The organism is Nocardia niigatensis NBRC 100131, from assembly GCF_000308655.1.
Lineage (GTDB): Bacteria > Actinomycetota > Actinomycetes > Mycobacteriales > Mycobacteriaceae > Nocardia > Nocardia niigatensis.
Map to the genome: position 1 here is coordinate 1 of NZ_BAGC01000071.1, position 114533 is coordinate 114533.

Annotated in this window: 102 protein-coding genes, 1 tRNA gene and 2 pseudogenes (1 of these 105 running past the window's edge); 58 read left to right on the top strand and 47 right to left on the bottom strand. The window is 69.3% G+C overall.

The annotated features are described in order from the left end of the window. Both ON33_RS38695 and ON33_RS29310 read left to right on the top strand, forming a co-directional pair. Positions 1 to 757, top strand: a pseudogene (locus tag ON33_RS38695) (Fe-S oxidoreductase); the annotation flags it as partial. 163 nt (positions 758 to 920) lie between these two features. Next, positions 921 to 1682: a copper homeostasis protein CutC gene (locus ON33_RS29310; RefSeq protein ID WP_051153038.1), complete on the top strand. Its 762-nt coding sequence runs from the start codon at positions 921 to 923 to the stop codon at positions 1680 to 1682. Between the two features lie 603 nt (positions 1683 to 2285). Here ON33_RS29310 and ON33_RS29315 read toward each other — a convergent pair. The 3 genes and pseudogenes from ON33_RS29315 to ON33_RS29325 all read right to left on the bottom strand — a co-directional run. Next, a pseudogene (locus ON33_RS29315) lies at positions 2286 to 3587 on the bottom strand (YibE/F family protein); the annotation flags it as partial. Between the two features lie 561 nt (positions 3588 to 4148). Continuing rightward, positions 4149 to 5408: a pyridoxal phosphate-dependent aminotransferase gene (locus tag ON33_RS29320; RefSeq protein ID WP_040862596.1), complete on the bottom strand. Its 1260-nt coding sequence runs from the start codon at positions 5406 to 5408 to the stop codon at positions 4149 to 4151. A gap of 65 nt (positions 5409 to 5473) precedes the next feature. Continuing rightward, entirely contained in the window at positions 5474 to 6835 is a 1362-nt protein-coding gene (locus tag ON33_RS29325) for an ABC transporter C-terminal domain-containing protein (protein WP_083869407.1), read from the bottom strand. Positions 6836 to 7092: 257 nt separating this feature from the next. Here ON33_RS29325 and ON33_RS29330 point away from each other — a divergent pair, with 257 nt between their 5' ends. After that, positions 7093 to 7542, top strand: a complete 450-nt coding sequence (locus tag ON33_RS29330) for a hypothetical protein (protein WP_040862367.1) — start codon at positions 7093 to 7095, stop codon at positions 7540 to 7542. Between the two features lie 91 nt (positions 7543 to 7633). Here ON33_RS29330 and ON33_RS29335 read toward each other — a convergent pair whose 3' ends face one another. From ON33_RS29335 to ctaD, 3 genes are all read right to left on the bottom strand, one after another. Continuing rightward, positions 7634 to 9043, bottom strand: a complete 1410-nt coding sequence (locus tag ON33_RS29335; protein WP_157184781.1) for an Hsp70 family protein — start codon at positions 9041 to 9043, stop codon at positions 7634 to 7636. 181 nt (positions 9044 to 9224) lie between these two features. Then, complete coding sequence (dcd, locus tag ON33_RS29340; protein ID WP_040862368.1) at positions 9225 to 9797, bottom strand: dCTP deaminase; 573 nt, start codon at positions 9795 to 9797, stop codon at positions 9225 to 9227. A gap of 128 nt (positions 9798 to 9925) precedes the next feature. Beyond that, positions 9926 to 11680: an aa3-type cytochrome oxidase subunit I gene (ctaD, locus tag ON33_RS29345; RefSeq protein ID WP_040862369.1), complete on the bottom strand. Its 1755-nt coding sequence runs from the start codon at positions 11678 to 11680 to the stop codon at positions 9926 to 9928. Between the two features lie 263 nt (positions 11681 to 11943). Here ctaD and ON33_RS29350 point away from each other — a divergent pair. Continuing rightward, a tRNA-Gly gene (locus ON33_RS29350) sits at positions 11944 to 12017 on the top strand. Positions 12018 to 12086: 69 nt separating this feature from the next. On the opposite strand, the gene ON33_RS29355 is transcribed toward ON33_RS29350, so the two are convergent. The 4 genes from ON33_RS29355 to ON33_RS29370 all read right to left on the bottom strand — a co-directional run bounded on the left by ON33_RS29355 (position 12087) and on the right by ON33_RS29370 (position 13513). Further along, entirely contained in the window at positions 12087 to 12491 is a 405-nt protein-coding gene (locus tag ON33_RS29355; RefSeq protein ID WP_040862370.1) for a hypothetical protein, read from the bottom strand. Between the two features lie 131 nt (positions 12492 to 12622). Continuing rightward, complete coding sequence (locus tag ON33_RS29360) at positions 12623 to 12955, bottom strand: hypothetical protein (RefSeq protein ID WP_040862371.1); 333 nt, start codon at positions 12953 to 12955, stop codon at positions 12623 to 12625. 50 nt (positions 12956 to 13005) lie between these two features. Next, the gene (locus ON33_RS29365) at positions 13006 to 13302 is read right to left on the bottom strand and encodes a hypothetical protein (protein WP_040862372.1); all 297 of its coding nucleotides are present in this window, start codon (positions 13300 to 13302) and stop codon (positions 13006 to 13008) included. After that, positions 13289 to 13513, bottom strand: coding sequence for a hypothetical protein (locus ON33_RS29370; RefSeq protein ID WP_040862373.1), 225 nt, complete (start codon positions 13511 to 13513; stop codon positions 13289 to 13291). Before ON33_RS29370 ends, ON33_RS29365 begins: the two co-directional genes overlap by 14 nt. Before the next feature lie 103 nt (positions 13514 to 13616). Between ON33_RS29370 and ON33_RS29375 the strand changes: the two genes are divergently transcribed. From ON33_RS29375 to ON33_RS29390, 4 genes are all read left to right on the top strand, one after another. Then, positions 13617 to 14396, top strand: a complete 780-nt coding sequence (locus ON33_RS29375) for an alpha/beta fold hydrolase (protein WP_040862374.1) — start codon at positions 13617 to 13619, stop codon at positions 14394 to 14396. A 9-nt stretch (positions 14397 to 14405) separates the two neighbouring features. Next, positions 14406 to 15164 carry a crotonase/enoyl-CoA hydratase family protein gene (locus ON33_RS29380; protein ID WP_040862375.1) on the top strand — a complete coding sequence of 253 codons (759 nt, stop codon included), beginning with the start codon at positions 14406 to 14408 and terminating at the stop codon, positions 15162 to 15164. A gap of 156 nt (positions 15165 to 15320) precedes the next feature. Further along, on the top strand, positions 15321 to 16427 hold the full coding sequence (locus ON33_RS29385; protein ID WP_040862376.1) for a glycoside hydrolase family 183 protein: 1107 nt from the start codon (positions 15321 to 15323) through the stop codon (positions 16425 to 16427). Between the two features lie 91 nt (positions 16428 to 16518). Next, positions 16519 to 17244, top strand: a complete 726-nt coding sequence (locus tag ON33_RS29390) for a class I SAM-dependent methyltransferase (RefSeq protein WP_051153041.1) — start codon at positions 16519 to 16521, stop codon at positions 17242 to 17244. A 29-nt stretch (positions 17245 to 17273) separates the two neighbouring features. Here the strand turns inward: ON33_RS29390 and ON33_RS29395 are convergent, their stop codons facing one another. Further along, positions 17274 to 18164 (bottom strand): SDR family NAD(P)-dependent oxidoreductase, encoded by an 891-nt coding sequence (locus tag ON33_RS29395; RefSeq protein WP_040862377.1) that lies wholly within the window; start codon positions 18162 to 18164, stop codon positions 17274 to 17276. 78 nt (positions 18165 to 18242) lie between these two features. Between ON33_RS29395 and ON33_RS29400 the strand changes: the two genes are divergently transcribed. Beyond that, positions 18243 to 18815 carry a TetR/AcrR family transcriptional regulator gene (locus ON33_RS29400; protein WP_040862378.1) on the top strand — a complete coding sequence of 191 codons (573 nt, stop codon included), beginning with the start codon at positions 18243 to 18245 and terminating at the stop codon, positions 18813 to 18815. 4 nt (positions 18816 to 18819) lie between these two features. Here the strand turns inward: ON33_RS29400 and ON33_RS29405 are convergent, their stop codons facing one another. Next, entirely contained in the window at positions 18820 to 19425 is a 606-nt protein-coding gene (locus tag ON33_RS29405) for an alpha/beta hydrolase family protein (RefSeq protein WP_040862379.1), read from the bottom strand. Positions 19426 to 19692: 267 nt separating this feature from the next. Here ON33_RS29405 and ON33_RS29410 point away from each other — a divergent pair, with 267 nt between their 5' ends. The 5 genes from ON33_RS29410 (at position 19693) to ON33_RS29430 (ending at position 26832) form a co-directional block, all read left to right on the top strand. Next, the gene (locus tag ON33_RS29410) at positions 19693 to 21519 is read left to right on the top strand and encodes an acyl-CoA dehydrogenase (protein WP_040862380.1); all 1827 of its coding nucleotides are present in this window, start codon (positions 19693 to 19695) and stop codon (positions 21517 to 21519) included. 745 nt (positions 21520 to 22264) lie between these two features. Next, positions 22265 to 23293, top strand: a complete 1029-nt coding sequence (gnd, locus tag ON33_RS29415; RefSeq protein ID WP_040862381.1) for a phosphogluconate dehydrogenase (NAD(+)-dependent, decarboxylating) — start codon at positions 22265 to 22267, stop codon at positions 23291 to 23293. A gap of 163 nt (positions 23294 to 23456) precedes the next feature. Next, positions 23457 to 24626, top strand: a complete 1170-nt coding sequence (locus tag ON33_RS29420; protein WP_040862382.1) for a glycoside hydrolase family 3 N-terminal domain-containing protein — start codon at positions 23457 to 23459, stop codon at positions 24624 to 24626. A gap of 174 nt (positions 24627 to 24800) precedes the next feature. Next, a complete protein-coding gene (locus ON33_RS29425; protein ID WP_040862383.1) occupies positions 24801 to 25409 on the top strand; it encodes a TetR/AcrR family transcriptional regulator in 609 nt (202 codons plus the stop codon). A gap of 121 nt (positions 25410 to 25530) precedes the next feature. After that, the gene (locus tag ON33_RS29430) at positions 25531 to 26832 is read left to right on the top strand and encodes a DUF5685 family protein (RefSeq protein WP_245550855.1); all 1302 of its coding nucleotides are present in this window, start codon (positions 25531 to 25533) and stop codon (positions 26830 to 26832) included. 454 nt (positions 26833 to 27286) lie between these two features. Here ON33_RS29430 and ON33_RS29435 read toward each other — a convergent pair whose 3' ends face one another. Beyond that, positions 27287 to 28156 carry a MaoC family dehydratase gene (locus ON33_RS29435; protein WP_040862385.1) on the bottom strand — a complete coding sequence of 290 codons (870 nt, stop codon included), beginning with the start codon at positions 28154 to 28156 and terminating at the stop codon, positions 27287 to 27289. Next, entirely contained in the window at positions 28153 to 29511 is a 1359-nt protein-coding gene (locus ON33_RS29440) for a 3-oxoacyl-ACP reductase (protein ID WP_040862386.1), read from the bottom strand. Before ON33_RS29440 ends, ON33_RS29435 begins: the two co-directional genes overlap by 4 nt. A 205-nt stretch (positions 29512 to 29716) precedes the next feature. Here ON33_RS29440 and ON33_RS29445 point away from each other — a divergent pair, with 205 nt between their 5' ends. Further along, the gene (locus tag ON33_RS29445) at positions 29717 to 31039 is read left to right on the top strand and encodes an acetyl-CoA C-acetyltransferase (RefSeq protein WP_051153117.1); all 1323 of its coding nucleotides are present in this window, start codon (positions 29717 to 29719) and stop codon (positions 31037 to 31039) included. 83 nt (positions 31040 to 31122) lie between these two features. Here the strand turns inward: ON33_RS29445 and ON33_RS29450 are convergent, their stop codons facing one another. Both ON33_RS29450 and ON33_RS29455 read right to left on the bottom strand, forming a co-directional pair. After that, entirely contained in the window at positions 31123 to 32478 is a 1356-nt protein-coding gene (locus ON33_RS29450) for an ADP-ribosylglycohydrolase family protein (protein ID WP_218001528.1), read from the bottom strand. Then, complete coding sequence (locus tag ON33_RS29455; RefSeq protein ID WP_157184782.1) at positions 32475 to 32915, bottom strand: hypothetical protein; 441 nt, start codon at positions 32913 to 32915, stop codon at positions 32475 to 32477. Before ON33_RS29455 ends, ON33_RS29450 begins: the two co-directional genes overlap by 4 nt. A gap of 339 nt (positions 32916 to 33254) precedes the next feature. Here ON33_RS29455 and ON33_RS29460 point away from each other — a divergent pair, with 339 nt between their 5' ends. The 4 genes from ON33_RS29460 to ON33_RS29470 all read left to right on the top strand — a co-directional run bounded on the left by ON33_RS29460 (position 33255) and on the right by ON33_RS29470 (position 39707). After that, complete coding sequence (locus ON33_RS29460) at positions 33255 to 33743, top strand: universal stress protein (protein ID WP_040862388.1); 489 nt, start codon at positions 33255 to 33257, stop codon at positions 33741 to 33743. A gap of 169 nt (positions 33744 to 33912) precedes the next feature. Then, on the top strand, positions 33913 to 35025 hold the full coding sequence (locus tag ON33_RS29465; protein WP_040862389.1) for an isochorismate synthase: 1113 nt from the start codon (positions 33913 to 33915) through the stop codon (positions 35023 to 35025). Between the two features lie 193 nt (positions 35026 to 35218). Continuing rightward, entirely contained in the window at positions 35219 to 35389 is a 171-nt protein-coding gene (locus ON33_RS40075) for a DUF2613 domain-containing protein (RefSeq protein ID WP_083869384.1), read from the top strand. Positions 35390 to 35435: 46 nt separating this feature from the next. Further along, positions 35436 to 39707: an alpha-(1->3)-arabinofuranosyltransferase gene (locus ON33_RS29470; RefSeq protein WP_051153043.1), complete on the top strand. Its 4272-nt coding sequence runs from the start codon at positions 35436 to 35438 to the stop codon at positions 39705 to 39707. A 31-nt stretch (positions 39708 to 39738) separates the two neighbouring features. Here ON33_RS29470 and ON33_RS29475 read toward each other — a convergent pair whose 3' ends face one another. Continuing rightward, a complete protein-coding gene (locus ON33_RS29475) occupies positions 39739 to 40890 on the bottom strand; it encodes an acyltransferase family protein (protein WP_040862390.1) in 1152 nt (383 codons plus the stop codon). Between the two features lie 210 nt (positions 40891 to 41100). On the opposite strand from ON33_RS29475, the gene pgfA reads away from it, so the two are divergent. From pgfA to ON33_RS29490, 3 genes are all read left to right on the top strand, one after another. Beyond that, a complete protein-coding gene (pgfA, locus tag ON33_RS29480; protein WP_040862391.1) occupies positions 41101 to 42243 on the top strand; it encodes a cell envelope lipid trafficking protein PgfA in 1143 nt (380 codons plus the stop codon). A 166-nt stretch (positions 42244 to 42409) separates the two neighbouring features. Next, a complete protein-coding gene (locus tag ON33_RS29485; protein ID WP_051153044.1) occupies positions 42410 to 43738 on the top strand; it encodes an MATE family efflux transporter in 1329 nt (442 codons plus the stop codon). Between the two features lie 10 nt (positions 43739 to 43748). Continuing rightward, a complete protein-coding gene (locus ON33_RS29490) occupies positions 43749 to 45665 on the top strand; it encodes an MmpA family trehalose lipid delivery protein (protein WP_063711096.1) in 1917 nt (638 codons plus the stop codon). A 109-nt stretch (positions 45666 to 45774) separates the two neighbouring features. Here the strand turns inward: ON33_RS29490 and ON33_RS29495 are convergent, their stop codons facing one another. Next, positions 45775 to 46944 (bottom strand): glycosyltransferase family 4 protein, encoded by a 1170-nt coding sequence (locus ON33_RS29495; RefSeq protein WP_040862393.1) that lies wholly within the window; start codon positions 46942 to 46944, stop codon positions 45775 to 45777. Between the two features lie 180 nt (positions 46945 to 47124). Here ON33_RS29495 and ON33_RS29500 point away from each other — a divergent pair, with 180 nt between their 5' ends. Further along, complete coding sequence (locus tag ON33_RS29500) at positions 47125 to 47952, top strand: class I SAM-dependent methyltransferase (RefSeq protein ID WP_051153120.1); 828 nt, start codon at positions 47125 to 47127, stop codon at positions 47950 to 47952. Here the strand turns inward: ON33_RS29500 and ON33_RS29505 are convergent. Then, complete coding sequence (locus tag ON33_RS29505; protein WP_040862394.1) at positions 47914 to 48216, bottom strand: hypothetical protein; 303 nt, start codon at positions 48214 to 48216, stop codon at positions 47914 to 47916. The genes ON33_RS29500 and ON33_RS29505 overlap by 39 nt on opposite strands. Before the next feature lie 203 nt (positions 48217 to 48419). Then, complete coding sequence (locus ON33_RS29510; RefSeq protein WP_040862395.1) at positions 48420 to 48623, bottom strand: hypothetical protein; 204 nt, start codon at positions 48621 to 48623, stop codon at positions 48420 to 48422. Between the two features lie 239 nt (positions 48624 to 48862). Between ON33_RS29510 and ON33_RS29515 the strand changes: the two genes are divergently transcribed. After that, a complete protein-coding gene (locus tag ON33_RS29515) occupies positions 48863 to 50293 on the top strand; it encodes an aldehyde dehydrogenase (RefSeq protein WP_040862396.1) in 1431 nt (476 codons plus the stop codon). A 215-nt stretch (positions 50294 to 50508) separates the two neighbouring features. Here the strand turns inward: ON33_RS29515 and ON33_RS29520 are convergent, their stop codons facing one another. From ON33_RS29520 to ON33_RS29530, 3 genes are all read right to left on the bottom strand, one after another. Then, the gene (locus tag ON33_RS29520; RefSeq protein ID WP_040862397.1) at positions 50509 to 52335 is read right to left on the bottom strand and encodes a phosphoenolpyruvate carboxykinase (GTP); all 1827 of its coding nucleotides are present in this window, start codon (positions 52333 to 52335) and stop codon (positions 50509 to 50511) included. A gap of 242 nt (positions 52336 to 52577) precedes the next feature. Next, entirely contained in the window at positions 52578 to 54257 is a 1680-nt protein-coding gene (locus tag ON33_RS29525; protein WP_051153047.1) for a hypothetical protein, read from the bottom strand. Between the two features lie 48 nt (positions 54258 to 54305). After that, a complete protein-coding gene (locus ON33_RS29530) occupies positions 54306 to 54974 on the bottom strand; it encodes a hypothetical protein (RefSeq protein ID WP_051153049.1) in 669 nt (222 codons plus the stop codon). 239 nt (positions 54975 to 55213) lie between these two features. Here ON33_RS29530 and ON33_RS29535 point away from each other — a divergent pair, with 239 nt between their 5' ends. The 4 genes from ON33_RS29535 to ON33_RS29550 are packed head-to-tail and all read left to right on the top strand — an operon-like array spanning position 55214 to position 61606. Further along, positions 55214 to 56563: a lipase family protein gene (locus ON33_RS29535; protein ID WP_040862398.1), complete on the top strand. Its 1350-nt coding sequence runs from the start codon at positions 55214 to 55216 to the stop codon at positions 56561 to 56563. 59 nt (positions 56564 to 56622) lie between these two features. After that, a complete protein-coding gene (gene trmB, locus ON33_RS29540; protein WP_040862399.1) occupies positions 56623 to 57456 on the top strand; it encodes a tRNA (guanosine(46)-N7)-methyltransferase TrmB in 834 nt (277 codons plus the stop codon). Then, the gene (locus ON33_RS29545; RefSeq protein WP_040862400.1) at positions 57453 to 58223 is read left to right on the top strand and encodes an NYN domain-containing protein; all 771 of its coding nucleotides are present in this window, start codon (positions 57453 to 57455) and stop codon (positions 58221 to 58223) included. Before trmB ends, ON33_RS29545 begins: the two co-directional genes overlap by 4 nt. After that, on the top strand, positions 58223 to 61606 hold the full coding sequence (locus ON33_RS29550) for an MMPL family transporter (protein WP_040862401.1): 3384 nt from the start codon (positions 58223 to 58225) through the stop codon (positions 61604 to 61606). Before ON33_RS29545 ends, ON33_RS29550 begins: the two co-directional genes overlap by 1 nt. A 67-nt stretch (positions 61607 to 61673) precedes the next feature. Here the strand turns inward: ON33_RS29550 and ON33_RS29555 are convergent, their stop codons facing one another. From ON33_RS29555 to ON33_RS29580, 6 genes are all read right to left on the bottom strand, one after another. Then, the gene (locus ON33_RS29555) at positions 61674 to 63794 is read right to left on the bottom strand and encodes a DUF2339 domain-containing protein (RefSeq protein WP_040862402.1); all 2121 of its coding nucleotides are present in this window, start codon (positions 63792 to 63794) and stop codon (positions 61674 to 61676) included. A 116-nt stretch (positions 63795 to 63910) separates the two neighbouring features. Further along, positions 63911 to 64726: an alpha/beta fold hydrolase gene (locus tag ON33_RS29560; RefSeq protein WP_051153051.1), complete on the bottom strand. Its 816-nt coding sequence runs from the start codon at positions 64724 to 64726 to the stop codon at positions 63911 to 63913. Between the two features lie 74 nt (positions 64727 to 64800). Then, positions 64801 to 65442, bottom strand: a complete 642-nt coding sequence (locus tag ON33_RS29565) for a DUF1707 SHOCT-like domain-containing protein (RefSeq protein ID WP_040862607.1) — start codon at positions 65440 to 65442, stop codon at positions 64801 to 64803. Between the two features lie 108 nt (positions 65443 to 65550). Further along, positions 65551 to 66213, bottom strand: coding sequence for a response regulator (locus tag ON33_RS29570; RefSeq protein WP_040862403.1), 663 nt, complete (start codon positions 66211 to 66213; stop codon positions 65551 to 65553). A gap of 62 nt (positions 66214 to 66275) precedes the next feature. Then, positions 66276 to 67460: a MacS family sensor histidine kinase gene (gene macS / locus ON33_RS29575; RefSeq protein WP_083869411.1), complete on the bottom strand. Its 1185-nt coding sequence runs from the start codon at positions 67458 to 67460 to the stop codon at positions 66276 to 66278. A 1-nt stretch (position 67461) separates the two neighbouring features. Further along, positions 67462 to 68721 carry an AI-2E family transporter gene (locus tag ON33_RS29580; protein ID WP_051153129.1) on the bottom strand — a complete coding sequence of 420 codons (1260 nt, stop codon included), beginning with the start codon at positions 68719 to 68721 and terminating at the stop codon, positions 67462 to 67464. A gap of 119 nt (positions 68722 to 68840) precedes the next feature. On the opposite strand from ON33_RS29580, the gene ON33_RS29585 reads away from it, so the two are divergent. The 3 genes from ON33_RS29585 (at position 68841) to ON33_RS29595 (ending at position 71981) form a co-directional block, all read left to right on the top strand. Beyond that, on the top strand, positions 68841 to 70358 hold the full coding sequence (locus ON33_RS29585; protein ID WP_174391589.1) for an adenylate/guanylate cyclase domain-containing protein: 1518 nt from the start codon (positions 68841 to 68843) through the stop codon (positions 70356 to 70358). A gap of 4 nt (positions 70359 to 70362) precedes the next feature. Then, positions 70363 to 71508, top strand: a complete 1146-nt coding sequence (locus tag ON33_RS29590) for a lysylphosphatidylglycerol synthase transmembrane domain-containing protein (protein ID WP_040862404.1) — start codon at positions 70363 to 70365, stop codon at positions 71506 to 71508. An 89-nt stretch (positions 71509 to 71597) separates the two neighbouring features. Continuing rightward, on the top strand, positions 71598 to 71981 hold the full coding sequence (locus ON33_RS29595) for a DUF3054 domain-containing protein (RefSeq protein WP_040862405.1): 384 nt from the start codon (positions 71598 to 71600) through the stop codon (positions 71979 to 71981). A gap of 18 nt (positions 71982 to 71999) precedes the next feature. Here ON33_RS29595 and ON33_RS29600 read toward each other — a convergent pair whose 3' ends face one another. Further along, positions 72000 to 73553, bottom strand: coding sequence for an NTF2-like N-terminal transpeptidase domain-containing protein (locus tag ON33_RS29600; RefSeq protein WP_245550832.1), 1554 nt, complete (start codon positions 73551 to 73553; stop codon positions 72000 to 72002). A gap of 460 nt (positions 73554 to 74013) precedes the next feature. Between ON33_RS29600 and abmR the strand changes: the two genes are divergently transcribed. The 5 genes from abmR (at position 74014) to ON33_RS29625 (ending at position 77347) form a co-directional block, all read left to right on the top strand. Beyond that, positions 74014 to 74619, top strand: coding sequence for an ATP-binding transcription factor AbmR (gene abmR / locus ON33_RS29605; RefSeq protein ID WP_040862612.1), 606 nt, complete (start codon positions 74014 to 74016; stop codon positions 74617 to 74619). A 30-nt stretch (positions 74620 to 74649) separates the two neighbouring features. Then, the gene (aroQ, locus tag ON33_RS29610) at positions 74650 to 75102 is read left to right on the top strand and encodes a type II 3-dehydroquinate dehydratase (protein ID WP_040862406.1); all 453 of its coding nucleotides are present in this window, start codon (positions 74650 to 74652) and stop codon (positions 75100 to 75102) included. A 238-nt stretch (positions 75103 to 75340) separates the two neighbouring features. Next, positions 75341 to 76267, top strand: coding sequence for an ABC transporter ATP-binding protein (locus tag ON33_RS29615; RefSeq protein WP_040862407.1), 927 nt, complete (start codon positions 75341 to 75343; stop codon positions 76265 to 76267). Further along, entirely contained in the window at positions 76264 to 77115 is an 852-nt protein-coding gene (locus ON33_RS29620; protein ID WP_040862408.1) for an ABC transporter permease, read from the top strand. The genes ON33_RS29615 and ON33_RS29620 overlap by 4 nt, the downstream gene beginning before the upstream one ends. Continuing rightward, positions 77105 to 77347, top strand: coding sequence for a helix-turn-helix transcriptional regulator (locus ON33_RS29625; protein WP_174391582.1), 243 nt, complete (start codon positions 77105 to 77107; stop codon positions 77345 to 77347). Before ON33_RS29620 ends, ON33_RS29625 begins: the two co-directional genes overlap by 11 nt. Positions 77348 to 77415: 68 nt before the next feature. Here the strand turns inward: ON33_RS29625 and ON33_RS29630 are convergent, their stop codons facing one another. Continuing rightward, entirely contained in the window at positions 77416 to 78531 is a 1116-nt protein-coding gene (locus ON33_RS29630) for a glycerate kinase (RefSeq protein ID WP_040862410.1), read from the bottom strand. 98 nt (positions 78532 to 78629) lie between these two features. On the opposite strand from ON33_RS29630, the gene ON33_RS29635 reads away from it, so the two are divergent. Then, positions 78630 to 78962, top strand: coding sequence for a GNAT family N-acetyltransferase (locus ON33_RS29635; RefSeq protein ID WP_040862411.1), 333 nt, complete (start codon positions 78630 to 78632; stop codon positions 78960 to 78962). On the opposite strand, the gene ON33_RS29640 is transcribed toward ON33_RS29635, so the two are convergent. Further along, on the bottom strand, positions 78959 to 79720 hold the full coding sequence (locus ON33_RS29640) for a lysophospholipid acyltransferase family protein (RefSeq protein WP_040862412.1): 762 nt from the start codon (positions 79718 to 79720) through the stop codon (positions 78959 to 78961). The genes ON33_RS29635 and ON33_RS29640 overlap by 4 nt on opposite strands. Before the next feature lie 125 nt (positions 79721 to 79845). Here ON33_RS29640 and ON33_RS29645 point away from each other — a divergent pair, with 125 nt between their 5' ends. The 3 genes from ON33_RS29645 to ON33_RS29655 all read left to right on the top strand — a co-directional run bounded on the left by ON33_RS29645 (position 79846) and on the right by ON33_RS29655 (position 81855). Beyond that, positions 79846 to 80460, top strand: coding sequence for a YqgE/AlgH family protein (locus tag ON33_RS29645; protein ID WP_040862413.1), 615 nt, complete (start codon positions 79846 to 79848; stop codon positions 80458 to 80460). Between the two features lie 175 nt (positions 80461 to 80635). Further along, positions 80636 to 81142, top strand: a complete 507-nt coding sequence (locus ON33_RS29650; RefSeq protein WP_040862414.1) for a sigma-70 family RNA polymerase sigma factor — start codon at positions 80636 to 80638, stop codon at positions 81140 to 81142. Next, positions 81139 to 81855 carry a zf-HC2 domain-containing protein gene (locus ON33_RS29655; protein ID WP_040862415.1) on the top strand — a complete coding sequence of 239 codons (717 nt, stop codon included), beginning with the start codon at positions 81139 to 81141 and terminating at the stop codon, positions 81853 to 81855. Before ON33_RS29650 ends, ON33_RS29655 begins: the two co-directional genes overlap by 4 nt. Before the next feature lie 3 nt (positions 81856 to 81858). On the opposite strand, the gene ON33_RS29660 is transcribed toward ON33_RS29655, so the two are convergent. From ON33_RS29660 to ON33_RS29670, 3 genes are all read right to left on the bottom strand, one after another. Then, on the bottom strand, positions 81859 to 82680 hold the full coding sequence (locus ON33_RS29660; RefSeq protein ID WP_051153058.1) for an ABC transporter permease: 822 nt from the start codon (positions 82678 to 82680) through the stop codon (positions 81859 to 81861). Then, on the bottom strand, positions 82677 to 83636 hold the full coding sequence (locus ON33_RS29665; RefSeq protein ID WP_040862416.1) for a daunorubicin resistance protein DrrA family ABC transporter ATP-binding protein: 960 nt from the start codon (positions 83634 to 83636) through the stop codon (positions 82677 to 82679). The genes ON33_RS29660 and ON33_RS29665 overlap by 4 nt, the downstream gene beginning before the upstream one ends. Positions 83637 to 83766: 130 nt before the next feature. Further along, the gene (locus ON33_RS29670; protein ID WP_040862417.1) at positions 83767 to 84270 is read right to left on the bottom strand and encodes an EXLDI protein; all 504 of its coding nucleotides are present in this window, start codon (positions 84268 to 84270) and stop codon (positions 83767 to 83769) included. Between the two features lie 149 nt (positions 84271 to 84419). Between ON33_RS29670 and ON33_RS29675 the strand changes: the two genes are divergently transcribed. Genes ON33_RS29675 through ON33_RS29690 form a run of 4 tightly spaced genes read left to right on the top strand, consistent with a single transcriptional unit; the run spans position 84420 to position 89068 of the window. After that, positions 84420 to 86123: a thiamine pyrophosphate-binding protein gene (locus ON33_RS29675; protein ID WP_040862418.1), complete on the top strand. Its 1704-nt coding sequence runs from the start codon at positions 84420 to 84422 to the stop codon at positions 86121 to 86123. Between the two features lie 3 nt (positions 86124 to 86126). Further along, a complete protein-coding gene (locus tag ON33_RS29680; protein WP_051153059.1) occupies positions 86127 to 86822 on the top strand; it encodes a DUF8713 domain-containing protein in 696 nt (231 codons plus the stop codon). Between the two features lie 9 nt (positions 86823 to 86831). Then, positions 86832 to 87875 (top strand): 3-oxoacyl-ACP synthase III family protein, encoded by a 1044-nt coding sequence (locus ON33_RS29685; RefSeq protein WP_083869385.1) that lies wholly within the window; start codon positions 86832 to 86834, stop codon positions 87873 to 87875. Beyond that, positions 87872 to 89068, top strand: coding sequence for an aminotransferase class I/II-fold pyridoxal phosphate-dependent enzyme (locus ON33_RS29690; protein WP_083869386.1), 1197 nt, complete (start codon positions 87872 to 87874; stop codon positions 89066 to 89068). The genes ON33_RS29685 and ON33_RS29690 overlap by 4 nt, the downstream gene beginning before the upstream one ends. On the opposite strand, the gene ON33_RS29695 is transcribed toward ON33_RS29690, so the two are convergent. Beyond that, positions 89022 to 89990: a bile acid:sodium symporter family protein gene (locus ON33_RS29695; RefSeq protein WP_040862419.1), complete on the bottom strand. Its 969-nt coding sequence runs from the start codon at positions 89988 to 89990 to the stop codon at positions 89022 to 89024. The two genes, ON33_RS29690 and ON33_RS29695, sit on opposite strands and share 47 nt — an antisense overlap. Before the next feature lie 105 nt (positions 89991 to 90095). On the opposite strand from ON33_RS29695, the gene ON33_RS29700 reads away from it, so the two are divergent. From ON33_RS29700 to ON33_RS29720, 5 genes are read left to right on the top strand one after another with little or no spacing between them, the layout of a single operon-like run. Continuing rightward, on the top strand, positions 90096 to 91031 hold the full coding sequence (locus tag ON33_RS29700; protein ID WP_040862420.1) for a TIGR04222 domain-containing membrane protein: 936 nt from the start codon (positions 90096 to 90098) through the stop codon (positions 91029 to 91031). Next, on the top strand, positions 91028 to 91936 hold the full coding sequence (locus tag ON33_RS29705) for an MbnB/TglH/ChrH family RiPP precursor modification enzyme (protein ID WP_040862421.1): 909 nt from the start codon (positions 91028 to 91030) through the stop codon (positions 91934 to 91936). The genes ON33_RS29700 and ON33_RS29705 overlap by 4 nt, the downstream gene beginning before the upstream one ends. Next, positions 91933 to 92283, top strand: a complete 351-nt coding sequence (locus ON33_RS29710; RefSeq protein WP_051153061.1) for an SCO6045 C-terminal-like domain-containing protein — start codon at positions 91933 to 91935, stop codon at positions 92281 to 92283. Before ON33_RS29705 ends, ON33_RS29710 begins: the two co-directional genes overlap by 4 nt. Next, the gene (locus tag ON33_RS38700; RefSeq protein ID WP_245550834.1) at positions 92273 to 92725 is read left to right on the top strand and encodes a cupin domain-containing protein; all 453 of its coding nucleotides are present in this window, start codon (positions 92273 to 92275) and stop codon (positions 92723 to 92725) included. Before ON33_RS29710 ends, ON33_RS38700 begins: the two co-directional genes overlap by 11 nt. Then, a complete protein-coding gene (locus tag ON33_RS29720; RefSeq protein ID WP_040862422.1) occupies positions 92722 to 93153 on the top strand; it encodes a GNAT family N-acetyltransferase in 432 nt (143 codons plus the stop codon). Before ON33_RS38700 ends, ON33_RS29720 begins: the two co-directional genes overlap by 4 nt. 22 nt (positions 93154 to 93175) lie before the next feature. Here ON33_RS29720 and ON33_RS29725 read toward each other — a convergent pair whose 3' ends face one another. Then, entirely contained in the window at positions 93176 to 93583 is a 408-nt protein-coding gene (locus ON33_RS29725) for an SdpI family protein (protein ID WP_040862423.1), read from the bottom strand. A gap of 102 nt (positions 93584 to 93685) precedes the next feature. On the opposite strand from ON33_RS29725, the gene leuS reads away from it, so the two are divergent. Beyond that, positions 93686 to 96559: a leucine--tRNA ligase gene (gene leuS, locus ON33_RS29730; RefSeq protein ID WP_040862424.1), complete on the top strand. Its 2874-nt coding sequence runs from the start codon at positions 93686 to 93688 to the stop codon at positions 96557 to 96559. A 78-nt stretch (positions 96560 to 96637) separates the two neighbouring features. Here the strand turns inward: leuS and ON33_RS29735 are convergent, their stop codons facing one another. The 3 genes from ON33_RS29735 to ON33_RS29745 all read right to left on the bottom strand — a co-directional run bounded on the left by ON33_RS29735 (position 96638) and on the right by ON33_RS29745 (position 99178). Next, a complete protein-coding gene (locus ON33_RS29735) occupies positions 96638 to 97432 on the bottom strand; it encodes a polysaccharide deacetylase family protein (protein ID WP_040862425.1) in 795 nt (264 codons plus the stop codon). A 55-nt stretch (positions 97433 to 97487) separates the two neighbouring features. Continuing rightward, a complete protein-coding gene (locus ON33_RS29740; protein ID WP_040862619.1) occupies positions 97488 to 98291 on the bottom strand; it encodes a polysaccharide deacetylase family protein in 804 nt (267 codons plus the stop codon). A 182-nt stretch (positions 98292 to 98473) separates the two neighbouring features. After that, positions 98474 to 99178 (bottom strand): SDR family oxidoreductase, encoded by a 705-nt coding sequence (locus ON33_RS29745; RefSeq protein WP_040862426.1) that lies wholly within the window; start codon positions 99176 to 99178, stop codon positions 98474 to 98476. A gap of 240 nt (positions 99179 to 99418) precedes the next feature. Between ON33_RS29745 and ggh the strand changes: the two genes are divergently transcribed. Together ggh and ON33_RS29755 are read left to right on the top strand one after the other, a co-directional pair. Then, complete coding sequence (ggh, locus tag ON33_RS29750) at positions 99419 to 100759, top strand: glucosylglycerate hydrolase (protein ID WP_040862427.1); 1341 nt, start codon at positions 99419 to 99421, stop codon at positions 100757 to 100759. A gap of 161 nt (positions 100760 to 100920) precedes the next feature. Then, a complete protein-coding gene (locus ON33_RS29755; protein ID WP_245550860.1) occupies positions 100921 to 101607 on the top strand; it encodes a glycoside hydrolase family 25 protein in 687 nt (228 codons plus the stop codon). A 17-nt stretch (positions 101608 to 101624) separates the two neighbouring features. Here the strand turns inward: ON33_RS29755 and ON33_RS29760 are convergent, their stop codons facing one another. The 3 genes from ON33_RS29760 to ON33_RS29770 all read right to left on the bottom strand — a co-directional run bounded on the left by ON33_RS29760 (position 101625) and on the right by ON33_RS29770 (position 105044). After that, positions 101625 to 102350, bottom strand: coding sequence for an amino acid ABC transporter ATP-binding protein (locus tag ON33_RS29760; protein ID WP_040862429.1), 726 nt, complete (start codon positions 102348 to 102350; stop codon positions 101625 to 101627). Next, on the bottom strand, positions 102347 to 104182 hold the full coding sequence (locus ON33_RS29765; protein WP_083869387.1) for an ABC transporter substrate-binding protein/permease: 1836 nt from the start codon (positions 104180 to 104182) through the stop codon (positions 102347 to 102349). The genes ON33_RS29760 and ON33_RS29765 overlap by 4 nt, the downstream gene beginning before the upstream one ends. 73 nt (positions 104183 to 104255) lie before the next feature. After that, entirely contained in the window at positions 104256 to 105044 is a 789-nt protein-coding gene (locus tag ON33_RS29770; protein WP_040862430.1) for an LLM class F420-dependent oxidoreductase, read from the bottom strand. Positions 105045 to 105206: 162 nt separating this feature from the next. Between ON33_RS29770 and ON33_RS29775 the strand changes: the two genes are divergently transcribed. Next, the gene (locus ON33_RS29775; RefSeq protein WP_040862431.1) at positions 105207 to 106277 is read left to right on the top strand and encodes an ABC transporter ATP-binding protein; all 1071 of its coding nucleotides are present in this window, start codon (positions 105207 to 105209) and stop codon (positions 106275 to 106277) included. A 10-nt stretch (positions 106278 to 106287) separates the two neighbouring features. Here the strand turns inward: ON33_RS29775 and ON33_RS29780 are convergent, their stop codons facing one another. Next, positions 106288 to 106788: a winged helix-turn-helix transcriptional regulator gene (locus tag ON33_RS29780; protein ID WP_040862432.1), complete on the bottom strand. Its 501-nt coding sequence runs from the start codon at positions 106786 to 106788 to the stop codon at positions 106288 to 106290. A gap of 123 nt (positions 106789 to 106911) precedes the next feature. Between ON33_RS29780 and ON33_RS29785 the strand changes: the two genes are divergently transcribed. Beyond that, complete coding sequence (locus ON33_RS29785) at positions 106912 to 108081, top strand: thiolase family protein (protein WP_040862433.1); 1170 nt, start codon at positions 106912 to 106914, stop codon at positions 108079 to 108081. Between the two features lie 84 nt (positions 108082 to 108165). Here the strand turns inward: ON33_RS29785 and ON33_RS29790 are convergent, their stop codons facing one another. Next, positions 108166 to 108675: a hypothetical protein gene (locus tag ON33_RS29790; RefSeq protein WP_040862434.1), complete on the bottom strand. Its 510-nt coding sequence runs from the start codon at positions 108673 to 108675 to the stop codon at positions 108166 to 108168. 599 nt (positions 108676 to 109274) lie between these two features. Here ON33_RS29790 and ON33_RS29795 point away from each other — a divergent pair. Next, positions 109275 to 110258, top strand: a complete 984-nt coding sequence (locus tag ON33_RS29795) for an o-succinylbenzoate synthase (RefSeq protein WP_040862435.1) — start codon at positions 109275 to 109277, stop codon at positions 110256 to 110258. Here the strand turns inward: ON33_RS29795 and ON33_RS29800 are convergent, their stop codons facing one another. Beyond that, positions 110259 to 110771, bottom strand: a complete 513-nt coding sequence (locus ON33_RS29800) for a TIGR04338 family metallohydrolase (RefSeq protein WP_040862436.1) — start codon at positions 110769 to 110771, stop codon at positions 110259 to 110261. Positions 110772 to 110782: 11 nt separating this feature from the next. Further along, positions 110783 to 111622, bottom strand: coding sequence for a DUF2786 domain-containing protein (locus ON33_RS29805; protein WP_040862437.1), 840 nt, complete (start codon positions 111620 to 111622; stop codon positions 110783 to 110785). A gap of 252 nt (positions 111623 to 111874) precedes the next feature. Here ON33_RS29805 and ON33_RS29810 point away from each other — a divergent pair, with 252 nt between their 5' ends. From ON33_RS29810 to ON33_RS29820, 3 genes are all read left to right on the top strand, one after another. Next, positions 111875 to 113179, top strand: a complete 1305-nt coding sequence (locus ON33_RS29810; RefSeq protein WP_040862438.1) for an ABC transporter substrate-binding protein — start codon at positions 111875 to 111877, stop codon at positions 113177 to 113179. Between the two features lie 124 nt (positions 113180 to 113303). Continuing rightward, positions 113304 to 114278 carry a carbohydrate ABC transporter permease gene (locus ON33_RS29815; protein ID WP_040862439.1) on the top strand — a complete coding sequence of 325 codons (975 nt, stop codon included), beginning with the start codon at positions 113304 to 113306 and terminating at the stop codon, positions 114276 to 114278. Between the two features lie 77 nt (positions 114279 to 114355). Further along, positions 114356 to 114533 carry the start of a carbohydrate ABC transporter permease gene (locus ON33_RS29820; protein WP_040862621.1) on the top strand. 644 nt of this gene lie beyond the right edge of the window, so 178 of the gene's 822 nt are visible here — the first part of the coding sequence; its start codon is at positions 114356 to 114358; its stop codon lies beyond the right edge, outside the window.

Genomic DNA, 114533 nt, shown 5'->3' on the forward strand with positions numbered 1-114533 from the left:
CGGGCTCAAGGCCCCCGGCACGAAGGCTGCCGCACCGGCCGCCGAGGCGCCTGCGGCCGAGGCCGCGTCCGAGGCCACCGCGGCTCCGGCGCCGGCCAAGGGTCTGGCCATGAAGGGCCCCGCCAAGGCTCCGGGCGGCAAGGGTCTGCAGATGAAGGGCGGCCTGAAGGCGCCGGGCGCGAAGGCCCCCGCCGCCGAATCCGCTTCCGCCGCTGCGGCTCCCGCCGAGTCCGCGCCTGCCGAGGCTCCCGCGGCTCCGGCCGCCAAGCCGGGCGGGCTCGCCATGAAGGGCGGCCTCAAGGCTCCCGGCGGCAAAGGTCTCCAGATGAAGGGCGCCGCAAAGGCTCCGGGCGCCAAGCCCGCCGCCGAGGCCGCTCCGGCCGAGACCGTGGCGGAAACCTCCGCGCCGGCCGCCGAGGCTGCCGCGGCCCCCGCCGCGGAGGCCAAGCCGTCCATCGCGCCCAAGGGTCTGGCCATGAAGTCCGGCCTCAAGCGCCCCGGCCCGAAGGCTCCGGGCGCCGCGGCCCCGGCTGTCGCTCCGGCCCCGGAAGCGCCTGCGGCTCCGGCCGATTCGGCTCCGGCCGCCCAGCCTGTGCAGGTCGAGGCCGCCGCTCCGGCGGAGGCTCCGGTCGCCGTCCAGGACGGTGCCGATAAGGCGCAGGGGAATGGCGACAACGGCGCTGCCGTGCCGCCGGCGGCCAAGCCGGGTGGCCTCGGCTTCAAGTCGGGCATGAAGGCTCCGGGCCGCAAGAACTAGGCCCCCGGCCCGAAACAGCGGGCGGCCGAACCTGATTGACGAGGGCGGCGCTACCAACCCGGTAGCGCCGCCCTCGTCCGTTTCTACCAGTTCACGGGGCATTCGCGACCCGTTGGCTAATCTCAGGCAACATGACGCGCCGGAGTTCGCCATACTGCAAGGTATGACGGATGCGCGGGCGGTGCGGGTCGAGATCGGGGTGGAGTCTCTGGGCGGGGTCCGGATCGCCGAACAGGCGGGGGCCGCGCGGGTCGAATTATGTGCCGGGTTGACGGTCGGGGGACTCACGCCCGGGCCTGCGCTCATCGAGGCGGCGGTCGCGGCGGCCGGGCACACTCAGGTGCACGTGCTGATCCGGCCGCGCCCCGGCGACTTCCGTTATTCGCCCGACGAGGTGGCGTTGATGCGCACCGATATCGAGCGGGTGCGGGCGGCGGGGGCGCACGGGGTGGTGATCGGTGTCCTCGACGAGGAAGGTCATGTCGATCCGGCCGCCAACACCGAACTACTGGCCGCCGCGGACGAGCTGGAGGTCACCTTCCATCGCGCGTTCGACGTGTGCGCGGATCCCTATGCGGGTTTCGACCAATTGCTGGAGCTGGGTTTCACGCGTTTGCTCACCTCGGGTCGCCAGGAGTCGGTGCTCGACGGGGCCGCCCTGATCTCCCGGCTCGTGACGCTGGCCGACGGCCGCATCGACGTGATGGCGTGCGGCGGCCTGCGCGCCGACAATGCCCGCCGGGTCATCGAGCTGACCGGCACCCGCGATCTCCATGCGGCCGTGCGCATTCCGGTCCCCGGCCGCCCGCAGGCCGATTCCGAGGTCTCCTTCGCCGAATTCGGGGTGCCCAGTGGCTTCGACCATTTCGCGACGGACGCCGACGGCGTGTCGGCGCTCTGCGAGGCGGCACGCGCGTCGCGCTGACGGGAGTTCTTCATCGGCGACACCGCCAACGCCTTCTCCACGACCACCATGCCGCCGACCACCACCCGCGCTGTGGCAGATGATTTCGCGGGATCAGGGCCGGGAGTGCCGTCCGCCGCGCGGCGGTTCGGGCGGCCATCCCTGATCGCCGGGCCGGCCCTGCTCCTGCGGCCACCCCTGATCCTGTTGCCGGCCCCGGTCTCGCGTTCCGGTATCCGACCACGGCTCGCTCGGATTGAACCAGGACGACGTCGTGTACTGCCGTTCCTCCGTCGGGTTCGGATTCGGCTGCACCACACCGGTTCTCGGTACCGTCGGCGATTCGCTGCCGCCGGTCCCGGCGGGCTGTGGTGCGGTGCGCCGCACGGCGGGCTCTTCACCCGTCCACGAATCCCGCTGCTGCGCGCCGCTTCTCGGCATCACCCGGTGTTCACCGCTGCCCTGATCGACCGGCCTGCGCACCACCGGCTGTGAACCGGTGCGGGGCACCGCCGATTGCTCCCCGGTGCGCGGATCCTCGGGCCGGCGCGCCGCCCCGGCACGCGCGCCACCGGGCTGCCCGGCCGTCCGCCTTTGCGTATTCCGTTGCGTGCCAGCGTTTCGGCTCCGAGCACCACCCGCCCCGGCGGCCGCGCGCGCCGGCGCCGGCTTGGCGCCAAGCGGCCGGGCCAGCAGTACCGCGATGGCGGTGGTCAGCGGCACCGACAGGGCCAGTGCGATGCCACCGACCGCCGACCGGGCGATCTCGATGCCCACCGCGTCGCCGGTCAGCACGTCCCGCATGGGCCGTCCGGCCACACTGAACAGCAGCAGCAGCGGCAGCGCGCCACCGGCGTAGGCGAGCACCAGGGTGTAGACGGTACTGGCGATATGGTCGCGGCCGACCCGCATGGCCGCGGAGAAGATGCTGCGGCGGTTGGCCTTCTGATCCAGCGCCGCCAGCTCGAAGGCCGCCGATGCCTGCGTGATGGTGACGTCGTTGAGCACACCGAGCGAGCCGATGATGAACCCCGCCAGCAGCAGCCCGGTGATACTCACGTGCTGTATATAGGCGGCGACATTGGTGTTCTGCTCTTCGGACAGACCGGTGAGATGGGTGACCTTCAGCGACACCCAGGACAGCACCGCCGCCAGCACCATCGAGGTCAGCGTCCCCAGCAACGCCGAACTGGTGCGCAGGTTCACCCCGTGCGCCAGATACAGCACCGAGTAGAGGATCACCGCGCCCGCGACCAGGGCCACCGGTATCGCCGGTTTCCCGTCCAGCAGCGCGGGCAGCAGGAACATCACCAGCACACCGAACGCGATCACGAGCCCGATCAGTGCCCGCAGCCCCCGCCACCGCGCCACCGCGATGATGACCACCGCGAACACGATCCCGATGATCGTCAGCGGCAGCCCGCGCGCGAAATCGTCGAACGAGTACAGGGTGGACCCATTCGGATCCTGCGGAGTCTTGGGCGCCGCCTGCGGCACGATCCGAATCTTGTCCCCCACACTCAAATTCGGCTGATCCGGAGTAGGCGAATTGACGAAGACCGTCCAACTCCCCTTGTCGGCCCCCGAGTCGATCGAAATGACACTCCGCGCACACTGCCGCTGCGCCGCCGGAAGCAGTTCCGGTTCGACCGTGAACACCTTCCCGTTCGACACATCCCCACACGGCCCGAGATCCTGCTTGACCACCGTCCCCGCCTCGGAATGCACCGCACCCCCGCCCCCGTTCTGCATGGGCAACGGAATATCGATGTGCTGAGAACTGGGCCACAGCCAGATCATCCCCACAACCACCGCCACTCCGATCACCGCCAATAGCCCGACGACAACCCGAGCCGCATTGGTCCCGATAGCAATAGGCCCGGAGTGGTCGTGATGGTGATGATGAGAATGCTGGTGATCGCTCACCCGCCGAGCCTAAACGAAAACCATTCCTGACATGCTGAGAGGTTCTGCTCCCCGCCTCCCCGAGACTTCAGCGGACAGCTCGGGCGCCGTTGCGAATTTCGCACCCGTACTGGCGGTCAATGCCGAACCAATTCTGGACGTACCCGGCGAGTTACCCCAACCTCGCGAAATCAGCTGTCGCCTTCCAGATCCCTTCAGGGCTTCTGCGGCGAAGAGGTTTGGGAGGGGCGGCGGAGAGCAGGGGGATGTCTCCGCCGCCCGGGGTCAGCGGCCCAGGGGGGGTAGGCCGGCTAACCAGGGCCGGACGGCCCAGGGGGGGTAGGCGGTCCGGCCGGGCACTCTGAGTGCCGAGGACCACTGTACACAAAAGACGGTTCTTTGCGCTAGCTAAGTCTCTAAAAACCGAACTTTTTCGTACCAGCGGTTTGTTTTAGCCAGGGTCACACCTGCGCCACAGCCCCCGAGACCCGTGTCCGCTACTGGACAGCGCGAGATAGGCGCAGGTCAGCAAGGTTCACAGGATCCCCGTGAACCTTACCGTCAAATATTTCCGCCCGGAAGTTACTGCCGATAACTGGACAGGAAGTTGCCGAACCGCTCGATGGCGACCGACAGGTCCCGCGCCCACGGCAGGGTGACAATGCGCAGATGGTCGTGATGCGGCCAGTTGAACCCGGTCCCCTGCACCATCAGGATCTTCTCCTGCAGCAGCAGATCCAGCACCAGCTTCGAATCATCGTGGATCTCATGGACTTCCGGATCCAGCCGCGGGAACGCGTACAGCGCGCCGGTGGGCTTCACACACGAGACGCCCGGAATCGTATTGAGCTTCTCCCAGGCCACATCCCGCTGCTCGAGCAGCCGCCCGCCCGGCAGCACCAGGTCGTCGATGCTCTGATGTCCGCCCAGCGCCACCTGAATGGCATGCTGCGCGGGCACATTCGGGCACAGCCGGGTGGAGGCCAGCAGGTCGATGCCCTCCAGGAAGCCGCCCGCGTGATCCTTGGGACCGGTGATGACCAGCCAGCCCGAGCGGTAGCCCGCCACCCGGTACGCCTTGGACAGGCCGTTGAAGGTGAGACACAGCAGATCCGGCGCGAGCGTCGCCAGCGACACATGCTTGGCGCCGTCGTAGAGGATCTTGTCGTAGATCTCGTCGGCCAGCAGCAGCAGCTGATGCTTACGGGCCAGATCCACCACCTGCTGCAGCACCTCGGCGGAGTACACCGCGCCGGTGGGGTTGTTGGGGTTGATCACGACAATCGCCTTGGTCTTGTCGGTGATCTTGGATTCCATGTCGGCGATGTCCGGCTGCCAGTCGTTGGACTCGTCGCACAGGTAGTGCACCGGGGTGCCGCCCGCGAGCGAGGTCATGGCCGTCCACAGCGGATAGTCCGGCGCGGGGATGAGCACCTCGTCGCCATTGTCGAGCAGCGCCTGCATGACGATGGTGATCAGCTCGGAGACGCCGTTGCCCAGGTAGACGTCGTCCACGTCGAATTCCGGGAAGCCCGGCACCAACTCGTAGCGGGTGAAGATGGCCCGCCGCGCCGGCAGGATGCCCTTGGACTCCGAGTAGCCCTGCGCGTACGGGAGCGCCGCGATCATGTCGCGCATGATGACGTCGGGCGCGTCGAATCCGAACGGCGCGGGATTGCCGATGTTCAGCTTCAGAATCCGGTGGCCCTCGGCCTCCAACCGTGCCGCGTGTGCGTGTACCGGGCCCCGGATCTCGTAGAGCACGTTCTGGAGTTTGGTGGACTGTTCCAGGACGCGCGGGGACCGATGCGGTAGGTGACTCGATGGGCTCACCCCGTCAATGGTGCCATCCGCCCGCAACCAGCTTTTTTCGTGTCCGGCCCACACCTACCGGGAAGTACGCCGGGCTATCGGGCGGAATCCGGCGGCAGCACGCTGCGGGCAGCGGTGGAACCGCAGAACTCCTCGATGCGCTCGTCCAGGGTCTGCGCTTCACCGGCGTCCCGGAACTCCGGAGCGGCCAGCCGCTGCCGCACCGCGTTGAGCCGCTCCTCCAACTGCGCGATGCGCTTGTCCTCGTCCAGCTCCAGCACCGGTTCGAGGGCGGCGGCGGCGCCGTCGAGGCTGCCGTTGATCAGGTGGGCGGCCGCGTTGTCCACCCGGGCCAGCGACTCCGCGCCGTAGGAGCGCTTGTCGGTCGGCCCGTTCACGTACAGGTCGATGGCCCGGCTGGTGGCGTCCAGGGCGGGCTCGGCCTGGCCTAGATGGATGTAGGTGGCGCCGGCGTAGTAGTGGCTCTTGGGCTGGTCGAACCCGAACACCCCGCCCACGTCGTCGTGCAGGTTGTCGCTGGATTCGCCGTCGCGGGCGTCGTCGGCGGCGCGGATGCAGCGCTCGGTGTCGGCGGTGCTGCCCAGCCGGGACCAGATGCGGGCCTCGATGTTCAGCAGCCGCACCCGCGAGGTCGCGGATTCGGCGTAGCGCTGGCCGCTCTGGGCCAGCAGGACCGCGCGGCGCGGCCGCTCGGAACGGTATTCGATGAGCGCCTGCATGCCGCGGGTCCAGGCGCGCAGCGGATCGTGCTCGCACAGTTCGGCGTAAGCCCAAGCGGCCCTGGCCTGTTCGCCGGCGGCGTCGAAATAGCCCAGATCCGTACTGGCATTCGCCAGCAGACCGGACAAGGTGCCCGCCAGCAGGTACAGATGCGCCGTATCGGAGGGCCGCTGACGGCCTTCCAGCAACCGGTACACCCGCCGCCGCACCCGCAGCATCTCCACCATCATCGGCACCGGCGGCATGTGTACGTAGTCGTTGGCGATGCGCGTGACATCCGCGTCCAGCTGTTCCAGCAGGGTCGCACCCACATTGGTGCCCTCGGCCCTGCCGGCGTGCTCACTTGCCTCGTGGGCAGCCGCCATGATCAGATCCCTCTCCGAAATCGCCGCTAACGCATCGCCCCTCATCGCACCCGTATCGACGAGTGCCAGCAGTTCCGCGTCGCTGGAATAACTGGCCTGCGCGGGCATCCCGTTCCATACCTCGGAATTGCCTTGGCGCACATCGAGACCGGGAACGGCGGGGCGGTCGATCAAGGGCTGGTCGATCAAGGCCGCGAACCGTGCCCGCACAACATCGTCGGACCTGGCAAGGGAGGTATCGAGGGCGGCCTGATTGATGGGGCGGGGATGCACCCGATCGCCCCCGGCCTCCCATTTCGAGACCAGTCGTTCGTGCACACCCAGGTGCGCGGCGAACTCCCGGATACTCATGCGTTTGGCATCGCGGAGGGCCCGGGCTTCTTTGCCTGACCAGTGCCGAACCACGGTGCCATCCCTTCCGAACGAACTCCGAACTCCAGGGTACGAGCGGAAAGTGGTCGCGGCCACAGCCGAAACCTTCTCGGTACCAGGCGTTATACGTACCGGTAATAGTGGCAGCGGAAAGGCAGTGGAAGGCGGGTGTGCGGGCGTTTTCACGGTGACGCCCCGCGGGCGACCCTGGTGGCTGGGGGAAGGAGGCGGGGAACGTGAACGCGGACAAGCTCGGAACAGTCGAAGACTGGGTTTCCCACTACCGGCACGAGTTCGGGCTACCGGTCCTCGAACGCGGCGGATTCGTCATGCTTCCCGTCACGGCGCAGGTCGGGGTGGTGCACCTCCCGGTCGCGCGCGCCGAAATGGTGCGCAGCGCACTGCGACAGCAGCGCACCGGCGGACCCGTGCTGGCCCGTCAGATTCGCTGGAGCTTTCTGGCCGAACCTGATTCGCGGCCCGGCGCGCAGATCATGGAGGTGCTGAACCGGCTCGATATCGGCATTCCGGCCGTCGGCAGCGCGGTCATGCTCCCCACCGGCCTCGGCCGCTGGACGCGCGAAGGCTGCCACTGGGTGACCCCACCCGCACGTGATTCCAAACTCCCACCCCTGTCGGCGATCATCACGACAGCTCTGGCGGTGGGAGCCGGAGGCGAGGACTGAACGCAGCCGGTCCTCGCACCACCGAGTCCGCCCCCACTGGCAGTCGACGGGGCGGACTCGGCTTTGTCCGGATCGCGAAAGGCTCAGGCGGTCAACGGGCTTGCTGCGCCGGGGCGGGCGGGAACAGCGGGGGCAGCGTGGGGACGATTACGGGCGGGAGGCCCGGGATGATCGTGATGGTGTTCGGGCCGGCCGTGGTGGCGGGCGGCTCGGTGGTGGTCGTGTAGTTGTGAGGCGCCGGCGCGGCCAGGGATTCGTTGGTGGCGTCGGTGGTGGTAGGGGACGCCACCGCGGGCTCGGTGGACGGGCGGGTGGTGCTGGCCGGAACCGAACTGGTCACGGCGTCCTGGCGCTGCGAATCATGGGTCAGGACTTGGGGTGCCCAGCCCAGGGTGACGCCGATGGCGGCCACCACGACGAGCGCGCCGACGGCGACGCCGGCCAGACTGATCTCACGGCGACGGCCGGGTTTTTCGGCCGGCCGCAGACTGCCCGGCCAGGGCTGACCCGGGTCCGGGGGCGCGGCGGGCACGGCGTTCTCGCGCGGGGCGGCGGGGAAGGGCGCGGGCGCGGGCCGGTGCAGGACCGGGCGGGCCAGCATGGCCGCACCGCGGGTGACCACGGTGTCGGGCGCGGCCGGCACGATGACCGGGACACCCAGCCAGCGCCGCAAAACCCTTGCCACCAGCGGAATCTGGGCGCAGCCACCGAGCAGGGCGACCGCCTGCACGGGCTGCTCGGAACGCAGGATGACATCGCGCGTCATGCGGGCGGAGGATTCGACGGCCAGCATGATCAGGGCCTCGAAGTTCTCCTGTGACAGCAGCACCAGGCCCTCGGTGGAGGGCAGCGCCACCGCGCTGCTGCCGGAGAGCTGCTCCTTGGCCTCGCGGCAGAGCTTGTCGAGCGCGGTGAGCCCGGTGTGGTCCGGCGGGTGGGCGATGCGCCCGGAGGCGATCTGCTGTTCGCGGATCAGCGCGTCGAGGTAGTCGCCGCTGATATCGCTGGTGCGCTCGCTGAAGCAGACTTGCCGGGTGCCGGTGTCGACCACCGTCACCGACAGACCGGAGGCGCCCAGGTCGTAGAGCGCGACGGTGCCGAAACCCTGCAACTCACCGGAGTATTCGAGGAATTCCAGCGCCGCTACCACGTCCGGCACCAGCTCGTAGTTGGTGAACTGCCGCCGCGCCAGCTCGGCCCGGATGGCCCGCGCGTGGTTCTCGTCCCGATAGGCGATGGCGGTGGCGCTGATCCGCGAATCCGCGGCGAGCACGGCCCCGACCGCGTCGGCGACCAGCTCGTCGACCCGGCGTTCCCCGACCGGTACCGCCTGCACGTCGAACGCGTCGGGCGGGCCGTCGAATCCGCTGCGGGCCCGGCCGTACCGCGGCTGCGGGGGCGCGCCGAAATTCCGGGCGGTCTGCTCGGCGGAATCGCCGGTGAACGGACGTGCGACGCGAACCGCACCCGCCCCCACCGAAACTCCCAGAACCGAACTCATCCGCTGCCCATCTCGTTGCGACGCACCTGTCGTCGCCACCTTACGACGTACCGGGCCATCCGTACACCCGCGGAACCCGCCCAGCGGGCGGCGTAATAGCGCCATCGGCGACTGTCAAGTGTCCAGGCAGCGACCGAATTCCGCCGAACGCCCGGCCGAAACCGCTACCCCGTAATGCAACTCACTTCGGCACGGGGAAATTCAGGTAGGCCCGCGACGGCGTCGGCCCGCGCTGACCCTGATATTTCGAGCCCGCCGCGGCACTGCCGTACGGGTGCTCGGCCGGACTGGTGAGCCGGAAAAGACACAGCTGCCCGATCTTCATCCCCGGCCACAGCGTGATCGGGAGGTTCGCGACATTCGACAGCTCCAGCGTGATATGCCCGCTGAATCCGGGATCGATGAAGCCCGCGGTGGAATGCGTCAGCAGGCCCAGGCGGCCCAGGCTGGACTTGCCTTCCAGGCGACCGGCCAGATCGTCGGGCAGCGAACACACCTCGAGTGTGGAACCGAGCACGAATTCGCCGGGATGCAGCACGAACGGCTCGCCCTCGCCGGGTTCGACCAGGGTGGTCAGCTCGTCCTGCCGCTGCGCCGGATCGATATGCGTGTAGCGGGTGTTGTTGAACACCCGGAACAGACTGTCCAGCCGCACATCGATACTCGACGGCTGCACCAGCTTCTCGTCGAACGGCTCGACCCCGAGACGCCCATTGCCGATTTCCTTGCGGATATCCCGATCACTCAGCAGCACCGTGCCATTTTGCCCTCCGCTTCGCTCCGGGCTGTTCGCGGCCCCTGAAGTCTCGTTCTTCCCTCCCTCCGCTCTTCCGCTTCACTCCCCCGCTCCATTTGGTCCAGAACGAGACGGGCCGCGAACTTTCAGGGCTCTACCGGCGGGATTTCCGGCTGAGACGTCTCAGTGATCTGCTTGGATCGCCGCAGTCCCCAGGAGGCGTGGGCTTCGGCTCGCATGCGCGCGACCATGTGCGGGTAATGCAGTTCGAATGCCGGGCGTTCGGAGCGGATGCGCGGCAGTTCGTAGAAGTTGTGCCGGGGTGGTGGACAGCTGGTGGCCCATTCCAGGGAATTGCCGTAACCCCACGGGTCGTCCACGGTCGCGACCTCGCCGTAGCGGTAGCTCTTGAAGACATTCCACACGAACGTCACCATCGAGAATCCGAGGATGAACGAGCCGATGGTGGAAATCGTGTTGAGCGTGGTGAATCCGTCGCTGGGCAGGTAATCGGCGTAGCGGCGCGGCATGCCCTGGTTCCCCAGCCAGTGCTGCACCAGGAATGTGGTGTGGAATCCCAGGAACGTGGTCCAAAAATGCAGTTTCCCGAGCCGTTCGTCCAGTAGCCGCCCCGTCATCTTGGGGAACCAGAAGTAGATTCCGGCGAAGGTGGCGAACACGATGGTGCCGAACAGGACGTAATGGAAATGCGCCACAACGAAATACGTGTCCGACACGTGGAAGTCCAGCGGCGGCGAGGCCAGGATGACGCCCGACAGCCCACCGAACAGGAATGTCACCAGGAAGCCCACGGAGAACAGCATGGGTGTCTCGAAGGTCAGCTGCCCGCGCCACATGGTGCCGACCCAGTTGAAGAACTTCACCCCCGTGGGCACCGCGATGAGGAACGTCATGAACGAGAAGAACGGCAGCAGTACCGATCCCGTCGCGTACATGTGATGCGCCCACACCGCGATGGACAGCGCGCCGATGGCCAGGGTGGCGTACACCAGCGTGGTGTAGCCGAACAGCGGCTTGCGGCTGAACACGGGGAAGATCTCGGTCACGATGCCGAAGAACGGCAGCGCCACGATGTAGACCTCGGGATGCCCGAAATACCAGAACAGATGCTGGTAGAGGATGGCCCCGCCGGTGGACGGGTCGTAGATGTGCCCGCCCAGGTGCCGGTCCACCTCCAGGCCCATGACCGCCGCGGTGAGGATCGGGAACGCCAGCAGCACAAGCACACTCGTGACCAGGATGTTCCAGGTGAAGATGGGCATCCGCCACATGGTCATGCCCGGGCAACGCAGGCAGATGACCGTGGTGATCATATTGACGCCGCCCAGGATGGTGCCGACGCCGGACACCGCCACGCCCATGATCCACAGGTCCGCGCCGACGCCCGGCGAGTGCTCGGCCAGACTGAGCGGGGTGTAGGCGGTCCAGCCGAAGTCGGCCGCGCCGCCCGGGGTGATGAATCCGGCGGTGGCCATGGTCGCGCCGAACAGGTACAGCCAGTAGCTGAGCGCGTTCAATCGTGGGAAGGCGACATCCGGCGCGCCGATCTGCAGTGGCAGCACCGCATTGGCGAATCCGAACACGATGGGTGTCGCGTAGAACAGCAGCATGATGGTGCCATGCATGGTGAACAGCTGATTGAACTGTTCCGGCGTCAGGAACTGCATGCCCGGCCGTGCCAGCTCGGTCCGCATCAGCAGCGCCATCAGGCCGCCGATCAGGAAGAACGCCATGGCGGTGAACAAATACATGTTCCCGAGCAGCTTCGGATCGGTGGTGGTGATGACCTTCCACAGATACGACCCCCTGGGTCCCATCCGGGGTGGAAACGGCCGAACGGGTTCGAGCTCGGGAGCTTCACGAGCGGGCACCGCGGTCATACGTCCTCCTCGACCGCCGAGCAGGAGCACCGAGCGCACGCTTCAGTTAACGTTCAGCGCATCCAAACTTCCTGTGGTGGACGGGTTTTCGACCCTGCGGGCCAGTCTACGACCGCCCGTGGACGGAACTCGGTGCTTCTGCGAAAGAGCTCCGCGACCTTCGGCGCGTCGCGCTCCGACACGGACATGAACGGCGCCGACACCCGAAGAGTTGCACCCGGCCGGAGGCGGTCTGATAGAGTCGCGAGCGCAAGCAGGACCCTGCCGGTGTGGTGTAGTGGCAACACGCTACCTTCCCAAGGTCGAATTGCGGGTTCGATTCCCGTCACCGGCTCCACGAGAAGGCCCCCGTCCACGGACGGGGGCCTTCTCGCATGTCAGAGCATTATTCTCGCATGTCAGAGCGCTATTTGATGCACTCGGTGGCGATCCGCTTGGTCGCCTTGCCCGCCTTGATCAGATCCTCGGTGCCGAGACCGACCTTGGCCGGGTTGGTGCCGTTGGCGCTGTCGATGATCTTCTGGATGCCGCTGTCGGACAGCCCCTCCTGCAGGTAGACATTGGCGACGCAGTCCGCGGTCTGCTGACTGAGTTTGCCCTTGTCCTGCAGGGCTTTCGAGATCTGCTCGGCGGTCAGCGCGCTGCCGCCCGGGCTGGTGGCAGCCCCCGACGAGGTGGTCACGCCCGGCGAAGTGGTCGTCACCGCCTTCGGAACGGAGGTGGTGACGGGGCTGGCCGATTGCTGGTCATTGCTGCACGCGGACAGCAGCGGTAACGCCAGTAGCGCCACCGCGACGACGGATTTCCGCATTTGCGATCCCTCCCGGACGCCGGGCCGGTCCCGGTCGCCTCCGAGAGTGCACCGGCACCCGGAAGTTAACAAGCGGAGGTCGAAAATCGCAGGCCGCCAAGGGTCTCGGCGGCCATGACCACGACGCGGTGCTACTGCATCGCCTGCATGCAGGCGGTGACGATCTTGGAGGCGGCGGCCTGGGCCTTGTCGGTGTCCTCCTTGCTCATGCCGGCCGACTCCATATCCGTGACATTGCCGGACTTGGCGTCGTTCTTGATCATGCGACGCAGCCCGTCCTGCGAAATACCCTGGTCCACGAAGACTTTCGCGGCGCAGTCGGCGAACTTGGCCTCGAGACCACCCGCCTGCAGCGATTTGGACACATCAGCCTGGGTGACATCGGCGGGCTTGTCGCCGCTGCTGCCGCATCCGGCCAGCAGGGGAAGCGCGACGAGCGCGGCGGCCAACAAGGAAATGCGCACTGGTGCCTCTACTCTCGAGGTTCGATGGGAAAGTTGCCGCAGGCACCCTCTCACAAATCCATGGCGGCGCGCAGCGCTGTGTCGATTCGTTCCGCGGTTTCGGTGTCGACTTCGGCGACGCGCCGCTCCAACCAGCCGCGATAGATGCGGCCCAGATTGCCGGCGTGCACCCAGCCGTGGCCGGGAATGGGCACGGCCAGGATGTCCTGGGGATCCTCGGCCTCGACCTCGGCGGCGATCAGCCAGGGGCGCGGCGACTCGTTGATGCCGTCGCTCGAGATGAGGATGATGGTGCGGGTTCGGGTGGTGCCGTGCGGGTGGTAGACCCAGAGTTCACCCCTGCGCACGCAGCTCCTTCTCAGCGGCGAGTTTTTCCGCCTCGTCGGCCGCGGCGAGTTCGACCGGGTCCGGCACCGGGCCGCAACCCAGCCGCACGGCTTCGCGGCGAGCGGCGCGGGAGATCCACGCCGACGGCGACATGCCCGCGCGGGCGGCGGCGTCCTGTGCATACGACCAGGCCGCCTCGTCCAGCGACAGGGTCACTTTCCGGGTTGCCATACCTTTTATCGTACCGCCGGAGACGAATTTTCCGTCCTGTTGGCGACGTGTCAACGACGGTAGGGTGAGGCCGGCAGAGACCAGGTCAAGGGGAGAGTCACGCATGACGAAGTTGAACCACCACCGGACCGGCAGCGGCGACCCCCTCGTGCTGGTGCACGGGGTCGGCAGCCACTGGCAGGTGTGGGAGCCGATCATCGGCACCCTGGCCGAATCCTTCGACGTGATCGCGGTGGACCTGCCCGGATTCGGCGACACCGCCCCGCTCGCGCACACCACCGTCTCCACCCTCTCCGACGCCCTGGCCGAATTCCTCGCCGCCGAGGGCATCGAGAATCCGCATCTGGCAGGCAATTCCATGGGCGGCGGGATCGTGCTGGACCTGGCCGCGCGGGGCCTCGCGCGCTCGGTCACCGCCTTCTCCCCCATCGCATTCTGGGACACCTCGGGCCGTGTCTGGTGCCAGCAGGCGCTGGGCCGCGCCAAACAGCTCACCAAGGTGCTGCATCCGGCCGTGCCCGCGCTGCTCGGAAACACCGTCGGCCGTTCGGCCTTCCTCGGCCTGGTGTTCGGCAAGCCCTGGGCCATCGACGCGCGGGTGGCCGTGGACACCGTCGAGGGCCTGCTCGGCGCGGAAGGTTTCGATGCCGCCCTGGCCTCCTTCACCGACTTCCGGCTGCCCGACCGCAGCGCCTTCGACGACATCCCGATCACCATCGCCTGGGGCAACCGTGACATTCTGCTCACGTACGCCACCCAGTCCCGGCGGGCCCGCGCGGAACTGCCCGGCGCGCGGCACGTCACCCTGCGCGGCAGCGGCCACACGCCCTTCTACGACGATCCGGCCGCTTGCGCACGCCTGCTCCTGGACCAGCTCGGATAAGGAAAAACCGTGAGCCACAACGTTTCCCTCACCTTCGAAGGCGACCGGGCGTACGTGGCCCTAGATCGCCCGGACAAGCACAACGGCCTCACCATCGACATGTTGAACGAGCTGGTCCGGGTCGCCGGCGTCATCGGCAAGCGCTCCGACATCCGCGCGGTCATCCTGTCCGGCAACGGCCCCAGCTTCAGCTCCGGCCTGGACATCGCCAAGGCCATGGGCAATCCGATCGCCGTCGTGCGCAACTTCATCCCGCTGCCGTGGCTGGGCACCAACACCTTCCAGGAGGCGTGCTGGGCGTGGCGGCGGCTGCCGCAGCCGGTGATCGCCGTGGTGCACGGACGCTGCTACGGCGGCGGCCTGCAGATCGCGCTGGCCGCCGATTTCCGTTTCGTGACACCTGATTCGGAATTCGCGGTGATGGAGGCCAGGCACGGCCTGATCCCGGACATGACCGGCGCGGCCACCCTGTCACGGCTCGTCGGCCTCGATCAGGCACTGCTGCTCACCATGACGGCCGACCCGGTCGACGCCGCCTACGCCGAGCGCATCGGATTGGTGACCGAGGTGACCGCCGACCCGCGCGCGGCCGCTGAGAAACTGGCCGACCGCATCGCGACGCGCTCCCCGCAGGCGGTGGCGAGCGCCAAGAGACTGTTCGACCGATCCTGGCACTCGTCGGTGCGCCGGACCCTGGCCGTGGAACGCGCCACGCAGCTGCCGCTGATCCTGAGGCAGGCCCTCGACCGTGGTAGGAATAAAAAGTAAGCCAATTCACGGCAAATAATGCGGTTTGCAAGCCCCGATTTTCGGGTATCGCTGTTAGCATTTTCACACTTTGCCAACGAGTCGAACGCATTGTGCGGCCCGTCACATACGGTGTGGTCCGCGCATTATTCGGCGAGACCCGGAGGAAGCACCGCATTGACCAAGACCGCCCCGCTACTGCTTTCGGCGATCGCAGGTGCCACGGCCTTGCTCCTTACCGTGACCACGCCGGCCGCAGCCAACCCGAACGCCATCAACCCGATTCCGGTGCTCAACGGCACCAACGGTCTACCGCAGCTGCCGGGCCGCACGAAGGCGGTCTTCCAGGTCACCGGTATGGCCAGCCCCAATAACACCCAGAACTACAACGTCCTCGGGACCGACCTGGGCATCATGTGGGACGACGGCAACGGCGAAATGCTCACCGCCTTCGGTGACACCGCCGGACTGGGTCTGCCGAACCTGCTCGTCGGCAGCACCTGGGCGTGGCGTTCGAATATCCTGCTGCGCTCACACACTCAGGACCCCACCAACGGCATCTACTTCGACTCGGTGGTGCGTGACATCTTCGGCCAGGCCCGGGATCTGATTCCCAGCCCGAAGATCCCGTTCATCGAGATCAGCCGCATCCCGACCGCGGGCATCTCGGTCGGCGGCACCCAGGTCATGAGCCTGATGTCGGTGAAGAGCTGGGACGACGTGGGCGAGTGGACCACCAACTACTCCAGCCTCGCGGTGTCCGGCGACAACGGCGAGAACTGGATGGAACTGCCCGCCACCCGCCGCCCCGACGACGGCGGCAATGCCAACTTCCAGATGAACGCCTTCGTCAAGCGCGGCGGGTTCCTCTATGAATTCGGCACCGCGTCGGGCCGCAACCACCCGGCATACGTCGCCCGCGTCCCCGAGGGTGCGGTCACCGATATGGGCGCGTACGAGTACTGGGACGGCGACAAGTGGCAGAAGGACGTCAACGCATCGCAGCCGGTGATCGGCGGCGGCATCGCGGAGATGTCGGTCCAGTGGAACGACTACCTCGGCCAGTACGTCATGCTCACCACGGATCCGTGGAACTCGGTGGTCATGTACACCTCGCCGAGCCCCGAGGGGCCGTGGAGCGCGCCGTCGGTGCTCATCGACACGCGGGAACTGCCGACGGCGTACGCGCCCTACATCTTCCCGTACCAGACCGGGCGTGACCTGTACTTCCTCACCACGGTCCACAGCCAGTACAACGTGCTGCTGATGCACACCACGCTGTAGGCAACCCGACCCCAATTGAGCCACTCGGCCGCGAACGCTCCTGGCGTGCGCGGCCGAACTCGTCTCGGGGCACAGCTCATAGACTCGTCCCATGGATGCCGCCGAATGGGACGAGCACTACGCCGGTACCGAATTGGTGTGGGGCGCACCCCCGAATGCCACGGTGGTCGAGCAGGTCTTCGGGCTGGAGCGGCGGACACCGATCAGCTCCGGGATCGGCGCGCCGCGGCCGGAGCTGCCGCGGGTGCTCGACCTGGGGTGCGGTGAGGGGCGGAACGCGCTGTGGCTGGCCACCCACGGCTGGCAGGTGGACGCGGTCGACTTCTCCCAGACCGGGATCGACAAGGGCCGGACCGTCGCCTCGCGGCTGTCGCGCTCGGTGCGCGGGCGCATCCACTGGATCCACGCTGATGTCACCCGGCTCGACGCCGCCGGCATCACCGGACCCTACGAGCTGATCCTGATCGCCTTCCTGCACCTGGACGCCGCGGACCGCCGCGCCCTGCTGCTGCGCGCGGCCGAGATGCTCTCCCCCGAGGGCACCCTGCTGGTAATCGGCAACGACACCCTCAACCTGACGGAAGGCTATGGCGGCGAACAGGATCCGGCCCGGACCTTCACCCCGGCCGACATCCTCGCCGACCTCGCCCCCGCCGGGCCCGATCTCCGCATCCGCATCGCCGACCGCGTGCACCGTCCCACCGAGGACCGCGACGCCATCGACGCCCTGGTGGTGGCGACCAGACCCGCGCCGGAATCCGGGGACGAGCCGCTCGCCCTCGAGGCCCCGCAGCCGCCGGCGCTCGGCATCTTCTGACCGGCGCCGCCCGGACGATGATCGTCCGGCTAACTGTGAACGGCCAGGCCGGTGAGGCGTGCGCTCTCCTCCCACAGCCGCGCCCGCCGATCGGCGTCGGTGGTGTGCGCGGCGGTCGGAACATCCTTGCGGCGCACGAAGAATCGCCCGGTGATGTCGTTCAGGTCCGGTGCGGTGGCCAGCCAGACCGGCGTGTCCGCCCCGGCGTCCGGACCGGGCAGCATCGGGTTGATCCACTGCGACCAGGCGAAGGCCCGCAGCAGTCCGCGCGCGGATTCCCGGCCCAGCCCGGTGTTCCGGATGATGCCCGGGTGCGCGCCGTTGACGGTGACGCCGGTGCCCGCGAGGCGCTCGGCCAGGCTGTAGACGAACATCGCGTTCATGTTCTTGGTGCGCCCGTAGGCCACGAAAGGCCGGAAACTGGGCGGGAATCCGAGTCCGCGGGCATTCTCGAAACCCAGATCGCCGAGGTCGGCGGGCACCGGTCGCAGCGCCGTCGGTGAGGCGCCGACCACTACCAGCCGCGCGGATCGTCCTGCGGCGGCGAGGTTTTCACCGAGCGTACGCAGGAGCAGGTACGGCGCGAGGTGATTGGTGACCAGAGTGCGCTGCAGGCCCTCCGACGTGTGGTCGCCGAGGTCCGCGACCACGGCCGCATTGCTGATCAGGATGTCGATCCGGCTGTCCCGCAGGCGATCCGCGAGCTGCCGGACGTCCTCGAGCAGCGACAGATCGGCGAGTTCACCCCGCAGTCTCGCCTCCGGAACCGCCGTCGTGATCCGTTCCTGGGCGGCGCTCAGCCGGCCCCGGTCCCGCCCGACCAGCACCACCTCCGCTCCCATGCCGGCCAGCTGTCGTGCGATGGCTTCTCCGATGCCGTTCGTCGAGCCCGTGACGACGGCCGTTGTTCCCCGGTCCATAACCCACTCCCTCAGAGGTTGACAACGTCAACCTAAGCCTGCGGGTTGACGTTGTCAACCGCCGACTACGATGGGCCGATGCCGCCGTCGACCCGCACCGTGCTGCTCGATTCCGCGCTCCGCCTGCTCGACGCCGGCGGAGTCGAGGCCGTCACGCTGCGCGAGGTCGGCAATGGCGCGGGCGTCTCGCACAACGCGCCGTACAAACACTTCGCCAATAAGGAAGCCCTGCTCGCGGCGGTCGCCGCCCGCGAACTGTCCGAGCGCGCAATCGATTTCGCCCGCATCGTGCAGGAGCGCCCGGAGCCGGTCGAGATGCTGCGCGGGGTGCTGCACGGCTATATCGCCTGGGCGCTCGACCACCCCGCCCGCTTCAAGCTCGTCTTCGGCCGCTGGGCCGAGGAGACGCCCGAGCTCGCCGAGACCGGCCGCAATGCCCAGAACGCGCTGATCGCCCTGGTCGGGCAGGCGCAGGCCGCGGGCAGCCTGCCCGGCGGGGACACCGAACGAATGGCCTCGCTGGTCCGCGCCCTGGCGCACGGCGCCGCCGATCTCGCCTCCTCGGGACACCTCGACGCCAATGGCAAGGGCCACGCCGCTCCCGCCGACCTCGTCGACGACCTGCTCGGCTACCTGGGCCGGGCCCGCTGAGCACTCAGCTCGCGGACCAGCGCTCCAGCCAGGGCGCGAGTACAGCGACGATCTCCTCGAACCCGGCCCGATACGAATGCGCCTGTCCCGCAATGACATGCACCTCGGTCGCGTCGGCGGCGTCCGGAATGCCGAACGGATCGCGTGCCCCATTGACCACGACGACCTCGATATCGCCGGGTGCGAGCAGCTCTTCACGCCGCGACTTCTCGGGCTTGCCCGGCGGGTGCAGCGGGAACGACAGCGCCACCACGCCGCGTGCCCCGACCGCCTGCGCGGTCCGGCACGCCACCCTCGCCCCATTGCTGCGCCCGCCCTGGACCAGCGGCACGCCCCGCACCTTCTTCCGCAGTGCCGCAATGATTTCCAGCCACGCCGCGTCCTGCACGCCGGCCTTGCCCGGCGCGCGCCGCCCGGCCACCCGGTACGGCTGGCTCACCAGCGCCACCGCGCCGCCCATCCCCACCGCCGAATCCCGGAGGGCCAGCAGGTCTTTCGCATCGACGCCGCCGCCGGAGCCGTGCGTCAGCACCAGCAGGAACCGTGGCTTGGCCCGCCCGGCCCGGGCGATCTCCACCTCCGCCGGTCCGGCACTCGTCTCGATGCGCATGTAGGCACCGTAATCAGGCCCGCGGGCGGGGCTCCCGCGGCACACCGGGGAGCTGCGGGGATCCCGCGCAACGCCAGGCTCCGGCAACTCGCGTGCTTTCAGTCACATTCCGCGGAGATGACCTTGGCGCACCCCTTACCGGCCGGTAACATGGCGCATAAGTTACCCGCCAGTAGCGTTGCTTTACGGCGTCTACCCGGTGGAGACCTAACGGGCGGGAACGGCGAAACCGAACCGCACCCATCTCAATGGAGAGTGAGTACGACCATGGGTCACTACAAGAGCAACGTTCGCGACCTCGAGTTCAACCTCTTCGAGTTCCTGGGCATCCAGAAGCTGCTCGACGCGGGCGCCTACGGCGACCTCGACGCCGACACCGTCAAGGAGATGCTGAACGAGGTCCGCCGCCTGGCCGAGGGCCCGCTGGCCGACTCCTTCGTCGACGGCGACCGCAACCCGCCGGTCTTCAACCCGGAGACCCACACGGTCACCCTCCCCGAGTCTTTCAAGAAGTCCTACCGCGCCCTCGAGGACGGCGGCTGGTCCAAGGTTCCGGTCCGCGAGGAGCTCGGCGGCCTGGGCGCGCCCTCCGTCGTCGGCTGGGCCCTGGGCGAGATGATCCTCGGCGCCAACCCGCCGGCCCAGATGTACGCCGCCGGTGCGGGATTCGCGCAGGTCTTCTACAACAACGGCACCGATGAGCAGAAGAAGTGGGCTCAGAAGATCGCCGACCGCAACTGGGGCGCCACCATGGTGCTGACCGAGCCCGACGCGGGCTCCGACGTCGGCGCCGGACGCACCAAGGCGATCCAGCAGGAGGACGGCTCCTGGCACATCGAGGGCGTCAAGCGCTTCATCACCTCGGGCGACTCCGACGACCTCTTCGAGAACATCATGCACCTGGTGCTGGCCCGCCCCGAGGGCGCCGGCCCGGGCACCAAGGGCCTGTCGCTGTTCTACGTGCCGAAGTTCCACTTCGACTTCGACACCGACACCCTCGGTGAGCGCAACGGCGTGTTCGTCACCAATGTCGAGCACAAGATGGGCATCAAGGTCTCGGCCACCTGTGAGGTCACCTTCGGCGGCCACGGCGTGCCCGCCAAGGGCTGGCTGGTCGGCGAGATCCACAACGGCATCGCGCAGATGTTCGACGTCATCGAGAACGCTCGAATGATGGTGGGCACCAAGGCCATCGCCACCCTGTCGACCGGTTACCTGAACGCGCTGGAGTACGCCAAGACCCGCGTGCAGGGCTCCGACCTGACCCAGATGACCGACAAGGCCGCACCGCGCGTCACCATCACCCACCACCCGGACGTGCGTCGCTCGCTGGCCATGCAGAAGGCGTACGCCGAGGGCCTGCGCGCCGTGTACCTGTACACCGCCGCGCACCAGAACGCGGACATCGCCGAGCTGGTCTCGGGCGCCGACAAGGACACCGCGTTCCGCGTCAACGACCTGCTGCTGCCGATCGTCAAGGGTGTGGGCTCCGAGCGGGCCTACCAGTACCTGACCGACTCGCTGCAGACCTTCGGTGGCTCCGGCTTCCTGCAGGACTACCCGATCGAGCAGTACATCCGCGACGCCAAGATCGACTCGCTGTACGAGGGCACCACCGCCATCCAGGCGCAGGACTTCTTCTTCCGCAAGATCGCCCGTGACCGCGGTGTGGCGCTGGCCCACGTGGCCGGCCAGATCCAGAAGTTCATCGAGCGTGAGGGTGGCAACGGCCGCCTGAAGGCCGAGCGCAAGCTGCTCGCCACCGCCCTCGAGGACGTGCAGGGCATGGCCGCCACCCTGACCGGGCACCTGATGGGCGCCCAGCAGGACCCGAAGGAGCTCTACAAGGTCGGCCTGGGCTCGGTCCGCTTCCTGCTGGCCGTCGGCGACCTGATCATCGGCTGGCTGCTGCTGGCCCAGGCCGAGGTCGCCATCAACGCCCTCGACAACGGCTCGAACGAGGCCTTCTACCAGGGCAAGGTCGTCACCGCGCAGTTCTTCGCCCGCAACGTCCTCCCGGAGCTGACCGCGGTCCGCACCGTCCTGTCCAACCTGGACAACGACATCATGGAGCTGGACGAGGCCGCGTTCTGACGCAGCGCTCCGAGGGGCCTCACCCCCTGATAGCTGAATAGCACTGTGGCCCGGGAATACCCGGGCCACAGTGCTGTTCAGGACAGGTTCGCTAGTGCGGCCAATTCGCCGGGCAACCGTTCGGATCCGCGCCGAAACCACACGAACCCCCGGATCCGGTGAGCGCTCCGATCAGGTTCAGCAACTGCGCGAATAGGTTGAACGCACTCGACATATGTGTTCCTCACTCCGGTGTCGCGATATCCCGATGAACGGTATTCGGCATCGGAGTCGTACGAACGCCCCGAAAAGCCCCAGCAGCAGTGCCGGGGGCGCTCACTCTCAGGTGACGACGGGGATGGGGTCGTACTCGACGGTGCGGGTATGGCGGCGGGACATGTCCGGACGAGAGTGACCGGTCGGCAAGGTTTCCGGCCCCGGGCCACAGCCCTCAGCACACCAGCGGCGATCCCGGTTCGGCGGGTACTTTCGGGTTCTGGGGTTGGCGTCTGCCAGAACTTCCAACGCTGCACCACGCACCCTCCCGGCAGATAGCAAATCTTCTGCAACGATGATCGGGGAGAAAATAAAGAGCTCCGTGCGGTTGCCGGGTCGGGGGTCTGGCAACAGCACGGAGCCATCCCTACTATCGGCACCCATTCCAGGGCGTTACACACCGTTCCCTCCGATCGGGGAAAAAACTTCGCCGGCCCTCCGCTGGGACAATCGGCACAGATCGGAACCGTACGACGCGAGGAGACCTCTCATGGAGCTCGGAATGATCGGACTCGGCCGGATGGGCGCGAATATCGTGCGCCGGATCGTGCGGGACGGGCATACCGCCGTCGGCTACGAGCGCCACCCCCAGCACATCGAGGAACTCTCCGCCGAACTCGGCGACAGCTTCCAGGGCAGCACCGAGCTCACCAAGTTCGTGGCCATGCTCACCGCCCCGCGCGTGGTATGGGTGATGATCCCGGCGGGCGCCACCGGCAAGGTCATCGACAGCGTGGCCGAGCTGCTGGAACCCGGCGACATCATCATCGACGGCGGCAACAGCCGCTACCACGAGGACATCGTGCGCGCGAAAGCGCTGCGGCCCAAGGGAATCCACTATGTGGACATCGGCACCTCGGGCGGCGTGTTCGGGCTCGAGCACGGCTTCTGCCTGATGATCGGCGGCGAGGACGACATCGTCGCCCACCTGGACCCGCTGCTGCGGTCGATCGCGCCCGGCGTGGACGCCGCGCCCCGCACCCCCGGCCGCACCGGCACGCCCTCCACCGCCGAGCAGGGCTACCTGCACTGCGGCCCCGCCGGCGCCGGGCACTTCGTGAAGATGGTGCACAACGGGATCGAGTACGGCGCGATGGCCGCCTACGCCGAGGGCCTCAACATCCTCTACCGGGCGAATGCCGGCGAGCATCAGGACGACGAGCACTCCGCCGAGGTCACCCCGCTCGAGCATCCCGAGTACTACCGCTACGACATCGACGTCCCCGAGGTGACCGAGGTATGGCGGCGCGGTTCGGTCGTCGCCTCCTGGCTGCTCGATCTCACCGCCGCCGAGCTGTACGCCGACCCCAACCTCGACTCCTTCGGCGGCCGCGTCTCCGATTCCGGCGAGGGCCGCTGGACCCTCGACGCCGCCATCGACGAGGGCGTCCCCGCCCCGGTCCTGTCCGCAGCCCTCTTCCAGCGCTTTTCCTCCCGCGGCGAGTCGCTCTACGCCGACAAGGTGCTCTCCGCCATGCGCCAAGCCTTCGGCGGGCATCACGAGTTACCGCGACAATGACCGGGATGCGAGAAGCGACAACTGATTTCGCAGGCTCGGGGTAACTCGCCGGGTACGCACTGAATCAGTTCGGCACCCGGTCGCCGGCACGGGTACGAAGCCGGCGACGGCGGTCAGCGGGCCGCTACAGGCGCGGGGAGCCGGGGGAGCTACCGTCGGGGGCATGCGCCTTCTACCGGGGATCGTCGTAGCGGTGACCGCACTCGCATTGTCCGGCTGTTCCAGCGGCGACAACTCGTCCACTCCATCCGCGCAGAGCAGCAGCGGATCCCCGGCCACGAGCGCCACCACCGCGGCGCCGGCGACGACTCCGGCACAGCAGGATTGCGCGGCCGGCTACCTGTCGCAGTTCACGCTGCGGCAGAAGCTGGCGCAGTTGCTCACGGTCGGCGTCACCGGTGAGACCGACGCGGAGAACGTGGTGAAGACCGAGCAGGTCGGCGGCATCTTCATCGGCAGCTGGACCGACAAGGCCATGCTGGCCCAGCACCAGGTGGACGCCGTCCAGAAGGCCTCGCGGACACCGCTCATGGTGACCATCGACGAGGAGGGCGGGCGGGTCTCGCGTGCCAAGGACCTGATCGGGGTCTCGCCCTCGGCGCGCGTGATCGCGCAGACCATGAGCCCGGACGAGTTCTACACCTTCGCCCTGGATCGGGCGCAGAAGCTGAAGGCGCTGGGCGTGACGGTGGACTTCGCGCCCGACGCCGATGTCAGCAGCCAGCCCGACGACTCGGTGATCGGCGACCGTTCCTTCTCCGACGACCCGGACGTGGTGACGCAGTACGCGGGCGCGTTCATCCGGGCGTTCAAGGACGCCGGGGTGGGCACCGTGGTGAAGCACTTCCCCGGCCACGGCTCGGGTTCGGGTGATTCGCACACCGGCGCGGTGCAGACCCCGCCGCTGGATCAAATGCAGAACCGGGACCTGGTGCCGTTCCGGAAGCTGGTGGATTCGGGCGCCGCGGTCATGGTCGGCCACCTGGACGTGCCCGGTCTGACCACCCCGAACGTACCGGCCAGCATCAGCCCGCAGACGATGGCGTTGCTGCGGCAGGGCGCCGGCTACGGCGCGGCGCCCTTCGACGGCGTCATCTTCACCGACGATCTCAGCGGTATGGCGGCCATCACCAACCGCATGAACATCGAGGACGCGGTGGAGGCCGCCCTGGTCGCGGGCGCCGACAATGCCCTGTGGATCACCACGAACGCCGTGCCGAAGGTGCTCGACCAGCTCGTCGACGCGGTCAACAGTGGCCGCCTACCGGGAGCCCAGGTGGATGCCTCGGTCCTTCGCATGGCAAAGTTCAAGGGCTCCGCGCCGCACTGCTGAGCAAACTCCCGGTTTCGAGCAAATCTCGCGGATCGGCCTTCCGCGGCGCGAAAGCGCTGTTGAGGGCGGTATTTGCGCATGACCGGCATTACCCGCTCATGGAACTTACCTTGGAGTAAGATAAGGACTTCGACGGTCGTCGAGTACGGCGGCCGTCCGGTCTTAGGAGTGTGAATGGCAGGCGGAACGAAACGGCTTCCTCGCGCGGTGCGCGAGCAGCAGATGCTCGACGCCGCCGTGGAGGTCTTCTCGCGCAAGGGCTACCACGACACCTCCATGGACGCCATCGCCGCCGAGGCGAAGATCTCCAAGCCGATGCTGTACCTCTACTACGGATCCAAGGACGAACTCTTCCGCGCCTGCATCCACCGGGAGAGCCTGCGGTTCATCGAGGCGGTCGCGGTCGCGGGCAACCCCAAGCTGACCCCGCACGAGCAGCTGCGCGCGGGCCTCGAGGCCTTCCTGTCCTACGTCGACCAGAACCGGCTGTCCTGGCAGGTCCTCTACCGGCAGGCACTGGGCCAGCAGCCCTTCGCCTCCGAGATCGCCAACAGCCGCGACCGGGTCATCGAACTCACCGCCAAGCTGCTCGAATCCAGCGCCAAGTACGCCGAGCCGGGCACCAATTTCGAGGTGGTGTCGGTGGCCGTTATCGGTGCGGGCGAGGCCATCGCCGACCGGGTCGCCAGCGGGCAGATCGACATGGCCGAGGCCGTGAACCTGCTCGACGATCTGGCCTGGCGCGGTCTGTCCGGCAACAAGAAGAAGACCGAACCGGCCTGATCCGGCGGCCGGGCTGTCCGTTCGGCTGACTTGCCGACTCGCCCCTCAGCTGCGACAGTTCGCTGGCGATCGTGTTGCGGACGGCCGATTCGGCCGGGGATGGGGACAGTAGTTGTTCGGCTTGCTCAAGCCGTGTGCGCACAGTGCTGCGCGGCACGGTATCGACCCGTCGGCCTGGCAGACCCACCTGTGCGGTCTCTGTCTGGGCTTGCGTGACAGCCATGGCCAGCTCGCGCGGGCGGCGACCAATACCGATGCCATCGTCCTCGAAATACTCACCGAGGCACAGCAATCCGCGCCGTCCGCCCGCACCGGCGCGGGCCCCTGCCCGCTGCGCGGCATGCGCCGGGCCGAGGTGGTCGCCGCGGACGCGCCCGGCGTCCGGCTGGCCGCCACCGCCTCACTGCTGCTGGGCGCGGCCAAGATTCGCGACCACGTCGACGACGGTGACGCCCACCGGCTGGCCCGCCGCCCGCTGTCCCGTGTCGCCACCCGCTGGCACACCCGGGCCCGGGCCGCCGCCGCGCCACTCGGCCTCGATGTCGAACCGCTGATCGACGCGATCGAATCGCAGCTGCGGCTGGAGGATTCGCCCGAGAGCACCCTCGACGAGCTGACCGCGCCCACCCAGCTGTGCGCCGCGGAGCTGTTCGCGCACACCGCGATTCTCGCCGATCGACCGGAGAACGCCGACGCCCTGCGCGAGGCGGGGTGGCATTTCGGCCGCATCGCCCACCTCGCCGACGCTCTCGAAGACCTCGACACCGACCGTGCCACCGGCCATTTCAACCCGCTGTCGGCCACCGGCACCACCCCGGAACAAGCACACGCCCTGGTCACCGCCTCGAATTCGACCCTGCGGGCCGCGCTCACCCGCGTCGCCCTGGACCGCACCGCCGCCGTCCGCTGGATTCTCCTCGACCCCTTGGGCGGCGTCGTCCGCAAGCTGGGCCGGGCCGCCGGGATCGCGCACACCTGCGCCACCGGCGCCTGCCGTACACAGCACAGCGCCGCCGCGCCGTATGCCGGGCAGCCGTGGCAGCCGGGCGCGCCCTTCACTCCGCAACCGGGACTTATTCCGCCCGGACCGGGCGCGCCGGCGCCGCAGCGGCCGAGTCTGCTGGAGGGTCTGGGGATCATCTGCACGCAGTACTGCACGGGTTACGCCTGCTGCGCGACGCACACCGGTCCCTGCACCGGGCATCGCAAGCAGCCGTGGATGGACGCCTGCGATTGGTGCGACTGCTGCGGGGACGGCTGCGAAGCCTGCGGGAACGGGCACCATCACGCCGCGTCCGGGGGCGGGGGCGGCTGCTGCGACGGGCACGGCTGCTGCGACTGCAATTGCGGCGGCTGCGACTGCGATTGCTGCGACGGCGACTGTTGTGATTGCGACTGCTGCGGATGCGATTGCAGCTGCTGAACGTGGTGTGACCGCAGCGCTAGGCGCGTGCGGCGCAGGCTGGGGACATGACAACGCACATGTTCCGGTTCTGGTGGTCGGAGGCGGCCTGGCCGGGTTGTCCGCCGCGCTGTACGTCGAATGTCACGGGGTCACCGGCCCTTTCGTGGCCGACGAGTACCGCCGGGAAGCTCGGTGACCTCCTGGCACTGCCGGCGGGCGCCGGCAACGCGCCCGCGCGCTCGGCCGTCGCCCGATCCCGCGAATCCGGCCCGATCCGAAAATACAAGAGCCGCACACTGTTTCGGCCCGGATGTAGAAACCCCTGCGTGGCGACATCCGAAATATGAAACAGTGTGCGGCTCTTCACCCCCGTCGGGCGGACCGCTGTCCGGCGACCGCGCCCGAATTCCTGGGTGTCAGGCTCGACACTCCTCGCACCGCGGGATTTCGGCGCATCCCGCGTGGCGAGGTTTCAGCGCAGCGTAGCGGTCAGGTGCGGGAAGCCCTTCTTCGGGTGCTTCAAGGACAAGTCCCACCCACCGGACACCTGGTCCGCGTACAGGTTCACCGTGGACGGCAAGAAGATCGGCTTGCCGAACTTGACCGCGTAGGTGACCTGGCCGGGGATTCGGCCCTCGAGCACGCCGAGCACGGTCGCGGCCGACCACATGCCGTGCGCGATCGGCTTCGGGAAGCCGAAGGCCTTGGCGCCCAGCCCCGAGGTGTGGATCGGGTTGTGGTCGCCGGAGGCGGACGCGTAGCGGTTGATCATCTTCTGATCGACGCGCAGCGCGCGCAGCGGCGGGGGCGGCACCTCTTCCGGCTTGGGCTCGGGCTTGGGCCCGCCCGACAGCGAGGTGCGCTGCTGGTGCAGGAAGGTGGTGACCTGACGCCACACCAGTTCCCGGCCCACGTTCACCTCGGTGATGGCGTCCACCAGCAGCCCCTTGGGGTGCTCGCGCAGGTTCTCGATGTGGGTCTCGAAGTCCAGCGGCTCGGAAACAGAGATCTCGCGGGTGCGCTCGATGACATTCTCCGCGTGCACCGCGCCCACGGCCACGAACGGGAAGTCGCGGGCGACGACCAGCTGCATGGCCAGCGGGGAGCTGAGCACGAACGGGTAGGTCAGCGGCAGCGCGTCACCGAAGCGCAGGCCGGTGGCCCGGCAGTAGGCGGCGAGGTGATCGGGGTCGACCTTGAAGCCCTCGAGCCGCACGGTGCGGTCCGGCAGAGCGGGCTTGCGGGCCGACAGCCCCGGCACCGGCAGCGCGCCCAGGGCGGCCTTGACGAACAGGCCGCTGTTCTTGGGCACCTCGGTGAGGTTGATCGTCTGCGTCATCATGCTCCGATCATGGCCTGGCCGCAGACGCGAACGATGTTGCCGTTCACCGCGTTCGAGGCCGGGGAGGCGAAGTAGGCGATGGTCTCGGCGACGTCCACGGTCTGACCGCCCTGCAGCAGCGAGGACAGCAGGCGGCCGCCCTCGCGGGTGGCCAGCGGGATGGCGGCGGTCATGGCGGTCTCGATGAAACCGGGGGCCACCGCGTTGATGGTGATGCCCTTCTCGGCCAGTTTCGGGGCCTCGGCGTTCACCATGCCGATAACACCGGCCTTGGAGGCGCCGTAGTTGGTCTGGCCGCGGTTGCCGGCGATACCGGCGATGGAGGACACGTCGATGACGCGGCCACCGGGACGCAGCGCGCCCGCGGCCACCAGACCCTCGGTAATGCGATGCGGCGCCGCGAGATTCACGTTCAGCACGGCGTTCCAGCGGCCCTCGTCCATATTGGCGAGCAGCTTGTCGCGGGTGATGCCGGCGTTGTGCACGACGATGTCGATGCCGCCGAAGCGCTCGGTCGCGAAGGCGGCCAGCTTCTCGGCCGCGTCGGTGGCGGTGACGTCCAGGGCCAGCGCGGTGGCGCCGACCTTGTTGGCGGTCTCGGACAGCGCCTCACCGGCGGCCGGAATGTCGGCGACGATGACCGTCGCGCCGTCCCGGGCGAAGACCTCGGCGATGGTCGCGCCGATGCCGCGCGCGGCGCCGGTGACCACGGCCACCTTGCCCTCGAGCGGCTTGTCCCAGGAGGCCGGGGCGGTGGCGTCGTCGGAGCCCACGCGGAAGACCTGGCCGTCGACGAAGGCCGACTTGCCCGACAGCACGAAGCGCAGGGTGGATTCCAGACCCGTTGCGGCAGCGGCGGCTTCGGGGTGCAGGTAGACCAGGTTGGCGGTGGCGCCGCGCAGCAGTTCCTTGCCGACCGACCGGGTGAAGCCCTCGAGCGCGCGCTGCGCGATCTGCCCGTCGACCGAACCGGCCAGCTCCGGGGTGGTGCCGATGACCAGCACGCGGCCGGAGGCGGCGATGCTGCGCATGGCGGGCTGGAAGAACTCGAACAGCTGCTGCAGTTCCTCGATGGTGCGGATGCCGGTGGCGTCGAAGACGAGCGCGCCGAACTTCACGCCCGGGGTGACCGCGTCCACGAAGGTGTAGTCGCCCAGCAGGTTCCGGACGGCGTCGGCGACGCGGCCCTTGCCGCCCAGCAGCACCGGGCCGGGCAGCGCGGCTTCGCCGGCCCGGTAGCGGCGCAGCGTCTCCGGCTGCGGCAGGCCCAGTTTCGAGGCCAGGAACGCGCCCGGCGCGGAGTGAACGAACGATCCGTACAGGTTGGGAGCGCCCTTGCTCTTGCTGGCAGCCACGTTTCCTACCTTCTCTTGTGTGGGTGTGTGGTCCTCGCCCGCTCGGGCCTTGCGCACCGGCCTCGGAAGCGGTGTTGCGCACATGTGCGGGGTACGGTGTCGACAATGAACTTACTCCAGAGTAAGTTTAATGTAAACCGAGTGACGCGCATCCAGCGGGATGTCGCGTGCCGAAAATCCCACCGACGAGACACTGGAGACTCGAGTGACCACCAAAGCCCGTTCGGCGAAGGCCGTGGCCAAGACCACCAAGCAGGCCCGCCCGGTTGCCATCCTCGGCGGTAACCGCATCCCGTTCGCTCGTTCCGACGGCAAGTACGCCCATGCCTCCAACCAGGACATGTTCACCGCGGCCCTGAACGGCCTGGTCGCCCGTTTCGGCCTGCAGGGCGAGCGCCTGGGCATGGTCGTCGGCGGCGCCGTCCTCAAGCGCGTCGGTGAGCACGGCATGATCCGCGAGAGCGTGCTCGGCTCCACCCTGTCCCCCTACACCGCGGCCCACGACCTGCAGCTGGCCTGCGGCACCGGCCTGCAGTCCATCGTCACCGTGGCCGACGGCATCGCCCTGGGCCGCATCGAGAACGGCGTCGGCGGCGGCACCGACACCACCTCCGACGCGCCGATCGGCGTCAGCGAGGGCATGCGCGAGTGGATGCTCGACGCCAACCGCGCCAAGAAGAACTCCGACTACGTGAAGCTGGTCGGCCGCCTGCGCCCGTCCATGGTCGGCATCGAGATCCCGCGCAATGCCGAACCGCGCACCGGCCTGTCGATGGGTGAGCACGCCGCCATCACCGCCAAGGAGTTCGGCGTCTCCCGCGAGGCGCAGGACGAGCTGGCCTACCTGTCGCACAAGAACATGGCCGCCGCCTACGACCGCGGCTTCATGGACGACCTGGTCACCCCGTTCCTGGGCCTGACCCGTGACGACAACCTGCGTCCGGGCTCGACCATCGAGAAGCTGGCCACCCTGAAGCCGGTCTTCGGCACCAAGCTGGGCGATGCCACCATGACCGCCGGCAACTCCACCCCGCTCACCGACGGCGCGTCCGTGGTGCTGCTGGGCTCCGAGGAGTGGGCGGCCTCGCGCAACCTGTCGCCGCTGGCCTACCTGGTGGACTCCGAGGTCGCCGCGGTGGACTACATCCACGGCCCCGACGGCCTGCTCATGGCCCCCACCTACGCGGTGCCGCGCATGCTGGCCCGCAACGGCCTGACCCTGCAGGACTTCGACTACTACGAGATCCACGAGGCCTTCGCCTCCGTCGTGCTCGCCACCCTGCAGGCGTGGGAGTCGGATCAGTACTGCAAGGAGCGCCTGGGCCTGGACGGCGCGCTCGGCACCATCGACCGCGCCAAGCTGAACGTGAACGGCTCCTCGCTCGCCGCGGGCCACCCGTTCGCCGCCACTGGCGGCCGCATCATCGCCCAGACCGCCAAGCAGCTCGCCGAGAAGGGTGGCGGCCGCGCGCTGGTCTCCATCTGCGCCGCGGGCGGCCAGGGCGTCGTCGCGATCGTCGAGCGGTAGTTCGATCGGGGCCACGCCCCTGAGACCCGGCCTGAGGCGGTGCCGGTCCTGAGGGACCGGCACCGCCTTCGTCGTATTCGCTTCTACCCGACCAGATTCCGCGACTGCCGGACCAGACTCACGGTACGGCGGGCGAGATCGGAGATGCGGGTGTGGTCATAGCCGGCGACGGAGCTGTGGACGATGTCGTGGAACGGATCGGTCCAGTGGGCGGGGATGGCGGTGGCTCCGGTGAGGATGCCGGCCACCGAGCCGGCGGTCGCGCCATTGGAGCCGGTGTCCCAGCCCGCCTGCACGGTGAGGGCGACGGTGTGGGTGAAATCGCCTTCGCCCCAGAGCAGTCCGGCGGCGATGAGGCAGGCGTTGCCGATCGCGTGGACCCAGTTGTAGTGGGCGTGGCGGGTGTGGATAGCGGTGACGGCCGCGTCCCAGGACAGGCCGCGTTGGCGGTCGTCGGCGACTTCGGCCAGGGCCAGGGCCAGCCGGGAGCGGGCGGGGATGACCGTGTGGGCGACGGTCAGGGCCTCGGCCGGGCCGGGGGCGGTGAAGGCGGCGGCGATCAGCGCGCCCGACCACATGGCGGCCCATAAACCGTTGCCCACGTGGGAGATCGAGGAATCGCGGGCCGCGGCCGCCGCCGCGCGGTGCGGCCGGCCGGGATGCGTGTAGCCATGGATGTCGGCGCGGATGAGCGCGCCGATCCACTCCCGGTACGGGTTGCGGTAGGTGGCGGTGTCGGGCGGGGCGAAACCGTCGATGAGGTTGCGGTAGGCGACGCGTTCGGCGGTGTAGGTCTGCAGGAACGGCAGGCGCTCGAGCCAGAGGTCCGCGACGTCATCGGGGGTGAACGACTCTCCGCGCTGCTCCAGCAGGTGCAGGCCGAGAATCGGGTAGTCGACGTCGTCGTCGCGAGGACAGCCGTCGATGCGACCGAGAGTGGCTGTGCGCCAAGATCTTCGTCCGTTGTACTCCGGCGGGAGCGGATCGGCGAAGGGGACGTAGTCACGCAGCGGATAGGCGCCGTTGGACTCCAGATACCCGCGGATGCGCGCGGGCGTCCAGACGAACCCGTTCTCCAGGGGTTTGCCCAGCGTGCAGCCGATGCACCGGCCGAGCCAGCCGCCGTGGACACGGTCCAGCAGCTCCGCCTCGCCCAGCTCGGGTCTCGAATCCTGGTCGCTGTCAGGCCGATTCGCCGACCAGGGTGCGTCCACCCATTCGGTGTAGGGCCAGTCGGGTAGGCGCGGCGCCCGCTCGACCCGATCCAGGAGCCGCCAGCAGGCTCCCGGGAGCACCCGTTCGGTGTGCGTCAGATCGCGCACTTCCTCCGCGAAATCATCGACCGCGTAACCGGATTCGGCGCGCTGACACCATTCGTAGTACAGCAGGGCACGCGGATCGGCCTCATGATGGCCGAAGAAGGCCGACTCTATGGTCACAACACCGCCTGGGTGGCCGCGACCACCTCGGAGAGCAGGGGCAGGGATTCCTCACGCTGTGGCACGCGCGCCCACCAGCGGCCCTCGTGGGTGTGACGGCCGAATCCGGTGGGCAGGATGACATTACTGCGATGCGGGCCGATGTCGACGCTGTTGCGCTCGAGCAGCGCGAGGCATTCGTCGGAGGGGTAGCCGTCGAAGACCGCCAGGAAGGTGCGCCGGGGCGGCTTGTCGCGCACCAGCACCGGACCTGCCAGGCCACGACTGACCAGTTCGTCAAGGATCAAGGCCCCCAACGGTTCCGGCGTATTCAGTGCCGCGATGGTGTCGACCAGCGGTAGGACCACGAAACCCGGTGTGGTCACATGCACGTGGGGGAGACCGAACAGGGAGCGGTACACACGCGCCCACTCCTGCGGGGTCGTCAGCTCGTCCAACCGCACCTTCCACCCCTCGTTCGTGCCCTGCTCCAACGACGGCGATGTCGACAGTCGGCGAAAGCCGACGAATTCAGTGAAAACCCGTACCCCACATCGCACCACCGGTTTGGGTGAATCGTTCGCAAACTGTGGAGAACTGGGTTTAATCGCCTCCGCTTCGCTCCGGCGGGTTCGCGGTTCGTGGCCCACCCGGTTCGCGACCCACCGGGTTCGTGGCCCACCCGGTTCGCGAACTACGGGGTTCGCGAACCACGGGGGTTGAGGGTTGAGGGTTGGTGAGGGGTTCCGGGGGTAGCCTCGGGGGTACAGCCAGGCGTTCCTACCAGGAGGTTCGTCATGCCCTGCGATTTGATGCTGATTGCCTACGACGGCTCCGAGAATGCCCGGCGGGCCGTCGAATACGCGGGACGGTTCCTGGCCGCGAACAGGGCCGTGGTGCTGACGGCGTGGGAGCCGATGGTGCGCCAGGCCGCGCGGTTGTCGGGGCTGTCCGGCGTGATGCAGCCGGAGTGGGTGACCGACGACGAAATAGAGGACGTCGCGCTGGTGGACGCCCGGAATATCAATGCCGAAGGCGTCCGGCTGGCCAAACTGGCGGGCCTGAACGCCGAGCCGCGCACCGCCGAGTGCACCACCACCATCTGGAACGCCATCGTCGAGATCGCCGACGAGCTGAACGTGGACATCATCGTGGCGGGCACCCGCGGGGCCACCGGCATCCGGGCCCTCATGCATTCGAGCGTCGCCGACGCCGTGCTCAAGCACTGCCACCGGCCGGTGCTCATGGTGCCGCCGGGCCGCGAACCCGCCGAGAAACAGGCCTGACGTCGCAAAACCCGGTCCGGCCGCGGCCCCCCGCCCCGGCCCGGCCCGGCCTATTGCGGGAAAGATGCTGGGCCGCACCGGCATACCCCGTACCGGCCCCGCGACCCGGTGAGAGATGCGTCGCTCTGCGGCCCGGACCGCCGGGACGCGGGGCTATGGTCGAACCATCATGGACGGATTTCTGCTCGCGACGCCGGACGGGGTCGTACGCACCTCGGGCGCCCGCGCCGCCTACGACTCGGCGGCCGCCGCGAGTTCGGCGCTGCGATCCGGGTCGGCCGAGCTGATCGTGGGCGCGCTGCCCTTCGATCCGCGCCGTCCCGCCGCCCTGGTGGCGCCCGAACAGGCGGCGCACACCGCCGGACCGTGGCGCCCGGCCGCCCTGCCGGACCTGCCGCAGGTACGGGTCGTCTCCGAAATACCCAGTGCCGCAGAGCATGTCGCCCGGGTAACGAAACTCGTGGAGCAGCTGGGGGATCCGGCACAGCCGCTGCGCAAGGTGGTGGCGGCCCGATCGCTGCTGGCCGAGGCGCAGGCCGCGCTGGAACCCGAGGTGGTCGCCGCGCACCTGGTGACCCGGCATCCGCGCGCCGCCGTGTACGCCGTCGACCTGTCGGCGGCGGGCCGTCCCGGCGACACGCTGCTGGGCGCGACCCCCGAGATGCTGATCTCCCGGCAGGGCCGCACGGTCACCCTGCACCCGCTGGCCGGCACCCTGCCCCGGCTCGCCGATCCGGAGGCGGACGCGGCCCAAGCCCGGGATTTGCTGGCCAGCACCAAGAATCGCGACGAGCACGCCTACGTCATCGACTGGATCCGCGAACTGCTGACCCCCGTCTGCACCGAGCTGACCATCCCCGACGGGCCCGAACTGCTCTCCACCCCCGAGGTCTGGCACCTGGCCACCCGCATCCGCGGCGTGCTGCGCGACCCGGCCACCACCGCCCTGGACCTCGCGGTGCTGCTGCATCCGACGCCCGCCGTCTGCGGCACCCCCACCGCCCTGGCCCTGGACGCCATCGCCGATCTGGAGGGCGACCGCGGCTTCTACGGCGGCGCGGTCGGCTGGTGCGACGCCGCCGGGGACGGCGACTGGTTCGTCGCCATCCGCTGCGCCGAACTCGCCGCCGACGGCCGCTCGCTGCGCGCCTTCGGCGGGGGCGGCATCGTCGCCGCCTCCGACCCGCGCACCGAACTCCACGAAACGACCGTCAAACTCCGCACTTTCCTGGGCGGGCTCACCCGCCTCCCCGAGACTTATGCGCACGGCTGGGAGCCGTAAGCGCCGAGCACGCGTGCCGGCGGTTGGGAGCCGAACCCGTTCTGGAGGTCCCCTGCGAGTTACCCCGACAAATCGGTCGCCAACAGCGCATACGACAACATGCGCGCCGAAGGCACAGGGTTGCGGGGAGCCCGCGGGCAAAACCTGCTAGGTTGGCCCGGTTACGCATGCGTCCGATGTTGGGAGTACCGCGATGAAGTTTGCCGTTCCTGGTGCAGCGAGTGCTGTCGGTGGAGCCCTGGTCGGGCTGGCGGCGGTCCTGATCATCACAATGGCGGCTTCGCAGGACAAGCGGCCCGAAATCGACCGCAGCGGCGAAGCGTCCTCGTCGCTATTGAACAACGTTGAGTACGGCTCACGCTGACCGGACGACCTCCGAACCAGGCCAACCCGAAGACTCACAGTCCGATGTGACCGGTCCGGGCGAGGACCGGTCTCCGACGACGCTTCAGGACGACGCCGCACCGCTGGGCCGCCGCTGGCTGCTCGGCAGTGTCCTCGCCGCCTTCCTGCTGACCTTTCTGCAGGCGCCCGGACAGACCGTCGCCGATACCAAATACGATCTGGCGCAGAATCCGCTGGGCTTTCTCGCCCGCGCCTCCCATCTGTGGAGCAGCCAGGCCCCGATGGGGCAGGTGCAGAACCAGGCCTACGGCTACTTCTTCCCGCACGGCGCGTTCTTCTCGCTCGGACACGTGCTCGGCCTGCCCGGCTGGGTGACCCAGCGGATCTGGTGGGCGCTGCTGCTGCTCGCGGGATTCTGGGGGATCATCCGGCTCTGCGAGACGCTCGGCATCGGCAGCCGGGGCTCGCGAGTGATCGCGGCGGTCGCCTTCGCGCTGTCGCCGCGCGTGCTCACCACCCTCGGCTCGATCTCCTCGGAGACGCTGCCGATGATGCTGGCCCCGTGGGTGCTGCTGGCCCCCGCCGCGCTCGGCGTTGCGATGAAGCGGCCGGCCGGGAATTCCACAGCCCCCGGCGAGAAGTCCACCGCCCGTGACCGACCACCGCGGCACGGGATGGCCACCCCCGCCGGCAGCGCTCTCGCCCTCGCCCTGATGGGTTCGGTGAACGCGGTGGCGACGGTCGCCGCGTTCCTGCCCGCTGCGTTGTGGTGGCTGTCCTACAAGCCGAATCGCGCCTGGTGGCGGTTCACCCGCGCCTGGATCCCGCTGCTGATGCTGGGCACCTTCTGGTGGGTGGTGCCACTGCTGTTGCTGGGCAAGGTGAGTCCCCCGTTCCTGGACTACATCGAATCGTCGGGAGTGACGACGCAGTGGGCCTCGCTGGGCGAGGTGCTGCGCGGCACCGACAGCTGGACCCCGTTCGTCTCTCCGGAACGCATCGCGGGCGCGGTGCTGGTGACCCAGCCCGCGGCGGTACTGGCCACCGGCCTGCTGGCCGCGGCGGGCATGGCCGGGCTGGCCATGCGGTCCATGCCGAATCGCGGCCGGCTGGCGCTGATCCTGATCGTCGGATTGGTCGGCATCTGCGCGGGATACGCGGGTGAGCTGGGCGGCCCGTTCGCCGAGCAGGTGCGGGTGTTCCTGGACTCCGGCGGCGCGCCGCTGCGCAATGTGCACAAGCTGGAGCCGCTCATCCGGCTGCCGCTGGTGCTCGGGCTGGCGCAGCTGCTGGGCCGGGTGCCGCTGCCCGCGTCGGTGCCGATGCCGGTGTGGCGCAAGGCCTTCGCGCATCCGGAGCGCGACCGCATGGTGGCGGTCGCCGCGCTCATCCTGACGGCGCTCGCGCTGTCGACCTCACTGGCCTGGACCGGCAAGCTCGCGCCGCGCGGCAGCTACGACCGGGTGCCGGCGTACTGGCAGCAGACCGCGGACTGGCTGGCGCACAACGCCTCCGACACCCGCGCGCTGGTGGTGCCGGGTGCGCCGTTCGGCAGCCAGATATGGGGCCTGACCCGCGACGAGCCGCTGCAGGCGCTGGCGAGCACCCCGTGGGCGGTGCGGGACTCGGTGCCGCTCAACCCGCCCGGCGCCATCCGCGCCATGGATTCGGTGCAGCGGCTGATCGCCGACGGGCGGCCGTCGGCGGGGCTGGCGGCGACGTTGGCCGGGCAGGGCATCGGAATCCTGGTGCTGCGCAACGACCTCGACCCGGAGACCTCCCGCTCCACTCGGCCGATGCTGGCCCACCGCGCGATCGAGGGCTCGCCCGGGCTCACGAAGGTCGCCCAGTTCGGGGATCCGCTGGAGACCGGCAAGGTCCAGGGGCTGGTCGCGGATGGCGACCTGCGCCCCGACTACCCGGCGATCGAGATCTACCGCGTCGAGCCGACCGTGCCCGGCATGCCCGCGCAGGTGCGCAGCGGCGTCGGCGCGCCGAGTTCGTTCCCGGGGGCGTTCACCGTCCCGCTGGACAGCGTGCCGGTGATCCAGGGCGGTCCCGAGGTGGTGGAACGGTTGCGCCGCAATCCCGCCGGGCCCGCCGGGCCGACGGTGCTGGCCGCCGACGCCGCGGCCGCGGGACTGCCGGTGGACGGGGTCACCATCACCGACACACCGATGGATCGCGAGACCGACTTCGGGCGCGTCGACAACCACGACTCGGCGCTGCGGTCCCCGGGCGATGCCCGCCGCACCCACAATCTGGTGCCCGACTACCAGGTGCCCGGCGCGCGGCTGGTGGAGGGCGAATGGTCCGGCGCGACCGTCACCGCCTCCAGTTCCGCCGGGGACGCCACCCAGCTGGGCGGGGCCGCACCCGGCAGCTCGACCGCGACCGTGGTGGACGGCGATCCCGCCACCGCGTGGATCAGCAATGGCGCCGAACACGCTGTCGGCCAATGGCTCCGGCTGGATCTGGACAAGCCGGTCAGCTCCGCGGTGCTGCACCTGACCACCAGCGCCGCCGCCATCGGCAGCCCGGTGAAGTGGGTGGAGGTGGCGACCGCCAAGGGCACGGTGGCGGCCCGCATCACCGAACCCGGTACGCCGGTGGCGATCTCGCTGCCGCCGGGGCGCACCGACTGGGTCGAGATCACCGCGGTGCACACCGAGGACGGCAGTGCCGGCGGCCAATTCGGGATCAGCGAGCTGAGCCTCGACGACTACGCCGACCGCGACAACCCGGTCACCGTGCGCATCCGGCACCGCACCGTGCTGCCGCCCGCCCCCGCCGGCGCGCAGGTGCGCGGCTGGGACCTGGGACAGGAATTCCCGGGCCGCAGCGCCTGCTTCGACTCCCCCGACCGCGTCCGGTGCAGCAAGGGCCTGGCCCTGGCCGCCGAGGAGCCGGGGCTGTTCGAACGCACCCTGCAGGTGCCGCAGCCGGTCACGGTGTCCCCCGGCCTGACCGTGCACACCCGCCCCGGCCCCGCGCTGGAGGCCCTGCTCACCGATCCGGACCGGCCCATCGCCCGCGGCCGCGCCGATATCGCCGACCCGCGCGGCTCCGCCCTCGCCGCCACCGACGGGGACCCGCGCACGAGCTGGATCGCGCCGGAGACCACCGTCCGCGACCCGGCGGGCCCCAAACCCACACTCACCATCGAACTCCCGGCCCCGGCGCTGGTGACCGGGCTGGAGGTGACGCCCGCGCAGGGCGACCTGCCCGCGCACCCCACTTCCGTCTCGGTGAACCTCGGTGACGGCCCGCAGGTGCGGACCGTGAATCCGGACTCCGGTACCACCAGCCGGATCGACCTGCACCCCTATGTCACCGACCGTATCGAGGTCAGCATCCAGACCTGGGACGGCGTACTCGACCGCACCGCACTGGGTTTCGCACAGGAGCAACCGCCCGGCCTCGCCGAGGTGAACGTGCTGGGCCCCGATTATCCGGCCCCCGCCGACCCCGACCGGCTGATCACCATCGACTGCGCGCACGGGCCCACCATCGCCGCGGCCGGCCGCACCCTGCACACCACCGTCACCGGGACCGCCGCCGAATTGCGTTCCGGCGCACCGCTGCCCGCCACCGTGTGCGCGAGCGACGAGAACACCGGCGGCGACGCGGCGGATACCGGCTTCGACTTCTCCTCCGGCCGTGTGGATGTCGCGGTCGCGCCGACCGACCTGTTCACCGTCGACGAGTTGCGCCTGGACCGCACGCCGCCGCTCGCGCCCGTGGCCGATCCGAACGGCAGCGCGGGCCCGCAGGTGCTGGTGCTGCCGCTGAGCACGAATGTCGGATGGCAGGCGAAGTCCGCCGATGGCGCCGTGCTGAAACCCGTGGTGATCAACGGCTGGCAGCAGGCGTGGCTGGTGCCGACCGGAACCAGGGGCCCGATCACCGTGGCCTTCCCCACCGACCGCTGGTACCGCCTGGCCATCTTCGGCGGCCTGCTGTTGCTGATTCCGCTGATCGCGCTGGCGATCCGAGGGGCCCGCTCCCCCGTCCGCGACGACGGGCCGCCGCCGCGCACCTGGCGCAGTCGCACCGTCGCCGGGCTGGGTCTGGCCGCCGGAGCCGGGCTGATCGCCGGGCCGGTCGCCCTGGTGATCACCCTGTTCGGCCTGGTCGCCGGCCATCTCCGGCCGCGCGTCCTGCCGCGGATGCTGGTGGCGATCGCGGCCGGCGGTACCACGATCTGCGCGGCCGCACTGTCGACCGGTCCCTGGCGTTCGCTGGAGGGCTACGCCGGCGGTTCGCTGTGGGTGCAGTTCCCGGCGCTGGTCGCGGTGATCGCGGTGGGGATCGCGGCCTTGCCGCCGCGTCGCTGAGCCTCGCCGCGGGGTCGAATCACGCTGCCGCTCAACCGAAACGGCGGCGCGTCCAGTGCCGGACCGGCTCCTCGATCAGTGCGTAGCTGGCGGCCGCCAGCGGCAGCGTGAACGCGACCGTCAACAGGTAGACCACCACGAAATGCCCACGGAACGGCACGATGCCGAACACCGGGAAGACGATCGACAGCACCGCCAGATGCCAGATGAAGATGCCGTACGACCAGCGGCCGAGCGTCGCCGCGACCCGGCCCTCCAGCGCCCGGTGCCGTCGGTCGGGCCGCAGGACCAGCGGGGCCAGCAGCGCGAACCCGATGACCGCGCCCAACGCCATCTTCATGACGTACTGCCACGGCCGCCCGTGCACCAGACCGGCCGGACCGGCCAGATCGGTGGCCGCCAGCAGCATGGCCACCAGCGCGAGCGGCCACATCAGCCACTGGTTCCCCGCCACCCGCCGCCAGCGTGGGGCGGGCAGGTCGGCGAGTTCGGCCAGCAGCATGCCCGCCGCGAACCACGGCAGATACCCCGGCAGCCAGTTGTCGGCGTGAATGCCCTCGGGTGTGGGCACCGGCAGGAAGTTCCAGACCAGACACAGCAGTCCGAGGCCGAGCACCACCGGCACCCGCAGCCGCGCCCGCTTTCCACGCAACCAGACCAGGGCGAACGCCAGCAGCGGAAGCACCAGGTAGAACGCCACTTCCACCGAGAGGCTCCACATCTGGGTGAGGCCGTCGGTCAGGGTGAAGGGCACGAACACCTGCAGCAGACCGAGATTCGACACCCACACCCGCAGTCCCGCGGTGTGCGCCGCGCTCGGCAGCAGGATCAGCGCCGCGGCCACGACCACCCAGTAGGCGGGCAGGATGCGGGCCGCGCGATGCAGCAGATACCGTCCGGCGCGCGGCGCGTTGCCCGCTCCCCACGCGGCGGCGGCGTGCGGACGCCACAGCAGGAACCCGGACAGCGCGAAGAACACCGCGACCGCCATATCGAATCGCTCCCACACCCGGCCCAGCACCGGCTGCCCGGTCGCACCGGTCTGGAAGGCCACATGGGTGAGCACCACCCCGAGCGCCGCCAGGGCGCGCATGCCCTCGAGTGCCGGGACGAAGCGACCCAGACGGGCCGCGGGCGGCTCGGCCGGAATCGGGTTCGTCTCGGGATTCAGGGTGGTCGTCATCGCGCCCCAGTCTGCCCTGTCGTCGTTCGGATGAGTGCCGGACCGCCCGCCCATTCCGCCGCGATTGGGTGCGAAGGTGCGATTTCGGGGAGTTTTCCGGCCTCGGCCGCACTCTGGGACCGCTCGGACTGTTAGTGTCTGGGCTCACGAGTGCTGCGCGGCGACCGCAGTACTGGACGAAACACGCGTTCGACGACGAGGAGAACCTGCATGGCACTCAGTGCCGGTACCAGAAGGACGGTTGCCTGCGTACTCGTGGGGCTCGGTGCGATGCTGCTGGTCGCCGCGATCATGATCCCCACCTATACGGTGAGCCGACTCGCGAAGACCCCGCTGGACCTGGAGATCACGACCGTCGCGACCAACCCGCAGACGGGCGCCCCCAGTGAAGTCCTGGACTCCAAGTCGCTGACCTCGGCAACGGGTTCGGCGAAGGTGGACCAGAACGTCCCGCTGGTCTCGCAGCGCTTCCTCACCGTCGAAGACCCGTCGGACGCCTCAAAAATGACCATCCAGGCCGGTCAGACGCTGCGTCGCACCGACAAGCAGGGCGACACCGGCCTGCTGACCGCGACCATCGACCGCGTCACCGTGGACCGCAAGACCGGTCGGCCGGTGGACTCGGTGGACGGCGGCCCCAACGGCGCGATCGCCGTGACGGTCGACAAGAAGGGCGCGAGCGTCATGGACCCGGTGCAGCACACCGGCCTCCAGTACCGCTTCCCGATCGGCACGGACAAGAAGGCCTACCCGTACTTCGATCTGAACGCGCGCAAGACCTTCGACATCAACTTCGTCGAAGAGACCGAGATCAACAACCTGAAGGTCTACCACTTCCAGCAGTCCGTCCCGGTCACCGATCTCTCCACCGTCGCCAACTCGCCGACCAACAAGCTGACCCTGCCCGCCGAGAAGTGGGGCGTGGAGGGCGACGGCGACGTCACCATGGCGCGCTTCTACACCAACACCCGCGACCTGTGGATCGAGCCGCAGACCGGCACCGTCATCAAGGGCCAGGAGCAGATACACCTCTTCTACGCCCGCAGCGGTGACAAGCCGGAGGTGACCGCGCTGAAGTCGACCCTGGTGTTCGACGAGAACACCATCGAGTCGCAGATATCGGTCGCCAAGGACAACATGGACAAGCTGTCGCTGTACGGCCGCATCCTCCCGATCATCCTGGGCGTCCTCGCCCTGGTCTTCCTGATCGTCGGCCTGCTGCTCGGCCTCCTCGGCAAGAACGGCAACGGCCGGACCCCGGTCCGCCGCGTCGCTCCGGCCCCGTCCGGCGGCCCCGCCTCCGGCGGCTTCGACGCGCCGACCCAGCAGATCGACATGAACAAGAAGCCCTAGGCTCCCGGTTCCCAGCGGCCCAGCACCCTCGAAGGTGCTGGGCCGCTTCCGTTTCTGCTCGGGGCGCTGCCACGAATTCCGCGTGGGTGAGGTCTCGGAGGCAGGAACGGAGGCGACGCAGGGGTGCACGGCCGGAGTCGCAGGGGCGGATGGGAGCATTGCGGGCGTGTCTGTCGTACGCCGTCTTCCCGTGGTCAAGGACCTGACCTTGGTGACGGCGGGGGCGATGACGGCGAATGTGGCGGGGTATCTGCTGCAGCTGCTGGCCAGCCGGTGGCTTGGGGTGTCGGGGTACAGCTCGTTCGCGAGCCTGCTGGCGGTGCAGATGCTGTGCGCGGTGCCCGCGCTCGCGTTGCAGAACGTGGTGGCGCGGGAGGTCGTGCGGGGCGCGCCGGTGGCTGCCGCCCGGGCGCTGGCGCTGCGCTGCGCCGGCCTCGTCGCGGGGGTGGCCCTGGTCCTGGTGCCGGTCATCGCCTCGGTGCTGAAAGTGGACGTGGCGGCCGCGGCCGGAGCGCTGTGCTCGGCGCCGGTGCTGGTACTGCTGTCGGGGGAGCAGGGGATCCTGCAGGGCGGCAGCCGATTCCGGGCACTCGCCAGGGTGCTGGGCGGGGCGGCGACCATCCGGGTGACTCCCGCGCTGATCGTGCTGGCCACCGGCGGTGGACCCGCAGCCGCACTGTGGGTGGGCGCCGCGGGCGCCGCCTGTGCGACCCTGGCCGCACGGCGTGTCGCCGACGCCGCGGTCGGTCGCGGCCGGCCGGGATCCACACCTGCCACCGAGGCGGAGACTCAGTCGGTTTCGAGCGCGGCGATGGGAAGCGCCGCGGCCTCGGTCGAATCGGGCTCGGAGCGGGCCACCGATCGCACGCTGGGGGTATTTCCGGTCTTCCGGGCCACCCAGGTGCAGGCGGCCTTGATGGCGCTGTCCTCCGCGGATCTGCTGATCTCGCGAATCGTGCTGAGCGAGAACGATGCCGGCCGATACGCCCTGGGTGCCATCGCGGCCAAGATCGCCTTCTGGCTGCCGCAGGCCGTGGGGGTGGTGCTGTACCCCCGGATGGCGCAGCCGCAGCATTCCGCGCGCGCCATGCGGTCGGCACTGGCGGTGCTGGCGGGAATCGGGTCGGTCACGGTCGCGGGCGCGGCGGTGGCGGCGCCTCTCGCGCCCCTCTTCGCCGGGAAGGACTACGCGCCCATCGAGGGCCTGCTGTGGCTGTTCGCGCTGCAAGGTGCCCTGCTGGCGATTCTGCAGGCGGCCTTGCTGTCGGCGATCGCGGCGGATCGGACCGCGCCCGCTGCCATCACCTGGGTGGGGCTGGCTGCCGGGGTCGCGGTCATGCTGACGTGTGCGCATTCGGTGCTGTCGCTGATCGTCATCGCCACGGTGACCGCGGCGGTCACCACGCTGGTGATCACCGGGCTGGCGCTGCGGGGCGCGCGGGACCAGGCCGAGAGCCCCTTGCGGGTCCCCGATCTCGGGGGGAGCGGAACGTAGGGTGCCCGGTGTGAGTGCGCAGGGTAGGGAGCGGCGGTGGACCGGGCTGGTGCCCGCCGGGTACAGCCTGCTGCCGGCGGTGATCGTGCTGGGGCCGCTGCTCGGGTCCGGATACCTGCTGCTGCGGGACGCGGTGAGCACACCGCGGTCGTATCTCACCGATTCCGCGCTCGGGCTCGGTGACGCCGCGCCGCGCGCGGTACCGCAGGACGCGCTGCTCGCTGTCGGTTCGGCGATGGTGGACGGCGGGGTCCTGGTCAAAGCGATTCTGCTGGGCGCGCTGTGGCTGGCGGGCTGGGGTGCGGCCTGCCTGGCCCGCGATCTGCTGCGCGTCTCGCTGGGACCGCAACTGGCGGCCGCGACGGTCGCGATCTGGAATCCCTATGTGGCCGAGCGCCTTCTGCAAGGCCATTGGAGCCTGCTCACCGGCTATGCGGCCCTGCCCTGGATCGCGCTGCTCGCCACACGCTTACGGGCACGCTTCGGGACGCTCGCTACCTGGGCCGGGCTGGCGGGGTGTCTCGCCGCGGCGGGGCTCACTCCCACCGGATCTCTGCTCGCGGGGCTGGTGGCGCTGCTGCTGGTGGGCAGGCGGAATCTGCCTGTCACAGCGGCACTGTGGACAGTGTCGGCGGCTCCGTGGCTGACCGCGACCGCGCTCTCGGGTGCGGGTGCGGAACCCTCGGACCCGGCGGGTATCGCCGCCTTCGCCGCCCGGGCGGAGCCCTGGCTCGGGACCCTCGGCAGCCTCGCCGGTCTGGGCGGCATCTGGAACAGCACCGCCGTACCCGATTCGCGCACAACGTTCTTCGCGCTGGTCGCCACGGTTCTTCTGCTCGCCCTCGTGGCGACCGGCCTGCGCGCGGTTCTCGGCACCGGCGCGAAAGCCGAATCCCGTTCGGGCACAGCAGCTCACGATCTGCACCGAGCCGGCGCACAGCCGGACGCCACGGCCGAAGCCGGCGGCGGTGAATCCATCCGGGGCCCGGTGCGTGACGAAGCGCGAATCGTGCGCCGCCGGTTGGTCTGGCTGGCGGTGGCGGCGATCGTGCTGCCCGCGCTGGGCGCGACCGGCTGGGGGCTGTCGGCCGGCGAGTTCCTGGTGACGCGGGTGCCCGGCGCGGGACTGCTCCGCGACACGCAGAAGTTCGTGGCCCTGGCTGTTCCCGCGTACGCATTGTGCGCGGCCGCCGGGTGCCGGGTAGTGGGACGCTGGATATCCACGAACGTTGTGGATGGCGTGAGCGCCGAGTCACCGCGGGCGCGAACCGGCGGGGCCGCGGTCCTTTTCCTCGTGATCCTGTTCCTCGCACTGCCGGATCTGGCGTGGGGTGTCGGCGGCGCGTTGCGACCGGTGCACTATCCAGCCGGATGGCAGCGGGTGGCCACGATGGTCGATGCGCCGGGTGATGTCGCCGTGCTGCCGGGCGGAATGTTCCGGAAGTTCCGGTATTCCGGGAGTGCGCCCGTCCTGGATCCGGCCCCGCGCATGCTGCGACGGGATGTGCTGCAAACCGGTGAGCTTCCTGTGCGCGGCGGCGTGGTGGCCGGAGAGGGCGACCGGGCCCGGAAGGTGGAAAACCTGCTCCTGCAAGGCGGTTCGGTGGACCGGCTGGCCGAGCTGGGTGTCGGCTGGGTCCTGGTCGAGGGCGGCACGCCCGGACCGATGGGTGAATCGAAAACCACCCTGGCCCAGTTGAATCCCGTCTACGCGGACCGGGATGTGCAGCTGTACCGGGTGCCGGGCGAGATCGCCGCCCACGACGCCTCGGCCGCCCACCGCCGCGTGTCGGGCGCGGCGCATCTGCTGTGGGCCGCCCTGCTGGCCGGCGGATTCCTCACCGCCGCAGTCCATTCGGGGATACGGCGGTCAGTCCCGCGGGAAGCCGAGCGCGAATCCCACCCCGATCACGACAATGCTGACTAGCGCGATGACCAGAATGATCCACATGTCTCGATGCTATGAACCGCAGTAGACCCGCGTCGCGGGTTTTCCGAATTGCGGTGCCCGCGAAATCACCTGGGGTGCCCGCGAATCACACCCGTGCGGGCGCGATCAGTCCGCTCACCCGCTCGCCGCGGGTCACCGCGGACAGCACCTCGTAGACGCCGTTCCCGGTTTGCTCCCAGGAGAATTCGCGGGCCCGCGCGCGCGCCTTCTCCCCCAGCACCATCCGGGATTCCGGATCGCCGAGCAGTTCGCCCACGGCCTCGACCAGCTGGTCCGGATCATCGACCAGCAGCCCGGTCACGCCGTCCACGATGGAGTCGGTGAGCCCGCGCGAACTGCGGTATCCGACGGTGGGCACCCCATGCTGGGCGGCCTCGATGACCGCCAGCCCCCAGCCCTCCTTGCGGGAGGGCAGCACGTGCACCCAGGCCCGCCCCAGCAACCGGTGCTTCTGGTCCTCGTCGACATGCCCGTGGAAGGTGACGGCGTCGGCGATGCCGAGCTCGTCCGCATGGGTACGCAGGTTGCCGGCCCACCAGCCGTCGCCGATGACATCGAGGTGCAGGCCCGGAATCCGGCCGCGCAGCCCGGCCACCACGGCCATAGCGTCCTCGATCTGCTTGTGCGGCACCAGCCGCGAGAGCACCACGATGCTGGGGTGCGCGGTGCGGGTGGCGTCATCACCGACGGGCACCTGCGCGGGGATCGGCTCGGCGCCATTGCGCACCACGGCGATTCGCGAGCCGCCCACCCCGAGCGCGGTGAGCTCCTCGGCCGACGGCAGCGACACCGTCAGGTACTGGTTACCCCGGTGCACGCGCGGCGACAGCCGCGATTCGATCCACCAGCCGATCCGCCCGACCAGCCGCCCGGCCACCGGCCACTGCTCGCGGTGCCCGTGATGCACGAGCACCACTGTCGGCGCGGCGGTCGCGGCACGGGCGAAGAAGGGGATGCCGTTCTGGGTGTCGATGACGGCGTCGGGCCGCAGCCCCTTGAGCGGTCCGATCCCGAACCGGCCCAGGGCGATGGCGGCCAGCGCCCGCGGATACACGGTGAACCGGCCACCACCGCGGCTGATCTCGAGGCCGTCGATCGATTCCCGCTTGGCCGCGCCCGGATATCCCGCGGTCCGCAGCGTGACCTTGACGCCGCGCGCGGCCAATTGCGCGCCGACCTGCTCTAGATACCGCTCGCTCCCGCCCCCCTGCGGATGCCCGGTGTCGCGCCAGCACAGCAGCAGCACTTCACGCACGGGCGGATCTCCAGGGGTCACGGTGGGGACGGACAGACAGTGGGCTCCACCATATAGCGCGTTGCTCTGTCCCGGGCCAGCAGTGGTCATCCGACCTGCGGGGTCGCCCGAATCGATACCGGGGTGCGAGGTTGCGAGCGGGTGTCCGCGCCGGTCGGCGGCTGTGCGAGACTTTCCGCCGTGCTCCGAGCCGATCAGACCAGACCGCGTCGCCCGCGATTCGCCCGCCGGGCGACGCTGCGCCGGTCGCTACGGCTGCTGGGCAGTTTCCGGTTCGAGCAGACCGATCCGGCCGTGTTCTACGGCGGCGTGGCGGCCGATACCGCCGATCTGGTGTCGGACTTCTACCGGGATCTGACCGGGAAGTCGCTGCGCGGGACGATCGTGCTGGATGTGGGCGGCGGTCCGGGCTATTTCGCCGACGAGTTCAGCCGGGCAGGCGCCCGCTACCTGCCGGTCGAGCCGGATCCGTCGGAGATGCACGCGGCCGGATTGCGGGTGGCGGGCTCGGTGCGCGGGTCGGGGATGGCGCTGCCGTTCCGCGATGACGCGGTCGAGGTCTGCATCTCCTCGAATGTGGCCGAGCACGTGCCACAGCCATGGATGATGGCCGCGGAGATGCTGCGGGTCACCAAACCCGGTGGCCTGATGGTCTTTTCGTACACCGTGTGGCACGGGCCGTTCGGCGGGCACGAGACCGGGCCGTGGCATTACCTGGGCGGGGAGTACGCGGCGCGGCGGTATCGGCGCAAGCACGGGCGGGAGCCGAAGAACCGCTTCGGGCGTTCGCTGTTCGCGGTGCGGGCGGCGGAGGGTGTGCGGTGGGCGCGCGAAACTCCGGACGACATCGGGATTCTCGCGGTGTTCCCGCGCTATCACCCGCGCTGGGCCTGGTGGATGGTGCACGTCCCGGTGCTGCGGGAACTGCTGGTCAGCAACCTGGTGGTGGTGGCGACCAAGCGGCCGCGGTCAGCGCAGGGCGATTCCGCGCCGCCAGATCCGGCGTAGGCCCGTGCAGGGCTCCGGTTCGCTCCACGGTGACTCCTGGGTTGCCAACCCGACGGCCTCCATGGCGGTCAGGCCGACCTGACCGGCGAGGGCGTTCACGGTGGCAACCGCCTCCGCTGCCTGTAATGCGGCAGCGGCTTGCGCGGTGGTCAGCGTCCGGCCCGGCAGGAAGGACACCACCCATCCGCCTGCGCCAACGCTTTTCGCCTGATGCGGCGTGAGATCACTGGTCATCAGCGATCTGCCGACCACTTGCACCGCCATGACTCGGACTCCCCTGTGCGGTAACGGTTCATGAATCGAGCGAGCTATCCACGGTAGCTATAAAGCATGCTCGCCAGGGCTTCCGAATGCAATAGTGCGTTCTGCGAAAACAGAACCGACAGGTCGGAATTCGATTTTGTCGAGTGCTATCGGTTTGCCAAAAGTATGCCGAATAGCTTGCACCGCTGCGTATCCAGACCGGTTCAGTCCTCGGGTAGCTGGAGCCGCAGGACGGGTTGCCCCTTCCGGACCGTCGGATAGCTCGCCTCCGCCACCTCGACGCGCCACCCCGGCGGCAGCACCCGCTGCAACTGACCCGCGGCCCGCTGCATGGGGGTACTGGCAGCCGGAGAGTCGACATCGAACAGCTCGCCGAGCAGGAAGTCATCGAGGCGCACATCGGTCATGCGGGGACCTACCTTTCGAAGCGCTAATAGATAGCAACCGACCTGTTTGGTGGAGAAAGGCGTACCGGGCTGAGCATAGGCCACGGCCGGGCAACCCAGAATCCGAATCGGATTTCGCCGCGCCCGCCAGGGGGCGACTTAGAAACCGAGGAGTCCAATTTCAAAGAAGATCCCGGTCAGCGGGACATTTGCCCGACATGCGGGGGACAGTGCCGAACGCAAAACTGTAACGTGTTCTCATGGATTACCAGAGTCTGTTCATCGGTGGCCGCTGGACCGCGCCGGCGGGCCCCGACACCCTTCCCGTCGTCTCGCCCGCAACCCTGGAAACCGTCGGCAGCGTGCCCGTCGTCACCCGCGCCGACGTCGACGCCGCGGTCGCCGCGGCCCGCCGGGCCTTCGACAGCGGACCCTGGCCGGCCACCCCGCCCGAGGAGCGCGCCGCCCTGCTGGCCCGCGTCGTCACCCTGCTCGACCAGAGAGCCGGCGACCTCACCGCCGCCCTCTCCGCCGAGATGGGCGCGCCCGCCATGGCCGCGAGCACCCTCAACTACGTCCCCGCCCGCGCCACCCTCGACTTCTACGCCGGACTCGGAAAGTCGTTCCCCTGGACCGAATCTCGCACCGGCCTGTTCGGCACGACACGCGTCTCCCGCGAACCGGTCGGTGTGGTCGCCGCCGTGATCGCCTGGAACGTCCCGCTCTTCCTGGCCGTCAACAAGCTCGCCCCCGCCCTGCTGGCCGGGTGCAGCGTCGTCCTCAAGCCCGCCCCGCTCACCCCGCTGGCCGCCAACCTGCTCGCCGACATCTTCACCGAGGCCGGCCTGCCCGAGGGCGTGCTGTCGGTGCTGCCCGCCGAGGCCGACGCCTCCGAATACCTGGTCTCCCACCCCGGGATCGACAAGGTGACCTTCACCGGCAGCTCCGCCGTGGGCCGCAAGATCGCCGCCATCGCGGGCAGCCAGCTCAAGCGCTGCGCACTGGAGCTGGGCGGCAAGTCGGCCGCGATCCTGTTGCCCGACATGGACATTGCCGACATGCCCAAGCTCGCCTTCGCGGGCCTGATGAACAGCGGCCAGGCCTGCGTCGCCCAGACCCGCATCCTCGCCCCGCGCGGCCGCTACGACGAAATCCTGGACGCCCTCACGGCTTCCGTGGAGCTGTTCCCGATGGGCCTGCCCGACGACCCCGGTGCCCAACTGGGCCCGCTCATCTCGCAGCAGCAGCGCGAACGCGTCGAGGGCTACATCGCCAAGGGCAAGGACGAGGGCGCGCGCCTCATTCTCGGCGGAGACCGCCCCGCCGACCTCCCCGGCTGGTACGTCCGCCCCACCGTCTTCGCCGACGTCACCAACGCGATGACCATAGCCCGCGAGGAGATCTTCGGCCCCGTCCTCTCGGTCCTCCCCTACGACACCGAGGAAGAGGCCGTCGCCATCGCCAACGACAGCGACTACGGCCTGGCCGGCTCGGTCTGGACCACCGATATCGAACACGGCGCGGCGGTCGCCGCCAAGGTCCGCACGGGCACCTACGCCATCAACTGGTACGCCTTCGACCCCTGCGCCCCCTTCGGCGGCTACAAGACCTCCGGCATCGGCCGCGAGAACGGCCCCGAGGGCCTGGACGCCTACTGCGAGCAGAAGTCGCTGCTCATGCCCATGGGCTGACCCGCCCCTCCGCGACTTGAGCGGACGGCTCAGGTGCCGTTCACAGGCAAGCGCCCGTGCCGGCGGTCGCGAGCCGAAACAATTTCGGGGGCACCCGGCGAATTACCCTCGCCACCTGAGATCAGTCGTCCCGTCCCAGGCAGGGCTATCGCCCATCTACAACAAAAGCGGCTCCCCCGCACTCTCGGTGCGGGCGAGCCACTTTCGTCATGCCTTTACGCGAGGCGCGCCTTGAGGGCGTCGAACTCGTCGCGCAGGCCGGAAGGCAGCTTGTCGCCGATGAACTCGAACCACTCCTCGATCAGCGGGATCTCCCGCTTCCACTCCTCGACGTTCACCGCGAGCGCCTCGTCGACGTCGGCGGAGACCACGTTCAGGCCCTCGAGGTCGAGGTTGGCCGCGACCGGGACATTGCCGATCGGGGTGGCGGCGGCCTCGGAGCGGCCCTCGATACGGCCGACGATCCACTCCAGCACGCGGGAGTTCTCGCCGAATCCGGGCCACAGGAAGCGGCCGTCGTCGCCACGGCGGAACCAGTTGACGTAGAAGATCTTCGGCAGCTGCTGCGCGTCGGCGTTCTTGCCCAGGGTGATCCAGTGGTTGAGGTAGTCACCCACGTGGTAGCCCATGAACGGCAGCATGGCCATCGGGTCGCGGCGGACGGTGCCGACCTTGCCCTCGGCGGCGGCGGTCTGCTCGGAGCCGACGGTGGCGCCCATGAACACGCCGTGCTGCCAGTCGAAGGACTCGGTCACCAGCGGGATGGTGGTCTTGCGGCGACCGCCGAACAGGATGGCCGAGATCGGCACGCCCTGCGGGTCGTCCCACTCGGGGGCCAGGGTCGGGCACTGCGCCATCGGGGTGCAGTAACGCGAGTTCGGATGCGCGGCCAGGGTTTCCGACTCGCGCTCGAACCAGTCGTTGCCCTTCCAGTCGATGAGGTGGTCGGGGGTGCCTTCCAGGCCCTCCCACCACACGTCGTTGTCGTCGGTGAGGGCGACGTTGGTGTAGACGGTGTTGCCGGCCTCCATGGTGGCCATGGCGTTCGGGTTCGAGCTGTGGTTGGTGCCGGGGGCGACACCGAAGAAGCCGAACTCCGGGTTGACGGCATATAGTCGGCCGTCCTCGCCGAAGCGCATCCACGCGATGTCGTCACCGAGGGTCTCGGCGCGCCAGCCCGGGATGGTCGGCTGGATCATGGCGAGGTTGGTCTTGCCACAGGCCGACGGGAACGCCGCGGCGATGTAGTACGCCTTGTCCTCGGGCGAGATGAGCTTGAGGATGAGCATGTGCTCGGCCAGCCAGCCCTCGTCGTGCGCCATGGCCGAGGCGATGCGCAGCGAGTAGCACTTCTTGCCCAGCAGCGCGTTGCCGCCGTAACCCGAACCGTAGGACCAGATCTCGCGGTCCTCGGGGAAATGGGTGATGTACTTGGTGTCGTTGCACGGCCACGGCACGTCGGCCTGGCCCTCGGCGAGCGGGGCGCCCACGGAGTGCAGCGCCTTCACGAATTCGCCGTCGGTGCCGAGCTTGGCCAGCGCGGCCGCGCCCATGCGGGTCATGACGCGCATGGAGACCACGACGTACTCGGAGTCGGTGAGCTCGACGCCCAGCTTCGGGTTCTCGGCGCCGAGGGGGCCCATGCAGAAGGGCACCACGTACATGGTGCGTCCCTTCATGGAGCCGCGGTACAGCTCGGTCATGGTGGCGCGCATCTCGGTCGGGTCGACCCAGTTGTTGGTCGGACCGGCGTCGGCCTCGGTCTTCGAGCAGATGTAGGTGCGCGATTCGACGCGGGCCACATCGGAGGGGTCGGAGAGCGCCAGGTAGGAGTTGGGCTTCTTCGACTCGTTCAGCTTCTTGAAGGTGCCCGCGGCGACCAGCTGCTCGGAGAGGCGGACCGCTTCCTCCTCGGACCCATCCGCCCAGACCACGCGGTCGGGCTGGGTGAGTTCTGCGACCTCCTGTACCCAGGCAAGCAGTTCCTTGTGCTCGGTGGGCGCGGTGCCATCGTGAAGACCAGGAATGGTCGCTGAGGTCATGAAAACTCTCCTGAGATGGGTGGTCCCGAGGTCAGCGAGCCGAGGACCACTGCTCGCGACACCGAGTGCCACCAATTGCGGCAGGGCTCCCGCTGGTCTCGCCCGCGTGCCCATACCGGCTGGACGCGCGTACAAGTCCGCAACGGATGCCCTGGTTCCTGCCATAGAGGTTAACGCCATATATCGGGGTGTACGGAATCGGGTTGTCCACTCGGTACCGGGTCGAAACCTCCGACCAGCGGTTAAGCGAATTCGAGTGCTGCCAGGTCACGTTCGCATGCCAGCAGTAGAGCGGGGCGGCGCTGGGCGGCCTGTCGCAATTGCGCCTCCAATTCACCGACCCGCCGATCGGTTTCCACCATGCGCGCGGCGGCGCTGGCGAGCACCTCGTCGGTGAGTCGTTCCTCGGCGTCGACAAGGGCCGTCGCGACCCGCTGCTCCAGCTGCGCACGGGCGTCGACCAGCGTGTCCGCGACCCATTGCCGCAGGTGAGCGCCATCGGCGAGCTGCCGGCGGACGCGCACCACCCAGGCCGCGGCGGCGGCACCGAGGAGCAGACTGACCGGTACGAGCGCGAAGTCGACAGCTTGCAGCAGGGCCAGCGGCGCCACCACCAGCCGGCCCAGACCGAAGCCCGCCGAGGCGCCCAGCGCGATCACCAGGTGGTCCTCCACGCCCCGCAGCCGCGGGCCCGGCGTGGGAACCGCCCTCGACACCCGTTCCGCGGGCGCCGGAAAAGATATATGCCATTCCTGCGCGACGGATTCTTCGACCTGACGGCACAATTCGCCGATCCGGGAGCGAATCGCGCGGTCCATCTCCTGTGTGAGTTTTTCCACAGCGTCGCCGACATGGCGCGGAAATTCCGCGTGCGCGCTCCGCGGCAGGCGTTCGATTTCGGCCCGCAGCTCCGCGTGCAGCGCCCGGATCCTGGCCCCGACCTCGTGCAGTAGATCCACGCGCGCCAGCTGCAGCCGATTCCGCACGATGGTCATGCCCGATCCCCGCCCACCGTCGCTGACCGACAGCAACCGCGCCCGCTCCTCCCGCAGCCCCGCCACGTCCCCGCCGTCCCGCAGCTTCCCGGCCTGCGCCCGGATCCGCCGCCGCGTCTCGGCCACCACCCGCTCCCGAACGATCGCCACCTGATCCCCCACCGCGCCCGCCCCGGCCGCCGCCACCAGCCGCGCGTGCAACAAACCCACCCCCGACCGATCCAGCAGCGCCGGATCCCCCGCCGCGCGCGCCACCGCCGCCATCCGCGCCGACACCGGCACCACCTCCTCGGCCTCGCCACCGGCCCCCGCCAGCAGCTCGACATCCCGCCGCAACACCTCCCGCCACTCCCGATGCGCGTGAATACCGTCCAGCGCGAACACGATCCGCGTCCCTCCGGCCCGCAACGCCCGCACCCGCCCCACCATCTCCCCACCGGCCAGCGCCCCGGCCTCGAGCACGACGAGCGCCACCGAAGGCGGAAGCGCCACCGCGCCGGGCCCGGATGCCCGGTGATCACTGTCGGCACCGGCGTGGGTATCGGGCTCGGCCTCGGCTCCGGCAACCGTCAAATCGACCCGCGGCTGGAATCGAGCCAGTTCGACACGCAGTGCCGCAGCGCGTGAGTCGTCACCGGCGATCAGCGCGATCGCCCTACCCCGATCCGGATGCGCTCCGGCCATCGCGCGCAACAGCGCGGAACCGTGTGGATTCCACCGCATGACAACGGCCTCGACGGGTCCGGACAGGACGCCGTACCGCGGTGGCGGCGTCCGGTCGGCCCCGGTCTCGGGCGATACGGGCGCCGGAACCGCCGCCACGCGCACCGTCGGCGGCAGTTCGAGTCCGCCGACGCGCGGCAGCTCCAGCGCCGGGGTTTCGGACGGATCACAGGGCGCGGCGGCGGGGCGGGGTTCGGGGATCAACGCCGATGATTCGGATCCGGCGGCGTATTCGGCTTGGCCCGAGGCGAATCAAACACCGAGCGTGGCGGTGGCGACCTCGTAGCGGCGGTGGAGTTCGTGATGGAGCGGATCTATTCCGCTGGCGCAGTGGAGGATTTGCAGCAGCAGCTGCGGGGGCAGGGACGGGTTCCGGCGGAGAGCGGCCAGGGCGCAGGAGACGCCGTGCAGGTCCCAGCGGTCGAGGAGGGCGCGGCGGGCTTCGTGATCGGGGCCGAGATCCGCGGCCGTGAACAGGTCGCAGGAGAGAGTGAGGGGTGGGTCGGGATGGTCGCGGTGGCGCTGCAGGGTGCCGAGGTCGGTATCGGCGAGGGTGCCGGACCGGGTGCGCAGGGCCAGGGACGCGACCACCGGGAATGCGGTGAGACCGAATTCGGCGGTGAGGTTTTCGGCGGTGGCGGCGGCGTCGGGCCAGCGGGCGCCGACGGAATCGGCTTTGTTGAGTACCACAAGGGCGCGATCGGGCGGCAGGGTCGCCAGGAGACGGCGGTCGGCGCGGTCGGCCAGGCCGGGCAGGACATAGAGGACCAGGTCGGCGTCGAGCACCGGGGCCGATTGCCCGGGCTGGTCGACCGGTCGGGTCTCTTCGGCAGTGAGCAGCGACAACGCATGTCGCAGCGTGGTTTTGCCCGCACGGGCACGGCCCGTCACCTGAATGCGCGGAGATCGCCCGACCGGCACGCGGGCAGCCTAGCCGGAAGATGCTGGGCGCGTGCGCTTTTCGGATCACGAACGCGCAGGTCACGCGGTGAGGAAGTAGACCGTTCCGGGTTGTTCTGTGGGCCTGCACAATTCGATGCAACCGCTCTTCACAGACACCTGGGATTGCCCTACTCTGGCGATCCGGTCGGCATCAGGGCCGATGCGCGGCTGTGGCGAGCCCTCTCGATCCACGGCCGGGCACACGAGGGGAGGTGGCGATGACCGTCGATGCGGACGTCATCGGAACAGCCGGATCACCGGGACCGAACGGACAGTCGAGCGGTCGCCCGCTGCCACCCGGCCGGGACCCCTTCTTCCATCCACCACGCGGATTCGCCCGCCACCCGGCGGGCACCATCCTGCGCAGCCGCTCCGTCGAGATCGCGCTGTTCGGCCTGGTGCCGCAACACGTGACGGCCTGGCAGCTGCTGTACCGCAGCCAGGATCTGCACGCCCGGCCCGAGGTCGCGGTCACCACCGTGCTGCTGCCCGCCGGCGCCGAACCGGACGCGGAGCGCCCGCTGCTGGCCTTCCAGACGGCGATGGACGCCGTGACCGACCGCTGCGCCCCCTCCTACGCGCTGCGCCGCGGCGCGCTGTCCCCCGGATCCATCACCCAGCTCGAATGGCTGCTGGTCGCGAACGCGCTGCGCCGCGGCTGGGCGGTCACCATCGCCGATCATGAAGGGCCGCAGGGAAACTTCGGCGTGGCGCGCGAACCCGGCTACCGCGGGCTCGACGGTGTCCGTGCCGCACTGCGTTTCGCGCCGCTGGGTCTGCACGCGGACACCAGGGTGGCCGTGTGGGGCTATTCCGGTGGCGGCATGGCCAGTTCGTGGCTGGTGGAGATGGCGCCGGAGTACGCGCCGGAGCTGAGTATCGTCGGCGCGGTGCTGGGCGCGCCGGTCGGCGATCCGCGCCATGTGTTCCTGAGCCTGAACGGCGGCCTGTTCGCGGGCTTTCCGGCGATCGTGATCGCCGCGCTGCAGCAGGTCTACCCGGCGCTGGCCGAGGTGGTGCGCCGCGACTTCACCCCCGAGGGCCGCCGCCTGCTGGACCGCGCCCGCTCACTGGGTCCGATCGCGGTGCTGCCGCTGCTGGTCGGCCGGCGCATGGACGACCATCTGCGGCGACCGCTGGCGGAGATCCTGCCGGACCTCGAGGACATGTTCGACGAGCTGCGCCTGGGCAATCGCGCGCCGGCGTGCCCGGTACTGGTGGTGCAGCCCGTGTATGACCAGGTCATCGACGTGGCCGGCATCGACGGTCAGGTGGAGCGGTACCGGGCGGGCGGCGCGTCGGTCCGGTACGTCCGCGATCGCCTCAGCGAGCACTTCTCGCTGCTGCCGCTGGCGACCCCGATGAGCCTGGACTGGCTGGGCGATCGGCTGGCCGGGAAGGCTCTCACCGAACCCACAACCACGACCGTCTGGTCCGTCGCACTGGTCCCGGCGCACTGGCGCAGCATGGTGGAAATGGCAACTACCACAATACGAGTCACCCTCGGACGCCCCTTGCGCCCGGCGGCGGCACCGGCGTCCGACGAGGTCTCGGGCCTGGCAGCCTGAGTGATCACGGCCGCGGCAACCCGTGGTCGATTGCTGCGCTGATGACCCGGTACTGGACAATGGACGCCGTGAACGACGCCGCGAACCACACTGCCGAGCCAGTTCCCGGGCCGCGGCCCGCCCAGCCCACCGGTGACGCCGATCACTCGGAAACCGCCGGTGGCCGGCCGGATCGGCCCGCGGGCAACCGGCTCTATCCCCGGGTCACCAGCTTCCGGGCCCGTCGCGGCGCGGTCTCGCCCGCGCGCCAGGACGCCTGGGATCGGGTGTGGCCGGTGATCGGCAAGGACGTCTCCGACGAAAGGCTCGACGCCGACGCCTGGTTCGGGCGCTCGGCCCCGCTGATCATCGAGATCGGCTGCGGCACCGGCACGGCCACCGCGGCCATGGCGCAGGCTGAGCCGCAGTTCAATCTGATCGGCATCGAGGTCTACAAGCCGGGCCTGGCCCAGCTGGTGCAGCGCGTCGAGCGCGAGGGCATCGACAATCTCCGGCTGCTGCGCGGTGATGCCGTGGATGTCCTGGAAAATATGATTGCTCCCGAATCGCTGACGGGGGTGCGCGTGTTCTTCCCGGACCCGTGGCCCAAGGCGCGGCACCACAAGCGGCGGCTGTTGCAGCCGGAAACCTTCGCACTCATCGCAAGTCGGCTGATTCCGGGCGGCGTGCTGCATGTCGCGACCGACCACGCGGACTACGCCGAGTGGATCGGCCTGCACGGAAACGCGGAACCCCAGCTCATCGGCATGAACGAGCCGACCGGAGGGGATCCCGAGGCCTACCGAAACAAGGCACCGATTGGTTTCGAACGTCCGATTACCAAGTTCGAAAGCAAAGGACTCCGCGCGGGCAGCGCCATCACCGAGTTCATCTGGGGGAAGATCGAATCATGAGCGTCAGTGAGATGGCCCACGGGGTTTCGGAAGTTGCCGGAATAATGCACGGCGCCGACTCGACCGAACTATCGGGCACCACAGGGCTCCACGGCAATGCCGGGGTCGCCCTGGGCGGAACCGCCACCGACGTGCGGCGCGTCCTGCTGGTCTGGGATGCGCCGAACCTCGATATGGGCCTCGGCGCCATCCTCGGTGGCCGTCCGACCGCCGCCTACCGCCCGCGCTTCGACGCGCTCGGCCGCTGGCTGCTGGCCCGCACCGCGGAACTGTCGGTGGGCAGCACCACCCGGGTCGAACCCGAGGCCACCGTCTTCACCAATATCGCCCCCGGCACCGCCGATGTGGTGCGCCCCTGGGTCGAGGCGCTGCGCAATGTCGGCTACGCCGTCTTCGCCAAACCCAAGATCGACGAAGACTCCGATGTGGACAGCGACATGCTCTCCCACATCGAGCTACGCCGTCGCGGAGCGGGTTTGGCCGGGATCATGGTGGCCTCCGCCGACGGGCAGGCGTTCCGCGCGCCGCTCGAGGAGATCGCCGGCTCCGGGGTGCCTGTTCAAGTGCTCGGTTTCCGCGAGCACGCGAGTTGGGCGGTCACGTCGGATATTCTCGAGTTCATCGACCTCGAGGACATCCCGGGCGTGTTCCGTGAACCGCTGCCCCGGGTCAGCCTCGACTCGCTGCCCGACGAGGGTGCATGGCTGCAGCCGTTCCGGCCGCTGTCGGCCCTGCTCACCTCCCGCCCCGCTCAAGGAGTCGCTTAGTGTTCACCCGCTGGGGCGACCTGGTCTACAAGCTGCGCTACACCGTTCTGGGTGTCGTCGTGGCCGCAATGCTCTCGCTCGGAGCCTTCGGATTCGGGCTGGAGGACCATCTCAGCTCCAGCGGATGGTTCGACCCGAACTCCGAGTCCTCACAGGCCGCTGTCCTGAAGGACCAGGTGTACGGGCGCGATCACAACAGTGACGTGGTGGTGCTGTACACCGCCCCGGAGAACGGCACCATCGATGATCCCGCGTGGAATCAGAAGATCATCGACAACCTGAACAATCTGCCGGTGAAGTACCCGGAGATCAGTCAGGTCAACGGTTCTCCCTGGAAGACCACCACCGGCCAGCAGCTGGCGCAGGCCGCCGGCCAGGACCGCAAGCACGCCTTCGCCTCCATCGCCATCAAGGGCGACAACGACACCGACATGGTGCGGAACTACCGGAAGGTGAAGGACGCCTTCTACATTCCGGACGTCAAGGTCGAGGTCGCGGGTCTGCAGCCGGTCGCCGGCACGCTGAACGACACCATGGCGCAGGACCAGAAGCGCATGGAGATCATCGCCATTCCGGTGGTGGCCGTCCTGCTGTTCTTCATCTTCGGCGGGGTGGTCGCGGCGGCGCTGCCACTCATCATCGGTGGTCTGACGGTGCTCGGCGCCAATGGCATCGTCATGGCGATCACCAAGTTCACCGAGGTGAACTCCTTTGTCTCCCCCGTGGTTTCGATGATCGGTCTGGGCCTGGCGATCGACTACGGCCTGTTCATCGTGAGCCGCTTCCGTGAGGAGGTGGCCGACGGCTACGACACCAAGGCCGCCGTGCGGCGTACGGTCCAGACCGCGGGCCGCACCGTCCTCTTCTCCGCGACGATGATCATCGCGGCGAGCGCAGGCATGCTGCTGTTCCCGCAGGGCTTCCTCAAGTCGGTGGCCTACGGCACCATCGCGACGGTCGCGCTGGCCGCGGTATCCGCGATCACCATCCTGCCCGCGCTGCTGTCCATTCTCGGGCCGCGCGTGGATGCCCTGGGCCTCAAGCGTTTCCGCAAGGAGAAGACGACCGAGGAGATCGAGAACGGCCTCTGGGGCCGGATCACCGCGTGGGTGATGAAGCATCCGCTCAAGGTCGCCATCCCGCTCACCATCGGTCTGCTGCTGCTCATCATCCCGGTGAAGAATCTGCAGTTCGGCGGTATCAGCGAAACCTATCTGCCGCCGGACAATCCGACCCGCCTGGCGCAGCAGCACTTCGACGAGACCTTCCCGCTGCGCAAGGCCGACCCGGTCCAGCTGGTCATCATCACGGACAACCCGAAGGACATCGGCACCATCCTCACCGAGGCCAACCAGGCCCGTGGACTCCAGCCGAAGACCACGTTCTCACTTCCGCAGACGCCGCCGAACGGCTCGAATATCTGGACCACCTCGCGGCCGCTGGAAAAGGGCACCGACATCACGGAGACCATCGCGGACCTCCGGGCGATCGACGTCCCGGACGGCGCCGAGGTGATGGTCAGCGGAACCCCGGTGATGATGCAGGACAGCATCGACCAGCTGGTCGATCGCATGCCGCTGATGATCGCGCTGGTGGTGCTGGTGACCACCATCCTGATGTTCCTCACCTTCGGCTCGCTGGTGCTGCCCATCAAGGCCGCGCTCATGAGCGCGCTCGGCCTGGGTTCCACCCTGGGCATCCTGACCTGGATTTTCATCGACGGTCACGGCGCGGGTCTGCTGAATTTCACGCCGCAGCCGATCATGTCGCCGGTGCTGGTCCTGATCATCTCCGTGGTCTACGGCCTCTCCATCGACTACGAGGTGTTCCTGCTTTCCCGCATGGTCGAATCCCGTACCCAGGGTGCGAGCACGACCGAGGCGGTGCGCGCGGGCACCGCGCAGACCGGCCGCATCATCACCGCGGCCGCGCTCATCCTGCTGGTGGTCACGGGCGCGTTCGCGTTCTCCGATCTGGTGATGATGCAGTACATCGCCTACGGCATGGTGGCGGCGCTGTTCATCGACGCGACCGTGCTGCGCATGCTGCTGGTGCCGGCCACCATGAAGCTGCTCGGCGACGACTGCTGGTGGGCGCCCAAGTGGATGAAGAAGATCCAGCAGAAGATCGGCCTGGGCGAGCCCATCCTCGACGATGAGCGGCCCGGCGGCGGCGAGGTGGTCGACCTGGTGAAGACCACCCCGATCACCGACCCGGTCACCATGCAGATCCCGATCCTGTCCGACGGCACCGCCGCCCCGGCGCGGGCCCGCAAGCCGCGCCCGGCCCGCACGGTCGATGTGGACAGCGAGGCCCCGACCCAGCGCATCGACACGGTGCAACGGTCCGAGCCCGTGCCACCCGCGGAGCCCGCCCAGGGCACCGAATCCCCGGAGACCACCCCGTTCCCGGAGCCGGCGCCGCCCGCGGACGGCGCCGCGGCTGCCCCGGCCCCGGAGACCCAGCGTCCCGCGCCCGGATTCCCCTCCGCCACAATGCGTCCCGGTCGCGGCGTCACCCCGTCGACCACCGCGGCCCCGGCCTTCGCCAAACCCGCCGAGCCCGCATCGGAGCCGCCCGCACCGGCCGGTGAGATCAGTACGGCCGCACCGGTGGAGATCACCCCGCCGATCGCGCCCCGGCGTGTCGTCAGCGCGGACTCGGCGGACGCGCCGACCACCGATCTGGGGTCCGGCCCCACCGGCCTCGGCGCCACCCCGGCCGGTCCGGGCGCCACCCCGGCCGGTCCGGGCGCCGACCCGAGCGGTCCCGGCTCCGCCCGCGGCCCGCTGGCCCCGCATCCGATCGGCGATTTCGCCTCCCCCGCACGGGGTTCCGGGAATCCCGGCAGCGGACTGCCGCAGCGGGTGCCCGGACAGGCCGCCGACAATGCCATCCGCGGTCTGGACGACGCCTTCTCGGCGCCGTCACCCGCCCCGGCCCCGCCTGTCGCCCCGGTGAACCCGATGCCGTCGATCTCCCAGCCGGCATCGCCCGCGGCGCCGGCGGATTCGCAGCCGCCCGCACCGGTGGTCGGTTCGGAGCGTGTGCTGCCGCCGCCGACACCCAGGGTCCCGCCACACCCGGCGACCCGGGCACAGCTGTACCAGCCGCACCCGTCCGAGCCGGAGCCGGAGCAGAGCGAGCCCACCGAGCAACTCGCGGAAACCGCTGCCGAGGAACAGCATCCGACGCAGCACGCCGCGGAGCAGGCCCCGCCGGAGGGCCCGGGCCGCGCCAGCATCGAGCAGTGGATGTCGGACCTACGCTCCTCTCGGCGGCGCCCGCCCGCCGAGAACCCGGACGAGGACGCCAAGCATAGGGGTGGCGACGGACGCACGGTGAGCGTCAACGAACTGCTCCGGCGGCAGAACCGCGACTGATACGGACAACCGGAAGGCCCGGCCGAATCTTCGGCCGGGCCTTCCGGTTTCGTTACCGCTTCCCCCGCTACGCGGACCGCGCGCCGGAGTCCATGTCGCCGAACGCCCGCGCGTAGCGGGTGCCCACCACCAGCAGCAGGACACCCACCACCAGGAACGCCGCCGCCCGGACCAGCCCGTCCAGGGTGGCCAGGTCGAAGAGAAACAACTTCGCGAGCGCCGCGGCGGTGACCAGCAGCCCCGCTGCGAGGGCGACCTTGGCGCGCTGCGGGGTCCGCGCCAGACGGCGCAGGCCGAACAGCAGCGCCGCGGTGGCGGCCGCCATCCAGACGATCGTGGCGATGGCGTGCCCGGCCAGGAAGCCGCTGCGGCTCCCGGTGGCGATGCCGAGGGACACGGCCAGCGCGGTCACCGCGTACAGCCCCGCGATCCCGGCGAACACCGACAGCGCGGTGGCCTCGGATTCGCGGTCCAGCAGGCCCATCCGGCGTGCGCACCACCCGGCGACGACCAGGGCGGCCAGCACCGCGAGCGCCGAGAACGCGGTTGCGATCCCCAGCTGGTCTTCGGCTTCCGACCGCAGGGTCAGCACATTCGGGTTGGTCCGGACGACGAAGGTCAGCGCGCCGAGCCCGCCGTAAGCCGCACCGATACCCGCCGCCGGCCGCGAACGCTGCTGTGCGGCCACCCCGAGGAATCCCATCGCGACCAGCAGCAGCGCCACCGGCAGCGTCTGCACCCGAGCGATCCCGAGACAGGCCTCCAGCAGCGCGAACGCCCCTGCGACCGCGGACACCACGGCCAGGTGACCCGGAATCCGAACGGCGGCACCGAGTTTCGGCACCCACGGCACCACCGCCACCCCCAGCAGCACCGCGGCGACAACGGCCGAGACGAGAATCGCCCCCGTGCGGCCGAACATGATCGGCGCGGCCAGCATCGGGACGGTCGCGACGCCGAAGCTCAGGCTGGCGGTCACGTCCCCGGCTCGCAGTCGCCCGCTGAGCACCGCACCCGTCAGCCCGGCGATCGCGAGGACGATCGCGGCCGCGAGGACCTGGTACCGGTTCGAGGCCGGAGCAGCGCCGGTCCCCAGGCTCAATGCCGCGCCGGTCACCGCGACCAGCGTGGCGAGCACGGCCGGAACGGTCCGCACCACGTGCAGCCACGGCCAGTCGCGCAGCGAATGCACGGGCAGCGCGGCGATCTGCAACACGATGAGGAAACCGAGCAGCGCGAGCTCCGTGGTCACGAACGGGGCCAGCACCGCCGCGCCCGCCAGCACCTGTACGGCCAGCCCCTGCGAGCGCCACTGCACCGCCAGGGCCACCCCGCCAGCGGCGATCCCGAAGGCGACAACATAGCCGACCACCGGGTTCAGCCATCCGTACACGGTGGTGACCGCGACGACATCCAGGTATCCCCCTGCGATACCCGTGGCCGCCAGGGCGATTCCCCCGACCCGGCCGCCCGCCTTCGCGTACACCCGGGTGCCGGCCGCCACCAGCACCGTCGAGAACAGCCCGCCCGCAACAACTCTCGGCACCGGCCCGAAAAACCCGGCCTGCGCCGCCAGCACCAGCAGCATGACCACACCGGTGAGGGTGACCGCCACACCGGCGATGGCCAGCGCCCGGCTGATCACCCCTTCCCGCTGCCACCACGGCGGGCGGATCGGCCTGGCGGGCACCGCGCGTCGCCGCTGCGGCATCGCCGGCATGGGCTGGCGCCAGCCCTGCTGTCCGCCGGGTGCCGCCCATCCGTACCGCGGCGCGCTGCCATAGGGCGGAATGCTCTGCCCCACTGGCATTCCCACGGGTGGCACAGCCCAGCCCGGAACCGGAGGGAGCACCCCGGAAGTTGCCTCCTGAGGCGGAATACATTGGCCCGCAGTAGCTCCCGCGAACCGAGCAGCTTCGGGCGCCCGGACAGTACCCGGGGGAATCGGGGCCGCCTGCCCGGTCGGCATGGGCGGGGCGGGCGTGAACGCGTCCGTCGCCTGCGGGGTGGCGACGGGCGCGGGGTTCGCGGTGCCGGATGGCGCAGTCTGCGCGATGTCGGCGAGGACCTGGCGGTGCAGGGTGTCGAGGTCGCGGCCGAGGATGTTCAGGTGCTCACTGAGCGAGGTGAATTCGTTCGACAGCCGCGCGATCAAGCGGGGATCGATGGCGGGATTCATGTCCGCCATACTCTCGACCTGGGCGTTTGCTCACATGAGTAGAAACACCCGGGCAGCGCGCAATTACTACCCGAATCGGCGGATGCGGCGCGTCGATCCGAGGAGTCGGCCGCGGAGGATGCCGATCACGACCGGTGGGCGGGGGCCGCGGCGCGGGCGATGGTGGCGCGGATCTCGTCGGCGATCAGGTCCGGGGCCTCCAGCATGGGTACGTGGCCCAGGCCGGGCAGCGGACGCACCTCGACGGTGGACGTGGGCGTCAGCGGGGCGTAGACGTGCGGCGGGAGCACGCGATCGCGCTCGGGCAGCAGGATGGTGGTGGGCACGTCCAGGTCGGCCAGGCGGGTGAAACCCGTTGGCAGATCCGGATCTTCGGCCAGATCGTCCACGATGGCGCATTCGGTGATGGCCGCGGTCATGGCCTTGGCCAGCGGATTGGGCACCGCGGCGGGACGATCGACGAGTAGCGGGAGCAGCAGGCTGCGCAGCAGCGAGGGTATGGTCGGCTGCCGGTCGGGACCCAGGCCGATGAGCGGGCCGAAGGCGCGGAACTTGCGCAGCAGCGAGCCCGCGGCGGCGGGGGTCCGCCACAGGCCGGCGGGGGCGATGGCGGTGCAGGAGCGGGCGCGGCCGCGGGCGGCCAGTTCCAGCGCGATCCAGCCGCCCAGCGAATTGCCCGCGATATGCACGGTGTCCCAACCGGATTCGTCGAGCAGCCGCTCACAGTGGTCGACCAGGGCCGCCACCGTGGCGGGCCGGGCGGCCTCGGGGCCACCCCAGTGCCCGGGCAGCGTCGGCGCGAGCACGGTGTGAGCGGTGGCCAGTTCGTCGAGCACCGCGCCCCAGGACTGCCAGGTCAGCAGGACGCCGTGCAACAGCAGCAGCGGTTCACCGCTGCCGGAACGATGCACTGCCTCCGGAGCCGCGACGCCTTCCACCATGTGCGTGACCCTACCGCCCGGATCCGTCCGCCGCCGTGCTCGATTCCCCGGCACCGCGGTCGCGGGCCCGGCGGTCAGGCACCGTTGAGGAACCGTTTCCAGTTGGTTCCGAACGGGTGCCTGGCGGTGACGGAGCTGAACCGCAACGTACCGTGCACGACCAGGTGCAGCGGTCCGATGGGCGGGCCGGTCCGGACCTTGGTGTTGGCGCTGGACCCGATCAGGTCGATGGCATTGAGGTCCACGGTGGCCTCGGCCGGCACGATCAGCTCGATCGAGCTGCAGGTGTCGTTCACGTGGATCTCCACCACCTGGGTGGACATGACGGCCTGGGTGAAGTCCAGGCGCACGCTGCCCAGCATGCTGTCGATCATCAGCGCCGGGGGCACATGCCAGGCGCCCTTGCGCTCCACGCTGGACAGCCGGGCGCGAATCGTATTGCCGGGCGCGGTCTGCGGCATCCGCTGCGCGGTCGCGTACCGCGGAGGCGGCTGCACGAAACGCGGTCCGGCCGGGGCGGGCCGGCCGACCAGTCGGACGCCCGGCAGATCGATCAGCACCGCATTGAGTTCGCCGCGGGTCTTGGCCGCGAGCGCGGTATCCATGCGCTCGGTGAATTCCCCCAGCGACAGCATGCCCAGCCCGACCGCGCGCTGCAGCAGCCGCCCGACATGTTCGCGTTCGACATCCGATACCCGTAGATCCCGGTCGCCGATCACGGCGTTGCCGGTCTCGAGCGCGGAAACCGCTTCAGGACCTCCCATGCTTCGAGGCTAGCCAGCGCGAGGCCGTCACCGCATCAGGGCAATCCCTGAACTGCTCCCCTACTCGAGGCCCTGTTCGATGGCGTAGCGGGTCAATTCGACGCGATTGCCGAGCTGCAGTTTGCGCAGCGTGGATTGCACGTGGTTCTCGACAGTGCGGTGACTGAGCCCGAGCCGGGTGGCGATCTGCTTGGCGGACAGGCCCTTCGCCACCATGCGCAACACCTCGGTCTCGCGGTCGGTGAGAGCCGGGCGGTGCGGTTCGTCTCGTTCGGCGGGGGTGCTGGCGATGCGGCGGAACTCGCCGAGCACCAGCCCGGCCAGGCCCGGGGTGAAGACGGCCTGCCCGGCCGCGGTGGCGCGCACGGCGTCCAGCAGTTCGGTGGCCGAGGCGCTCTTGACCAGGTAACCGGTGGCTCCGGCCTTGATGGCGTCGAGCACGTCGTCGCGTTCGGCGGAGGCCGACAGCACCAGCACCCGCGTGCGCGGGGAGACGCGCAGCACCTCGGCGGTGGCGTCGGCGCCGTTGCCGTCCGGGAGTTGCATGTCCATCAGCACGACCGCGGGTTGCACGGCGCTCGCGCGGGCCCCGGCGGCGCGCACGCCGTCAGCGGTGGCGACCACGTCGAATCCGGCCTCGGCCAGGTCGCGGGCGACGCCGTCCCGCCAGATCGGGTGGTCGTCCACCACCATCACCGTGATGCCGGCATCCGATTCGGCCATGTCCGCCTCCGCTCCCCGTGTGACCGTTCGAGAGATCTCTCAGTGTGACCGTTCGAGGGATCTCAGTGTCGTTCTTCGAGGGGCACGCGAAACTCCCACTCCGCACCCTCGCCGTCCTCGGCCGCCGCCTCGAACAGCAGGTGCGCGGTGCCGCCGAGGGCGGCGATACGCCCGACGATGGACCGTGAAACACCCATCCGCCCTTGCCCTTCGGCCTCGGCGAGCCGCCCGGGCGGGATGCCGGGGCCGTCGTCGCGCACGCTCACGATGAGTTCGTCGCCGGTATCCTCCAGCAGCACATACGCTTTCGCGCCCGGTCCGGCGTGCTGGACCACATTGGCGAGGGCGGCGGCCACGGCGGCGGCGACCTCGCGGGCCGCCCAGCGGCCGAGCGGCACCGGATGTCCCGGGGTGGAGACGAATACGGACGGCGTCGCCTGCGCGGTGAGCAGTGGGCGCAGATCCGCCTCCGCGCCGCCGGCGTCGGTACGGTCGCCCTGCTCGGAGATGAGCACCCGCAACGCCACCTCTTGTTCGCCCGCGCGCTGCGCCAGTTCGGCTGTCGGGCCGCCGATCTCGTTGCCGCGGCGCTTGATGTAGCTGAGCACCTGCAGGACTCCGTCGTGTACCTCGCGGGCCAGGCGTTCGCGCTCCTCGGCGGCGGCGGTGAGCCGCACGGCGCGCTGCAGCTGCGCGTGCGCGCGGCGGGCGGTATTGGAGGCCAGCCCCAGGGCGAGACCCACCGAGACCAGGACCGGCAGCGTCGCGTCGCGCCACACGTCGAAGTCCCACTGCGCCCGGGCGGTGATGACGGCGGCCGAGACGCCCAGGCCCGAGCAGACGCCGCCGAACGGTCCCCACAGAATCGCCGCGGAGACAACGGCATTGGCGGCCCAGAGCGTGGTGGGCAGAGTCTGATGGTGGTGATACCAGTCATAGGGCGCGACCAGCCGGGTCGCGAAGATGAGGGCGATGACCACCAGGTGGTCGCCGATCACCACGGCCGTGCGAACCCGGGGCTCATGGCGAATCCGCCACTGCGACAACAACACCGCCGAGATGCCCGACCACACCGCCATGACGGCGATCAGCGCCCAGCTCAGCCGCTGATTGCTGTAGTAGGACACCGAGGCGATCTGCTGGCCCACCGCGTACAGCAGGGTGACCAGGCGGAACGCCTGCACCGCGCGCCACAGCGGCGCGGTGGCGGCCCAGGCGGCATCGGGTTCCGCGGTCCCCCGGGTCACCTCAGTCCCCGGCGGCACCGCTGCCGCCCGCGGGCTTCGGGGGCGTGTCGAGCTGGTCCTCGGCCACGGGCATCGGCACCCTGTAGCGGTCCGGGTCGGGAGTGTCGGGTTCGGCGCTGAACATGGGTTTGTTCGGGTCGCCGGTGTGCAGCTCCTGGTACAGCTCGTCGGGCGAGTCGGCCAGCAGCGAGCGGATGGCGGTATTGAGCACCGCCACGAACGGCACCGCGAGCAGACCGCCCGCCAGGCCCGCCAGCACCACGCCCGCCGCGATGGCGAGCACCACGGCCAGCGGATGGATGCGGACCGCGCGGCCCATCAGCAGTGGTTGCAGCACATGGCCTTCCAGCTGCATGACCGCCACCGTGATGCCCAGCACGATGAGCGCGGTGACGATGCCCTTGGTCATGAGCGCGATGAACACCGCCACCGACCCGGCGATGAAGGAACCCACGATCGGGATGAACGCGCCGATGAAGACCAGCGAGGCCAGCGGAAGCGCCAGCGGCACATTGAGAATCGCCAGGCCCGAGCCGATGCCGATGGCGTCCACCGCCGCCACCATGACGGTGGCCCGGACGAATCCGGTGAGCGTGCCGAAACCCAGCCGCCCGGCCTGGCGCACCTTGGCCCGGTGCGGGGTCGGGACGATCCGAGTCACGAACTCCCAGATCTGGTCGCCGCCATAGAGGAAGAAGATGAGGATGAACAGGGTCAGGAACGTGCCGGTGAAGAACTCGCCGATGACCGTGGCGGTGGTGAGCGCCCCGTTGGTCAGCGCGTCCTTGTTCGACTCGACGGTCTTGACGATGGTGTCGCCGGCATTGCGGATCTGGTCGTTGCTCAGGTGCAGCGGACCGTTGATCAACCAGTCCTGCACCTCGTGTACGGAGGTCTTGAACTCGTCCGACAGCTGCGGTACGCCCGAGACGAACTGCTCGACGACGAAGGTCATGATCCCGGCGAGCAGACCGAGCGCTCCGACCAGCGCCACGAACACCCCGAGCGCCCGCGGCACCCCGAACCGCTGCATCCAATTGACCAGCGGCGCCATCAGGGCCGCGCCCAGCAGCGCGATGGAGATCGGAATGGTGACGGTGGAGAGCCGGCGGGCCAGGTAGGCGAACGCGAGCATCGCCGCGAAGATGATGAGCAGCCGCCAGCACCACTCGGCGGCCTGGCGGACGATGGGGTGCACGGCCTCCGCGTCTCGGCGGCGCACCCCGCCAGATTCGCCGGATTCGCCGGATCTGCTGGACATCGCGCGCACCTCGCTCACGCAGGCGAGCCTAACGGCCGAAACCTCCGCAGGCATGTACCGGCGATCCAAACGCTAGATTGGTGATCGTGTCAGCGCCCTTGGAAGCGGTCAAACAGACCATGCATACCCGCTGGCCGCTGTACTTGACCTCGATGCTGGCGGCCAACGCGTTCGGCGCTGTCCTGGTGTGGGCCTTCATCCAGTACGGTCTGCCGGTTCCCGAGGGCGGGACCAGCGCGACCCGGCAGACCGGGCTGCTGATCCCGGGCCTCGTCTTCGTGATCGGTGGAGTCCTGAGCGTGACCGCTTCGGCGCTCATGCTGCGACCGGTGATGCGGTGGCAGATGCGCGGCGGGCCGCCGTCGCGGCAGGAGCAGATGGCGGCGCTGCACGCCCCGCTGCGGCAGGCCATCGTGCACCTGGTGCTGTGGCTGATCGGCGGTGGCGTGCTGGCCTCGGTCATCATCGTGCGGACCCCGGAACTGGCCGCCGCGGTGATCGTCACCGAATGTATGGCCGCCACCATTGTTTTCGGCTTCACCTACATGCTCGGCGAGCGCATCCTGCGGCCGGTCGCGGCCGAGGCGCTGACCACGGGGGCCTTCGACCACACGCTGACCGCGGGCGTCGGCACCCGGATGGCCATGACCTGGGGCATGGGAACCTTCGCGCCCACGATTGCCATCGTGCTGCTGTGCGTCACCCAGATTTCTTCTCGCGTCCAGTTTTCCGCGCAGTCGCTGGCGGTCTCGATTCTGCTGTTGTGCGGTGTGGTGATCATGCAGGCGCTCGCGCTTTCCATGCTCACCGGCTCTTCCATTTCCGATCCGATCCGCCAGCTCAGCCAGGCCATCGATCGGGTGCAGGAGGGCGCGCGGGATGTGCAGGTGGAAGTTTTCGACGGTTCGGAAATCGGGCTGCTGCAGGTTGGCTTCAACCGCATGATGGGTGAGGCGGCGAAACGCCGGGAACTGCAGGAATTGTTCGGCCAGCACGTCGGTGAGGACGTGGCCCGCCGGGCGCTCGAGTACGGCACCGAACTCGGCGGTGAAACCCGATTCGTGGCGGTGTTGTTCGTGGATATGGTCGGTTCGACCGCGACCGCCGCGGAACGCCCGCCGACCGAAGTGGTCAGCCTGCTCAACGAGTTCTTCCGCGTGGTGGTGGATGTCATAGACCGCAACCACGGGCTCATCAACAAATTCATGGGCGATGCCGCGCTGGCCATCTTCGGCGCCCCGCTGGATCGCCCCGACGCGCCGACCGCGGCCCTTGCCGCGGCCCGTGAGCTGCGCGAAGCCCTGCGCGAGGTGGCCGGGCTGGATATCGGCATCGGCGTCTCCGCCGGGCTGGCGGTGGCCGGGAATATCGGCGGCGCAAATCGTTTCGAATACACCGTGATCGGTGATCCGGTGAACGAGGCGTCGCGTCTGACCGAACTCGCCAAGGACCGCCCGGAACGCGTCCTGACCTCCTCGAGCGCACTGTTTTTCGCCGATGAGAACGAGCAGCGGCATTGGCAGACCGGCGAAGAGGTGCAACTGCGCGGACGCCGCCGGAAAACCCGGCTGGCGTGGCCGCTGGAAAGTACCGAACCGGCTGATGCCGACGAGGCCGCGGCGAGTTCGTTAGGCTGACGACGTGACGGCCCATGGTGAGCTGGCCGGCGAACCTGCGCCGCCCGCGGATAACTCGCACCGTGGCAGGTTCTGGTGGGCCAAATGGGTTCTCGGCGCCGCGCTCGCGGGATTGCTGATTTCCGAAGGCATATATCTCTATCCACGCCTGCACGAATCTTGGAAGAACCTCACCGAAATCCATTGGGCCTGGGTCGCCGTCTGCATCTTCATGGCGGCGTTTTCCATGAGCGGGTTCGGTCGTATCCAGAAACAGCTGCTGCACGCCGGCGGTGTCGAGGTGAGCCAGCGCAAGTCGGTGTCGGTGGTGTACGGCTCCACCGGCATGTCGCTGACCCTGCCCGCGGGCCAGGTGTTCTCGGCCGCGTTCACCTACCGGCAGACCCGGCGCTGGGGCGCCAGCCCGATCGTGGCGTCCTGGCAGCTGGTGATGTCGGGCGTGATCGCGGCGGCCGGGCTGACGCTACTGGGTCTGTTCGGCGCGGTGCTGGCCGGCGACCGGGTCGGCCCCGGCAAGGTGATCCTGACGCTGGGCACCGTCGCCCTGCTGATCTGGACCTTCAACTACGTCTCCCGGCATCCCGGCGGGGTGCAGGCGCTGGCGCAGCGAATCCTGCACCTGGTCAATCGGATTCGGCGCAAGCCCGCCGACGCCGGCATGGACCGGGTGGCCGAGATCCTGACCCAGCTGGAGTCGGTGGATCTGGGCAAACGCGATGGCGCGTGGGTGGCGGTGTGGGCGCTCGTGCACCGGCTCGCGGACGTGGCCTGCCTGGGTTTCGCCTGCTACGCGGTGGGCGCGGATCCGCGCTGGGCCGGGCTCATGCTGGCCTTCGCGGCCGGGAAGGCCGTGGGCACCATTCCGCTGGCGCCGGGCGGCATCGTCTATGTGGACGCCACCCTCATCTATTCGCTGACCGCGGCGGCCGGGCTGCCCGCCGCGCAGGCCGTGGCGGCGGCGTTCCTCTACCGCCTGATCAGCTTCATCCTGGTCGCGATCGTGGGCTGGATCGTCTTCCTGTTCCTGTACCGCACACCGCAGGCCGACGACGCGGAGCTGGAGAAGGAATTCGAGGAGCGCGGCAATTCGCTGGTCACCGACCGGCGCCGGGCGAATCCGCCGGCCGATCCGGACTCGGCATCCGCCTGACCGGCGTCGGAGCCGCGGGCCGGTCGTGACCCACCAGGGTGGAGTGTCCCTGCACAGGCCGCCTCGGATCGCCCGATACCCTGTGCCGCGTGAAGAAACTCGTGCCCTTCGTCGTCGATGTCGCGCTCGTGATCGTGTTCTGTGCGATCGGGCGGCGCAGTCACGACGAGTCGATCGGCGCGGGCCTGCTGCGCACGTTCTGGCCGTTCGGCACCGGCTTGCTGCTGGGCTGGGTGATCACGGCGGCGGTGGCGGCGGGCCGGGAAGGCCTCAGCGCGGCAAGACGTTTCGACGGCCGGGCGGTATGGCCGACCGGCGTGATCGTGTGGCTGAGCACGCTGGCCGCCGGCATGCTGCTGCGCGTGGTGTCGGGCCAGGGCATCGCCTTCAGCTTCGTGCTGGTGGCCGCGACGTTCCTGGCCCTGTTCCTCATCGGCTGGCGGGCCGCCGCGCAGGTGCTGCGCCGGCCGTAGCCGGGCGGGCCGCCGGCCCTAGTCGGGCGAGGACAGCGACTGCAGCAACCGCGCCGCCACCCGCGCGGTGAGATCCCCGCTGTCCGGATCGTCGATGTGGATGGCGAAGGCCAGATCGCCCATGGTGGCGATGAGCCAGCCGTTGTTGCCGGTGGTGGCACCGTAGGCCTGGACATCGCGATACCGGTTGAGGCTGGCCATCTCCGGCGCGCCGACCCCGTCGTGCAGCATGGCGCGCAGCCGGTCGGTGGCCTCGCCGGGCAGCGCGGCCAGGTCGGCCTCGGTGGTGGCGGGCTGGCCTATGGTGATCATCGGTTTGGGCACCTGACCGTTGGCGATGGCGGCCGCCGCGATGGCCATGCCCCACGGGCTGGCCAGCAGCGAGTCGGCGGCATTGCCGCGGCCCACGTTCTCGGCGCCGTTCTTGCCGGTGGGCAGCCGTCCGGTGGTCTCGTCCAGGCCGGGCACCTTGAAGTCGATGCCGATGCCGAGCAGGCTGGCCGCGTCCGCGGCGTCACCGACCGAGACATCCTGTGGCGCTTTGTGTTTGGTCACCGCGGCGACATTCTTGAACAGCTCGATCATGCCGCCGACCGGGTACTGCCCGGTGAAGGCGATATTGCCGCGCTCGCTGGCCTGACTGTTCTGCGCCACCGCGACCAGGGCCCCGCTGGAGGGCTGGATGGCCACGATCGAGGTGGGCGAGCCGGTGCTCACCGCGGCGTCCTCGGCGGCACGCTGCAGTCGCTGGTCCATGGTTCCCGGAATGTCGGCTCCGGGCGGGCCCTGTTCGCCGGCCAGCTGGGTGACGAAACTGCCGTCGGGCTCGAACAATTGCACGCCCCAGCCGGAGTGCGCGTCGCGATTGTCCAGCCAAACCTTGGTGAGCGCGTCGAGCATGGGCGACCAGACTCGGCGGTCCGCGGAGATGAGCTTGGGCTGCTTCAGCAGCACCACGCCCGGGATCGGGGCCATGCGCGGCTCGAGGATATTGAAGTCGCCGTCGCGCAGGTTCACCGCGACGATGGGTTTGCCCTGCGAGGCCGAGAGCTGTTGCATCAGCGACGGTCCGTCGATGAGCGGCGCCACCGGCGCGATGGCGGCGGCCAGCGCGTTGGTGGAGGCGACCGGGTCGGCGATCTTGGCCGGATCCAGCTGGACCACATTGATGGTCTGCTCGGTCATGAGCGGCTGACCGACGATGTCGTTCACCCGCGGCGAGGGAGTGGCGAAGGTGCGCACCAGCTTGGCGCTGCGCTTGGCGTCCAGCTGCGGCATGACCAGGGCGGGATCCCACGAGATGCGCCAGCCCACACTGAGTTTGCGCACGGTGCCCTGCAGGTCGTATTTCCAGTTGCGCTTGTCGCCGAAGTTCCAGGCGCCGGTCATGGAGAAGAGTCCGGTTGTGCCGTCGAGTCCGATGAACTGGGTGACGTGGTAGTCGGGCTTGCCCGGGTCGAGCCCCTCGAAGACTTGCTTCAGCGTTGCCGAAGCACCCGCCGGGTAGGAGGTCAGCCGCGACGCCCCGTCATAGTCCTTCTTGTCGATCAGCGTGGTGAACTGTTCGACCACCGCCTCCGCACCCGTCGACCGCTCCCGAAACCCACATGACCCCATCGCTATCGCGATGGCTGCCACACCCGCGAGTGCGATCGCACCCCGTACCCGGAAGCGGCGGGATCCCCACACATCCATATCGCCCACTCTTCACTCTGGCCACATCAGCAACAGGTTCACGGTACCGCGCGGCTAACGCCCGCGGCTTCACCATCCCACCAGGCGCACTTGCATCGAGCACCACCATAGTGCCGAAATCGGTCAGCAGTGACCACTTACATGATCACCGGTCGGTTACAGCCCTGGCGCATCCGAGACTCCGCAGACCGTTCGGTTCTCACTGGTGACAGCGTTTTACGCCTGCCTCGGCAAAGCCGCCGAACCTCGTTCTCCCAGAGCGGAACCCACTCGCACTGAAACGACGTAACGTTGTAATCAGCATTACAACTCCTTTCAGTAAGTGAGTGTGACCAACATGAGACACGGACATCGTGGACACGGTTTCGGGCGCACCGGCGGCTGGCAGCAGGCCGACCTTCCCGACGCCTCGGACGCTCCCGCCTGGTTCGCTGGAAGATTGCCAGCTGACTGGTTCGCCGGTCCCGCAACCCTCGAAGTCGATCGCGACGAAATCGTCGTCCTCGGCGAACTACCCCTCCCCCCAGCCGAACCCGCCCCGGGCGCCGACGCTCCCGCCGAGGACGCGGCACCGGCCGGCGTCCCGCAGGCCACCCGCGAGGGCATCCTCGCCCGCTTCCGGGAGACCACCCGCCCCGCCCGCATGCAGATCGCCCAGGAGGCCCAGGCCCGCTACGGCCGCAATGTCGCCTGGGGCGTGCTGGTGGACGGCGAGCGAATCATGTTCACCCACCTGGCCGTTCCGGTCATGACCCGGTTGCGCCAGCCCGAGCGCAAGGTGCTCGACACCCTCGTCGACGCCGGCGTGGCCCGCTCCCGCTCCGACGCGCTGGCCTGGACGGTCAAGCTGGCCGGCAAGCACGCCGAGGAGTGGCTCGAGGAATTGCGCTCGGCCATGCGAAAAGTCGACGACCTGCGCACGGAGGGACCGACCGGGCTCTGATCCGGTGGGCGCCTCCAATACAGTGGGCGCATGCCTGCTTCCGGTCCGATCCTGGTGCTCAACGGTCCGAACCTGAACATGCTCGGTACCCGCCAGCCCGAGGTGTACGGCTCCGACACCCTCGACGACGTGGTGGAACTGTGCCGCAAGACCGCGGCACGGTTCGACCGGGAGATCGTGGCGTTCCAGTCCAATCACGAAGGGGCGCTGATCGACCGGATCCACGCCGCGCGCGGGGCGGAGTCGGGCATCGTCATCAATCCGGGCGGGCTCACCCACACCTCGGTGGCGTTGCGTGACGCCCTGGTGATTCCGGAGGTGCCGATCGTGGAGGTGCACATCAGCAATGTGCATGCCCGCGAGGAGTTCCGGCACCACTCCTATGTCTCTCCCATCGCCACCGCGGTGATCGCGGGGATGGGGATCCAGGGCTACGCGGCGGCGATCGAATACTTGATCCGCCGCTCCCCCGCCTCCCCGTAACTTCAGCGCACGGCCGAGAGCCGTTCACCGTTGGGCACGCGTGCCGGCGGTTGGGAGCCGGACCGAGTCCGGACGTACCCGGCGAGTTACCCGCATCTCACGGAATCAGTTGTCGCGTCGCGAAAGGGGCCCGGCTCGCTGCGAGCCGGGCCCCTTTCGTGCGCGATAAATAGCTTGTCCCCTGCAAAATGTAGTAGATATGCTACATCTGATCCGGCTTCTACTACGGAGGGGTGACATGTCGGTCGGTGAGGGCGTCGTACTCGACGTCGAGAACCTGCGGATGCGTTACGGCACCCGCGATGTATTGCACGACGTCAGCTTTCAAGCCCATCGCGGCGAGGTACTGACCCTGCTCGGCCCGAACGGCGCGGGCAAGACCACCACCATCGAGATCCTCGAGGGCTTCCGCATGCGCTCGGCCGGCCGGGTCGAGGTGCTCGGCGCGGACCCGGCGCACGGCGATGAGGCGTGGCGGGCCCGGCTGGGCGTGGTGCTGCAGTCCTGGCGCGATCACGGCAAGTGGCGGGTGCGGGAGCTGCTGGACTACCTGGGCATGTACTACGCGCCCTACGCCACGGCCGACATCCAACGGCCTTGGAACACAGACGAACTCATCGCCGCGGTGGGCCTCACCGAGCACGCGGACGCCAAGGTGATGACCCTCTCGGGCGGTCAGCGCCGCCGCCTGGACGTGGCCATCGGCATCGTCGGCCGGCCTGAGCTGCTGTTCCTGGACGAGCCCACCGCGGGCTTCGACCCGCAGGCCCGCCGCGAGTTCCACGACCTGGTGCACCGGCTCGCCGACGACGACCACACCACAATCCTGCTCACCACCCACGATCTGGACGAGGCGGAGAAACTGGCCGACCGCATCCTCATCCTGGCCGGCGGGCGCATCATCGCCGACGGGTCGGCCGATCAGCTCTCCCGGCGCATCGCCGGTGAGGCCGAGGTGAAATGGACGCGGGACGGACAGCGCTTCGTGCACACCACCACCGAGTCCACCAAGTTCGTCTACGAGCTGTTCCAGCAGTTCGGCGAGTCGGTCGAGGAGCTGGAGGTGCGACGCGCCTCGCTCGAGGACACCTACATGACCCTGGTACAGCGCTTCGAATCCGGCCAGGGCGACACCGAACTGCGCAGTCTGGAGGAGGTCCGATGAATCCGACGACCGTCGCGGTGCGGGCCGGTTTCCGGCGCGGCCGCATCGAGCTGGTCCAGACCCTCACCAACGGGATGGACATCTTCTCGCAGTTCTTCTGGCCCGTGGCCACCATGATCGCGGTGTTCTTCATGCGCCACGGCAACTTCCAGGGCAGCGGCGTCGGGCTGGGCGCGCTGGCGCTGCCCAGCGTGCTCGGCATGCTGGTGGCGTTCACCGGCATGTTCGGCGTGGCCCAGGGCCTGGCCCTGGATCGCGAGGACGGAACCCTGTTGCGCGCCAAGGCGACTCCCAACGGCATGCTGGGCTACCTGATCGGCAAGATCGCCGCGGTCTCCGGCATCACCGTGGTCCAGGTGGCGCTGATCCTCGGGTTCGGGCTGCTCACCATCGGTGGCGTGAGCGTGGACAGCGTCGGCGCCTGGGTCACCCTGATCGGCATTCTGGTGCTCGGCCTGCTGGCCTGCCTGCCGCTGGGCGCGATCGTGGGCTCGGCGTTCGACAGCCCGCGCAGCATCGGCTTCATCTCATTCCCCATCATGGGTCTGGTGGCGATCTCCGGAATCTTCTATCCCCTCACCGGCCTGCCGGGCTGGCTGCAGGCGATCGCCCAGGTGTTCCCCATCTACTGGATGGGCCTGGGCATGCGTTCGGCCATGCTGCCCGACAGCGCGGCCATGGTGGAACTGACGCACTCGTGGCGGCACCTGGAAACGGTGGCGGTGCTGGGCGCCTGGGCGGTGGCGGGCATCCTGATCGCGCCGATCGTGCTGCGCCGCATGGCCCGTCGCGAATCCGGCGCCGCGGTGGCGGCCCGCCGGGAGAGGGCCATGGCACGTGCCTACTAGCAGCGAGGCCATCTACAACCGGATCGCGATGCTGCGCGCCGAGCGCGGCATCTCGCGCCGGCAGCTGGCCGAGGCGCTGGGCGTGCACTACCAGACCGTCGGCTATCTGGAACGCGGCGAGTACAGCCCGAGCCTGCACCTGGCGTTGCGGCTCGCGCAGTATTTCGAGGTGCCGGTGGAGATCATCTTCTCCACCACGCCCTTCCCGCGCATCGGCTCCGAGACCGCCTGATTCGCTTGCGGCTCAGTCGGTCTCGGCGACCGCGCCCATGAGCCCGGTCGTGCGCTCGCCCCGGCGACCTAGGATCCGGCGATCTTCTCCCCGATCCGCTCCAGCAGCGCGGCGGCGTTCGCCATGCTGCGGGCCGGGTCTGGCTCCAGGTCGGACAGCGCGTAGGCGGTGCGGAATCCGGCCTCGCGCACCTGATCCGGGGTGAGCAGGACCCGGCCCGCCACCGCGACCACCGGCACGTCCGCCGCCCGCGCCGCCTGGCACACCCCGATCGGGGCCTTGCCGGACAGGCTCTGGGTGTCCAGCGAGCCCTCTCCGGTGACGACCAGATCCGCGTCCGCGAGCTGGGAAGGGAAATCGATGAGGTCGAGGACGAGGTCGATGCCCGAGCGCATCCGCGCGCCCAGTGCCGCCAGCGCCCCGAAGCCGGTGCCGCCCGCCGCGCCCGCGCCCGGTTTGCCGGCCCATTCCGGACCCAGCACCGCGGCCCAGTTCGCCAGTGCCGCTTCGAGAACGGTGACCTGCGCGGGATCCGCGCCCTTCTGCGGCGCGTAGATCGCGGCCGCGCCGTCGGCGCCGAGCAGCGGATTGTCCACGTCACTGGCGAGCGTCACCGTCGCGTCGGCCAGCCCGGGGTGCAGATCCCGGCGATCCACGCGCACCGCGCGCGCGAGTGCCGCTCCACCGCAGGGCAATTCGTGCCCGTCGGCGTCGAGAATGCGCAGTCCGAGCGCCTGCAGCAGGCCCGCGCCGCCGTCGGTCGAGGCGCTGCCGCCGAGCCCGAGCACGATGTCGCGGGCGCCGCGATCGAGCGCGTCCCCGATCACGTCGCCCACCCCGTAGGTGGTCGCGTGCAGCGGATCGGGGTGTCCGCCCGGCAGTTTCGCGAAACCGCTGACCGCGGCGAGCTCCACCACGGCGACCCGCCCGCGCACCGCGTACGAGGTGGTCACCGGCGCCAGCGTCGGCCCGTAGCTCTCGATCTCGACCCGCTCCCAGCCTGCCGCCACGAAGGCGTCGACCGTCCCGTCGCCACCGTCCGCGACGGGCACCCGCCGCACCTCGGCGCCGGGCATGGCGCGGGTGATTCCCGCCGCCAGCGCGTCGGCCACCTGCGCGGCGCCGAGGGAGCCCTTGAACTTGTCCGGGGCCAGCAGGATCCGGCGCGACGCGGCGTTCGTCATGCCTCCATTCTGATCTCCGATGTGGCAAGCGACACGCCCGGCGCCATCATTGAGCCGAAGGGACGAACAGCCGTCACCGGCCAACTAACCTCGCATCCATGTCGAGTGAGTCGGTCGAGGTCCGCAAGAACGCCGAACTGGATCGGTTCGAGTTGTACATCGACGGATACCTCGCGGGGGTCGCGGCCTACCAGGACACCGCCCAGGAGCGGGCCTTCGTGCACACCGAGATCTACCCGCAGTTCGAGGGCCTCGGGTACGGGCGCAAGATCGTGCAGGGCGCGCTGGACCAGACCCGCGACGAGGGGTTGGGGATCCTGCCGCTGTGCCCGATGGTGCGCCACTTCGTCGAATCCCGTCCCGAATACCTGGCTCTGGTCCCAGGGTGGTCGAGAGAACGGCTCAACCTCCCCGGCGCCGCGCGCGGCTAGTACGCCTTGACCGCACCGTCCAGCGCGACCTGCAGTTCGTCGCGCACCACCCGGGTGATCTCGGCGGGCTTGGTCGGCAGTTCCGCCACCGGCATGCCGAAATAGAAGCTGGCCGAGCGCGCTTCCTCCTTGGTGGGTTCCACCTTGGGGTCCAGCCGCGGGCCGTAGCTCAATCCGATACTCAGCAGCACCGGGTCCGCCCCGAGCTTCTTGGCCCGGAAAGCGATGTGCCCGATGCCTGTTCCGACCGCCTGCACCTGGCTGGGGTCCACGTCGTTGCAGGTGCCCTCCGGGAACACCGCGACCCCGTCGCCGCGCGCCATCCGCTCGGCGCAGATGTCGATCATGCGCTGCCCGGCCGCGTTCACCGCGCGCAGGCCGTGATCCTTGCCCCGGAAGACCGGGATGCCGCCCATCATGTCGATGCGCCCGCGCAGCTCGGTCTCGGTGAAGAGTTCGTCCTTGGCCAGCACCCGGGTGCGCCCGATGACCGGTCGCAGCGCGCTGCGCCAGGCCATGGCGGCGACCGTGTACGGGTCCAGCTGGGAGAGGTGGTTCACCGCGATGAGCAGCGGCCGCCGCTGGGAGATGAACCCTCGCAGCCGCTCCCGCGCCCCGTCCGCGTAGGTGACCCGAGGCCGGTAGCGACGACCCAGCAGCCAGTAGGCCGCGCGGGCCTTCAGCAGGTTCTGCTGGTGGTCACGATAGAAGTCGTAGACGGCATCGCTGTTCTCGAGAACAACCTCGGGGCGTTCCATAGCGCCCACCCTAGCTACCAACCGCAAGGTATGCGGGACAAGTTTTTCGCGGCCCGCAGCGGCACAAATGGGTAAGCGGCAAATTATTCGACGCAATTGGTCTGTCACAGTGCGATGATGGCTGGGTGGCACGCGCAGAGGAACACGGTGACCGTTCTCGACGCGAATTCCGGCACGAGGACCAGGTGGTTCGGCCAGGGACCCTGCTGGTGTCCGCAACCGATCTGACCGAGCCGTCGTTCCGGCGATCGGTGGTCTACATCCTCGAACACAATGACGGCGGCACCTGGGGCGTTGTACTCAACAAGCCCAGTGATACCGCGCTGCACGATGTGCTCCCCAACTGGTCCGAGCTGGCCGCCGGCCCGCGCGCGCTCTACATCGGCGGCCCCGTGAAACGTGATGCGGCGCTGTGCCTGGCCACCATCAAGGTCGGTGCGTCCATCGCCGGGCTGGCCGGGGTGCGCCGGGTGGACGGCCGGGTGGCGCTGGTGGACCTGGATTCCGACCCGGACCGCCTGGAGGGTCTGGTGGAGGGTGTCCGCGTCTTCGCGGGCTACGCCGGCTGGACCTTCGGACAGCTGGAAGGGGAACTGGACCGCGGCGATTGGATCGTGCTCTCGGCCCTGCCCACCGACCCGCTGGCCGGCCGCGTCGACCTCTGGGCGCACGTCCTGCGCCGCCAGCCGCTGCCGCTCTCCCTGCTGGCCACCCATCCGATCGAACTGGAACGTAATTAGGATCGTGGATCCGGTATGGCATGTTCGCCGTTCGGTACGCGACAACTGATCTGCTGCCGTATGGGTAACTCACCGGGTACTCCCAGAACTCGATCTGTTCCACACCGCCGGTCCGGTCACCGACCGGAGTGGCACCCGGCCGTCGGCAAGAGGCGCGGAGAGGCGGGCTAGCGCGATGCCGGACGACCAGGCCGCTCTGCTTCGCGCGCTCTACGACGAGCACGCGGCGGCACTGTGGCGCTACACCTATGGGTTGGTCGGGGATCCGGGCCGGGCCGAGGACATCGTGCAGGAGACCCTGCTGCGCGCGTGGCAGCGGCCCAATGTGCTGGATCAGTCCACCAGTTCGGCGCGAGCGTGGCTGTTCACGGTGGCCCGTAACCTGGCCGTGGACGAACATCGCAGCGCGCGCAGCCGGCGCGAATTCCGCACGGATCACCCACCCGAGGTTCCCGAACCGGACAAAACAGATAGGGCTCTGGACGGTTGGCTGGTGGCGGACGCGCTGGCGCGGCTGAGCGTCGATCACCGCGATGTGATCGTCCGTGCCTACTACCGGGGTCTGTCCACGCATCAGATCGCGGAGGAACTGGAGATACCGGAGGGCACGGTCAAGTCCCGGATGCACTACGGCATGCGGGCATTGCGATTGGTGCTGCAGGAAATGGGGGTGACGAGATGACCGAGAGCCATGAGCTGTGTGATGGCTACAGCACCTGGGACGGCGCGTATGTGCTCGGCGCTCTCGCCCGGGACGACCGCCGCGAGTACGAGGAGCATCTGACCGGATGCGAATCCTGCCGCACGGCCGTGTCGAAACTGGCCGGACTGCCCGGCCTACTGGCCCTGGTGGACGCCGAGACCGCGTTATCGGTTGCGGCGCAAGAGGATCCGCCGTCCACCGTGCCGCCGCCGCCCGAGCGGCTGCTGCCCACCCTGGCGGAGCGGGCCGCCAAACGGCGGCGCCGGGGGCGATGGGGGGCGATCGGCGGAGCAGTGGCGGCGGCGGCCGCGGCGGTGACCATCGCGATTCCGGTGACCGCCTCCGTCGCCCAGCACGCGGGCCCGGCGTTCGTGCAGCAGGTGGTGGCGCAGGGCCCGCTGAAGCCGCAGACCGACACCCCGATCCAGGCCACCTTCAAGGTGATTTCGGTCAACGGACAGACCCGGGTGGACATGTGGTGCCAGTACCCGCCCTCCGACGAGGAGTATGTGTGGACGCTGTCACTGTGGGTGACCCGCGACGACGGCGTGCAGTCCAAACTCGCCGAGTGGACGGTCAAGCCGGGTCAGACACTGACGCCGGACGGCACCACCTCGGTGTCGCCGGAACAGTTGAAGACGGTCGAGATTCGCAACGGATCCGGGAAAATCCTGCTGGCAGCGGGCATCTAGCGGCTATCGGATCTTGCGCCGGAACGTCGTTGTGGACCAGAAGTATCCGAACCCGCCGATCGCCACGCACCAGCCGATGGCCAGCAACCCGTTGTGCCCGATCGGCCCGCCCATCAGCAACCCCCGCAGGGTCTCGGTGATGGGTGTGAAGGGCTGGTATTCGGCGAACTGCTTCACACCGGCCGGCATGGTGGCGGTGGGCACCAGGCCGCTGCCGAGGAAGGGCAGCAGCATGATCGGCATCGGCAGATTGGAGGCACTCTCCGGAGTCTGCGCGACCAGGCCGAAGCCGACGCCGAGCCAGTTCACCGCGAACACCATCAGGCCGATGAGCCCCAGCGCCGCCAGCCATTCCAGCGCGTCGGCGTGCGGGCGGAAGCCGATGGCCAGTGCCGCCAGCGTCATCACGAGCACGCCCGCCATGCCCTGGATCCAGGTGCCCGCCACGTGCCCGGTCAGCACCGAGGGATGCGAGAAGTGCATGGTGCGAAAGCGATTGACGATGCCCTTGGTCATATCGGTGGCCACGCCGACGGCGATGCCCGCGATCATGTAGGCCGGGATCAGCAGCATCATGCCGGGCGTCAGGTAGTCGATGTAGCGACCGCCGGTCGAGGACTTCAGCGCGCCGCCGAACACGAAGTCGAAGAGCAGCAGCAAGACCACCGGCATGATGACCAGGGCGAAGGTCATGCCCGGATATCGTTTGGCGTGCACCAGATTCCGGCGCAACATGGTCATGGAATCGGTGACGGACGTGGTGAGTGTGCGCCCACCCGTCACCCCACCGCCACTCCTGACGGAATCGCTGTGCGATGCAATCATTTCTGGGTCTCCTTCGCGGGAGTGTGGCCGCCGGTGAGGGCCAGGAAGACGTCGTCGAGATCGGGGGTATGCACCGACAGTCCCGCGGGCTCGACCCGTGCGGCGTCGAGGCGATCGATCACCTCGCGCACCGAGCGCACCGCGCCGTCGCTCGGAACGGCCAGCGTGAGGTCGCCGTTGACCTGCGCGGTGCTGCCGAAAAGCAGTGCGGCGGCCTCGAATTCGGGACGCTCGGTGAAGGCCAGGCGGATGTAGCCGCCGGGCACCATGCGCTTGAGCTGATCGGCGGTGCCCTCCGCGACCAGGCGGCCCTGGTGCAGCACGGCGATGCGATCGGCGAGCTGGTCGGCCTCCTCCAGGTACTGGGTGGTCAGGAAGATGGTGACGCCGCGCGAGGTGAGGTCGCGGATGATGTCCCACATGGCCCGCCGGCTGCGCGGATCCAGGCCGACGGTGGGCTCGTCGAGGAAGATGATGCGCGGATCGCCGACCAGGGTCATGGCCAGATCGAGGCGGCGGGTCATGCCGCCGGAGTAGCTGGACGCGACCTTGTCGGCGGCCTCCTCCAGATCGAAGGCGGCCAGCAGTTCGGCTGCCCGCCTGCGGTTCTCGCCGCGCGGCAGGTGGTGCAGATCCCCCATGAGCAGCAGGTTCTCGCGCCCGGTGAGCAGTTCGTCGACGGCCGAGAACTGGCCGGTCACGCCGATGACCGAGCGCACCCCGTCGGGATCGGTGGCGAGATCGTGTCCGCCGACGGCGATTTCGCCGCCATCCGGGCGCTTCAGTGTGGACAGGATCTCCACGGTAGTGGTCTTGCCCGCGCCGTTGGGGCCGAGCAGCGAGAAGACGGTGCCCTCGGGGACCCTGAAGTCGATGCGGTCGAGCACGATGTGCTCGCCGAAGGATTTGCACAGGCCGGTGACCGCGATGGCCGCCGAACCGCTGTGGTTGTCCATGTCTCCCTCTCATCAATAGATAGCCATGAATGCATGCATCATCCAGGCCGTGACCGCGGAGGCGTGCGATCAAAGTTGTCGGGTAATACTGCTGTTCAGTTGCGGGACAAGCCCTCCGGCGGCAGCGGACCTAGATGTCGAGGTCCTCTACCTGCGAGTGCTCGGCGGCGTCCAGGATGCGGGCGTAGAGGCGGTCCGGGATCTTGCCCTGGAGTTCGCCGAGGGTGTCGTAGACCTCCAGGGTGAAATCGCCCCAATCCTGTTCGCCCAGACCGAGGAAGCGCCGCCAATTGCGCCAGTTGGTGTCGGTCGGAAACTCCGACCAGTTGGAGTAGTGGCTGTGCACCGCGTACGCGCCTTTGCGAGTGCGGTACACCCGGATGTCCTCGATGCGCTCGTCGGCCATCTGGTGCCAGTGGGTGAGCAGGGTGCCGGAGAACCGGACCTGCCGGGTGCCGTCCTTGCCCACCTTCAGGACCACCTCGTCGTAGCCCTGCTGACGGCCCTCCTCAAGCTCGATGAAGCGCCGCAACGCCGTCACGATCGCGCCCGACAGATTGCCCCCCACCAGTTCCTGTGCGCGCTGGAACAGTTTGAGGTCATCATCGGATACGTAGATCGTCTTGTTCGGCATGACCCAACTATACGTAGACGTATACATACACGGCAAGAGGTAGGTCCGCCCGGCTCCCGAGTCACCGGATTGAACCGGTCAGCACTCGAATTTCGTATCCCGGATGAAGGCACTCGGGCACCGGCGGCTGCCACCGAGAGGAGGCGCCCATGCACAGCGGTACACGGGTCGCGGACCAGTTGGTCAAAGCGGTGTCGGCGCTGGGCGTGCGGCATATCTTCGGCGTCGACGGAGCGAATATCGAGGACCTCTACGACGCGGCCTTCGACCATCGGGATCGGATCACCGCCGTGGTGGCCAAGCACGAATTCGGGGCGGCCACCATGGCGGATGGGTACGCGCGGTCGACCTCCGGCCTCGGCGTCGTGTGCGCGACCTCCGGCGGCGGCGCCATGAACCTGGTTGCCGGGCTGGCCGAATCGTTCGCCTCCCGGGTGCCGGTGCTGGCGCTGATCGGGCAGCCCCCGACCGTCCTGGAGGGCAAGGGCGCGTTCCAGGACACCAGCGGGCAGGCCGGCGCCTTCGACGCGGTCGCGCTCTACACGCCGATCTCGCACTACTGTGCCCGTGTGGAGGCCCCCGCCGACCTGCCCGCGCACCTCTCCCGCGCGGTCACCGCCACCCGCCGCGGCGGACCCGCGGTGCTGTTGCTGCCCAAGGACATTCAGCAGGCCGACCTGGTCACCCCGGAGTTCGCGCCGCCCGCGCGCGCCTACCGCCGCGATATCGAGAACCTGCGGCGGGTGCTGCACACCGTGCGCGCCGCCCGCGCCGTCGGCAAGATCGTGATCATCGCGGGCGACCAGGTGGCCCGCGACGACGCCCGCGACGAACTGGCCGCCTTCGCCGCCGCCGTCGACGCCGCCGTCGGGGTCGCGCCCGACGCCAAGGACGTCTACCACCACGCGGACCCCGGCAGCTGTGGTGTCGCGGGCAGCATGGGCAATCCCGAACTGCTCGACGCCCTGCGCGGCGCGTCGCTGTGCCTGCTCATCGGCACCCGCATGCCGGTCACCGCGCGGGCCGGGATGGAGGACGCGCTCGCGGCGGTGCCGCTGGCCGGCATCGGCGCGCTGCCGCCGTTCCTGCCCGCCGCGCACGCGCACAGCAACGACCTGGCCGAGTCCCTGGCCGAGCTGATCGGCGAATTGGATTCCGGCGGCGGCGAACCCGAGGCGCGGATCATCCCGCTGCGCCCGCGCCCGCCCGGCGAGGCCGCCCTGACACCGCTGCCGGTGCCGCCCTCGGACGGCCCCGGGCTGCGCTATCGCGAGGTGGTGGAGACCGTCAACGACGCGCTGCCCGCGGGCGCGGACGTCTTCGCCGACGCGGGCAATACCGGTGCGGCCGTGGTGCATCACCTGCGGCTGCCCCGCGACGGCCGGTTCACGGTAGCGCTGGGGATGGGCGGCATGGGCTACGCGTTCGGCGCCGGGATCGGGTCGGCCTTCGCCCGGCACCGCCACCCCGGCGGCGGGCTGCGCCGCACCTTCGTCATCGCCGGCGACGGGGCGTTCTTCATGCACGGCTTGGAGATTCACACCGCGATCGAGCATCGGCTACCGATCACGTTCATCGTGCTCAACAACAACGCGCACGCCATGTGCGTCACGCGCGAGCAGCTGTACTACGGGGATCGCTACAGCTTCAACAGGTTTCGTCCCGCGTATCCGGGCGCGGGGATGGCCGCCATGTTCCCGGATCTGTGCACCCACGCACCGGAGAACCGGGCCGAGCTGGCCGCGGCACTGCGGCACTGCGCCGACCGCCCGGGACCGTCGTTCGTCGCGATCGACTGCGATCCCGACGAAATCCCGCCGTTCACACCGTTCCTGACGCCACCCAGGAGGTAGCCCGTGACCCCCAGCGCCCTGCCCGCCCTCAGCGATATCCCGGAAACCGCGGTGCCCGGCCTGCTGCGCATCGAGAACTCCGATCGCGAGGCCACCACCCCGATCATCCTGGACATGCTGCGGTCGGTGTATCCGCACGACCAGATCTTCGGCGACTTCTGCCCGGTCCAGGGCTACATCGAAGCCCCGCCCCGGGAGCTGTACGAGTACCTGGCCGACACCCGGAGCCTGGAGGAATGGACCTACAGCCTGCGTGGATTCACCGAGACCGAGGAACCCGGACTGTGGGTGTCGCACGATCGGCTGGGCGACAGCACCAAGATCTACACCCGCACCGTCGCCAATCCAGACGCCATGACCGTGGACTACCACTGCGCCTGGGATCAGAGCGACCACCTGTGGATGGTCTACCTGATGCGGGTGGTCGACGCCCAGGTGGTGTTCGACAAGCCGGGCTCGGTGGTGCTGTGGACGAACTGCCACCACCCGTTCTACGACAAGAACCCCTACCAGGACACCGCGCCCGACAAACGCAAGGTGTGGGTGGGCGACTTCTGGGAGATGTTCTCCGCCGGGCATCAATTGGAGCTCGACAATTTGCGGGCCATCGCGGAGTACCGCGCTTCGCACGGGCTGCCCATCAAGCCCGCATGGATGCAGAGCGCCGGGGAGACGCAGAGCGTCGCGGACAGGAAGTGAGGAGCAGCCATGGACTTCACGGACCCCGCCCTGCGGATGCCGCCGTCGGTCAGCCTGGTCGACGTGGCCGGCTACCTGCCCGGTGAACCGGTCGGCACCGAGTACTTCACCCAGTTCTCCCGGTCGGACCGGATGGCCAAGAACGTCATGTTCCGGGCCCCTAAGGGCCGCCACCACGTCGGCCGCGACGAGACCGCCGTGGACATGGTGGAGCGCGCCGTCGCGCCGCTCATCGAACGCCATGGGGCACAGGAGATCTCGGACATCGACATCCTGCTCACCCATACTCAGCTGCCCGACAATCCGGTGCTGGGCGCCGGACCGGAGGTGGCGCGGCGGCTGAATATGAAGCCGCGCTGGGTGTTCGACATCCACAACGGCGGCTGCGCGGCCTTCGTCCACATGATGTGGATGGCCCGCATGATCATGCAGACCACCGAGGCCCGCACCGCGCTCATCGCCTGCACCCAGAACTGCGCGGGCCCGGTGTTCACCCAGCCCGATATCCGCGGGCTCGCCCAGGCTCCCGTCCCCGGCGACGGCTGCGGGGTCGGGCTGCTGGTGAAGAACGACTCCGCGCCGATCCTCGACATCGAATGCCGCACCTATCCGGAGTTCGCGGGGGACATGGAGTTCAGCACCAATGGCGACCGCAAGTACTGGGAGCCCGGCGAGGGTCAGGGCTGCGTCACCTTCACCGAATCCAAGGTGGCCAAGGTGATGACGCGCGGCAACCGGCTGGTGCCCGAGGTGGCGCAGGCGGTGTGCAAGCGCATCGGGGTGAAGTCCAGCGATATCGACACCTTCGTCACCAACCAGCCCAACCGACTGTTCCTGCGCAACTGGAACGAGGCGATGGAACTGCCGCCCGAACGGCACCCGGACACCTTCGACAGCTGCGGAAACCTGTTCGCCGCGGGCATTCCCGTGACCCTGGACGCCGAGAACAGCGCCGGGCGGCTGCGCAACGGCTCGGTGGTGCTGATGGCGGCGTTCGCGCACGCCGGGGACTTCGCGGGGGCGGCGGCCGTGCGCTGGGGAGCGGCGCGATGACCCACCCCGGCGCGAGCGAGCACAGCCGGCCGGCGCGGATCGTGGCGCCGGTGTCCTGGCCGTCGGGGTTGCGCGGTTCCGAGGTGGCGGGCCACCCCGCCACCGTCGACCCGCACGGCGCGGACACCATCCGCTACGACCTCAGCCTGAGCGAGAACCCTTTTCCGCCACTGTCTTCGGTCGTCGCCGCGCTCGACGACTGCCTCGGCAGGGCCAATCGCTATCCGGAGTTCCTGCCCCGGCGGCTGCCGCGGCTGATCGCCGACCGCATAGGGATCTCGGCCGATCAGGTGGTGGTGGGGTCGGGCGCGACCGGGGTGGCCCTGCAGATCATGCAGACCCTCCCCCGCGCCGGTAGCGGATTCGTCTACGCCGCACCGACCTTCGACGGCTACCCGATCATGGCGACCATGACCGGGCTGCGGCCGGTGGCGGTGCCGCTGGACACCCACGGCCGGCAGGATCTGTGGGGCATGGCCCGGGCGGTGAACGAGCACACCGGGCTGATCGCGGTGTGCCGTCCGCACAATCCGACCGGAACCGTGATCCCGGCCAGCGAATTGAAGGCGTTCCTGTACGCGATCCCGGCCCGGGTGCCGGTGATCCTGGACGAGGCGTACGTCGAATTCCTCGGCGCGAGCGACACTCTCGACGCCGCCGAGCTGATCGCGCGGCACCCCAATGTGCTGGTGCTGCGCACCTTCTCCAAGGCCTACGGCCTGGCCGGGCTGCGCATCGGCTACGCGTTCGGCGCGGCGGAACTGGTGCGTCGCGTGCACCGGCTGCAACTGCCCTTCGGGGTTCCGGCGACCGCGGTGGCCGCGGTGCGCGCCTCCTACGCCGCCGAAGCCGAACTGGGCGAACGTATTCTGCGCATCACCACCGAACGCGAACTGCTGCGCACCGAACTGCGGCGCGGCGGCATCCGGGTGCCGCGCAGCAGCGCCAACTTCCTGTACCTCCCGGGCCGCGATATCGCGCCCGCGCTGGCGCGCGCCGGGATCGTGGCCAAACGCTATCCGGACGGCAGCGCCCGGATCGCGGTGGGCGATCCGGGTTCGGACCGGGCGGTGCTGCACGCGCTGGCGGCCCGGCCGTCGGCGGGCGCGCGTTCGCTGCGCCGCGAGGACAGCCGGTTGCTCTCGCTCACGGCGCGGTACGAGCCCAGCGCTGTGCGAGGGCGGCACACGTGATCAGCTGAATCTGGTGGAACATCATGAGCGGCAGCACGACCAGGCCCACCGAGTGCCCCGCGAACAGCACCGTCGCCATGGGCAGACCGGTGGCCAGGCTCTTCTTGGAACCGCAGAACACCACCACGATCCGGTCGGCGCGATCGAATTTCACCGCCTCGCCGAGGAATCCGGTCGCCACCAGCACGATCGCCAGAATCACACAGCACACCACGGCCAGCGCCAGAATCCGCCACGGCGACATGGCATGCCAGATGCCCTCGACCATGCCCGCGCTGAAGGCGCTGTAGACCACCAGCAGGATGGAGCCGCGATCCACCAGCTTGGTCGGCTCGGCGTAGCGGGACAGCAAACCCTTGACCCTGGGTCGGATCAGCTGGCCCAGGAAGAACGGCACCAGCAGCTGGAGCACGATGTCCACCACCGCGGACGGGTCGACGCTGGCCTGGCCGGTGGTGTTCATGAGCAGGATCACGAGCGCCGGAGTCAGGAAGACGCCCAGCAGATTCGAGACCGTGGCGCTCACGATCGCGCCCGCCACATTGCCCTTGGCGATGGAGGTGAACGCGATCGAGGACTGCACCGTGGACGGCACCAGGCACAGGAACAGCACACCGGTGTAGAGATCCTTGGTGAGCACGTGCGGTTCCAGCACCCGCGCGGCCAGGCCGATCAGCGGGAAGAGCACGAAGGTGCAGGCCAGTACGGTCAGGTGCAGTCGCCAGTGCTTGAGACCCGCGATCGCCTCCTGCGGCGCCAGGCGCGCGCCGTAGAGCAGGAACAGGAAACCGATGGCGATCTTCGTCAGCCCGCTCACGATCTCGGCCGCCTCGCCCCGCGCCGGGAAGACGCTGGCGAGAACGACCATCGCAAGGATCGACAGGATGAACCCGTCTATGTAGAACTTGCTGAGAAATCGCACCGGGACAGGCTAGACACCCCGGCCGCTTCGGGATAACACAGCACCGTCACTGCGGCGATACTGGAGTCGATCGACTGTCACGACGACTCCCGAGGTGGAATCGCCATGGTCCTCAGGACCGACGCGGCCGCGGCCGCAACCGCTACGTGGGGGATATCCGGACCGGCCTTCCTCCTGTTCTACGTGATCGCGGGGGTGCTCGCGGTCGGATACGGATTCGCTCGGCGCGCCGCCGTATTGCGCGCGATCGACCCGCACTGGCCACCGGCCGGGCCGCTGCGCCCCAGCGAGACCGCCATGCTGGTCGACGACCGGCGGCCGGTGCTGGCCGGGCTGGCCCAGTTGCGGGGCCACCAGGTCATCGACTCCACCGGTACGCCCGTCCGGCCGCTGACCGACGCCGAGGAACGCCACCTTGATCCGATCTCCCGCGCGCTGTACGCGCACCTGCGGGGATCCCAGCAGGCACGGGTGCCCAGCATGCTGGTGGGCACTGCCGGGGTGGCGGCGCAGATGCGTGGCGAGCTCACCGAGCGCGGCTATCTGCTCGGCGAGAAGCAGCGGAAAGCCGTTCGGACAGCGCGGTTTCCGCTTTACGGATTGCTCCTGCTCGGCCTGGTCCGGCTGATCGCGGGCGCGGCCGGCCATCATTCGGTCGGTTTCCTGGTGGTCGCCATGATCGTGCTGGCGGTCCTCACCGTCGTGGTGGGCCGGACGCCGCGCCTGACCCAGCGGGGCCGCGACGCGCTCTCCGCCGCCCAGACCGGCAACCGGCATCTGCGGCCCGCGAATTCTCCCGCCTACTCGGCGTACGGGCCCGACAGCGCGGCGCTCGCCGTCGCGCTCTACGGCGGGTTGGTGCTGTGGTCCCTCGATCCGGCGCTCGCCGGGGCGGCCAGCGTGGCGTCCGGCGGCGGCGGTGGCAGCGACGGCAGCTCCTGCAGCAGCAGTTGCGGTACGAGCGGAAGCAGTTGCGGCAGTAGCAGTTGCGGTAGCAGTAGCAGCTGTGGCAGCAGTTGCGGCGGAGGCTGCGGCGGATGACCGGTTCACCGCTCCCGGCGGGGTCGCTGGGCATCGGGTGGCGGCGCGAGATCTGTGGCCTGGTCGCGGCCCTGGAGGGTATCGGATTCTGCGAGGTCATCGCGGAAACGCTGGCGCCCAGGGACTCCAGCCGCCGGCTCGGCCCGCTGATCCGCCGCGGTCGTGGTTTCCGCGACGGCGTCGGCGTGCCCGAGGAGCTGGCCGCGCTGGTGGCCCGGGGCATTCCCGCGGTGCCGCATGGTATTTCGCTCTCGCTCGGCGGTGCGGAAGCGGTGGACGACCGGCGGGTCTCGCACCTCGCCGACTGTGCGCGGACGCTCGGTTCGCCGCTAGTGAGCGAACACATCGCCTTCGTGCGGGCCGGCGGGCTGGAGGCCGGGCACCTGCTGCCGGTGCCGCGCACCCGCGAGGCGCTGGATGCCCTGGAGCGCAATATCTTCCGTGCGAGCAGGCAGCTGGACGTGCCGCTGGCGGTGGAGAACATCGCGGCGCTGTTCGAATGGCCGGATGCCGAGTACACCGAGGCGGAGTTCCTGCAGGAGCTCGTCGAGCGGACCGGCGTCTACCTGTTGCTCGATATCGCGAATGTCTATGCCAATGCCCGTAATACGTCACGTGATCCACTCGCCGAGCTGCTGCGCCTGCCCGCCGAACGGGTGGCCTACTGCCATATCGCGGGCGGCCACGAGTCCGGCGGCCGCTACATCGACACCCACGTCCACCCCGTCCCCGCGGAGGTGCTGGCGCTCGTCGCCGAGTTCAGCGCTGATCGCCCCCTCCCGCTCATGCTCGAGCGCGATGGAAACTACCCGCCCGCAACGGAACTCGCCGCCGAACTGAACGCCATCGCCGCCGCCTCCGGTCGCCCGGCCATCAGCCTGCGCCCCGAGACGATCCCGCTATGAGCGTCGAAAAGCTCTGGGCAGCAGGCACACTCGCCGAACAGCAGGCGGCCGTGGTGCGCGCGCTGGTCGCCGGCGACCGGCCGCCACCCGGTTTCGACGCCGACGATCTGGCCGCCACCGCCGACGGCCTGCTGCACAAGCGGGCCGAAGAGGTGTCACGGCGGTTCCCAGTCCTGGTGCAGGCGGCCGGCCCCGACTTCCGGGCCCGCTACCTGGCATGGGCTCGGACCCGGCCCAAGACCACCACCAGCGCCGACGCCGCCGCCTTCGCCCGCGACCTCGGCCTGCCCGATCCGCGGCCGGCTCGCGGCACGCGGCCGCGGTGGCCCGGCCGCCGTGGACGATGATGCAGGGGTGGCCTTCCTCACCCGCGATCCACGACACGGCTTCCGACCCAACCCGGCCCCGGCGACCCGCACGGCCAGCCGGATCCTGTTCCGGTTCGGCCTGGCGCGCTGGGATCTCGTGCTGCGGCAGACGGTCATCGCGCCCGGCGGACAGTCCGGGTGGCACTTCCACGACGGGACGCTCTTCGTCCTGGTCACCGGTGGTGTGCTGGATCATCCGAAGGCTGATTGCACCCCGGTCACCATCCGGCCGTGGCGGGTCTTCCGGGAACCGAGCGGTCCCGGGCACGCCCACCTGGCCCGCAACAGCGGCCCGCGACCGGTGACACTGACCGTCGTCTACGTGAATCCGAAGGGGAGCCCGCTCTCGCGCGGCATCCCGCCGCCCGCGTGCGCACCCGCGGACGGCGAGCCGGGTCCTCGAGGCAAGCTGAGCCCATGATCGACGTCGTCACGGTCAGCACCGAGCAGCAACTGGCCGACGCCTACGCGGTCCGCATGCGGGTCTTCGTGGACGAGCAGGGCGTGCCCGCGGACATCGAGATCGACGAGCTCGACGCGACGGCCGATCACTTCCTGGCGCTGCTGGACGGCAAGCCGGCCGGGGCCGGGCGGCTCACCGTGCGCGACGGTGTCGGGGTGCTCGGACGGCTGGCGGTGCTGGCGGAGACGCGCGGCACCGGGCTCGGGGTGGCGCTGGTGCGCGCCATCGAGGAGCGGGTGCGCGAACGCGGGCTGGGCGCGGTCGAACTGCATTCGCAGACCCACGCGCAAGGCTTCTACGAGAAGCTCGGATATCGGGCGTACGGCGAGATCGGCATGGACGCGGGCATCCCGCACATCTGGATGCGCAGGTCCCTGGGGAACTGAGGCCGGTGCGGTCCCGGCCGGCTCAGCCGGCGGGTTCGCAGGCGTCCCGCAGCGAGCACCCGCCGCAGGCACTGCCGCAGCCGCCAATCTTCTCCTCCGGAAACGCCGTGGCCAGCGCCTTTTCGGCGGCGGCCGCACCGGCGCCGAGGGTGAACACCGCGATCACCACGGCCACCACCGCCACCACCAGGGCCGCGATGCCACCGGCGACGAGGGCCACCGCACCGGCGGCGGCGAGCAGCAGCCCGGCCACGATCGAGGTCGGCGCGGCCACCTTGTTGGCCAGCTTGAACGACTCCTCGGTCCGCACCGCGGCCTCGGAATGCACCCCGAAATACCGGTTGCCGGGCAGGCTGCCGGTGAATCCGAGCACGCCCGTGACCACGGCCACAGCCGCGAGGACAAAGAGGATCAGCGCCACGACGAACACCCGGTAAACGGTACCCCTACCCTTTTTGGGCTCGAGGAACGCCACGTTTTACCCTGGTGAGCGACCTTTATCGGGGATTGGCTGGACACAGAAGGCAGGACCGTGCAGGACACCCGTGCAACCGAAACACCCACCGCGACCGCGGCTGGGGGCGGCGACGTTCCCGCACACCGCTACAACGCCGACCTCGCGGGGCGCATCGAACAGAAGTGGCAGGGCAACTGGCAGGAGCGCGGCAGCTTCTACGCGCCCAACCCCGTCGGCCCGTTGCAGGGCGAAACCCCCGCCGACAAGCTGTTCATCCAGGACATGTTCCCGTACCCGTCGGGCGCGGGCCTGCACGTGGGACATCCGCTGGGCTATATCGCCACCGATGTCTTCGCCCGCTATCACCGCATGCACGGCCGGAATGTGCTGCACGCCCTGGGTTACGACGCCTTCGGCCTGCCCGCCGAGCAGTACGCGGTGCAGACCGGCGCGCACCCGCGCGACACCACCATGGCGAACATCGCCACCATGCAGCGGCAGCTGGACCGGCTGGGCCTGGGCCACGACCGCCGCCGTTCCTTCGCCACCACCGATCCCGAGTACTACAAGTGGACGCAGTGGATCTTCCTGCGCATCTACAACGCCTGGTACGACGAGGGCCTGGGCAAGGCCCGCCCGATCGCCGAGCTGATCGCCGAATTCGAGGACGGCAGAAGGGAAGCCGTCGAGGGCCGCGCCTGGAACGAGCTGTCCGCGTCCGAGCGCAATGCCGCCATCGACTCCTATCGCCTGGTTTACCAGACCGATTCGATGGTCAACTGGTGCCCGGGCCTGGGCACCGTGCTGTCCAACGAGGAGGTCACCGCGGACGGCCGCTCCGAGCGCGGCAACTTCCCGGTGTTCCGGAAGCGCCTGTGGCAGTGGATGATGCGCATCACCGCCTACTCCGACCGCCTGGTCGACGACCTGGACGAGCTGGACTGGCCGGAGAACGTGAAAGCCATGCAGCGCAACTGGATCGGCCGCTCACGGGGCGCGCAGGTCAAGTTCGAGGCCGGCTCGGATCTGATCGAGGTCTTCACCACCCGCCCCGACACCCTGTTCGGCGCGACCTATGTGGTGCTGGCCCCCGAGCACGAGCTGGTGGACCGGCTGACCGCCGCCACCTGGCCGGCCGGCACCGACGCGCGCTGGACCTTCGGCACCGTCGACACCCCCGTGGAAGCCGTTGCGGCCTACCGCAAGTCGATCGCCGCCAAGTCGGATCTGGAGCGCCAGGAGAACAAGGAGAAGACCGGCGTCTTCCTGGGCACCTACGCCACCAACCCGGTCAACGGCGCGCGCGTGCCGATCTTCATCGCCGACTACGTGCTGAGCGGCTACGGCACCGGCGCGATCATGGCCGTCCCCGGCCACGACCCGCGCGACTGGGACTTCGCCACCGCCTTCGGCCTGCCCATCGTCGAGGTCGTCGCGGGCGGCGACGTCACGCAGGCGGCCTACGCCGGTGACGGTGTCCTGGTGAACTCCGGCTACATCGACGGCATGGACATCGACTCGGCCAAGGCCAAGGTGATCGCCGAACTGGAGGCCAACGGCCACGGCCGCGGCACCGTCCAGTACAAGCTGCGCGACTGGCTGTTCGCGCGGCAGCGCTACTGGGGCGAGCCGTTCCCCATCGTCTACGACGAGGACGGCGCGCCGCACGCACTGCCGGAATCCATGCTGCCGGTGCGGCTTCCGGAGATCGACGACTTCGCCCCGGTCACCTTCGACCCGGACGACGCCGACTCCGAGCCGTCGCCGCCGCTGGCCAAGGCCACCGACTGGGTGCACGTCGAACTGGATCTGGGCGACGGCCCCCGGAAGTACCGCCGCGACACCAATGTCATGCCCAACTGGGCGGGCAGCTCCTGGTATCAGCTGCGCTATGCGGACCCGACCAATGACGACACCTTCTGCGCCCCCGAGAACGAGCGGTACTGGCTGGGCCCGCGCACGGCCGAGCACGGTCCGAAGGATCCGGGCGGCGTGGACCTGTACGTCGGCGGTGTGGAGCACGCGGTGCTGCACCTGCTGTACGCGCGGTTCTGGCAGAAGGTGCTCTTCGATCTGGGTGACGTGTCCGGCTCCGAGCCGTACCGCCGCCTGTTCAACCAGGGTTACATCCAGGCCTACGCCTACACCGACGCGCGCGGCGCCTACGTGCCGGCCGCGGAGATCGTGGAACGGGACGGAAAGTTCTTCTGGACCAATGCCTCCGGCGTGGCGGAGGAGGTCTTCCAGGAGTACGGCAAGATCGGCAAGTCGCTGAAGAACGCCATCTCCCCCGACGAGATGTGCGATCTGTACGGCGCCGACACCTTCCGCTTCTACGAGATGTCGATGGGCCCGCTGGACACCTCGCGGCCGTGGGCCACCAAGGACGTCGTGGGCGCGCACCGCTTCCTGCAGCGCGTGTGGCGACTGGTGGTGGACGAGGAGACCGGCGCGGTCAAGGCCACCGACGGCGAGCCGTCGGCCGAGGCATTGCGCCTGCTGCACAAGACCATTGCCGGAGTCGACGACGACTACGCCAACCTGCGCGACAACACCGCGGGCGCCAAGCTCATCGAGCTGACCAACTACCTGACCAAGAACTACGGCGACGGCGCGCCCCGCGCGCTGGTCGAACCCCTGGTCCTGATGCTGGCCCCGATGGCTCCGCACGTGGCCGAGGAACTGTGGGAGCGCCTGGGCCACACCACGGCCCTGGCCCACGGCCCCTTCCCGGTCGCGGATCCCGCACTGCTGGTGGCGGATTCGGTGGAGTATCCGATCCAGGTCAATGGCAAGGTCCGCAGCCGCGTCAGCGTCGCCGCCGATGCCGACCAGGCCGCGGTCCAGGCCGCCGCGCTGGCCGACGAGAAGATCGCGGAACTGCTGGGCGGCAAGGCGCCTCGCAAGATCATCGTGGTGCCGGGCCGCCTGGTGAACATCGTCGCGTAACCGGAGACGAGCGGATCGGGCGCGGCGTCCGGTGGGAATCCACCGCACGCCGCGCCCGACTCTTGTGCGCCCCAGCCCCTATCGCGGCGGGATCAGGACGTCGTTGAGCGTGACCAGCTGCAGGTTGCGGTCCTGGATGATGTCGGTGAGCTGGTCGTAGAGGTGGGTGACCGTCGGCCGGTTGGCGTGGCCGATGACGATGGACTGGGCCCGGAACCACTGGCGCGCGGCATCGAGGAGCATGCCGTCGTTGATCACGGTATTGGTGTCGTTCAGGGTGCCGTACCACATGGTCGGGACGGTGTAGCCGCAGTCGGCGGCCACCGCGTCGACACTGGCGCTGTGGTGTCCGAAGGGCGGACGGAAGTACGGGGTGCCGTCGGTGCCGTACTGGTTCCAGAGGAAGTCCTTGCACCGGTTGAGCTGGTCGGCGATGGCGCCGCCGGACAGCCGGGTCAGGTCCGGGTGGTCCCAGGTGTGATTGCCCAGCTGGATCTGCCCGGAATCGACCAGCGGCCGCAGCACATCCCGGTGGTCGAGCCAGCCGGGATAGTAGGCGGTGACGAAGAAGGTGAGCCGCGCTCCGGTGTCGCGGGCGAAATCGATGAAGCCGCGGATGGTTTCGGAGCTGGCGCCGTCATCGATGGTGAGCGCCATATGATTACCGTCGCCCGGCAGCGCGCTGATCGTGCCCGGACCGATCGGCGTCTTCGGCCCGAAATCCGGCGTCACCTGTGGAATTCCGGGAATCTGCGGCACGATCCCACCGGCGGATCCGGTGTCGAAGGGGAAGTCGGCGCGCGATTCGCCCGTGCCCAGCAGGGTGGCGGCCGTACCCGCCGCCAGCATCGTCAGCAGCCGTCGTCTGTCCATTGCGACCCTCATTCAATTCTTTGTAACGAAATCCCCGCTCCCCCAGTGCAATCGGCTAGGCAGGGGAGGCCAGCACGTCATCGAGCGTCACCATGGCGAGGTTGCGCTCCCGGATGATTCCGGCGAGCTGGTCGTAGCAGTGCGTGACGGGGGGATGGTTGGCGTGCCCGATGACGATGGCCTGCGCGTTGAAATACTTTCGCGCGCACTCGATCAGATAGTCCTCGGTGATCACGCCGGAATCGGACAGCGAGCCGTACCACATGACGGGGACGGTGTATCCGAGGTCCGCTGCCACCTTGTCGACCGTAGCATTGTGCCGGCCGTAGGGGGGACGGTAGTACGGCGTCCCGTCCACGCCGAAGTTGTTGTGCAGGAAAGTTTTCGTCCGGGTGAGCTGCGAGGCGACCTCGGTCCCGGACAGTTTGGTGAGATCCGGGTGGTCCCAGGTGTGATTGCCCAGCTGGATCTGCCCGGTGTCGACCAGCGCGCGCAGCGCGGTGCGATGCGTGGTCCAGGAGGGGTAATTCGCGGTGACGAAGAACGTGAACCGCGCGCCGGTGTCCTTGGCGAATTTGATATATGCGCCGACCACATCGGGATCGGCCCCGTCGTCGACGGTGAGCGCCAGATTGTTGCCCGTCCCGGGCAATGCGGTAATCGTCCCGGCGGGAATGCGGGACTTCTGCGCGACCGGCGGCACGCCGAGCGCCTTCGGAACCGCCGACGGCGACGGTGTCGCGACGGTTCCGCTGAGGCGCGGCGTCACCTTGTGCGAGGAGGCTGCCTCCGCGGAGCAGCCGGTCAGCGCCGCTGCAGTGCCCGCGGCGAGAAATGCGAGCAGCTGTCGTCGATCCATCTTTTCGCGCACTCCGAATTTCACGTTTGCCCCGGGGGTTCGGGGACGGCGTCCCCTGACTCGTTTCCCGAGAGTTGGTCCCGCCTCCCTCGCAGGGCCTACCCGTTATATCTATACGGCGTGAACTGAGCACGAATTCTGTGCGAAATGATCGAAATTCAGCACAGAATTTAAGGCTGCTCTCAGTGTGGGATGGGGCGCAGCACGATTTCGGTGGGATGGGCGTCGCGCGGGGTCGCGACGGCCTGCCGCACGACCCCGGCAACCGTTTCGGCCCTGAGGAATTCGCCCGGCTCGTAGGCGCGCCCCTCGCCCGCGACGATCTCGCGCTGCATATCGGTGTCGATGCGTCCCGGGTGCACCGAGGTCACCCGCAGCGCGGGCTCCTCCAGCCGCAACGCATCACCGAAGGCGCGCAGCCCGAACTTGCTCGCGGCGTACACCCCCCAGCCCGGATTGGCCCGCAACCCGGCCCCCGAATTGATCAGCACCACATGGCCATTGGCGGCGCGCAGGGCCGGCAGCAACAGCCTGGTCAACTCCGCGACCGCGATCAGATTGGCTTCCAACGTATTCCGCCACTGCGCCACCGAGGAATCGGCTATCGTTCCCAGGTCGGCGATTCCCGCATTGTGCACCAGTACATCCAGCCGTTCGATGCCCGCCACCGCGCGCGCTACCGCGGCGTAGTCGGTGAGATCCACCGGCCATCCGGCGCTGCCGGGCAGTTCACGCAGTATCGGTTCCAGGGCCTGGGGCTTACGCGCGCCCAGCAACAGCCGATGCGTGGGCGCCAGTTCGCGGGCGATGGCCGCGCCGAGGCCGCGGCTGGCTCCGGTGATCAGCGCGGTCGGCTGGTCGGTGCTGGTCTTCGCGGAATTCGCCATGTTGTCACCGTAACCGCGTGACTCCGGCCTGCGATGCTCCGGTCGGGCACACCACCGTCAGCGATTCATGAGAAGGCGAACGAAGTGCAATCTGGCGATCGGGAGTCGTCCTGCGGCGACCCAGCGCAATCCACTGTCCCTTCGACGCTGTCCGCCGTCCGGACGCTGCCGGCCGGCCATCCGACGGCTGCCCCGCCGGTCCATCGCGCGTACCTGCGGGTGGCGGCGCAGAATAGGGCGATGACGCACCCGGGATTCACGCCCACCCAGCTCGCGGCCCGCGCCGCCTATCTGCTGCGCGGCAACGACCTGGGCACCATGACCAGCGCCGCGCCGAAGCTGTATCCGCACATGTGGAGCTGGGACGCGGCCTTCGTGGCGGTCGGCCTGGCCCCGCTCAGCGTGGAACGCGCCGCCCTCGAACTCGACACCCTGTTCTCGGCGCAGTGGCGCAACGGCATGATCCCGCACATCGTCTTCGCCAATGGCGTGGACGGCTACTTTCCCGGGCCCGCGCGCTGGGAGTGCCGCCGCCTGGCCGCCGACGCGCCCGACGGCCCGGACACCTCCGGCATCACCCAGCCGCCCGTGCATGCCATTGCGGTGCAACGGATTCTGGATCACTCGCGCCGGCACGGCCGCACCACCCGCGCGGTCGCGGAGGACTTCCTGAACCGGCGCTGGCCCGATCTCATGCGCTGGCATCGCTGGCTGGCCTACGCCCGGGATCCCAAGCAGCACGGCCGGATCACGCTGTACCACGGCTGGGAATCCGGCATGGACAACTCACCGCGCTGGGATCGCGCCTACGAGAACGTGATTCCCGGTCCGGACCTGCCGCCCTACGAGCGCGCCGACACCCAGGTGGTGGGCGACCCCACGCAACGGCCCTCGGACCGCGAATACGACCGCTATCTGTGGCTGCTCGAGCAGATGCGCCGGGCCGGCTACGACGACTACCAACTGGCCTCGACCATGAGCTTCGCGGTCGAGGACGTGTTCGTGACCGCCATCTTCGCGCTGGCCTGCGACGTGCTGGCCAATATCGGCGAGGACTACAGGCAGCCGCATGCGGATGTGCGCGAACTCTACGAATGGGCCGACTACTTCCGCGCGGGCGTGGTCGCCACCACCGACGAGCGCACCGGCGCGGCGCGCGATTTCGATGTGCGCGCGGACAAGTGGATCGACACCGAGACCCTGGCCGTCTTCGCGCCGCTGCTCAGCGGCGGGCTGCGGCGTGACGCGGAACGGCGGCTGCTGCGCCTGTTCGAGGGCCCGCGCTGGTGCGGGCATCCCGATCTGCGCTACGCGCTGCCGCCCTCGACCTCCCCGGTGTCCAAGGACTTCCGCCCGCGCGAGTACTGGCGCGGTCCGGTGTGGCCGGTGATCAGCTGGCTGTTCTCCTGGGTGTTCGCCCGCCGCGGCTGGGCGGAACGCTCGTTCATGCTGCGCGCCGAGGGGCTGCGGCAGGCCAGCGACGGCAGCTTCGCCGAGTACTACGAACCCTTCACCGGCGAGCCGCTGGGCAGCATGCAACAGTCCTGGACCGCAGCGTCGGTGCTGGACTGGCTCGGCTGATCCCGGCGGCTGGCCGAGTGCCTCACAGGCACTCGAGCTAACGATTGGCGAACATCACCGCCCCGCCTTCCCCGCGGTCGCGGCCGATCGGCCTAGCCTCTCGGGGCATGACCGGACGCAGCCTGATGAAAGTGGTAACCGTCGCAGCAGCGAGCATCCTCATGGCCACCCCCGTGGGGGCGGCCACCGCCGATATCGACGGCCCGGATGTGGCCTCCTGGCAACACCCGGGCGGGGGAGGCATCAACTGGTTCGCCGTACGCGGGGCCGGATACGAGTTCTCCATGCTCAAGGCCACCGAGGGCCTCAACTACGTGAATCCGTACTTCGTCCAGGACAGCCTGGCCATGCGGTTGGCCGGAGTCGCGCGCGGCACATACCATTTCGCGCGCCCGAACCTGCCGCCCGAACCCCAGGCCGCCTTCTACTCGACCATGGTGCTGGGCCAGAACGGACTGCTCGACCTACCCCCGGTGCTGGACCTCGAGGACTCCGGCGGGCTGCCGCCCGACGCGCTCATCGACTGGACCCACCGCTATCTCAACACGGTCCGGACCTTGACCGGCCGCATGCCGATCATCTACACCTATCCCCGCTTCTGGCAGACGGCCATGGCCGACACCAACCAGTTCACCAACTACCCGTTGTGGATCGCCGACTACCGCGGCAACGACCAGCCCGAGGTGCCGGGCGGCTGGCCCGCGTGGACGTTCTGGCAGACCACCAGCTCCGGAAGCATCCCCGGCATCGGCGGCGCCGTCGACCTCAATGTCTACAGCGGCGCCCAGGGTGATTTCGCCCGCTACGCGAACATGCCCTTCGGCGGCAGCGGTCGCGGCAGCAGCTAGCTCCGCCCGGGCGGCGGTCACAGCACCTGCGAGAGGAACCGGCGCAGGCGCGGGGTCTCGGCGTTCTCGAAAAGCGCCTCGGGCCTACCGGTTTCGACCACCTGACCGTGATCCATGAACACCACCTGATCGGACACCGACCGGGCGAAGCTCATCTCGTGCGTCACCACGACCATGGACATGCCGCCGCTCGCGAGCTCCGACATGAGCGCGAGCACGCCCTTGACCAGCTCGGGATCCAGCGCCGAGGTGGCCTCGTCGAAGAACATGATGTCCGGTTTCATGGCCAGCGCCCGCGCGATGGCCACCCGCTGCTGCTGACCGCCGGACAGATCGGCCGGGCGCACATCCGCCTTGCCGGCCAGCCCGACCGCCTCCAGCTGCTGCACCGCCAGCGTGCGCGCCTGCTCCTTCGACAGGCCGTGCAGTTTGCGCGGGCCGAGCGCGATATTGTCCGCGACCGTCATGTGCGGGAACAGGTTGAAATGCTGGAACACCATGCCGATCCGCTGCCGCAGCCGATCCGGGTTCTCGCCCAGCACCGACTTCCCGTCCAGCAGGATGTCGCCGGAGTCGGGTTCGTACAGCCGGTTGAGCACCCGCAGCAGCGTCGACTTGCCGGAGCCGGACGGCCCGATCACCGTGGTGGTCTTGCCCGCGTCCACGTGCACGTCGACGCCGCGCAGAATCTCGTTGCGGCCCAGCGTCAATCGCAGGCCGGTGCCGGTGAGGGAGGCACTCATGCTCCACGCCCTTCCGTGATGACGGCCTGTTCGACCGGGTCCGCGGGATCCTCGCCGCCTTGGGGACGGCCGTCGCGCACGCGCCTGTCGATGTAGTTGACCAGGTGGGTGAGCGGCACCGTCAGCAGCAGGTACATCAGGCCCGCCGCCACCAGCGGCGACAGATTCCCGGTCTGCGCGTTGAGATCCCGGCCCACCGCGAACAGTTCGCGCTGGGTGGCCAGCAGGCCCAGGAAGTAGATGAGCGAGGAATCCTTGATGAGCGCGATGAACTGGTTCATCAGCGCCGGCAGCACCCGGCGCACGCCCTGCGGGATCACCACCAACGTCATGGCCTGCCGGTAACCGAACCCGATGGCGCGGGCCGCCTCCAACTGCCCGGGCTCCACCGACTGGATGCCGGAGCGGAAGATCTCGCCGATATAGGCGGCGGCCAGCAGCGCCAGCGCGATCGCGCCCAGCCAGTACGGGTTGTTCCCGGTGATGTTCTTGACCACCGGGCCCACGCCCAGGCCGATGATCAGGATGATCACCACGGCGGGCAGGCCGCGGAATATGTCGGTGTAAACCCGTGCGGGCCAACGCAACCAGCGGGTGCGGGAGATGCCCGCCACCGCGAGCAGCATGCCGATCACCGTGCCCAGCAGACCCGAGACCAGAGCCAGGATCAGGGTATTGGGCAGACCGGTCTTGATCAGGTCCGGGAACGCCTTGCGATACAGCGACCAGTCGAAGAAGGTGTCCTTCAGCTGCTGGAGCGTGGATTTCGGCTGCACCCCGGTGTTGCCGGGCCGGTTGCCCGCGTTCTCGGCCGCGATCTTCGCGAAGTCCGGAAGCTGGGGCGCCGCAACGGCTTTGGAGCCCGGCTTCCAGCCCGGTGGCAGCTGCCGCGGCACCCAGTCCGCATACAGCTCGGCGTAGGTGCCGTCGGCGATCACCGCGTCCAGTCCGGCATTGAGCGCGTCGGTGAGCGGCTGATGGCCCTTGCGCACCGCCCAGGCGGTGAAGTTGTTGACGCTGAAGGTGTTCTGCGTGATCGAGGTCGGATCGCCCGGCTTGATGGCGCCGATGGCCTGCTGCGACGGCGCCACCCAGGCGTCGATCTGGCCGGTCTTCAGATTCGCGTAGGCGGTGTTGTAGTCGGGGAACTTCACCGGGTCCAGGTGCAGTTCGTTGACCACGTACTCGTCCTGCACAGTGCCCGTCACGACGCCGACCCGATTGCCGCGGTGCAGATCCGCGAACCCGTTGATGGCGCTGCCGTTCGGCACCACCAGCGAGAAGTAGCCGAAGTCGTAGCCGTTGGTGAAGTCGACCAGCTGCCGCCGCGCGTCGGTGGTGGTGATGCTGGAGGAGCCGATGTCGAAGCGGCCGTTGGCGACCTGGGCCAGCAGCCCCGCGAACTCGGTGCCGGTGAACTCCACCTGCAGGCCGAGCTTGGCGCCGATGGCCTTCAGCAGCTCGTTGTCGAAGCCGGTGAACACGCCCTCGGAGTTGACGCAGATGCTCGGCGGCGCGTCGGAGAGCGTGCCGACACTCAGCTTGCCGGGCGTGAGCAGGCCCAGCTTGCCGATGTCGATCTTGTCCAGCGGCTGCGTGGTGGCGGTGGTGAACCGGTCCGCCGCCGGGTTCTGCTGCCCGGCCGCCAGATTCGTGGGCGCGGCGCTCGCCGCGGCCGGACCCGGCGGCGAGCACAGGTCGCGATCATCGGCCGCGGCGCCGCCCACACCGAGGGTGACTGTGCCGAGCAGACCGACCAGCAGGACGGCCGCCAGGGCCGCGAGGCGAGTCGGGCGACCACGGCGCGGCGTGACCGGGCGCAAGGAAACCATGGCAGACCACCCTAATGCTGGCGGACTGCCACGCCAGGTTTACCCTCACGCTGATTCGGCCGCGATCACAGTCTCAGGCGGCGCCCGTTCGCTGGTTGTGCTGATCCCGCCAGGCCACCGCCTCCAGGATCCGGCTCATGTCGTAGTCCGGCCCGCCCGAACTCACCGTGAACAGCGTCACGCCCGCGTCCGCGTAGCCCTCGACCTGGTCCAGGCCCGGCCAGGCCACCGACTTCTCGATGGCGGCGACGTCGGTGCCGACCTCGGCGCAGTGCTCGCCCAGAATGCCGATCTTGCGCCGCAGCACGTCGATGTCGGAGAAGCTGTGCCAGATGTCGCCGTACTGGGCGACCAGTCGCAGCGTCTTCTTCTCGCCGCCGCCACCGATCAGGATGGGGATGTCGCGCACCGGCTGCGGGTTCAGCTTGGCCAGCCGGTCGGTGATCCGGGCCATGGCCTCCCTGAGCAGCGCGAGACGGCTTCCAGCGGTGCCGAATTCGTAGCCGTACTGGTCGTAGTCCTTCTGGAACCAGCCCGCGCCGATGCCCAGGATGAGCCGGCCGTCGCTGATGTGGTCCACGGTGCGGGCCATATCGGCCAGCAGGTCGGGATTGCGGTAGCCGCCGCCCGTGACCAGCGCGCCGAGCTCAACCCGCTCGGTCTGCTCGGCGATGGCGCCCAGCATGGTCCAGCACTCGAAGTGCGCGCCCTCCGGGTCGCCGTAGAGCGGATAGAAATGGTCCCAGTTGAAGACGATGTCCACCCCGCTGTCCTCGCACCGTCGCACCGCGTCCCGGATCAATCCATAGTCGGGAGCGTGCTGGGGCTGTAGTTGAACACCGATACGAACAGGTCGACTCATCGCGTACTCCTCGTCGCCGGTCGGAGATCCGTTTCGAGGCTACCGGGGCCGGGTGGCCCGGGTACGCCTACCATCGTGCGCGGAACCGCTCCGAGAGCCGGTTCCACCCCTGTACTACGGATCGTCCGGCACGTTCCTGCCGGTGAAGGGATGAGTTGAACCGTGGCAACGGTGACTTTCGATCAGGCCACCCGCCTGTACCCCGGCGCGGGCACGCCCGCCGTCGACGCGCTGAGCCTGGAGATCGCCGATGGTGAATTCCTGGTTCTGGTCGGCCCGTCCGGCTGTGGCAAATCCACCTCGCTGCGCATGCTCGCGGGGCTCGAGGAGGTGAGCGCCGGCCGAATCCTGATCGGGGACAAGGACGTCACGCACGCCGAGCCCAAGGAACGCGACATCGCCATGGTGTTCCAGAACTACGCGCTCTACCCGCACATGAGCGTCGCCGAGAACATGGGCTTCGCGCTGAAGATGGCCAAGGTCGCCAAGGAGGAGCGCCGGCAGCGGGTGCTGGAGGCGGCGAAGCTGCTGGATCTGGAGCCCTATCTGGACCGCAAGCCCAAGGCCCTCTCCGGCGGTCAGCGCCAGCGCGTGGCCATGGGCCGCGCCATCGTGCGCCAGCCGCACGTGTTCCTGATGGACGAGCCGCTGTCCAACCTGGACGCCAAGCTGCGCGTGCAGACCCGCACCCAGATCGCCCAGCTGCAGCGCCGGCTCGGCACCACCACCGTCTACGTCACCCACGACCAGGTCGAGGCCATGACCATGGGCGACCGGGTGGCGGTGCTCAAGGACGGGCTGCTGCAGCAGTGCGCCTCCCCGCGCGACCTGTACCGCGACCCGGCCAACCTGTTCGTCGCGGGCTTCATGGGCTCCCCCGCCATGAACCTGTTCACGCTGCCGGTGCAGAGCGGCTCGGTCACGCTGGGCGGCTGCCCGCTGCCGTTGCCGCGGTCGGTGGCGGCGGCCACCGGCGAGCGCGTGGTGGTCGGCATCCGGCCCGAGCACTTCGACGTGGTCGGCGACGGCGCCGGGATCGCGATGGAGGTGGATGTGGTCGAGGAGCTGGGCTCGGACGCCTACATCTACGGCCGCACCCTCGGTGACGGGGAAACCATTGTGGCGCGCGCGGATTGGCGCAACCCGCCGACGAAGGGCACCACGCTCTCACTGGTCGCGGACGCGGACCACACGTACTTCTTCCATCCCGAGGACGGACGCCGCCTGCACTGACGGGCAGGTCTCACGAATGGCGGCGGTGCTTCCGCCGCCATTCGTCGTTCACCCGGATGCGCAGATTCTCCAGGGGCACTTCGTTTCCCGAGGCGCTGCGCAGTTCCGCCCGCACCGGTTCGCCGGTCGAATCCTCGAGCCGTTCCAGCGGGGCCGTTCCGTCCTGCAGGTACTGGTCGCCCCACTGCCACAACGCCACCACGGCGGGCAGCAGGTCCAATCCCATTCGGGTGAGCACGTATTCGTGGCGGGTGCGTTTGCCTTCTTCCCGGTAGGGCCGTTTCTCCAGCAGTCCCGCGTCGACCAGTTTCCGCAGTGCGCTGGAGGCCGCGGCGTCAGTGATGCCGACCCGCGCCGCGAACCCGTCGAACCGGGTCGTGCCGTAGTACGCCTCGCGCAGCATGAGGATCGCCGAGCGCGTCCCGACGATATCCATCGCCTTGGCGATCGAACAGGCCTCGGGCTGCCACGAGCTCAGATCGCTGAGTTTTCCCTCCAGTACGGCCGACATGACACACATCATACAGCGCTGGCTTGCCCTCACTATGGCCAGCTCCTACTCTGACTTTAGAGCGATCAAGTCAGACGCCGTTGTCGGGCTCGAAACCGGGACGGCGCGCCTGGAAGGAACGTCATGAGAGACGCAGTCATCGTCGAAGCCGTCCGCACCCCGATCGGCAAGGGCAAGGCCACCGGCGCCCTGCACGGCGCGCATCCCGCCGATCTGCTCGCCCACAGCCTGCGGGAGGTCGTGCGGCGCACCGAGATCGATCCGGCCCTGATCGACGACGTGATCGGCGGCGTGGTCACCCAGGTCGGCGAGCAGGCCGCCAACCTCACCCGCCGCGCGGTCCTGGCCGCCGGCTATCCCGAATCGGTCCCGGCCACCACCGTGGACCGGCAGTGCGGCAGCAGCCAGCAGGCCATCCACTTCGCCGCCCAGGGCGTGATCGCGGGGGCCTATGACATCGTGGTCGCCGCGGGCGTGGAATCCATGAGCCGGGTTCCCATGGGCGCCAACCTGATCGGCGCCGAGGACATCGCCGGCGCCGGTTTCGCCGAACGCTATCCGGAGGGTCTGGTACCGCAGGGCATCAGCGCCGAGCTCATCGCCGCCAAGTGGGGCCTGAGCCGCACCCAGCTCGACGAGTTCGCCCTGGCCAGCCACGAGAAAGCCGCCGCCGCGACCAAGAACGGCTCCTTCGAGGCGCAGCTCTCCCCCTACGCCGGGCTCTCCCACGACGAGGGCGTCCGCGTCGGCAGCACGCTGGAGGGGCTGGCGGGACTACGTCCCGCTTTCCACAGCGAGGAGATGGCGGCCCGCTTCCCGCAGATCGGCTGGAACATCACCGCCGCCAATGCCAGCCAGATCAACGACGGCAGCGCCGCCACCCTCATCATGACCAGCGAGCGCGCCGCCCAGCTGGGCCTGCGTCCCCTGGCCCGGCTGCACAGCTTCTCCGTCGCCGGTGACGACCCGCTGCTCATGCTGACCGCGGTCATCCCCGCGACCCGAAAGGTGCTGCAGCGCTCCGGTCTCGCACTGTCCGACATCGACCTGTTCGAGGTCAACGAGGCCTTCTCCTCGGTAGTGCTGGCCTGGGCGCAGGAGACCGGGGCCGACCTGTCCAAGGTCAATGTGAACGGTGGCGCCATCGCCCTGGGCCACCCCCTGGGCGCCTCCGGCGCGCGGCTGGCCACCACCCTCGTGCACGCCATGCACGAGCGCGGCGCCCGCTACGGACTGCAAACCATGTGCGAGGCAGGCGGTCTCGCCAACGCCACCATCTACGAGCGCCTCTGATCCGGCCGGTGGCGGTCCGGGACGAGACCGCCACCACCCGGCCACCCGCTCCGGATGCCGGGTGCGCGCCGGGTACGGCAGCGATCAGTTGATGGCGGTGGCCACCAGGATGTGCCCGGCACCGCCCGCGAGCAGGATCACCGGCAGCGCGATCGCGGTCCACAGCCACGCACGGCGGCCCGTCATGGCCGCCACCGAGGCGAGCACCATCGCACCGACCAGGGCCAGGAACATGCCCCCGCCGCCGATCAGCAAGCCCCACAACGCCGATGCGGGCGGCCGGATCACCACGCACTGCACCGAGAAGTCCTTCTTCGCGGTGCAGCGGTTGTGGACCAGATCGAACAGCTTCGCGAACAGGTCGTAGGCCCAGCCGAACGCCATGGCCACACCCAGCAGATACAGCCCCGCCGAGATCAGCATGTCCTTGCGGCGCGGCGGCTTACGCTCCGACGCCGCGCTGGGCGGGAGGGCCGCGGCGGCCTCCGCCGGTGGCAGCGCCGCGGGCATCGTCCGATCCGCCTCCCCCGCACCGGCGCCGACCGCGTACTGCGCGCCCGAGGCCCACGGCTCCGGGAGCACCTCGGCGCCCATGGGCGGACGAGCGGAAGGATGCTGCGCCCCAGGGGAATTCACCGGCCCCGGATGTCCGGGACCCGCCGGTGAGCGCGGTGGACCGCCGGGCGCCGGGTGCGGGCGCGGAGCCTGCGGCGGTACCGGCGGCGGCGGGCTCTGACGGCCGCCCTTGGGCACGGTCGGCCCGGCCGGATCCATCCCGCGCGGCGTCGCGGCGGATGGCTGCGGTGGGGCGGGCGGCGGCACCGGCCGGCCCCCAGCGGGCAGGGTCGGTCCCGCGGCATCGAGCGGATCCCCTGGCCGCGCGCCCGGCGCGGGCGCCTGCGGACGCCCGGGCCACTGCTGCGGTCCGGGACCCGCCGGAGGACGTGGCCCCCCGGGCGGTGCGGGCGGGCGCGGCTGCCCCGAAGCGAGCGGCGGAGGCGGAGCGAAGCCGGGATCGGACCGGGGATGATCGTCATGGGCCGGACGGCGTGGCTCGTTGGGCGGGTTCATGATTGCGGTCTCCCCCAAGGCGCAGGTCTATGGAGCCGGGATCGGCCTCCTCCGGCATTGTCGCCGGGCCCGGGCCGCACCGCCACCTCTTACCGCCGGAGGTGGTCGGTAGGGTGCGGTGGATGAGCGACAGCGGCGGTGCGGTGGATTTCGAGTCGGCGGTGGTCTACGCGATTCCCCTGCGAACCCGCTTCCGCGGAATCACCGTTCGCGAGGGCATGCTGATTCCCGGTCCCGCCGGCTGGGGCGAGTTCTGTGCCTTTCCCGAATACGACGACCGGGAGGCGGCCGCCTGGCTGGCCACCGCGGTCGAGCAGGCCACGACCGGATGGCCGGCGCCGGTGCGGGATCGGATTCCGGTGAACTGCATCGTGCCCGCGGTGGGCCCGGACCGGGCACGGGAGATCGTGACCGGATCTGGCTGCCGCACCGCCAAGGTGAAGGTCGCCGACCATCCGGACTCCCTGGCCGAGGATCTCGAGCGGGTGGCGGCGGTCCGCGACGCGCTCGGGCCGGACGGCGCGGTGCGCGTCGACGCCAATGCGGCCTGGGACGTGGACACCGCGGTCGAGCGGATCCGGCGGATCGACCGCGCCGCAGGCGGTTTGGAGTACGTCGAGCAGCCCTGCCGGACCGTCGAGGAGCTGGCCGCCGTCCGCAAGCGTGTGGACGTGCGCATCGCCGCCGACGAATCCATTCGCCGCGCCGAGGATCCGCTGCGGGTGGCGGTGGCGGGCGCGGCCGATGTCGCGGTCCTGAAATGCACGCCGCTGGGCGGGGTCCGGCGCGCACTGGAGGTCGCCGCGGCCGCCGGACTCCCCTGCCTGGTGTCCTCCGCCCTGGAAACCAGTGTGGGCCTGGCCGCCCAGGTCGCGCTCGCGGGCGCCCTCCCCCACCTCGATTTCGCCTGCGGCCTCGACACCCTGTCCCTGCTCACCGGTGACGTGGTGACCGAGCCGCTGCGGCCGGTGGACGGCTACCTGACCGTCCCGCGCACCGCTCCGGCACCGGATCCCGAACTGCTGGAACGCTACCGCCATCCCGATGCGGACCGGAGCGACTGGTGGCGGCAGCGGCTGGCCCGGGTCCGGAAACTCCTGCCCTGATCAGGCGATTCGCACACCGCACGAGTACATGGTGGTGCGCAGCAGCAGCGCGGCCTCCGGCCCGATGATGCCGTCGGTCAAATCCAGGTAGCGGCCGCAGAATTCGGGCCCGTGCGGTGCGACCTCGGCGTGCTGCGGTTCGAGGTGGTGGGCGAGTTCGTGCAGGATCACCAATTCGCGCAGGGCCCAGGCGGTTCCGTGGGCATGCAGCGGCACCGCCAGGACCGATCCCGCGGTCTCGTAGTGCGCCGCCTTCGCCCCGGCGCGCGCACGCACCGTGACCGGCAGCGCCGCCCGCTCCCATCCGGCACGCACCCAGTTCAGCGCCAGCACCCGATCCACATACGCCTGCACCGATTCCACCGACGCGAACCGCCGCTCGATCGGCAGGGTGAGGTGGGAGCCGTGGAGTTCGACGGTCCGCGTCCCGAATTCGTCGGCGCGATCGAACATTCCGCGCACCAGCCCCTCGGCGTCGTACACCTGGGACCGCTGCGCATCCCGAACCACCATGCGCGCGTTCGCTATTCGCCAGCGCCACGGGGCAGCTGTCCCCGCACGCCGCCCAGTTCCGGGGAATCACCCAGTCGCGCGGCCTTACCCGCCCGGTCACCGGCCCGTCGCGCCGCCGCCGAATACCCGGCCGAGGCCTGCGGCCCCCGCCAGGTGCCGCGCGCCTCGGAGGTCCGGGTGTAGAAGTCGGTGAGCGCGAGCTCCTTGTCGCGCAGGGCGAGTTCCGTTCCGGTGGGCACGGATTCGGCGGCGTCGGCCCGCACCGCCTCGGTCTCCACGTCCGCCTTGACCTCGGCGAGCCGGCGGCCGATGCGGGCGGCGAAGGCCATCTGGAAGTTCAGGCGCGCCGTCACCGCGGCGACCGGCACCTCCACCGGGCGATGGAATACCCGCCCGTACCGGCGTTCGACGACGATCTTCTCGGCGGTGGCCGTCTTGTAGGAGCCCGATTTGATGTATTGGTCCGAGGCCCGGACCATCTGGATCAGCAGGCTGGTGTAGAGCGCCTCGCAGGTGTCGATATCGGTGTCGAATCCGTAGGCGTACACCGTCGTCGACGAGCGGGCCACATCACAGCGCACATCATTGGCCGCGGCGATCGCCACGAACAACTGCACATAGGTTCGCAGCCCGCGCTTTCCGGCCGCGCCGATCGGGATCACCCGCTGCATCGGCGCCGGCCGCCGCTCCCGATTCGCGATATGTGCCCGCGCCACCGCCAGATCCACCGACGAGCTGGTCGCGAGCCGTTGCGCGGCCGCCAGGAAGGCTTCGGCCTCATGCTCGTTGTCGGTCGATTCGGCCTGCCGCAGCAGTCCCCCGATCCGCGTGAGCATCTTGTCTGTACTCATCGGCCCTCCGCTTCGCTCCGGGCGGGTTCGCGGCCCGGAGGTCTCGATTCTTCCCTCCTCCGCTCCTCCGCTTCGCTCCCCCGATCCAAAGCGGAGGTCTGTTCCAGCCGCGGTCCGGAGTCGAGACGGCCGCGAACCTCTGAGGTGATCAACAAGGTAGCTCCGGCAGACGACAGCGTCACCATGTATCTTGCCTTGTGCACCCCCGGCTGAGTGTGCCACTGGTCACTCATCAACCCTGGAGTATCCGCGATGGCTTTGAAGAAGGTGTCGTCCCTACGATCGACGCTGGTTCCGCGTGCCGTGCTGGCCGTGACCTCGGTGGCCTTATTGACGGCGACTTTCGCCAGCGGCTGCTCCAGCAGCAACAGTGGGAGCAACGCCACCGGCGAAAACCTCACCGGCCGTGGGCCGATCACCTATGTCGAGGGCAAGGACACCACCGAGACCGGCGCGGTCAAGCAGCTCATCGAGCGCTGGAACGTCGCGCACCCGGACGAGAAGGTGACCTTCAAGGAGCAGTCCAACGACGCCTCCCAGCAGTATGACGACCTGGTACAGCACCTGCGCGCCAAGCAATCCGACTACGACGTGGTCGCGCTCGACGTGCCGTGGACCGCGGAGTTCGCCGCCAAGGGCTGGATCCAGCCGCTGAAGGACGCCTTCTCCATCGACACCTCCACGCTGCTCTCGCCGCCGGTCGCCTCCGCGACCTACAACGGCACCCTTTACGCGGCCCCCCGTAACACCAACGGCGGCCTGCTGTTCTACCGCAAGGACCTGGTGCCCGAGCCGCCCAAGAACTGGACCGAGCTGCAGGCCGACTGCCCGAAGGCCAAGGACGCCGGAATCGGCTGCTACGCAGGCCAGTTCGCCCAGTACGAGGGCCTGACCGTGAACACCGCCGAGGTCATCAACGCCTTCGGCGGCAGCTTCGTCGGCTCCGACGGCAAGACCCCGACCGTGAACAGCCCGCAGGCCAAGCAGGGCCTGCAGACCCTGGTCGACGCGTACAAGAACGGCGAAATGCCGAAGGAGGTCATCACCTTCAAGGAGCCGGAGTCGCAGAACGCCTTCGTCACCGGCAAGGTGATGTTCATGCGCGGCTGGCCGTCCTCCTTCGGCGAGGCCGGCTCCGACGCCTCCGCGGTGAAGGACAGGTTCGGTGTCGCCCCGCTGCCCGGCAAGGACGGCATCGGCGCCTCCACCCTGGGTGGCTACAACGCCGCCATCAGCGCCTTCTCCAAGAACAAGGCCACCGCGCTGGACTTCCTGCGATTCCTGATCAGCGAGGACGCCCAGCACATCGTGGCCGCCGGCGCCCTGCCGCCGGTGCGGGCCTCCGTGTACGACGATCCGGCGCTGATCGCCAAGATGCCGTACCTGCCCGCGCTGAAGGACTCCATCGCCTCGGCCGTGCCGCGGCCGGTGACCCCCTTCTACCCGGCGGTGTCGAAGGCGATCCAGGACAACGCCTATGCTGCGATCACCGGAACAGAATCGGTCGACGCCGCGATCGACGCCATGCAGAAGGGCATCGAGACCGCCGGATCCTGAGACGCGCTCACACCCCATGCGCGCACCACGATCCATCGCGTAGCCCCGTAGGAGAGAAGAAAAGGTGTCACGTCCTTCGGGAGCGACCGATGTCGCGCCGCCGCCCGACCTGACGGAAAAAGCAATGCGAGACGACCAGCCACGACCGAAACGCCGCGGGTCCGCCCTCGGGGTTTCGGCCCGGGCCTGGATGTTCGTCGCGCCCGTACTGCTCGCACTGACCGTCGTCATCGGCTATCCGGTGGGCCGGGCGGTGTGGATGTCCTTTCAGAAGGACGCCGGCCTGGACAAATCCACCGGCATGTTCGTCGAAGGCGGCAGCGCCGGATTCAGCAACTACAGCCACTGGCTGCTGCAGCAGTGCACCAACTCGCTCGGCGAGACCGTGTCCTGCCCGCCCGGCAACACCGGCTCCCAGTTCTGGGCCGCCGTCGGGGTCACCCTGCTGTTCACCGTGGTCACGGTGGCGCTCGAATCCACCATCGGGCTCGGCATGGCGGTCATCATGGGCAAGACCTTCAAGGGCCGGGCGCTGCTGCGCGCCGCCGTGCTGATCCCCTGGGCCATCCCGACCGCGGTCACAGCGCGGTTGTGGGAGTTCATGTTCCAGTACAACGGCGTGGTGAACCGGGTCCTCGGCACCCACATCCTGTGGACCGCCGACGCCTGGCCCGCGCGCTTCGCGGTCATCATCGCCGACGTGTGGAAGACCACCCCGTTCATGGCGCTGCTGATCCTGGCCGGCCTGCAGGTCATCCCGGAGGACGTCTACGAGGCGGCCCGGGTGGACGGTGCGTCCGCCTGGCAGCGCTTCGTGTACATCACGCTGCCGCTGCTGAAACCCGCTCTGCTGGTGGCGATCCTGTTCCGCACCATGGACGCGCTGCGCCTGTACGACCTGCCCGCCATCATGACGCGCAACCTGGCCGCCACCCGCACCGTCTCGATGCTGGTGACGGAGTCGAAGTCGTTGCCCAACAGCGCTTCCGCGCTGTCGGTCATCACCTTCCTGCTCATCTTCACCGTGGCGTTCTTCTTGGTGAAGGTGCTGGGCGCGAACGCCGTTCGCACCCAGGAAGAGCAGCGGGAGGCGCACTGATGAGCATCGATATCACCGAGAACGTCGTGGCCGAACCGAAAAAGCCGATCCAGCAATCGGTTTCGTGGACCAAGCGACTGAAGTCCGGGCGCGTGTACCTGGGTGCGCTGATCGTGCTGGTGTGGGGGCTCGGCCCCTTCTACTGGATGGTCGTCACCGCCCTGCGCGATCCGGCCTACACCTTCGACAACACGCCGTGGCCGACCCACGTCACGCTCGAGAACTTCCGCAACGCCTTCGACACCAGCCGCGGCA

What these genes read in the sequence shown, in the direction of transcription:
- ON33_RS29310 (WP_051153038.1), top strand. Translation starts at nt 921, where the DNA reads ATGACGGATGCGCGGGCGGTGCGGGTCGAGATCGGGGTGGAGTCTCTG.
- ON33_RS29325 (WP_083869407.1), bottom strand. Translation starts at nt 6,835, where the DNA reads ATGAGTATCCGGGAGTTCGCCGCGCACCTGGGTGTGCACGAACGACTG.
- ON33_RS29335 (WP_157184781.1), bottom strand. Translation starts at nt 9,043, where the DNA reads ATGAGTTCGGTTCTGGGAGTTTCGGTGGGGGCGGGTGCGGTTCGCGTC.
- ctaD (WP_040862369.1), bottom strand. Translation starts at nt 11,680, where the DNA reads ATGACCGCGGTGCCCGCTCGTGAAGCTCCCGAGCTCGAACCCGTTCGG.
- ON33_RS29355 (WP_040862370.1), bottom strand. Translation starts at nt 12,491, where the DNA reads ATGCGGAAATCCGTCGTCGCGGTGGCGCTACTGGCGTTACCGCTGCTG.
- ON33_RS29370 (WP_040862373.1), bottom strand. Translation starts at nt 13,513, where the DNA reads ATGGCAACCCGGAAAGTGACCCTGTCGCTGGACGAGGCGGCCTGGTCG.
- ON33_RS29375 (WP_040862374.1), top strand. Translation starts at nt 13,617, where the DNA reads ATGACGAAGTTGAACCACCACCGGACCGGCAGCGGCGACCCCCTCGTG.
- ON33_RS29390 (WP_051153041.1), top strand. Translation starts at nt 16,519, where the DNA reads ATGGATGCCGCCGAATGGGACGAGCACTACGCCGGTACCGAATTGGTG.
- ON33_RS29395 (WP_040862377.1), bottom strand. Translation starts at nt 18,164, where the DNA reads ATGGACCGGGGAACAACGGCCGTCGTCACGGGCTCGACGAACGGCATC.
- ON33_RS29400 (WP_040862378.1), top strand. Translation starts at nt 18,243, where the DNA reads ATGCCGCCGTCGACCCGCACCGTGCTGCTCGATTCCGCGCTCCGCCTG.
- ON33_RS29405 (WP_040862379.1), bottom strand. Translation starts at nt 19,425, where the DNA reads ATGCGCATCGAGACGAGTGCCGGACCGGCGGAGGTGGAGATCGCCCGG.
- ON33_RS29410 (WP_040862380.1), top strand. Translation starts at nt 19,693, where the DNA reads ATGGGTCACTACAAGAGCAACGTTCGCGACCTCGAGTTCAACCTCTTC.
- gnd (WP_040862381.1), top strand. Translation starts at nt 22,265, where the DNA reads ATGGAGCTCGGAATGATCGGACTCGGCCGGATGGGCGCGAATATCGTG.
- ON33_RS29420 (WP_040862382.1), top strand. Translation starts at nt 23,457, where the DNA reads ATGCGCCTTCTACCGGGGATCGTCGTAGCGGTGACCGCACTCGCATTG.
- ON33_RS29425 (WP_040862383.1), top strand. Translation starts at nt 24,801, where the DNA reads ATGGCAGGCGGAACGAAACGGCTTCCTCGCGCGGTGCGCGAGCAGCAG.
- ON33_RS29435 (WP_040862385.1), bottom strand. Translation starts at nt 28,156, where the DNA reads ATGATGACGCAGACGATCAACCTCACCGAGGTGCCCAAGAACAGCGGC.
- ON33_RS29460 (WP_040862388.1), top strand. Translation starts at nt 33,255, where the DNA reads ATGCCCTGCGATTTGATGCTGATTGCCTACGACGGCTCCGAGAATGCC.
- ON33_RS29465 (WP_040862389.1), top strand. Translation starts at nt 33,913, where the DNA reads ATGGACGGATTTCTGCTCGCGACGCCGGACGGGGTCGTACGCACCTCG.
- ON33_RS40075 (WP_083869384.1), top strand. Translation starts at nt 35,219, where the DNA reads ATGAAGTTTGCCGTTCCTGGTGCAGCGAGTGCTGTCGGTGGAGCCCTG.
- ON33_RS29475 (WP_040862390.1), bottom strand. Translation starts at nt 40,890, where the DNA reads ATGACGACCACCCTGAATCCCGAGACGAACCCGATTCCGGCCGAGCCG.
- pgfA (WP_040862391.1), top strand. Translation starts at nt 41,101, where the DNA reads ATGGCACTCAGTGCCGGTACCAGAAGGACGGTTGCCTGCGTACTCGTG.
- ON33_RS29505 (WP_040862394.1), bottom strand. Translation starts at nt 48,216, where the DNA reads ATGGCGGTGCAAGTGGTCGGCAGATCGCTGATGACCAGTGATCTCACG.
- ON33_RS29510 (WP_040862395.1), bottom strand. Translation starts at nt 48,623, where the DNA reads ATGACCGATGTGCGCCTCGATGACTTCCTGCTCGGCGAGCTGTTCGAT.
- ON33_RS29515 (WP_040862396.1), top strand. Translation starts at nt 48,863, where the DNA reads ATGGATTACCAGAGTCTGTTCATCGGTGGCCGCTGGACCGCGCCGGCG.
- ON33_RS29520 (WP_040862397.1), bottom strand. Translation starts at nt 52,335, where the DNA reads ATGACCTCAGCGACCATTCCTGGTCTTCACGATGGCACCGCGCCCACC.
- ON33_RS29535 (WP_040862398.1), top strand. Translation starts at nt 55,214, where the DNA reads ATGACCGTCGATGCGGACGTCATCGGAACAGCCGGATCACCGGGACCG.
- trmB (WP_040862399.1), top strand. Translation starts at nt 56,623, where the DNA reads ATGGACGCCGTGAACGACGCCGCGAACCACACTGCCGAGCCAGTTCCC.
- ON33_RS29545 (WP_040862400.1), top strand. Translation starts at nt 57,453, where the DNA reads ATGAGCGTCAGTGAGATGGCCCACGGGGTTTCGGAAGTTGCCGGAATA.
- ON33_RS29555 (WP_040862402.1), bottom strand. Translation starts at nt 63,794, where the DNA reads ATGGCGGACATGAATCCCGCCATCGATCCCCGCTTGATCGCGCGGCTG.
- ON33_RS29560 (WP_051153051.1), bottom strand. Translation starts at nt 64,726, where the DNA reads ATGGTGGAAGGCGTCGCGGCTCCGGAGGCAGTGCATCGTTCCGGCAGC.
- ON33_RS29570 (WP_040862403.1), bottom strand. Translation starts at nt 66,213, where the DNA reads ATGGCCGAATCGGATGCCGGCATCACGGTGATGGTGGTGGACGACCAC.
- ON33_RS29580 (WP_051153129.1), bottom strand. Translation starts at nt 68,721, where the DNA reads ATGTCCAGCAGATCCGGCGAATCCGGCGAATCTGGCGGGGTGCGCCGC.
- ON33_RS29585 (WP_174391589.1), top strand. Translation starts at nt 68,841, where the DNA reads ATGCATACCCGCTGGCCGCTGTACTTGACCTCGATGCTGGCGGCCAAC.
- abmR (WP_040862612.1), top strand. Translation starts at nt 74,014, where the DNA reads ATGAGACACGGACATCGTGGACACGGTTTCGGGCGCACCGGCGGCTGG.
- aroQ (WP_040862406.1), top strand. Translation starts at nt 74,650, where the DNA reads ATGCCTGCTTCCGGTCCGATCCTGGTGCTCAACGGTCCGAACCTGAAC.
- ON33_RS29615 (WP_040862407.1), top strand. Translation starts at nt 75,341, where the DNA reads ATGTCGGTCGGTGAGGGCGTCGTACTCGACGTCGAGAACCTGCGGATG.
- ON33_RS29620 (WP_040862408.1), top strand. Translation starts at nt 76,264, where the DNA reads ATGAATCCGACGACCGTCGCGGTGCGGGCCGGTTTCCGGCGCGGCCGC.
- ON33_RS29630 (WP_040862410.1), bottom strand. Translation starts at nt 78,531, where the DNA reads ATGACGAACGCCGCGTCGCGCCGGATCCTGCTGGCCCCGGACAAGTTC.
- ON33_RS29635 (WP_040862411.1), top strand. Translation starts at nt 78,630, where the DNA reads ATGTCGAGTGAGTCGGTCGAGGTCCGCAAGAACGCCGAACTGGATCGG.
- ON33_RS29640 (WP_040862412.1), bottom strand. Translation starts at nt 79,720, where the DNA reads ATGGAACGCCCCGAGGTTGTTCTCGAGAACAGCGATGCCGTCTACGAC.
- ON33_RS29650 (WP_040862414.1), top strand. Translation starts at nt 80,636, where the DNA reads ATGCCGGACGACCAGGCCGCTCTGCTTCGCGCGCTCTACGACGAGCAC.
- ON33_RS29655 (WP_040862415.1), top strand. Translation starts at nt 81,139, where the DNA reads ATGACCGAGAGCCATGAGCTGTGTGATGGCTACAGCACCTGGGACGGC.
- ON33_RS29660 (WP_051153058.1), bottom strand. Translation starts at nt 82,680, where the DNA reads ATGATTGCATCGCACAGCGATTCCGTCAGGAGTGGCGGTGGGGTGACG.
- ON33_RS29665 (WP_040862416.1), bottom strand. Translation starts at nt 83,636, where the DNA reads ATGGACAACCACAGCGGTTCGGCGGCCATCGCGGTCACCGGCCTGTGC.
- ON33_RS29670 (WP_040862417.1), bottom strand. Translation starts at nt 84,270, where the DNA reads ATGCCGAACAAGACGATCTACGTATCCGATGATGACCTCAAACTGTTC.
- ON33_RS29675 (WP_040862418.1), top strand. Translation starts at nt 84,420, where the DNA reads ATGCACAGCGGTACACGGGTCGCGGACCAGTTGGTCAAAGCGGTGTCG.
- ON33_RS29685 (WP_083869385.1), top strand. Translation starts at nt 86,832, where the DNA reads ATGGACTTCACGGACCCCGCCCTGCGGATGCCGCCGTCGGTCAGCCTG.
- ON33_RS29690 (WP_083869386.1), top strand. Translation starts at nt 87,872, where the DNA reads ATGACCCACCCCGGCGCGAGCGAGCACAGCCGGCCGGCGCGGATCGTG.
- ON33_RS29700 (WP_040862420.1), top strand. Translation starts at nt 90,096, where the DNA reads ATGGTCCTCAGGACCGACGCGGCCGCGGCCGCAACCGCTACGTGGGGG.
- ON33_RS29705 (WP_040862421.1), top strand. Translation starts at nt 91,028, where the DNA reads ATGACCGGTTCACCGCTCCCGGCGGGGTCGCTGGGCATCGGGTGGCGG.
- ON33_RS29710 (WP_051153061.1), top strand. Translation starts at nt 91,933, where the DNA reads ATGAGCGTCGAAAAGCTCTGGGCAGCAGGCACACTCGCCGAACAGCAG.
- ON33_RS29720 (WP_040862422.1), top strand. Translation starts at nt 92,722, where the DNA reads ATGATCGACGTCGTCACGGTCAGCACCGAGCAGCAACTGGCCGACGCC.
- ON33_RS29735 (WP_040862425.1), bottom strand. Translation starts at nt 97,432, where the DNA reads ATGGACAGACGACGGCTGCTGACGATGCTGGCGGCGGGTACGGCCGCC.
- ON33_RS29740 (WP_040862619.1), bottom strand. Translation starts at nt 98,291, where the DNA reads ATGGATCGACGACAGCTGCTCGCATTTCTCGCCGCGGGCACTGCAGCG.
- ON33_RS29745 (WP_040862426.1), bottom strand. Translation starts at nt 99,178, where the DNA reads ATGGCGAATTCCGCGAAGACCAGCACCGACCAGCCGACCGCGCTGATC.
- ggh (WP_040862427.1), top strand. Translation starts at nt 99,419, where the DNA reads ATGACGCACCCGGGATTCACGCCCACCCAGCTCGCGGCCCGCGCCGCC.
- ON33_RS29755 (WP_245550860.1), top strand. Translation starts at nt 100,921, where the DNA reads ATGGCCACCCCCGTGGGGGCGGCCACCGCCGATATCGACGGCCCGGAT.
- ON33_RS29760 (WP_040862429.1), bottom strand. Translation starts at nt 102,350, where the DNA reads ATGAGTGCCTCCCTCACCGGCACCGGCCTGCGATTGACGCTGGGCCGC.
- ON33_RS29765 (WP_083869387.1), bottom strand. Translation starts at nt 104,182, where the DNA reads ATGGTTTCCTTGCGCCCGGTCACGCCGCGCCGTGGTCGCCCGACTCGC.
- ON33_RS29770 (WP_040862430.1), bottom strand. Translation starts at nt 105,044, where the DNA reads ATGAGTCGACCTGTTCGTATCGGTGTTCAACTACAGCCCCAGCACGCT.
- ON33_RS29780 (WP_040862432.1), bottom strand. Translation starts at nt 106,788, where the DNA reads ATGTCGGCCGTACTGGAGGGAAAACTCAGCGATCTGAGCTCGTGGCAG.
- ON33_RS29785 (WP_040862433.1), top strand. Translation starts at nt 106,912, where the DNA reads ATGAGAGACGCAGTCATCGTCGAAGCCGTCCGCACCCCGATCGGCAAG.
- ON33_RS29790 (WP_040862434.1), bottom strand. Translation starts at nt 108,675, where the DNA reads ATGGGCGCCGAGGTGCTCCCGGAGCCGTGGGCCTCGGGCGCGCAGTAC.
- ON33_RS29795 (WP_040862435.1), top strand. Translation starts at nt 109,275, where the DNA reads ATGAGCGACAGCGGCGGTGCGGTGGATTTCGAGTCGGCGGTGGTCTAC.
- ON33_RS29800 (WP_040862436.1), bottom strand. Translation starts at nt 110,771, where the DNA reads ATGGTGGTTCGGGATGCGCAGCGGTCCCAGGTGTACGACGCCGAGGGG.
- ON33_RS29805 (WP_040862437.1), bottom strand. Translation starts at nt 111,622, where the DNA reads ATGAGTACAGACAAGATGCTCACGCGGATCGGGGGACTGCTGCGGCAG.
- ON33_RS29810 (WP_040862438.1), top strand. Translation starts at nt 111,875, where the DNA reads ATGGCTTTGAAGAAGGTGTCGTCCCTACGATCGACGCTGGTTCCGCGT.
- ON33_RS29815 (WP_040862439.1), top strand. Translation starts at nt 113,304, where the DNA reads ATGCGAGACGACCAGCCACGACCGAAACGCCGCGGGTCCGCCCTCGGG.